The sequence below is a fragment of the Bradyrhizobium sp. NBAIM01 genome, from assembly GCF_020194115.1.
Classification (GTDB): Bacteria; Pseudomonadota; Alphaproteobacteria; order Rhizobiales; family Xanthobacteraceae; genus Bradyrhizobium; species Bradyrhizobium yuanmingense.
Genome location: NZ_JADYVU010000001.1, coordinates 115,344 through 229,541, shown reverse-complemented (window position 1 = coordinate 229,541; position 114,198 = coordinate 115,344). Strand labels below are relative to the sequence as shown.

Here is a 114,198-nt window from a genome sequence, read left to right as displayed (position 1 = left end):
TCCGCCACGTCTACGAGGATGCGCCCTACAAGTTCACGCTGCTCGAAGGCGCCAAGGGCGTGCAGCTCGCCGAATGCGCGCTGAAGAGCTGGAAGGAGCGGCGCTGGATCGACGTCGCGCCCATCAACGTTTGAGGTCAGCCGGATAATCCCGATGTCTACTGAGCCGTCATTGCGAGCGAAGCGAAGCAATCCAGAATCTTTCCGCAGAGGCAGTCTGGATTGCTTCGCTTCGCTCGCAATGACGGGGAGAGGTTCGAAATCATGAACAAGCCCGTCCAACCAATGTCATCCCTGTCGCTGAAGCTGCCCAAAGCCGATCGCTCGATCGAGACCTATCGGCTCGCGGCCTCGCGCACGTTCCCCGCAAAGCTCGAAGGGCCGCTGAACCGCATCGCCTTCTCGGCCGTGCACACGGTCGCCGATCCCTTCGCCGACAACGATCCCTGGCTGTCGGTTGCGGTCGACTGGGACAAGACCATCGCCTTCCGCGAGCACGTCTGGGACCTCGGCCTCGGCGTTGCCGAAGCCATGGACACCGCGCAGCGCGGCATGGGGCTGGACTGGCCGACCTCGCTGGAGCTGATCACGCGCTCGGTCGGCGCCGCCAAGCGGCGCAACGCGCTGGTGTTCTCCGGCGCCGGCACGGATCATCTCGCAGTGGAGGACGCTGGGAGCCTCGACGACGTCATCCGCGCCTATGAAGAGCAGATCTCGGCGGTGGAGAAAGTCGGCGGCCGCATCATCCTGATGGCCTCGCGCGCCCTCGCAAAACTCGGTCGCAATGCCGACGATTACGCCAAAGTCTATGACCGCGTGCTTTCGCAGGTCCGTGAGCCCGTGATCATCCACTGGCTCGGCGACATGTTCGATCCGGCGCTGGCGGGATATTGGGGCACGAGGGATCTCGACAAGGCGATGGACATTGCCGTCGGCATCATCAACGGCAACGCCGCCAAGGTCGACGGCGTCAAGGTCTCGCTGCTCGACAAGCAGCGCGAGATCGACATGCGCCGGCGTCTGGACAAGCGCATCAAGATGTATACCGGCGACGATTTCAACTACGCGGAGCTGATCGCCGGCGATAGCGAAGGTTTTTCACACGCGCTTCTCGGCATCTTCGACGCGATCGCGCCGGCGGCGTCCTACGCGCTGTCGCGGCTGGCGGCAGGCGACGAAGCTGGCTTCCACGACGTGCTGGGCCCGACGGTGCCGCTGTCGCGTCATATCTTCAAGGCGCCGACGCGGTTCTACAAGACCGGCGTCGTCTTCATGGCCTACCTCAACGGCCACCAGGATCACTTCACCATGGTCGGCGGACAGCAGAGCACTCGTTCGACGTTGCATCTCGCCGAGCTGTTCCGTCTGGCCGACCAAGCCGGTCTGCTCGCCAACCCTGAACTCGCGACGCAACGGATGAAAACCGTGCTCGCCACCCACGGTATCGAATCCTGATGCGCGATTTTTCGTCCGACCACCGCTGGCTGTCGCTGAACACGGCGACCGTCCGCAAGCAGGGTGACCTCGTCGCCATCATCGAGGCCTGCGCGAAGCACGGCATCCGAGCCATCGATCCCTGGCGCGACCAGGTCGCGAACGTCGGTCTCGACCGCGTCGCGCGCGCGGTGCGCGAGGCTGGCCTTGATCTCTCAGGCTATTGCCGCGGCGGCATGTTCACCTCGGATGTCTCGCGCCGGGGCGAAGTGCGCGACGATAACAGGCGCTGTGTCGATGAAGCCAAAGCACTGGGCGCGCCCTGCATCGTCCTCGTCGTCGGCGGCCTGCCGCAATATTCGCGGCCGGGCAGTGAGGCTTCGAAGGATCTGGTGGCAGCGCGCGGGCAGGTCGAGGAAGCGCTCGCTGACATGCTCGACTACGCGAGGCAAGCCAAGCTGCCGTTGGCGATCGAGCCGTTGCATCCGGCCTATGCGGCCGACCGCGCCTGCGTGAACACAACCAAGCAGGCGCTCGATATCTGCGACCGGCTCGACCCCGGCCGCACCGGCATGCTCGGCGTCGCGCTCGACGTCTATCACATCTGGTGGGATCCGGAGCTGATGGACCAGATCGCACGCGCCGGCCGGGACCGCCTGCTGGCGTTCCATGTCTGCGACTGGCTGGTGCCGACCAGGGACATCCTCAACGACCGCGGCATGATGGGCGACGGCGTCATCGACATCAAATCGGTGCGTGCAGCGGTCGAAGCGCAAGGCTTTGCCGGCTATTCCGAGATCGAGATCTTCTCCAACGAATGGTGGGGCAAGCCGATGGACGAGGTGCTGAAGACCTGCATCCAGCGACATCGGACGGTGGTGTAGTTGCCTCGAGTGTCTCGTGAAAAGTCAGACGATTGCGCTATCATTGTTTTACCGTCGAATCCCGGACTATCACTCGTCAATTCGATCTGCGAAGCTCTGCCGACACAAATGCGCTTGCGACCAAGCAGGCGCGGAGGGAGGTTCGCAGTGGAGAAAGTGCGACGCTTGCGTGCGATGAGCTCACTGTGCCGTCAACAGGCCGCGTACAACAGCATGAACAAATGGAAGCTGCTCGCAGAGGCAGAATACTGGGATCATCTGGCTGACCTCGAGCTATCTTCCCATTTCCAACAATGCAACGCCATTGGCTTGAATGAGGTAGAGCAGCCTCAAGCGATCACAGATGCGAAGTACTGAGCGGAAGACGATTTCCGCCGCGTGAGGAAAGGCCGTGTACTCATAAAAGGAAGGTCGGGCTGATCGTCCAGAGCAGCACTGCCTGTGACCCACAGCGGAATTGCCTCGTGTTCAGACCCAATAACGCAAGTACAGGGTTGCCGTATTACCCGTGTGCTCGTTGTACGGCAACGTCTGAAGCTTGAAAAGGCGCGCGATCATGATCGGGAAAGCTCCTCCATGAGCGCCTTGGCGGAACGAAGATCCGGCGTTTCGAACCCTTCCGTAAACCAGCCGTAAACCGAGCCAAGAAGGCACCGCGCGTCGGCTATCCTACCCTGGTCGTGCCAAAGCCGAGCCAAACTCATTGCGGCACGTAATTCAAAGGACTTTGCGCTCTGGCTTTGGGCGACCTTGAGTGCAGTTTGCAAACACCCCTCGACCTCGTCAGCTGGAGCACCACGAATCCGGTGCAGCTCGCCATCGATGCATGCAAGTTCTGCCTCCCACATATGTTCGTCGCTGCGCGCGGCAAGGACCTTTGCTTCGGCAAGGGCAGCGACGCCGTTGTCGTGGTCACCTAAGTGGAGGTAGGTGGCCGCGAGCATCCATAAGTACCGAACCTGGTACCAACTGGCTCCGAGCCTGTTCCGCTCGTTCAGACTGAGGCGCATGAGCGCCAGGCCGCCCTCCACGTTGCCCTCTTGGGCCATGGCCCAGCCCCGCAGGATGAGGCCGCTCTCGCGCCAATAGTTCAAGCTGTTCTGATCGGCGAGATCGATGATGGACTCGGCGTGCGCTTTGACGGCCGCCACGTCACCCATTAGCTCCGCAGTGGCCGCCCCGCCATAGACCTGCACATGCGCGGTAAGGTTCGTCTGATTCAACTCCATGGCGTATTGGGATGCGGCACGGCTAGTCCGCTGAGCCTGTTCGGGGTAACCTAGAACCCAAAGCACAATCGCCAAGTAGGGTAGCGCCGAGGCCTTTGGGTCATGTACGTAGTGCACAGGTGGCGGCCGATGCGCCTCCGGCTGATAGCGACTCAAGATCGTTTCGAACTCCGAGCGTGCGGTCAGAAACTCACCGGCATGCATGGCGGTTAGCGCGGCCAGACGATGCACAGCTAGTTCCAGCGCTGTGTCACTGGTGCGCTCGGCGGCGCGCTGGGCCTCGGCAACGAGGCTCTGCATGGCAGCAAAGTCGCCGCGCACGAAGTGGAAAATGAATTTGCCGCTAAGGGTGGAAAACAAGGCGCCCGTGTCGTCGAGTTCATAGCAGAGCGCATGAGCCCTGCTGAAGGCTGTGCCAAGCTGCGGAGCCGTGTATCCGTGAATGGCAATCAGTGGACCTCCGATTGCTGTTTGCAGAGCGAGCTCCTGGCGATCGCGCTCCGGCCCTTGTGGATTGGACCTGAGCGCCTCCAGCCCCCTTGTGAGATGAGTGATCGCTTCGAGATTTGCGGAACGCCCAGCCGCAATGCGGCCGGCCCGCAGCCAATAGTCCACCGCCTTTCCTGCCAGTCCACCCTCGGTGAGATGCAGAGCGATCGTCTCCGGCTCCGCCTCCGCACGGGCAGGGTAATGTTGTTCGAGAGCTGCAGCTATGCGGGCATGGATCTGCTGCCGCTTGCTCTTCAGGAGACTCTCGTGCGCGATGTCCTGCACCAGCGCATGTTTGAAGCTGTAGCCAACATTCGGAGGTACGCCACGACGGAATATCAGTTCCGCGGCCAATAGGTCATTGAGAGCATGCTGGAGCGCGTGCTCGTCGAGCGCCGTTACAAGGCGCAGAAGATCGTGTCCGAATTCGCGTCCGATGCAAGCTGCAATCTGGGCAACTTCCTTGACCGGCGCCAATCGATCAAGCCGGGCCATCAAGGAGTCCTGCAGCGTCGTCGGGATCGCCAGCGGCGGTAATGGGCCGATCAGCTCATAACGGCTGCCGTGGTCTTTGAGCAGCCCGGATTCGACGACGGCTTTGGTGAGCTCCTCGACGAACAACGGCACGCCGTCGGTCTTGGCCAGAATCTGCTCAAGCACCTCCTGAGGGAGTGTTTTGCCGCCCGTGATCCGGTCAACGACTGCCGCCCCTTGCCGACGTCCCAGCCGGCTTAGAAAGAGCGCTGTCACATGTCCATGACCCGTCCAGCGCGGAATGAACTCGGGCCGGAAGGTAACGATCATCAAAATTGGAAGTCGCTGCACCTCGTCGACGAGCCGATCGAGGAATTCGAGCATAGTAGGGTCCGCCCAATGGACGTCCTCGTAGACGGCAAGCACTGGCTGTCTTGCCGCTAAGCCTTGTATCTGTTCCAGAAGGGCCTGGAAGGTTCGCTCCTTCTTCTGGTGCGGACTGAGTGCGAGAGGCGGGTATCTCTCCCCGGTCGGGATTGCCAAGAGATCCGCGAGAACCGGCGCGCTCTCATGCACATCGTCCGCACCAAGCGCGAGCATGGCCTCGAGTTTATCGAGCTGTTCGTCGGAAGCGTCCTCCCGCCGTATTGCCGCTGCCCGTTCAAGGAGGCCAACGACGGGATATAGAGCGGTGTTGGTATGAAATGGTGAACAGAAATGACTCAGCGGCGTGTGCGGCACACGGGCGACCTGGTCGCGTAAGGCTCGCACGAGCCGCGACTTGCCAATGCCGGCTTCGCCGCCGAGCAGGACGATCTGTCCTTCCCGCTCCTTTGCCTGCTCCCAGCGGTCCAAGAGCAATGCAAGTTCTTCATTCCGTCCGACCAGTGCGGTCGTTGCCATGCCGTGCTGGGCCTCGAACCTGCTCTCTGCTGCGCCTTCACCAATGACCAGCCACGCCTGCACCAATTCCGGGAACCCCTTGAGAGGCACTCTGCCGAGGTCGTGGTATGTGAAAGCTTCTCCGAGTAGGCGGCGCGTTGACTCGGCAATCACCACGTCACTGGGCTCGGCCAAACCCTGCAGTCGGGCTGCTAAGTTTGGTGTTTCGCCGATGACTGCGCGCTCGCGGGCCTCTCCCTCGCCAATCAACTCGCCGACGACGACGAGACCCGTTGCGATGCCGACGCGAGCGGCGAGCGCTGCACCACTGGGTTCGGTAAGCGATGCGACCGCCTTGGTCACCCGAAGCCCAGCGCGAACGGCGCGCTCCGCCTCATCTTCGTGCGCCCGCGGCCAGCCGAAATAAGCGAGTACGCCATCGCCCAAGAACTTGGCTATGTGGCCTTCGAATCGGTCGATCTCGCCGACCACGGTGTTGTGGTAGGCCTGCAAGAGGTCACGCAGCTCCTCGGGATCGCGCCCTGAAGCAAGTGCAGTCGAGCCGACCAGGTCGACGAACATGACCGTGAGCTGTCGACGCTCCGCGTCCGAAGGGATCGATGGCTTCACGTAGCCGGTAGGGCGATTGGCCTCGACCGCCACCGGGGTGATCGGCGCAGCGAGTGCATGGATTGCTCTTAGCACAGCCTTGCGCGGGCCGAGTGGCAAGCCAAGCTCCCGCAGGTCGGCTTCGGTCAGTTCTGGCAAAACCTCGGACGTGATTTCAGCGTCACAAAAGGTCTTTATGTAGCGCTCCAGCCCAAGACCGCGAAGCCATTGCGCGATATCCACGAGAAGCCTCCTCGTGCCGGATCAGGCGACGGTCAGCTCAATTGAAAGTATGCAACTTCAGCTTCAGCGAACCATCTTCCTGTCGCTCAAACACGTGGGTTGCGATGCCGCCTGCAGGTTGGCGGGTGCCATCCGGTGTCTTACCGTTGGCGCTCCAATGGGCCGTGCCGTAGACGATCTTCTCATCTCCACCGGTGTCGATGACGACCAACCTGTGATCGGTGAATCCGCTTGAAAACAGCCCAGCAAAGAAGCTCTCGATCTCTGTCGGACCGGATATCACTTGATGCGTCGGCGGCAACAATTTGGCGTCTGGCACGTAAGTCGCCGCGATAGCCCTGGCATCTGCTTTGTTGAATGCTGAATCCCACGCGGCGTACGCCGCAGCAATGTCGTGTTTTATGGAGGAAGCTAAGGCTGTCATGATCCCTCCCTCAATCGCGGGCTTGCTTTCGTTGGAGAACGATTACGTCACCTGACGTCGTTCGACCGCTGCAGATTGCAACGAGGGAACGCGACGCCCTCATTGGGCTGCGAACTGTTGCAGCCTGTTGAAGCGCGCCTTCTGCTCGCTGCTCAGCGTGGCATAGAACTCGTCCAGGGCGGGTTCGACCAGCTTGGCGGCCGTCAGCATGGCCTCGAGCCGATGCTGCATCGTCTCCAGCCGTCCGACAGGTGTCAGCGGCGCATCGTTCGGACAGGCCGCCTGTAGGCCCTCAACGCCCTTCGCCGTCGCTTCGCTGAGGCGGTCGAGCGCCTCCTTCTGCTTGCCGGCTGGGTGGAGCACAGCCTCGATCCTCTGGATCGGCAACTGCGTCAGCCCGGACTTCGGATCGCCACAGCCCTCGCTACTCGCCTCCTGCTGCTGCGGCGAGCGCTCGCCGACATTGGGGCCAAGCGCGTTGAAGCGGGCCTGCTGCTCGTCACTGAGCGAGTTGTAGAAATTCTCCAGTGCCGGTCGAACGATCTTGACGGCTTCAAGCGTCGCGCTGATGCGGTTCATCATCGCGCGCAAGCGGCCAGGGGGAGTCAGTGCATAAGTCTCCGCGCAGGAATCTTTGAACACACCGGCAGCGTTGGCCGCCGCGGTCTTGAGCTCGTCCAGCAATGCGCGTTGCTCCGGCGTCGGCCGCACCGCCTGTGCGATATCGGCAAGCGGCCAGGCGGTCACGCCCTTGTCCGGCGTGGCACACAATTGCTGAAGCGTCTGCGGGCTCACGCTGGCACGCTGGCGCGCGCGGTAGCCGCCGCCGGCTTGAGGGTAGTCAGACGAGTTGGTGCTGGCATAAGCGGAGTAGGGGCCGTCACCGCCCCAGAACACGGTGTCGACGAAGTCGTCATAGGCGTACGCCCAATATCCGGGCTCGTAGCCATAGGACCAGAATGTGTAGTTGAAGATGTCGGAATAGGCGTAAGGCCAGAACACGGGCCCAAGCCAAGCCACGAACACCGCGGGATGACGGTGACGCCAGGCCTGCCGGGGTGCCCAGCCGCTTTGGCGCGTGACGAGAGCCGCTTGGGTCAGCGCAGTGGACTGCTCGCGGAAGCGTTCCGCAAACCGTCCGCGCTCGGCGGCCTGCGCAGCGGCTGCAAGTGCCGGAGCGCGCTCCGCCGGAGCCTGCAGCCCAAGCCGCTGCTGGCGCGCCAGGTCAATTTGCTGCGCGCGCTGCTCTCGGCCAAGCAAGCGGTTTTGCGCCTGGAGCATTCGCTGCTGCGCCCGTTGCGCTTGAACGCCTTCGGGCTTTTGCGACTGCAATTGCTGCACCCGCTGCTGCAGGCGTTCGATGCGGGCCTGGCGCTCCGTCGTCTGGCGCGACAGCATGTCGCGCTGCCGCTGCTCGACGTGCTGCGAGCGCTGTTGCACGCGTTGCTCGCGCTCAAGAAGACGGCTCTGCGACTGCAGCAGCCGTTGCTGCTGTTGCTGCGCCCTTGCGCCTTCCGGTTTCTGCGATTGCAGTTGCTGCACGCGCTGCTGCAAGCGGTCGATGCGGTCTTGGCGTTCCGCGGATTGGCGCGAAAGCATCTCACGCGGCGGTCCCGAACGCTCGCTCACGGCCGGGGGTGCACTTGGGCGCGAAGGGGCGGCGATCTGCGGCGTCGGCCGCGGCGCCATCGCCGGACGTTGCGGCGCTGCCGGCGGGCGCTGGATTTCGCGCCGGGGCGCTGCCACCTGCGGGGCGGCTCGGGGGGCACTGATTTGTGGGGTCGGACGCGGTGGCGGTGAGGCGATGTGGGGCGCCGGACGTGGCGCCATCGCCGGTCGCTGCGGCATGGCTGGCGGCGCGGCGGGACGCGCCATGGCTGGCGGAGCCGCCGGACGCGCCATGGCTGGCGGAGCGGCCGGACGTGCCATGGCTGGCGGTGCTGCTGGACGAGCCATAGCCGGTGGTGCTGCCGGGCGGGCCATGGCCGGTGGTGCTGATGGCGGCGCTGCGGCTGGTCCTGGTGGTCCTCCACCCCGTCCGTGTCCGAGAGGTCCCTGGGCTGGCGCGCTCGTCGTCAGCATCGAGACGCCAACCAAAACAGCCGTCAGGCAAACGCCACGCGGAAGCATGATCCTAGCTCCCAACTCGTAATCGCCCACGACTTTCAACGCACAGACTGTGGAATCGTTCGTCCTTGGCCACGGCCGGCATTGCGATCTTCCGTCTCAAGAGAAATCCTGCGTCAGGATCGCGGCGAACCGCTCCAGCGCCCAGTCGACCTGGTCGCTTGTGATCACGAGCGGCGGGGCGATGCGGATCGTATGCTCATGGGTATCCTTGGCGAGGATGCCCTTGCCCTGAAGCGCCTCGCAATAGCGGCGTGCCAGCCCGGCCTCGGGATGCAGCTCGACCGCCAGCATCAGGCCGCGCCCGCGCACCTCGCGGATCGTATTGGCGCGAATGTCCTTCAAGCCCTCCAGAAAGCGCGCGCCTTGCCTCGCCGCGTTCTCGATCATGCCTTCCTCGACCAGCACGCGCATCGCCGCGCGGGCCACGGCGCAGGCAAGCGGGTTGCCGCCGAAGGTGGAGCCGTGCTGCCCGGGTCGCAATGTCCCGAGCACGTCGTTGTTCGAGAGCACGGCCGAGACCGGATAGAAGCCGCCGGACAGGGCCTTGCCGAGCAGCGTCACGTCCGCCTCAATTCCCTCGTGCTGTTCGGCGAGCAGCTTGCCGGTGCGACCGAGCCCGGTCTGGATCTCGTCGAGCACCAGCATCACGTTGTTGGCGGTGCAGAGCTCCCGGACCTCAGTGAAATAGCCGGCCGGAGGAATGACGACACCGGCTTCGCCCTGGATCGGCTCGACCAGAAAGGCGACCGTATTTGGGGTGATTGCTTCCGCAAGCGCCGCGGCGTCGCCGAACGGGATGACCTTGAAGCCCGGCGCGAACGGCCCGAAGTGTCCGCGTGTCTCGGGGTCGGTTGAAAAGCCGACGACGCCCAGCGTGCGTCCGTGGAAATTGTTGGCACAGACGATGATCTCGGCCTGGCCGTCCGGCACGCCCTTCACCTCGTAGCCCCATTTGCGGACCGACTTGATCGCGCTTTCGACCGCCTCGGCGCCGCTGTTCATCGGCAGTACCTTGTGGGAACCGGTGAGCGCGGCGATCTCCTCGTAGAACAAGGCGAGCTGGTCGTTGTGGAAGGCCCTCGAGGTGAGCGTCAGCCTGTGCGCCTGTTCGACCATCGCCGCCAGGATCTTGGGGTGGCAGTGGCCCTGGCTGACCGCCGAATAGGCGGACAGGCAATCAAGGTACCGGTTGCCTTCGGTGTCCCAGACCCAGACACCTTCGCCGCGCGACAGGACGACCCCGATCGGCTCGTAATTATGGGCCCCGAAGCGCGCTTCTGTTGCGATGAAATCAATGACCGACGAGCTCATCTGCCGTCACTCCATTGCAGCGTGCGGGGGCGTCAATCGACTGCACCGGCGGGTCGCGCCCAAATGAATGTGGGTATCGGTTTGTCAGCTCGGAAGCCTTGATGCGCCGATGGCGCGGCGCGGCCTGATAGTCCCGAAATGTCAGGTGGTTCTGCCGGGCCACAGGGCACCGTTCCGCGACCCAGGCTCTACTGTGCATGGGGTTGTTTTCGCAGTTTGGTTGCCGGCCCCTCAGCCAAGCGCGCAGGGCACGCTCAAAAAGCCGCGGAACCGCACCCGTCCGCCGCGCACCGGCTGACCGCTGACGGCATAGTTCGGAAAGCGCGCCAGGAAGCGCGAGATCGCAATCGCCCCCTCCAGCCGCGCCAGGGCCATGCCTGCGCATTGATGCGCGCCTGTGGCGAAGGCGAGGTGCCGGTTCGGCGTGCGCGCGATATCGAAACGTTCGGGGTCGGGAAACTGCGCGGGGTCGCGATTGGCAGCCCCGATGCACAGCGTCACCGACGTGCCGGCATCGAGCATGACGCCGCCGAGCTCGACCTTCTCGGTGGTCATGCGGTTGCCGAGCTGGTTGGAGCTCTCGTAGCGCAACATCTCCTCGACCGCAGTCTTGATCATGTCCGGGTTCTCGATCAGGCGCTGCTTCTGGTCGGGATGGCGGTCGAGCGCCACGAGGCCGTTGCCGATCAGGTTGGTGGTGGTCTCGTGGCCGGCATTGAGCAGGAAGATGCAATTGTGCAGAAGCTCCTTCTCGGTCAGCCGCTCGCCGTTCTCTTCCCCCTGGATCAAACGCGTCAGCACGTCGCGCTCGGGATTGCCCGGCTTCGCGCGCCGCCGCGACACCAGCGTCTGCAGATAAGCGAGGAAGTCCGCCACCGCCTTGTTGCCGCGCGCAGCTACTTCGGGCGACACTACGGGTTCGAGAGCACCCAGGATCGCCAGCGACCAGTCGCGCAGCGGCCCGCGCTCCTCGTGAGGCACGTCGAGCAGGTTGCCGATCACCTCGATGGGAATCGAAGCGGCAAAATCCTCGATCAGTTCGCAAGCGCCCTTGGTTTCGATGGCATCGAGCAGGCCGTCGACCAGCTTGATCAGGTCCCCCTCCATGCTGGCGATCGCGCGCGGCGACAGCGCGCCCATGATCAGGCGGCGGACGCGGGTATGGGACGGCGGATCGTTGAACACGAGGCTCGTGGTGTGGTGCTCGTAGAGCGGGGTGTCGCCGTATTTCGGCGCGAACTCGCGCTTCTTGTCCGAGCTGAACGACTTGGTGTTCTTGTAGGTGGTGACGAGATCATCGTAGCGGGTCAGGAACACGGTGCCGTTGCGCAGGCGCTTGACCGGCTCGTTCTCCCGCAGTGCACGATAGGTCGGATAGGGGTTGTCGTAGAACTCCGGCGTCAGCTTCTCGAGGTCGAAGCTTGCGGCCAGCGCCTTCGCATCTGCGTTCATCCCGTTATACTCGCCGGTTAAAGCCGATATGCCGTTTTTGTTGTTCTGGTCGGCGCATGCATGCGTCTACAGTCTTCGCACACTGCTAGCCGACCGGACAGGAAAATGCACGCACGCGCTGACGCTGCCGACACGGCGCCGAACTGGCCCGACGATATTTTCGCGACCCTCCAGCGCTTCGACGTCCGGCAGGTGCCTTACGTTCCGGACGCCGGTCATTCCAAGCTGATCCAGCGCGTATTGGCCTCCTCCACCATGCGCGGCATTGCGCTGACGACGGAGGAGGAAGGCGTGGCGCTGCTCGCCGGCGCCTGGGCCGGCGGACAGCGCGGCGTGCTGCTGATGCAGTCGAGCGGCGTCGGCAATTGCATAAACATGCTGTCGCTGATCCCGATCCTGCGCTTTCCGTTCCTCACGCTCGTGACCATGCGCGGCGAGTGGGGCGAGTTCAATCCGTGGCAGGTGCCGATGGGCTCGACCACGCAAGGCGTGTTCGAGCTCTCCGGCGTCAAGGTGCTGCGCGCCTCGCACGCTGCCGAGGTGCCTGCCGTCTTGGAAGCGGCCGCGGCGCAGGCCTACAACGCGCTGACGCCAACCGCCGTCCTTCTGTCGCAGCGCCTGATCGGCGCCAAGGTTTTCACCAAATGAGCAAGGCCAATCTCCTCGACCGCCGGCAGGTGGTGTCCACGTTGCTGGCGAACCGCAAGAACGTCGTCGCGATCGGCGGCCTTGGCGCTTCCACCAACGACATGTGCGCCGCCGGCGACCACGCCCGCAACTTCTACCTCTGGGGCGGCATGGGCGGCGCCGCGATGATCGGGCTGGGTCTGGCGCTGGCGCAGCCGAAGCTGCCGGTATTGGTTATCACCGGCGACGGCGAGATGCTGATGGGCATGGGCAGCCTTGCCACCATCGGCCTGCAGAAGCCGGCCAACCTCTCGATCGCAGTGCTCGACAACGAGGCCTATGGCGAGACCGGCGGCCAGACCAGCCACACCTCCGGCGCCGCCGACCTCGTCGGCATCGCCAGGGCTTGCGGCATTAAGGACAGCCGGGCTGTCACGACCATGGCCGAAGTCGAAGCCTTCGCCAAAGCCGTCCACGACGTCTCTGCGGGTCCGCGCTTTGCCAATGTGAAGATCGACAGCGCCGGCCTGGAGCGGATTCTGCCGACGCGGGACGGGACCTACATCGTCAACCGGATCCGTGCTGACCTCGGCTTCCAGCCGATCTAGGCGGTCCGTCCATCCCCGAACGCCTGCACGCGGGCCGTGCAGGCTCGACCAATTTCCATTGATTCTAGGTCGCACGCAGGTTGCGATGCAACATAGTGCTTGACTCCTGCGTGGGTGAGTGCTTACTCACCCAGCATGAGCTCATTGCGTATGACGAGCGACCTGAGGCGTCAATTGATCCTCGGCGCCGCAAAGCGCTGCTTTGCCCGACACGGCTATAACGGCACCACGACCAAGAGCGTGGCGGCCGCCGCTGCCATTTCTGAAGCGCTGTTGTTCAAGCATTTCCCGTCCAAGGCGGCGCTCTACGCCGAGATCCTCAGCGACGAATGCGAGGCGGATCCCGCTCTGATGGAGCTGCTCGAGCGCGAGCCGTCGACGGCTACGCTGGTCGAGGTGATCCGCGGCATGGTCGAACACTTCCTCCAGATCGCCGACGGTCCCGATCAGGAAGAGGCCCAGCGCCTGCGGCTAATGGCCACGAGCCATTTGGATGACGGCGAATTCGCCCGATTGCTGTATGCCAAGATCGAGACGCTGATCGGCGCTGTCTTCGTCGCCTCGCTCGAGCGTGCGGTTGCGAGCGGTGACGCGCGGCCCTGCGCTGGCGATCCGCTCAACCTGTTCTGGTTCGCGCATCATGCGGTGATGACCGCGGCGCTGACCAGGCTGCCGGCCACGCCCTGTCTTGCTTACGGCAGGGCGACCGACCTGGAGCGGCAGCTCTGTGAGTTTCTCCTGAGGGGTATCGGACTTAACGACGCCGCAATTGCTTCGCATCTGGGCCGCAATCAGGCCGCGGATGCGAACCGGGCGGCGATTGCAGAAAGTGCATGACATGAACATCGTGGCCGAAAACAAGATTTCGGGGCAACCGATCGACAACAAGGCTCCCAAGCGTCCGGTCCGGCCAGTGCGCTGGTTCATCATCGTTGGCACGCTTCTGGCCGTGCTCGTCGGAGGGCTCGTCTGGTTCAATTACTTCCGCGGCCAGATGATCAAGCAATTCTTCGCCAACAACAAGCCGCCGCCGACCGCTGTCAGCGCGGCCGAGGCGAAGTCCGAGGTGGTGCCGAACCTGCTCACCGCGGTCGGCAGCCTCGTCGCCGTGCATCAGGTCGACGTCAGCGCCGACGTCAACGGCCGTGTCACCGCGATCAAGTTCGAGCCGGGCACGCGCGTCGAGGCCGGCACGCCGCTGGTGCAACTGTTCGACGCGCCCGAGCAGGGCGATCTCGCCAATTACAAGGCGCAAGCGACCGTCGCGCAGCTGTCGCTTGAACGCGCCAAGCAGCTGGCCTCGCGCCAGTTCGGTCCGCAGGCGACCGTCGATACCGCGCAGGCTGCCTATGACCAGGCCCAGGCGGGCATCGCCAAGACCGAGGCGTTGATCTCGCAGAAGCTGGTGCGCGCGCCGTTCGCCGGCGATCTCGGCATGCGCAAGGTCGAGGTCGGCCAGTATCTGACCGCCGGCACGGCGATCGTGTCGCTGACCGATCTGTCCGAGCTGTGGGCCAACTTCACGGTGACGGAAAAGGATTCCGGCAGCCTCAAGGTCGGCCAGGTCGTGCGGTTGAAGGTCGACGCCTATCCGGGCCGCACCTTCGAGGGCAAGATCACCACGATCGAGCCCCAGATCTCGACCGATACTCGCAACATCCGCGTGCAGGCCACGATTGCCAATCCGGAGAAGATTCTGAAGCCCGGCATGTTTGTCACCACGACCGTGGTGCTGCCGGAAAAGCCGGCCGTGATCACGGTGCCTGAAACGGCAGTCGATTACACGCTGTACGGCGACTCGGTGTTCGTGATCACCGAGAAGAAGGAAGAAGACGGCAAGACCAGCCTGTCGGCGGTGCGCACCTTCGTGCAGACCGGCAACCGGGTCGAGGGTCGCGTCGAAATCGTCAAGGGCCTGAAGGTAGGCGACAAGGTCGTCGCTCTCGGCCAGCTCAAGCTGCAATCAGGCGCGCCGGTATCGATCTCGACCGATCCGGCCCCGCAGATCCCGGCGCAGCCGCCGCGCTACTGACAATATCCTCGCGTGATCCGGCCCGGCCGGATCACGCGTCTTGAAAAAAAGAAATCGAGATCGCCCGCGATGGCCTTTACCGACATTTTCATCAAACGACCGGTCCTGTCGGTCGTCGTCAGCCTGCTGATCCTGCTGATCGGCCTGCGCGCGGCAATGGTGCTGCCGATCCGGCAATATCCGAAGCTGTCGAATACGGTCATCAACATCACGACCGTCTATCCCGGCGCGTCCGCAGACCTGATCCAGGGCTTCATCACCACGCCGATCGAGCAGGCGGTCGCGTCCGCCGAAGGCGTCGACTACATCACCTCGTCCTCGGTGCTCGGCACCTCGACGATCCAGGTCTACATCAAGCTGAATTTCGATCCGAACCAGGCGCTCACCGAGGTGTTGGCGAAGACCAATTCAGTGAAGTACCTGATTCCGAAGGAATCCAACGACCCGATCGTCACCAAGACCACGGGCCAAACCACGGCCGTGATGTATCTCGGCTTCTCCTCGGACGAGCTGTCCGGCTCGGCCATCTCCGACTATCTGACGCGTGTGGTCCAGCCGGTGCTGTCGACCGTCGACGGCGTCGCCTCGGCCGACATTTTGGGCGGCCAGACCTTTGCGATGCGGCTGTGGCTCGATCCCGTGAAGATGGCGGGCCGCAACGTATCGCCGGCTGACGTTGCGGCGGCGATCCAGGCCAACAACTTCCAGTCCGCGGCCGGCCAGACCAAGGGCTATCTGATCGTCTCGAACGTCTCGACCAACACGGGCCTGACCAACGTCGATCAGTTCAAGAAGATGATCGTCAAGGCCAAGGACGGCGGCTTCGTGCGGATGGAGGACATCGCCACCGTCGAGCTTGCAGCCCAGAGCACGGATGCCAGCGTCGCCTTTAACGGCGAGCGCGCGATCTTCATTGGCGTGCAGGCGACGCCACAGGGTAATCCGCTGACGCTGGTCAAGGGTGTGCGCGCGCTGTTCCCCGAGCTCGAACGCAACCTCCCGCCCTCGATGAAGATGAAGGTCGCCTACGACTCGACCAAGTTCATCCAATCTTCGATCGACGAGGTGCGGAATACATTGGGCGAAGCCGTCATCATCGTGATCGTGGTCATTTTCCTGTTCCTGGCCTCGCTGCGCTCCGTCATCATTCCCGTCGTCACCATTCCGTTGTCGATGATCGGCGTCTGCACGATGATGCTGGCGCTGGGCTTCAGCTTCAACCTGCTGACCCTGCTCGCGATGGTCCTGGCGATCGGCCTCGTCGTCGACGATGCCATCGTCGTGGTGGAGAACATCCATCGCCATCTGGAGGAGGGCAAGACGCCGGTCCAGGCCTCGCTACAAGGCGCGCGCGAAATCGTCGGGCCGGTCATCTCCATGACCATCACGCTCGCCGCCGTGTACGCGCCGATCGGGTTCCTCGGTGGCCTCACCGGGTCGCTGTTCCGCGAATTTGCGTTTACCCTCGCAGGCTCGGTCATTGTATCAGGCGTGATCGCGCTGACGCTGTCGCCCATGATGTGCTCGGTGCTGCTGAAGAACACCGAAGAGGGCCGCTTCGCCAAGTTGGTGAACCGGGTGTTCGGCGCCATGACGCGGTGGTATGGCCGCAAGCTCGACCGCTCGCTCGACTACAAGGCCATCACCGGCCTGTTCGCCGTGACGATCCTGGGACTCGTCGGCTTCCTCTACATGAACACTTCGAAGGAGCTGGCGCCCGAGGAAGATCAGGGCATCGTGTTCGCGGTGACCAAGGCGCCGAAATACGCCAACATCGACTATGTCGATTTCTACGGCGAGAAGCTCGACAAGGAATTCCAGAAATTCCCCGAGACCGATCTGCGTTTCGTGCTGAACGGCATCAACGGCCCGCAAGGCGGCATTGCCGGCATGCTCTTGAAGCCCTGGGACGAGCGCACACGCTCGTCGATCGCCTTGAAGCCGCTGGTGCAGGCCGAGCTCTCCAAGATCGAGGGCGTGCAGGCGTTCGCGTTCAACCTGCCGCCATTGCCGGGCGGACCCGGCGGTCTGCCGATCCAGATGGTGATCAATTCCACGGCCAGCTTCCAGACCGTCTATGAGCAGATGGAGAAGCTGAAGGAGGCTGCACGCAAGAGCGGCATGTTCATCGTCTCCGATAGCGACCTCGCCTACAACCAGCCGAACGTCGAGGTGACGATCGACCGCACCAAGGCTCAGGACCTCGGCGTCAACATGCAGAACCTCGGCTCGACGCTCGCGGTGCTGCTCGGCGGCAATTACATCAACCGGTTCAACCTCGAGGGCCGCTCCTATCAGGTGATTCCGCAGGTGCCGCGCGGCAAGCGGCTGTCCCCGGAATCGCTCGGTGGCTACTATGTGACGACCAACACCGGGCAGCAGCTTCCGTTGTCGACCGTGGTCTCGATCAGGACCAAGACCGATCCGAATTCGCTGACGCACTACAACCAGCTCAATTCGGCGACGTTCTCCGCCGTGCCGATGCCCGGCGTGACCGTCGGCGCTGCGGTCGACTTCCTCGAAGGCGAGGCCAAGAAGCTGCCGCAAGGCTTCAGCCACGACTATCTGGCTGACTCCCGGCAATACGTGCAGGAAGGCAATCAGCTTGCCATCACCTTCGGCTTCGCGCTGATCATCATCTTCCTGGTGCTGGCGGCCCAGTTCGAGAGCTTGCGCGACCCGCTGGTCATCATGATCTCGGTGCCGATGGCAATCGTCGGTGCGCTGATCCCGCTGTTCTTCGGCATGGCGACCATAAACATCTACACCCAGGTCGGTCTGCTCACCCTGGTCGGCCTGATCACCAAGCACGGCATCCTGATGGTGGAGTTCGCCAACGAGCTCCAGGTTAACGAGCGGCTCGACCGCCGCTCGGCCATCGAGATGTCGGCCCGCATCCGTCTGCGGCCGATCCTGATGACCACGGCCGCGATGGTGACCGGCCTGATCCCGCTCCTGACCGCGACCGGCGCGGGCGCGGCCAGCCGCTTCTCGATCGGTCTCGTTGTCGTCGCCGGCATGTCGATCGGCACGCTGTTCACGCTGTTCGTGCTGCCGGCAGTCTATGTGGTGCTGGCGACCGACCATCGCGCGGCGGCCGATTCGGAGCGGAACAAGCAGATCGGCGAGCTGGACCTCGATTCAAAGGCGCTACGGCCGACCTGAGGCCGCCGGCAGGCTAGTCCCGAAAGGGCGGCAGCGGTGATCCGCTGCCGCCCTTTTCGTTGGGTCTCGGGCGAGCTCCTTGCCGCGCTTGCGAGAGACAAGGTCCGGTCTTCTTGCTAGGTTCCGTGGAATGAGCCTGTCCCTCCACCCCGATACACCTCGAGCCGGGACATTGCCGAGCGCGGCCCCAGGCGAGGTCGCCTCCGGCGACACTGCGGGGCGCGGAATCCGGACCCGGCTCTTCGCCAAATACGTCGCGCTTTTCGTGGCGGTCGTCGCCATTGCGCTGCTCGCCAATGGCCTGTTCGAGGTCTACTTCTACTATCGCGAGCACAAGGCCTCTCTGATCCGGGTCCAGCACGAGCAGGCCGAGGCGGCCGCTGCCAAGATCGGCCGGTTCGTCAAGGAGATCGAGAGCCAGCTCGGCTGGACCACGCAGCTGCCCTGGTCGGGCGGCTCGATCGAGCAGCGCCGGTTCGACGCGCTGCGCCTGTTGCGCCAGGTCCCTGCGATCACCGAGCTGGCCCAGGTGGATTCGACTGGCAAGGAGCGGCTGCGGGTCTCGCGGCTGGCGATGGACGTGCTCGACAGCGGGATCGACCTGTCGAGCGATCCGAAGTTCACCGAAGCGGTCGCGCGCAAGGTCTATTACGGGCCGGTCTATTTTCGCCGGGAGTCCGAGCCCTACATGACGCTGGCGCTGGCGGGCGCACGCAAGGATGCCGGCGTCAGCATCGCCGAGGTCAATCTCAAGCTGATCTGGGACGTCGTGTCCCAGATCAAGGTCGGCGAGCACGGCAACGCCTACGTGGTCGGCCCGGAGGGCCGCTTGATCGCGCATCCCGACATCAGTCTCGTGCTGCGCAACACCGACATGTCCGGCCTTGCGCAGGTACGCGCCGTGCAAGCCGGCGGCGCCATGCCAGACGTGCTTTCCGAGGCCCACAACATCCAGGGGCAGAAGGTGCTGACCGCATCGGCCCCGATCGAGCCGCTGCGCTGGACCATGTTCGTCGAGCTGCCGGTCGAGGAAGCCTATGCCGCGCTTTATGCTTCGCTGCAGCGCCTTGCAATCGTGCTGCTCGCGGCATCCATCTTCGCGGTGCTGGCCGGGATCTTCCTGGCGCGCCGCATGGTCGGGCCGATCCAGGCGCTGCGGAGCGGCGCGGAACGAATGGGCGGTGGTGATTTCTCCCAGCGCATCTCGATCAAGACCGGCGACGAGCTCGAAGGACTCGCCGACCAGTTCAACGACATGGGCGCGCGCCTGCAGGAATCCTATGCCGACCTCGAAAAGAAGGTGGAGCAGCGCACGGCCGAGTTGCGGGAGGCGCTCGAACAGCAGACCGCGACGTCGGAAGTGCTGGAAGTCATCAGCTCCTCCCCCGGCGAATTGGAGCCGGTGTTCCGCAAGATGCTGGAGAATGCTACGCGGGTTTGCGGGGCTCAATTCGGTACGATGAATCTGTGGGACGGCAGTAAATTCAATATCGCCACGGACTACAACATTCCGCCCGAATTCTCCGCCTACCGCAAGCGGACGCCGATCCTTCCACACCCAGGATCGATTCTGGCTGCAGTCGTTTCGACGCATCAGCCGGCGCAGATCCGTGATTTGAGAGAGAGTCCGACCTACAAGGCCGGCGTTCCCAATGTCGTTGGAATGGCAGATATTGCCGGGGCCCGGACGCTCCTCGTCGTTCCAATGCTGAAAGAGGACGATCTGATTGGCGCGATCACCATTTTCCGACAAGAGATTCGCAGCTTCACGGATAAGCAGGTCGCTCTCGTCCAGAACTTTACCAAGCAGGCCGTCATCGCAATTGAGAATACGCGTCTGCTGAAGCAGCTTCGGGAGCGCACCACTGAGCTGTCGCAGTCGCTCGATGAGTTGCGCACCGCGCAGGACCGCCTGATCCAGACCGAAAAGCTCGCTTCCCTCGGCCAGCTCACCGCCGGCATCGCCCACGAGATCAAGAATCCGCTCAACTTCGTCAACAACTTCTCCGCGGTCTCGACCGAGCTGATCGACGAGCTCAACGAGATCCTGCAATCGGCCGCGCTCGACGGCAAGACGAAGAAGGAGGTCGACGAGCTGACCGGCATGCTCAGGGCCAATCTCGAGAAGGTGGTGCAGCACGGCAAGCGCGCCGATTCCATCGTCAGGAACATGCTGCTGCATTCGCGTCAGGGTTCCGGCGAGCATCGCGCCGTCGACATCAATGCGGTGGTCGAGGAGAGCCTCAATCTCGCCTATCACGGCGCGCGCGCCGAAAGGCCCGCCTTCAACGTCACGCTCCAGCGCGATTTCGACCCGGATGCCGGCATGATCGAGGTGTATCCGCAGGAGATCACGCGCGTCTTGCTGAACCTGATCTCGAACGGCTTCTATGCCGCGGCCAAGCGCAAGGAGAGCGAGGGCGATGCATTCGAGCCCACTTTGCGCGCGGCAACGAAGAATCTCGGCGACAGGGTCCAGATCCGGATTCGCGACAACGGCACCGGGATTCCAGCCGAGGTGAAGGAAAAGATGTTCAATCCCTTCTTCACCACCAAGCCGGCCGGCGAGGGCACGGGACTCGGCCTTTCAATGAGCCACGACATCGTGGTGAAACAACACGGCGGCACGATCGACGTGGACACCACACAAGGTGTATTCACCGAGTTCATCATCACGCTGCCGCGGACGATGGCAGCGGGCGACACTTCCGGAGGAAAGTCTTGAACGTTTACATCCTGGTCGTCGATGACGAGCCCGACGTCGAGGCACTGTTTCGGCAGCAGTTCCGGCGCGACCTGCGCGCCGGCCGGTTTCAGATGGAGTTTGCCCTCTCGGCCCCCGAGGCGCTCGAGCGCGCCGCCGAAGTCCGTGATCCCTCGCTGATCCTGATCCTGTCGGACATCAACATGCCCGGCATGAGCGGGCTCGACATGCTGCCGAAGGTGCGTGCCGCGCATCCCGATGTTCCCGTCATCATGATCACGGCCTATGGCGATGCGGAGACGCGCCGCAAGGCGATCGAACGGGGCGCCGTCGGGCTCCTCACCAAGCCGATCGACTTTGCGCTGCTGCGGCAGGAGATCGACACGAGGCTCGAGCAAGCCGCATGACTGCGACCATCCTCTTCGTCGACGACGAGCCGGATCTCGAGGCGCTGATCCTGCAGAAATTCCGCAGGCAGATCCGCGATGGGCAGCTCGCGCTGATCTTCGCGCGCGACGGCCTGGAGGCGCTGGAAGCGCTGGAGCAGAATCCGCATGTCGACATGGTGGTCTCCGATATCAACATGCCGCGAATGGACGGCCTGTCGCTACTCGCGAAGCTCCAGGAGGCCCAGGAGAAGAAGTCGACCATCATCGTCTCGGCCTACGGCGACATGAGCAACATCCGCACCGCCATGAACCGCGGTGCGTTCGACTTCCTGACCAAGCCGATCGACTTCGCCGACCTCGAAGCTACGATCGAGAAGACCGTCCGCCATGTGGAGATGCTGCGCGAGGTGCGGCGGCGCCAGATGGAAGCCGAGCGCGCCCATGCCTCGCTGTCGCGCTTCTTCTCGCCGGAGATTGCAAGGCGGCTGGCCGCGAACGTCGATGGCGACGGCATTGAGGTGCAGTGGCGCGATGTCGCCACCCTGTTCACCGATATTACAGGCTTCACCTCGCTGGTCGAGACCGCGCCTCCGCAGACCCTGGGCGAGCTCCTCAACGAATATGTCGGCGGCATGACCGAGATCGTCTTCGCCCATGAGGGGACGGTCGCCAAGATCATCGGCGATGCGATCCAGGTGCTGTTCAACGCCCCCGGCGACCAGCCGGACTATGCAACGCGCGCGGTCGCCTGTGCCCATGCTCTCGACGCCTGGGCGGAGGACTTTTCGGCGCGCTGGAAGGCAAGAGGCGTGAATTTCGGAGCTACCCGCATCGGCGCTCATGCCGGTCCGGCGCTGGTTGGCAATTTCGGCGGCAACCGCTTCTTCGACTACACGGCCTATGGCGACACCATCAATATTGCGGCCCGGCTTGAGGCGGCGAACAAGCACCTGGGAACGCGCATTTGCGTTAGTGCCAGCGTTGCGAATGGGGCCGAAAACTTTCGTGGCCGTCCCGTGGGCGACCTGATGCTGCGCGGACGCAGCGAGCCGCTGCGCGCATTCGAGCCGCTGCCGCAGGCGAGGTTCGAGGCGCCAGCGACGGCGCAATATGCCGAAGCGTTTGCCAAAATGGAGGCCGGCGATGCCGCGGCCATGCCGTCCTTCGCCGCGCTGGTCGGCATGCACGCCGACGATCCGCTGGCCGGATTTCACCTGAAGCGCCTGCTCAACGGCGCCAAGGGCACTCGCATGCAACTGGAATAGGAGTCCGTCATGACGCGCGAATTCTCGGCCGGCAACTATCGTTTCATCCCGTCCGTCTTCCAATATTCCGCCGGTGCTGCCGCGGATGAGGGCTACGAGATCGAGCGGGTCCGGTTCGACCGCCTGGTGCCGCTCGCCGAAGGATTTGCGCTGGCGGCAAAGTTCATCCAGGAGGCGGGCCGCCCGCTGACGGCGTTCTGCGCCTGCGAGCTGCGCTCGCCAGCGGCCTTCAGCGAAGAAGGCTTTCGCGCGTTCAATCTGCACTATGTGAAGACGCTGTCCGAATGGGGCATCTTCGACGGCAGCACCAATCCGGTGGCGCGCAGCAATGTCTGCCCCGAGATCGATCCGCCGTCCGAACCGTCGTTCTATGCGTTCTCCTTCACGCGTCCGACGCGGTCAGATTTGCCGAGCTTCGTCATCGCCGGCGGCGCCGAGGCGCGCGAGGGCAGCGGCTCCTATGTCGAGCGCACGGTGCGCTACCGCGATCTCAGCCCGGAGGGGCTGCGCGAGAAGGTGCGCTTCACCACCACGTCGCAGATGGAAAACCGGATGGCAGCCTTCGGCTTCGGCTGGAAGGATACAACCGGGGTGCAGGCCTATTCCGTGCACGACTTTCACCATGCGCTGGTGGACGAGTTGGTCCGCCGTGGCGCGCTCCGCTCCGGGCTGACCTGGCATTTCGCCCGTCCGCCGGTGGTCGATCTGGAATTCGAGATGGATTGCCGCCGCGTGCTGCGGGAGGTGGTGGTCTGAGCTTCTCACCAAGAGGAATAATCAGCGCTGCCTTGGGTCGAGCGCGTCGCGTAGGCCGTCACCGAGCAAGTTCAGCGACAGCACGACGAGGAAGATCGCAAGGCCCGGCCAGATTGCCATCCAGGGCGCCTGGGTCAGGAAGCGTTGTGCCGCGTTGAGCATGCTGCCCCACGATGGCGCCGGAGGCTGCTGGCCGAGGCCGAGGAAGGAGAGGGCGGCTTCGGCGATGATGGCCGCAGCGATCGAGAGCGTCGCCTGCACCAGAAGCGAGGGGAGGATGTTCGGCAGGATGTGCGAGAGCGCGATCCGCCACGGCGGATTGCCGAGTGCGCGCGCGGCCTCGACATAGTCTTCGGCTTTGACGACGAGCACCTGGCCGCGGGTCAGGCGGATGAAGATCGGCGTCGCCGAGATGCCGATCGCAATCATGGCATTGCCGAGGCTCGGGCCGAGGAACGCGGCGAGCGCGATCGCCAGGATCAGGAACGGGCAGGCCAGCATCGCATCGGTGATGCGGCTGATCAGCGCGTCGGCGAAGCCGCCGCGGTAGCCGGCAAGGAGACCGAGCGGCACGCCGATGCCGAGCGCGATCGCGACCGAGATCAGGCCTGCGAGCAGCGAGGCGCGCGCGCCGTAGACGACGCGGCTGAGGATGTCGCGGCCGAGCTCGTCGGTGCCGAACCAGTGGGCCAAGGTCGGCGGTTTGCGCACCAGGCTCCAGCTCGTCGCGATGGGATCATAGGGCACGATGAGCGGAGCGAGCACGGCAAGGGTGATGAATATCGTGAGCACGACGAGCCCGAACACCGCTGCCTTGCGCTTGAACAGCCGCCGACGCGCGCGGCGGGCCGGGCTATCCAGCTCGTCGGCTCGCGTGAGAGGACTCGGCAGCGCGGCGTCGGTCATGATCAGCCCCGAAGCCGCGGATTGACGAGGATGTAGGCAATGTCGGCCACCAGATTCAGCGTGATGTAGACCGTGGCCGTGACCAGGACGACGCCCTGAACCACGGCATAATCGCGGTTGAATACGGCATCCACGATCAGCTTGCCGAAGCCGGGAATGGAGAAGATCTGCTCGGTCAGGACCGCGCCTGAGAGCAGCGTACCGAGCTCGAGCGCGCCGAGCGTGATGACGGGGGTCAGCGCATTGCGCATGGCATGCTTGAGGATCACCGTGCGCTCCAACAGCCCTTTGGCGCGCGCGGTGCGCACGTAGTCGCTTTCCAGCACCTGAAGCATGGCGCTTCGCGTATGCCGCATCAGGATCGCGGCGATCGCATTGCCGAGCACGAAGGCCGGCATGATGGTGACGGCCAGGCTTGCGCGCCAGTTCTCGGTGAGCGGCACGTAGCCGGAAGCCGGCAACCATCCAAGCTCGATCGAGAACAGGAAGATCAGCATGATTCCGAGCCAGAAGTTCGGCGTTGAGATTCCCCACAGCGCAAAGAGATTGGCGCCGTAGTCCCACGCGGAACCCTTCTTCACGGCCGCGACGATGCCGGCGGGAATGCCGATCAGCAACGCGATCAGGATCGCCATCGAGCCGAGCTGCAGCGTCACCGGCAGCTTCTGCGCGATCAGCTCGCGCACCGGCATCTTGTTGCGCAGCGACTCGCCGAAATCGCCAGAGAGCACGCCCTTGATCCAGTAGGCGTACTGCACCGGGACGGGCTGATCGAGCCGGTATTGGCGGCGGATCTGCTCGATCACGGCGGGATCGCGCTCCTCGCCCGCCATCACCAGCGCGGGGTCACCCGGCAGCAATTGCTGCAGCGAGAAGATCAGCACCGAGACGAAGAACAGCGTCGGCACGATCTGCACAAGTCGGCGGGCGAGGAAGTTCAGCATCCTCGCAGCGTCACTTCAGCTTGAGGCCAACAACGCGGACGAGGCCGTCCGGCATTTGCCTGTAGCCTTCGAGCTTGGTCGCGTGCGCGATGATGATGCGGCGGTGGTAGAGGTAAAGCAGCGGCTCTTCCTCCTGGACCAGCTTGGCCAGGACCTCGTAGCTCGCCTTGCGCTTGGCGGGATCGGTGACGAGCCGCGCCTCCTCCAGCGCCTTGTCGGCCTGTGGATTGTTCCACCCACCATAGTTCTGGGGTGCGCCGTTGTGCAGGAACACGAAAGTGTTGCCGTCGGGATCGACGCGGCCGCTCCAGGCGAGCATGTAGGCCTGATAGTCGCCCGTCTCCGCCTGCTTCAACCCGGTTGCGAATTCGGTGAGGCGTATCTTCATGTCGAATCCGGCTTCCGCTGCCATCGACTGGATCACCTGCGCCGGTGTTTCGGTTTCCGCGCCCTTGGGCACCAGGAAGTCGACGCTGATCGGCGGCGTCACGCCGGCCTCCTTCAGCAGCGCCTTGGCCTTCTCGACGTTGCGGGGACGGATCGGAAGCGATTTCTGATAATAGGGATGATTAGGATTGACCCATTGATTGCCGACCTGAAACTCGCCGTTGAACACGACCTGATTGATCGCCTCGCGGTCGATGGCAAGATCGAGCGCCTGCCGCACCTTGGCGGACTGGCTGAGCGGGCCCTTGGCCTTGTCCTTGCCGATGTTGAGCGTGATGCCCTGATAGCCGAGCTCGATGGCGGTCGCGACCTTCAGCCGCGAGTCGGCGCGCACCTCCTTGAGATCGGTGGCGAGCACGCGCTCGATCAGGTCGAGGCCGCCGGATTTCAGGTTTGCGAGCCGCACGGTCGCATCGACGATCGGCTGGAACACGATCTTGTCGATGAAGACGTTGTCCTTGTTCCAGTAGTCGGCGAATTTCTCGAACACGATGCGGTCCTGCTGCACGCGCTCGACGAACTTGTAGGGGCCGGCGCAGACCGGGCGAAGGCCGAACTTGTCGCCGGCCTCCTTGGCGGCCTTCGGCGACATCATCATTCCGGCGCGGTCGGTGAGCTGAGCGAGCAGGGGCGAGAACGGCGACTTCAACACCAGCTTGACCGTGAGGGGATCGACGATTTCGACGTGATCGACCGAGGCGAGCTCCGGCTTGCGGAACGAGCCGGGGAACGTCAGATGCCGCTCCAGCGAGAATTTTGCGGCCTCGGCATCGAACGGCTCACCGTCGTGGAATTTCACGCCGGGCCGCAGCTTGATGACCAGCGCCTTGCCGTCGTCGGCGGTTTCGCTCGAGAGCGCCAGCTGCGGCACGATGTTGAGCTTCTCGTCGATGTCGAACAGCTTGTCGCAGAAGGAGGAGAACACGATGCGGCCGACATAGGTGCGCGCCATCGTGGGGTCGAGGATATCGGGGTCTTCCGCGAGGCCGATGCGCAACGTGGTCTGGGCCTGCGCGGCCCCGATCGACACCAGCACAGCGGCGGCTGTTGCGGCCAGGCGAAACATCTTCATCGGTCAATCCCCATTGCTTCGGCTATTTCGTTGCGGACGCGGCGTACTGTATACCAACCCCGGCGGGGCTGCTGCCTTCCGTCTTTTGGCTGAAGGCCGCGACCAGTTTTGCAAGCACCGGCGAAAACCCACCGGCCGCGGGCAGAATGGCGTCGGCAGACGGCAGCTCCGCGGTGCGGTGACAGGCGGTGGCATGGCCCGTGTGGTCGGCCAGAAGCGCAGGCGCCTCATTGCGGCAGCGCTCGATCACGAACGGGCAGCGGGTGTGAAAGCGGCAGCCGGCGGGCGGATTGAGGGCGCTCGGGATTTCGCCCTCCAGCAGCACCGTCGTCCGTTTCGCCTTCGGCTGTGGCAGCGGGATCGCCGACAGCAGTGCGCGGCTGTAGGGGTGGCGCGGCGCGGCGAACAACGCGTCGGCTTCCGCCGTCTCGACGATCTGGCCGAGATTCATCACCGCGACGTGGTCGGCAATGTGCTTGACCACGGCAAGGTCGTGCGAGACGAAGATGTAGGCGAGGCCGAGCCGGTCCTGGAGCTCGCGCAGCAGATTGAGGATCTGCGAGCGGATCGAGACGTCGAGCGCCGAGACCGGCTCATCGCAGATGATGAGCTTCGGCTCGACCGCGAGCGCGCGGGCGATCGCGATGCGTTGGCGCTGGCCGCCGGAGAATTCATGCGGATAGCGCCGGGCGAGGCGCGGCTCCAGCCCGACCAGCCGCAGCAGTTCGGCAACGCGCTCGGCCCGCCGCACCGGCGGCACCAGATCGTGCAACGCCAGCGGCTCGGTCAGGATCTGGTCGACCGTCATGCGCGGATTGAGCGAGGCGTAGGGGTCCTGGAAGATGATCTGCGCCTCGCGCCGGAAGGCGCGCAAGGTCCCGGCGTCGAGCGCCAGCAGGTCGCGGCCGTCGAAGCGGATCATACCAGCGTCTGGCTCGATCAGCCGCAGCACCAGGCGGCTGACGGTGGACTTGCCGCAACCGGATTCGCCGACCAGGGCCAGCGTCTTGCCGGCCTCCAGCGAGAAGGACACGCCATCGACCGCCTTGACGTGCGCCAGCGCGCGGCCGAGCAGCGAGCGCTGAGCGACGAAATGCTTGACCAGGCCTTCGACTTCGAGGAGCGCCATCACGACACCAGCAATTCGAGCGGCGCGCGGATGCAGCGCGAGAGGTGGCCGTCGCTGAGTTCGACCAGTGGCGGCGGCACCTTGGTGCAGGCGTCGAGCACGAAGGGGCAACGCGCGGCGAAGCGGCAGCCGGCGGGCGGCTGTGCCATGTTCGGCACCATGCCTTCGATCGTCGCAAGCTGCTCGGCGCGGTGGTCGAGCCGCGGGATCGAGCCGAGCAGGCCGACCGTGTAGGGATGCTGCGGCGCGGAGAACAACTCGTCGACCGGCGCCCGCTCGACGATCTCGCCGGCATACATCACCGCGACCTCGTCGCAGACCTCGGCGACGACGCCGAGATCGTGGGTGATCAAGATGATCGCGGCGCCGCTCGCGGCCTTCAGCTCGCGCATCAGCTCCAGGATCTGGGCCTGCAGGGTGACGTCGAGCGCGGTGGTCGGCTCGTCCGCGATCAGCAGCCGCGGGTCGCAGGCGAGTGCCATCGCGATCATGACGCGCTGGCGCATGCCGCCGGAGAGCTTGTGCGGGTAGTCGTCGATGCGACGCTCGGGCGAAGGGATATGGACGCGGCGCAACAGCTCGATCGCGCGCTCGCGCGCGTTCCTCCGCGAGCCGCCGCGGTGACGCAGGATTGTCTCGATGATCTGGTCGCCGATCGTGAAGCTCGGATTGAGCGAGGTCATCGGCTCCTGGAAGATCATCGCCAGCCGGTTGCCGCGCAGATCGCGCAATGTCTGGTCCGGCGTGGTCAGCAGGTCGAAACCGTCGAAGCGGATCGCGCCACTTATTTCCGCGCTCTGCTTCGGCAGCAGGCCCATGATTGCCAGCGACGTCACGCTCTTGCCGCAGCCGGATTCCCCGACGAGACCGAGCGTCGCGCCATTGGCGACGCTGAGATCGACGCTGTCGACCGCGTGGGTGATACGGCCGTCGTCGCCATGAAAGCGGATACGCAGATCCTTGATCTCGATGAGGGGGCTGGCGCTCATGATCGTCTCGCGCGCGCCGCTTCGATGCTGGCGTCGATGACGCTGCGATCGGTGTTGCCGGCCGGGTTCTGCCGCGTCGGCATGGAGGCGCGGAAGTGCACCCAGAGTTCGTGGCTGACGCGCTCGAGGCGTTCGAGCTCACCGAGCGGATCGGGATGGTCGTCGGCGCGAATGTCCAGCGCTGGCCATTCCTCCTCGCCGTGGATCACGAGCGCGGCCGACTGCTTGCCGCGCTTGTCGCCGCCGGCGGCTTCGCCGGCGCGCATCGCCGCGAGCAGACGGCGTGGGAAGGGCAGGCTGTCGCTCGCGATATAGGTCCTCGCTGTCTCGTCGAGCACGTCGGCCCCCGCGAGCATGTTGCCGGCGATCGAGAAGCCGCTGCCGGCAATATGGCCGCACCAATCGACGCAGTCGCGCCCGGTATGCGCGGCGATGGCGCCGCTGGCATCCATCAAATGGACCTGCCGGCTCTCGCGGCCGTCATCGGTCGCCAGCAGCGTGGCGAGCACGTCGTGGGCGTTGAGGCCCTCGCGCAAGAGCTTGACGCCGTCGATGCCGTAATAGGGATTGACGAAGGCCTGCGTCGCGATGGCGCCGAGGCCAGCGGCGATGTAGGGCACGCGCGCGCCGACGGCGAAGAAGCGGGTCGCAACCGCGATGCCGAACTGGCCGGTGGCAGGATCGCGCGCGATGATCGACCAAGTCATGTGCTGCCTTCAGCGTCCCGCCGCGTAGCCCTGCATGCCGCGCGGATTGGCGGCGGCGCGCCGGCGCGGACCCACGCGTGAGGCCGCGGTCAGGCGTCCCTCGGACCAGTCGGGACCGATCTCGACGATATGCCCTCGCTCGCGCAGGTTCTCGATCGTTGCCTTCGGCACGCGGTTCTCGACCACGAGCACGCCGGGACGCGCGGTGCGCGGCCAGAACGAGATCGGGAAATGCTCGGAATGCCAGGCCGGCGCGTCGATGGCTTCCTGGAGATTGAGGTTACAATGGACGTGGCGCAGGAAGAACTGCGTGATCCACTGGTCCTGCTGATCGCCGCCCGGCGAGCCCCAGGCGAGGTAAGGCTCGCCATCGCGCAGCGCCATGGTCGGAGAGAGGGTGGTGCGCGGCCGCTTCCCTGGCGCGAGCGCGGCGGGATGGCCTTCCTCCAGCCAGAACATCTGAGCGCGGCTGCCGAGGCAAAAGCCGAGCTCGGGAATGATCGGCGAGGATTGCAGCCAGCCGCCCGACGGCGTCGACGACACCATGTTGCCGTCCCTGTCGATGATGTCGAAATGCACGGTGTCGCCGCGCACCTCGCCGAAGCGGCCCACGGTCGGCTCGCCGGCGCCGAGCGCGCCGACCGCCTCGCGCTGGCCCTCCGCGCGGCGCAGCTTGACGACACCGCCGAAGCCTTCGACCGAGCCCGGAATGAAATCCAGCGAAGCCTTGTCGGTGACGAGCTTGCGGCGCTCGTCGTTGTAGGTATCCGACAGCAGCGTTGCGATCGGGATCTCGTTGAACTTGGGATCGCCGTAAAATTTTTCACGGTCGGCGAAGGCGAGCTTGGCGCATTCGATCTGGAGATGGATGAACTCCGGCCCGGTCGGATCGAGGCCGTCGAGTGCAAAGCCCTTCAGCAGCGCGAGCTGCTGCAAGGTGACCGGACCCTGGCTCCAGACGCCGGCCTTGCAGACGGTGTAGCGGCCATAGTCGTAGGTGAGTGGCGCTTCGACGGTCGGCTGCCAGCGCGCCATGTCGTCGGCGGAGAGCACGCCGCGATGTGGCGAGCCGCTGACGTCCATCACCTCCTGGGTTCGGCAGAACTTGTCGACGGCTTCCGCGACGAAGCCTTGCGACCAAGCTTTGCGCGCGCGCTCGATCTCCGCATCGCGGCCACCGCCGCCGCTTTCCGCCTCGCTCAGGATCCGGGCGTAGGTCGCAGCCAGTGTCTTGTTGGTGAACAGCGTGCCTGGCTTCGGCACTTCACTGTTCGGGAGGTAGACCGCGGCGGACGTCGGCCAGTGCTTGCGGAACAGCTGCTCGACGGTCTGGATCGTGGCGCAGGCGCGCTCGACCAGCGGATAGCCGTCGCGGGCGTAGGAGATCGCCGGCTCCAGCACGTCGCGCACGCGCATCGTTCCGTAGTCGCGCAGCAGCATCATCCAGGATTCGAAGGTGCCGGGAACGCAGGCGGCGAGCAGACCCGTGCCCGGCACCATGTCGAGGCCTTCGCTTCTGTAATGCGCGATGGTGGCCCGCGCCGGCGCCGGGCCCTGGCCGCAGATTACCTCGGTGCGGCCGCGCTTGACGTCATGCACGATGATGGGCACGTCGCCGCCGGGACCGTTCAGATGCGGCTCGACCACCTGGAGCGTGAAGGCGGTGGCAACGCCGGCATCGAAGGCATTGCCGCCCTTTTCCAGGATGGCCATGCCCACGGCAGTCGCAATCCAGTGCGTCGAGGCGACGACCCCGAACGTGCCCTCGATCTCGGGCCTCGTCGTGAACGGATCGGGATTGATATTACTGCCCATGGGACTTCACCACCTTATTTCCGGCGCGCGCAATTGATCACAGGGCCACCCCGCTTCCAAATGCGCAGGCTGCATGGCACGCGCGCGTCACGCCGGGACCGGCGCGGTGTTGACCGCATGGCAGGCGACGCCGTCGATCAGTTCCGGGGTCTCCTTGCGGCAGAGATCGAACGCCAGCGGACAGCGCGGATTGAAGGCGCAGCCGGAGGGCGGATTGATCGGGTTGGGGATCTCGCCCTTGACCGGAATGCGCTGGCGGCCGCTCATGGCAAGATCAGGCACGGCGCCCAGCAGCATCTTGGTGTAGGGCATGCGCGGATTTGCGAACAGCTCGCGTCCGTCCGCGATCTCGACGATGCGGCCGAGATACATCACGCCGACGCGGCTCGCCATGTGGCGCACCACGGCGAGGTTGTGGCTGATGAACATGTAGGTCAGGCCGAACTTGTCCTGGAGGTCGCGCATCAGGTTCAGGATCTGCGCCTGCACGGAGACGTCGAGCGCCGAGGTCGGCTCGTCGCAGACGATGAATTCGGCGTCGGACGCGAGCGCGCGCGCGATCGCGATGCGTTGGCGTTGGCCGCCGGAGAATTCGTGCGGATATTTCAGCCGGTCGTCCGGATGCAGGCCGACGAGGCTGAGCAGCTCGCCGACGCGAGCCTGGATGTCGCGCTCGCCCTGGATCAGGTCGAAGGCACGGATCGGCTCGGAGATGATGGCATCGACCCGGAAGCGCGGGTTCAGGCTCGCATAGGGATCCTGGAAGATCATCTGGATGCGCCGGCGCAGCTTCCGCCGCGCTGGCGCCTGCCGCGGGTCCGTCATGGAGACGCCGTCGATCAGCACGTCGCCGGCGCTTGGCGGCAGCAGGCCGACGACCATGCGTGCCACCGTGGTCTTGCCGGAGCCGGACTCGCCGACCAGGGCAAACGTCTCGCCCTTCCTGATGTCGAAGGTAACGTGATCGACTGCCTTGAGATATTCGAGATGTCCGCCTTCGAGTACGCGGTTGAGCCAGGGTTTCGAGACGTCGAAGACGCGGCGCAGGTTTGTGGCCTGGACGAAGGGAGCGCTCATGCCACGCTCTCCGCCGGCACGTCGTCATAGAGGTGGCAGGCCACCGATTGCGCGCCGCGCGGCAGCGGCTCCGGCCGGTCGACACGGCAACGATCGAAAGCGAAGGCGCAGCGCGGATTGAACGAGCAGCCGCGCGGGATCGCCGACAGGCGCGGCATCGAGCCCGGGATCTGCACCAGGCGCTTGTCCTCGCCTGCAAGCGTCGGGATCGCGCCCATCAGGCCCTTGGCATAAGGATGCAGCGGATTCTTCACGACGTCCTGCACCGGGCCGATCTCGGCGACACGGCCGGCATACATCACGGCGACGCGGTCCGAGGTCTCGGCAATCACACCCATGTCGTGCGTCACCAGCATCACCGCGGTGCCGTGGTCGCGTCCGAGCCGCTTGATCAGCGAGATGATCTGGGCCTGCACGGAGACATCGAGCGCGGTGGTCGGCTCGTCCGCGATGATCAGCTCGGGCTCGGCACAGATCGCGAGCGCGATCACGACGCGCTGACGCATGCCACCGGAAAACTCGTGGGGATAGCCGTCGATACGCTTTTCCGGCGCGGGAATGCCGACCTCGGCGAGCAGATCGATGGCACGGCGGCGGGCGGCCGACTCGGACAGATTGAGGTGGGTTCGGATCGTCTCCACGATCTGGTCGCCGACCTTGTAGAGCGGATTGAGCGACGTCAGCGGATCCTGGAAGATCATGCCGATGCGCCTGCCCCTGATGCGGCGCATCTCCTCCGGCGGCAGATTGTCGATGCGCAGGCCCGCGAGACGAATCTCGCCGCCGGCAATGCGGCCGGGCGGATCGATCAGGCCGATCACCGCGAGGCCGGTGACGGACTTTCCGGCTCCGGACTCGCCGACGACGCCGAGCACCTCGCCCTTGGCAATGTCGAAGGAGACGCCGTCGATGGCGCGCAGCGTGCCGCGGCGGGAGGCAAACTCCACGTGAAGATCGCGCACGGAAAGGACGGGTTCGGTCATGGACGAGGCGTATTCATCGAAGCTTCGGATTGAGCGCGTCCCGCAGCCAGTCGCCGAGCAGATTGATCGACAGGATCAGCGTTGCGAGCGCGAGCCCCGGGAAGGCGACGATCCACCATTCGCCGGCGAACAGATAATTGTTGCCGATGCGGATCAGCGTGCCGAGCGAGGGCATGGTGTCGGGCAGGCCGACGCCGAGGAAGGACAGCGTCGCCTCGGTGATGATGGCGAGAGCAAGGTTGATGGTGGCGATGACCAGAATCGGGCCCATCGTGTTCGGCAGCACGTGCCGCAGCATGATCTTCGGCGCCGGCAGGCCGATCAGCTGTGCAGCGGCCACGTAGTCCTTGTTCTTCTCGACCATCACGGAGCTGCGCACCGTCCGGGCATAGCCGACCCAGAAGCTCAGGCCGATCGAGATCACCAGCACCACCAGCATGCTGGTGGCGTCCAGCCGGTTGCCGAGGATCGACTTCGCGATGCCGTTGACCAAGAGCGCGATCAGGATGGCCGGGAAGGTCAGCTGCACGTCGGCGATCCGCATGATCACGCCGTCCACTGCGCCGCCGAAATAGCCGGCGATCAGGCCGAGGGCGATGCCGAGCGCGCCGGCGAAGATCACGCCGGCGACGCCGACGGCGAGCGAGATGCGCATGCCATAGAGAATCGCGGAGAACACGTCGCGGCCTTGCTCGTCGGTGCCGAGCAGGAACGGGCTCTGGCCGTCCGCGGTCCACAGCGGTGAAATCCGCGAATTCATCAATTGCAGCTGTGCCGGATCGAACGGGTTCTGCACCGCGAGCACGGATGCAAAGATCGCAAGCAGGAAGAACAGGACCGTGATGGCCGCAGCCACCATGGTGAGCTTGGAACGGCGGAACGAATAGAACAGGTCGCTGTCGAGCGTGCGGCTGAACCAGCCATGGGCGGCCTGCGCCGGCTGCGCGCTTTGCTTGTCGGAACTGGAGACGACTGCGTCGGACATGCAGGCTGCCCTATGCGGCGCGACCGACGGTCGAGCGCAGGCGCGGATCGACCACGGTGTAGAGAATGTCGACCACCAGATTGATGGTGACGAAGATCAGTGAAACCATCAGCAGGTAGGCGGCCATGATCGGAATGTCGACGTTTTGCACGGCCTGGACGAACAGAAGCCCCATGCCCGGCCATTGGAACACGGTTTCAGTGATGATCGAAAATGCAATAACCGAGCCAAACTGAAGCCCTGCGACGGTGATCACCGGAATCAGCGTGTTCTTCAGCGCGTGGCCGAAATGGATCGCACGCGTGGTCAGCCCCCTGGCGCGGGCGAAGCGGATATAGTCGGTCCGCAACACTTCCAGCATCTCCGCGCGCACCAGCCGCATGATCAGGGTCATCTGGAACAGGCCGAGCGTGATCGAAGGCATGATCAGTGCCTTCAGTCCCGACACCGTAAGCAGGCCCGTCGTCCACCAGCCGAGCTTGACCACCTCACCGCGGCCGAACGAGGGCAACCAGCCCAATGTCACTGCGAACAGGTAGATCAGGAGAATGCCGATCAGGAAGGTCGGCAGCGAGATGCCGATCAGCGAGACCGCCTGGAATAGTTTGGCCAGCACGGTATCGCGCTTGAGCGCCGAATAGACGCCCATCAGGATGCCGAACACCATTGCAAACACGGTCGCACAGATCGCAAGTTCCAGCGTCGCGGGCATGCGCTCCATCAACAGCGTCGCGACCGGCTGGCGGAACTGGTAGGAGACGCCGAACTTGAACTGCGCCGCATCGGCGAAATAGCGCACGAATTGCACCGGCACGGGGTCGTCGAGGCCGAGCGACTTGCGCACGATCGCGCGTTCGGCGGCCGAGGTGTCGATCGAGACGATCTGGTTGACGGGGTCGCCGGCGAAGCGGAACATCGAGAACGCGATGATGCCGACGGCGAACATGACGCCGATGGCCTGAACGGCGCGGCGAAGCGTGAAAGCGAGCATGCCTTCCACTGTCCTTGGGTGAGCGTACGGCCGACGTCCTTGGCGGCCGGAAAAGAAAAGGTCCCGGAAGGTGGATGCCGCCGGGACCTCGTGTTCAACCGACGCTATTCCTTCTTGGTTGCCCAGTGGAACATGACGAGATTGTCGGCGCGCTGCGGCAAGTTCACCTTCTTCGACACGCCCCAGGCCAGCGCCTGCTGGTGCAGCGGGATGTAGGACCAGTCCTTTGTGCCGATGTCGTAGGCCTGCTTGATCAGCTGGTTGCGCTTGACGGTGTCGGTTTCGACCAGCACCTTGTCGGTGATGGCGTCGAACTCCTTGTTGCAATAGCCGCCTAGATTGGCCTCGCCGCGCGAGGATTTCGCATCGTCGCGGCAGCCCATGATGTCGTAGAGCACGTTGTGGGAGTCCATCGTGCTCGGGGTCCAGCCCAAAAGGTAGAACGAGGTCTGGTAGCCGCCCTGCTTCAGCACCTTGGCGAAGTACTGCGCCTTCGGTTGCGCCAGGAGATTGATCTTGACGCCGATACGGGCGAGCATGCCGACCACAGCCTGGCAGATCGCGGCGTCGTTGACGTAGCGATCGTTCGGGCAGTCCATGGTGACCTCGAAGCCGTCGGGGTAACCGGCTTCGGTCAGGAGCTTCTTGGCGCCGTCGGGATCGAATTTCGGCCGCGTGAACTCCTTGGACAGCACGAACAGTTCCGGTGCGATCATCAGCGCCGACGGCGTCGACAGCCCGCGCATCACGCGCGTCTTGATCAGCTCGATATCGATCGCCTTGTAGAAGGCCTCGCGGACGCGGACGTCCTTGAACGGGTTCTTGCCCTTGATGTTGGAGTAGAGCAGCTCGTCACGCATCTGGTCAAAGCCGAGGAAGATGGTGCGCAGCTCCGGTCCCTTCAGCACCTGGGCGTTCGGGCTGGAATCGACGCGGGAGATGTCCTGGATCGGAACCGGCTCGATGACGTCGACTTCGCCCGAGAGCAGGGCGGCGACGCGGGTGGCGTCGGAAGCGATCGGGGTGAAGATGATCTCCTTGAGATTGCCTTCGACCTTGCCCCAGTAATTGGGATTGGCCTTGAACACCGTCTTCACGCCGGGCTGATGGCTTTCGATGATGAAGGGACCGGTGCCGTTCTCGTTCAGTGAGGCATAGCTCGGCGTGGTCGCCGCCACCGGCGTCGGATCGACGACGTTGTTCTCCTCGGCCCATTTCTTGTTCATGATGTACCAGACATCCCACGCGTTGTGCAGGATGGGATTGGGCGAGGGCAGGACGAAGTCGACCGTGTAGTCGTCGACCTTCACTACCTTGACGTCGGGCGCAAGGCGGGTCTGCATGTTCGACCCCTTCTTGCGGACGCGATCGGCCGAGAACACCACGTCGTCGGCGGTGAATGGGTTGCCGTTGTGGAATTTCACGCCCTTGCGCAAATGGAAGCGCCAGCGGGTCGGCTCCGGGGTTTCCCAGCTTTCCGCCAGTGCCGGAATGATCTTGAGGTCCTTGTCGCGCGCGGTGAGGCCCTGATAGACGTGGCCGAGATGGGCGTGGGTGGTGCTCTCGTTCAGGGTATAGGGGTCGAGCGACTTCAGGTCACCCTGGTTGGCATAACGTAGCGTCTGGCTGGTCGCTGGCGAGACCGCCAACGCAAGCGTACCTGCGAGCGTCGCCGCAAACAGACTTTGACCGATTGACATTCTTGACCCTCTCCACACTGCCGCGCCGGTGATTTTTGATTGTTCGGCGGGGCTGACCGATCCATGTTGCCCAGAGTTCTCGACCCGTGCAAGCGTCATTCCAGCAAGGAACGCGCCAAGTTGCACCGCTGTGCAGCAATGCTGCCCGGCGTCCCCCGCGGCCGGCCGGCGAGCTTCTGCGCGGGTCGCGGGCCAGCCAATTTGATTGATTGACCATACGAGCCGATTGGGGAAGCCGATCCCAGCGGCTTCCCCTCAGGTCGCTTGCCTTGCAGACCTTCTCGCGGTGATACTCCGACGGGCCGCTCGAATCTCATCTGGAGGGGACATGAAGGTTAACATCGAAATCGACTGCACCCCCCTTGAGGCCCGCCAGTTCTTCGGTCTGCCCGATGTGGGGCCGATGCAGACGGCCGTGATGGACAAGCTGCAGCAGCAGGTTCTCAGCAACATCGAGAAGGTCTCGCCGGAATCGCTGATCCAGAGCTGGTTCACCTTCGATCCCAAGATCGCCGAGCGGTTTCAGGACATGTTCGTCGCGATGGCAGGCCTCGGCGGCACGCGCAGCGGCGACAAGAAAAAATAGTGTCGCCCGGGCCGGACGGGGCGCTGCAAGAAGGCCGGCTTCGTCCGCCGGGTCTCGGCCTGCTGCTCGCCGAGGCCCGTGGGCTATTCGAGTTGAATGCGAGCCTCTTGCTGTCGCCGCTCCTGATCCGGGCGCCGCGGGGCGATGGCCATCCGGTGCTGGCGCTGCCGGGCTTTCTCGCCAGCGACCTCTCGATGGTGCCGATACGGCGCTACCTCAGCGAGCTCGGTTATGCGGCGCATGCCTGGCGGATGGGCCGCAATCTCGGCGGGCTCGGGCGAATGCGGGATTCGCTGCGCATGCGCTTGGCCGAAATCCATGCCGCCACGGGACGCAAGGTCAGCCTGGTCGGTTGGAGTCTCGGCGGCGTCTATGCCCGCGATCTCGCGCTTTGGGCGCCGGACAAGGTCCGCTACGTCGTCACGCTCGGCAGCCCTTTCGCCAACGATGTGCGGGCGACCCACGCGACGCGGCTCTATGAGACGTTATCCGGCGAGAAGGTGGAGGACTATGCGGAAGCACGCGAGGCGATTGCCGGCGATCTGCCGGTGCCGGCAACGTCGATCTATTCGCGCGCCGACGGCGTCGTGAACTGGCGGACCTGTCTGCTGCGCCCCTCCGACCGTGCCGAGAACATCGAGGTGCACCTGGCGAGCCATATTGGGCTTGGCGTGAACCCGGCGGTGCTGTGGGCCGTGGCGGATCGCCTGGCGCAACCGGAGGGAGACTTCCGGCCATTTGACCGGGCGGGGCCGTTTGCCATTGCATATGCCCCGCCGGACCGGGCAGTATCGGCCTGACGAGAAGCGCCGCCAAGGCGCCCGTCGAATACTCGGGAGGGAACCATGGCTGACGGTAAGAAGCTGTCGTCGCTTGACGCGTCGTTTCTCTATCTGGAAACACCGGAGATGCCGATGCATGTCGGCAGCATGGCGATCTTCCGCCTGCCTGACGACTACAAGGGCGATTTCTTCGAAGAGTTCAAGGCGATGATCGTCTCGCGCCTGCACATCGCGCCGATTCTCAAGGCGCGGCTGGAGAAGGCGCCGCTCGACATCGATCATCCCTCCTGGGTCGAGGACGACCAGTTCGACATCGACCGCCACATCTTCCGGGCAAGCCTGCCGCAGCCGCGCGACCGCGCCACGCTCGAGCGCATCGTCGGCTGGATGCATGCCAAGCTGCTCAACCGCGCCCGTCCGCTCTGGGAGTTCTACGTGTTCGAGGGCATGAAGGACAACGAGGTCGGGCTCTATTCCAAGATGCACCATGCCGCGATCGATGGCGGCGCCGGTGCGGCGCTGACCAACATGATCTACGACATCTCGCCGATCCCGCGGAAGGTCGATCCGCCGACCGCGGGCAGCAAGCCCGGGCAGGAGCCGCGCGACATCGCCGCCAACCTGCTCGACTCCTATCAGCAGCTGTTCAGCCAGCCGCTGGAGGCTTCGCAAGCGGCGAAGAACCTGCAGCTGCCCCGCACCGGCAAGAGCGATATCGGCTCGATCCTGTTCGACAACGCTATGTACCAGATCGAGAGCGCGGTGCGCTTCGCCGGCAACATCCCGACCGTGCTCAAGAGCGTCTCCGACGTGCTCGGCAAGATCGCCGATCCGAAGTCGCGCGAGAGCCTTGCCAGCATGGTGTCGCCGCCGACCATGCTCAACAAGACGATCTCCTCGGAGCGGAGCTTTGCCGGCGTATCGATCCCGCTGTCGCGGGCGAAGGCGCTGGCCAAGCAGGCCGGCGGCAAGCTCAACGACGTGGTGCTGGCGCTCGCCTCCGGCGTCGTCCGCCGCTATCTCCTGCGATACGGCACGCTGCCGGCGAAATCCCTGACCGCAGCGGTGCCGATCTCGCTGCGGGAGGAGGGCAACACCGAGGCCAACAACCAGGTGTTCGGCATGATCTGCTCGATCGCCACCAACATCGAGGATCCCAAGGCGCGGCTGGAAGCGATCATCGCGCAATCAACCAAGTCCAAGGAGATGTCGCATCCTTTGCGGGCTTTGATGCCGCAGGTCTCCAACATCTCGATGCTGGGCGCGCCGATCATGGTGCAGATTCTGGCGCTACTCTATAGCCGCTCGAACCTCTCCGACGTGCTGCCGCCCGCGGCCAACATCACCGTGTCCAACGTGCCCGGGCCACGGCAGACGCTCTATGCCGCCGGTGCCGAGCTCTTGCACATCTTCCCGGTGTCTATCTCGACCCACGGGCAGGCACTCAACATCACCGTGCAGAGCTATCGCGACCAGCTCGATTTCGGCTTTATCGTCGGTGCCAACATCATTCCGCATGTGCAGGTGATGTGCGACATGCTGCCTGAGGAATTCGCCGCGCTGGAGGCGGCGTACACGCCGCCGGCCGCTGATATCAAGGGCGCCGCCGAGTAAGGACTTTGCAATGATTGAAATGCCGCCGCTCAAGTTCGCGACGACGAACGGAATCCGCATGGGCTATTACGAGGCGGGCCCGTCCGATGACAAACCGCCGGTCGTGCTGTGCCACGGCTGGCCGGAGCTCGCATTCTCCTGGCGTCACCAGATCAAGGCACTAAGCGAGGCCGGCATCCGCGTAGTCGCGCCCGACCAGCGTGGCTACGGCGCGACCGACCGGCCCGAGCCGGTCGAAGCCTATGACATGGAGCACCTGACCGGCGATCTCGTCGGTCTGCTCGATCATCTCGGGATCGACAAGGCGATCTTCGTCGGCCACGACTGGGGCGGCTTCGTCGTCTGGCAGATGCCGCTGCGGCATCCCACGCGCGTCGCCGGAGTCGTCGGCGTCAACACCCCGCATTGGGACCGCATGCCGATCGACCCGATCGCGCTGTTCCGCCAGCGTTACGGCGACCAGATGTACATCGTCCAGTTCCAGGATCCCGCGCGCGAGCCGGACAAGATCTTCGGCAGCCGCGTCGAGCAGACCTTCGACGCCTTCATGCGCAAGCCGCTGGCAAAGCCGGCAGCGAAACCGGACGAGCCGCCGATCGCGGGTGTCGGCGCCTCGTCGAAAACCAACCTGGCTTTCCCGCAGATGATTGCGGCGTACGACGCCAAGGTCGATCCGCGCACGCCGATCCTGTCGGCTGATGAGAAGAAGGTGTTCGTCGACACCTTCACGAAGACCGGCTTCACCGGCGGCATCAACTGGTACCGCAACTTCACCCGCAACTGGGAGCGCGCCGAGGGGCTGGACCACCACATCCACGTGCCCTCGTTGATGATCATGGCGGAGAATGATGCCGTGCTGCCGCCCTCGGCGGCCGACGGCATGGAGAAACTGATCGATGATCTCGAGAAGTATCTGGTGAAGGACAGCGGCCATTGGACGCAACAGGAGAAGCCGGAGGAGGTCAGCGCCAAGCTGATCGAGTGGCGGAGAAGGCGGTTTGGCTAGCGGTCGTCATTGGGAACGCGTCATTGCGAGGAGCCCGCGACAAATTGCCAAGCAATTTGCGCTGGCGACGAAGCAATCCAGACTGCCTCCACGGATACATTTCTGGATTGCTTCGCTTCGCTCGCAACGACGACATTGAGGCAGGGGGACTACATTTCGATGTCATCCAAGAACCGTCTGGACCCGATTCCGCAGCCGCCGACCAAGCCAGTGGTCGGCAATATGCTGTCGCTGGACGCGGCCGCTCCCGTGCAGCACCTGACGCGGCTTGCCAAGGAGCTCGGTCCGATCTTCTGGCTTGACATGATGGGCTCGCCGATCGTCGTCGTCTCCGGCCACGATCTCGTCGACGAGCTCTCCGACGAGAAGCGGTTCGACAAGACGGTGCGCGGCGCGCTGCGGCGCGTGCGTGCGGTCGGCGGCGACGGCCTCTTCACCGCCGACACCCGTGAGCCGAACTGGAGCAAGGCGCACAACATCCTGCTGCAGCCTTTCGGCAACCGCGCCATGCAGTCCTATCACCCGAGCATGGTCGACATCGCCGAGCAGCTCGTCCAGAAATGGGAGCGGCTCAACGCCGACGACGAGATCGACGTCGTCCACGACATGACCGCGCTGACGCTGGATACGATCGGCCTGTGCGGCTTCGAGTACCGCTTCAACTCGTTCTACCGGCGCGACTACCATCCTTTCGTCGAGTCACTGGTACGATCGCTCGAAACCATCATGATGACGCGCGGCCTGCCGTTCGAGCAGCTCTGGATGCAGAAGCGGCGCAAGACGCTGGCCCAAGACGTCGCCTTCATGAACAAGATGGTCGACGAGATCATCGCCGAGCGGCGCAAGAGCGCGGAAGGCATCGACGACAAGAAGGACATGCTCGCCGCGATGATGACCGGCGTCGACCGTTCCACCGGCGAGCAGCTCGACGACGTCAATATCCGCTACCAGATCAACACCTTCCTGATCGCAGGGCACGAGACCACCAGCGGCCTGTTGTCCTACACGCTGTACGCGCTGCTCAAGCACCCGGAGATTCTCAAGAAGGCCTATGACGAGGTCGACCGGGTCTTCGGCCCCGACGTCAACGCCAAGCCGACCTATCAGCAGGTGACGCAGCTCACCTACATCACGCAGATCCTCAAGGAGTCGTTGCGGTTGTGGCCGCCGGCGCCGGCCTACGGCATCTCGCCGCTGAACGACGAGACCATCGGCGGCGGCAAGTACAAGCTCAGGAAAGGAACGTTCGTCACCATTCTGGTGACGGCGCTGCATCGTGATCCAAGCGTGTGGGGTCCCAATCCCGACGCGTTCGACCCCGAGAATTTCAGCCGCGAGGCGGAGGCAAAACGGCCGATCAATGCCTGGAAGCCGTTCGGCAACGGCCAGCGCGCCTGCATCGGCCGCGGCTTCGCCATGCACGAGGCAGCGCTCGCGCTCGGCATGATCCTGCAGCGCTTCAAGCTGATCGACCACCAGCGCTACCAGATGCACCTGAAGGAGACGCTGACCATCAAGCCGGAAGGCTTCAAGATCAAGGTGCGGCCGCGCGCCGATCGCGAGCGCGGCGCCTATGGCGGGCCCGTTGCCGCTGCGTCCTCGGCGCCAAAGGCGCAGCGTCAGCCCACCACGCGGCCCGGCCACAACACGCCGATGCTGGTGCTCTACGGCTCCAATCTCGGTACCGCCGAGGAGCTCGCAACGCGCATGGCCGATCTTGCCGAGATCAACGGTTTTGCCGTGCATCTCGGCCCGCTCGACGACTATGTCGGCAAGCTGCCGCAGGAGGGCGGGGTGCTGATCATCTGCGCCTCCTATAACGGCGCGCCGCCGGACAATGCGACGCAGTTCGTCAAATGGCTCGGTGAGGATCTGCCGAAGGATGTCTTCGCCGGTGTGCGCTACGCCGTGTTCGGCTGCGGCAACAGCGACTGGGCCGCGACCTATCAATCGGTGCCGCGCTTCATCGACGAGCAATTGTCGAAGCATGGTGCGCGCGCGGTCTATCCGCGCGGCGAGGGCGATGCCCGCAGCGATCTCGACGGCCAGTTCCAGAAATGGTTCCCCGCCGCCGCGCAAGTCGCGACCAAGGAGTTCGGCATCGACTGGAATTTCACCCGCACCGCCGAGGACGATCCGCTCTATGCAATCGAGCCGGTCGCGGTGACCGCCGTCAACACCATCGTCGCCCAGGGCGGCGCAGTGGCGATGAAGGTTCTGGTCAATGACGAGCTCCAGAACAAGTCCGGCGCGAATGCTTCCGAGCGCTCGACGCGCCACATCGAGGTGCAGCTGCCGGCCAACCTCAGCTACCGCGTCGGCGATCACCTCAGCGTCGTTCCGCGCAACGATCCTACGCTGGTTGATTCAGTTGCCCGCCGCTTCGGCTTTTTGCCGGCCGATCAGATCAGGCTTCAGGTGGCCGAAGGCCGGCGCGCGCAATTGCCGGTCGGCGCGGCCGTGTCGGTTGGCCGCCTGCTCAGCGAGTTCGTCGAGCTGCAGCAGGTCGCGACGCGCAAGCAGATCCAGATCATGGCCGAGCACACCCGCTGCCCCGTCACCAAGCCGAAGCTGCTGGCCTTCGTCGGCGAGGAGGCGGAACCGCTCGAGCGCTATCGCTCCGAGATCCTCGCCAAGCGCAAATCGGTGTTCGACCTGCTGCTCGAATATCCGGCTTGCGAACTACCGTTCCACGTCTATCTCGAAATGCTGTCGCTGCTGGCGCCGCGCTATTACTCGATCTCCTCCTCGCCGTCGGTCGACCCCGCGCGTTGCAGCGTCACGGTCGGCGTGGTCGAAGGTCCGGCTGCCTCGGGCCGCGGCACCTACAAGGGCATCTGCTCGAACTATCTCGCCAATCGGCGGGAGGGCGATACGATCTATGCCACCGTGCGCGAGACCAAGGCGGGCTTCTGCCTGCCGGACGATCCTTCCGTGCCTGTTATCATGATCGGTCCGGGCACGGGACTTGCGCCGTTCCGCGGCTTCCTCCAGGAGCGCGCGGCGCGCAAGGCGAAAGGGGCCGCGCTCGGCCCGGCCATGTTGTTCTTCGGCTGCCGCCATCCCGACCAGGATTTTCTTTACGCGGAGGAGCTGAAGGCGCTGGCGGCGAGCGGCATCACCGAGCTGTTCACGGCATTCTCGCGCGCGGACGGGCCGAAGACCTATGTGCAGCACGTGATCGCGGCGCAGAAGGACAAGGTCTGGCCGCTGATCGAGCGGGGCGCGATCATCTATGTGTGCGGCGATGGCGGCAAGATGGAGCCCGACGTGAAGGCGGCGCTCGTCGCGATCCACCGCGACAAGAGCGGCAGTGATGCCGCGGCAGGCGCGCGCTGGATCGAGGAGATGGGCGCGAACAACCGCTATGTGCTGGACGTCTGGGCGGGCGGGTAGCCGCAGATCGTGGGGTGGGTTAGCCCCGCGGATTGCGCGAAGCGCAAACCACTAGGCGTAACCCACCAATTCTGTCCGAGCGGCGGGTTACGCCTTCGGCTAACCCACCCTACGATCCTGTTCGTGCTAAAGCATTCCCATGATTCCCTGGGAAAAGATTGACACCGCCAAAATTCCCGGTTCCGACGAGGAGCTTCGCCTGATGCGCCGGGGCAAGGAGTTCTCCATCAAGCTCGGCACCAACGAGCTGATGAACAGCCGCCTGTCGGGGTCGGAAGCAGCGCTGGCAACCCTTGCCGCGAAGCAGATCGAGAAAGTCGCAAAGCCCGTCGTTCTCATCGGCGGTCTCGGCATGGGTTTTACGCTACGCGCGGCGCTGGCCGTGCTCGGAGCCCAGGCGAAGATCGTGGTCTCCGAGTTGGTGCCGTCGGTGGTCGCCTGGGCACGAGGCCCGATGGCGGAGGTCTTCGGAGATAGCCTCGATGATGCCAGGGTGAGCATTCGCGAGATCGATGTTGGCGAAGTCATCCGGGCGAAGCGTTCGGCCTTCGACGCCATCCTGCTCGACGTCGACAACGGTCCCGAGGGGCTGACCCGGAAAGGCAATGACGCGCTCTACGATGCGCGCGGGCTGCAGGTTGCGAAGACGGCGCTGCGGGCGGGAGGCGTGCTGGCCGTCTGGTCGTCTGGACCCAATGCGGCATTCACAGGGCGCCTCAAGCGCGCCGGCTTCGACGTCAACGAAGTCAACGTTCGCGCCACCGGCAGAGGCGGCGGCGCGCGCCACGTGATCTGGATCGCGCGGAAGGGCTAGGCCGCCTGCGCCGCCGCGCCATGCGCATGCTTGTCGATCGCGTCGATGATCTCCGGCCAGAAGCGCATGGGCAGCGCGTGGCCCATGCCCTCGATCATCAGCAGCTTTGCGTTCGGGATCGACGCGGCCGTATCCTTGCCGCCTTCAGGGCGAACCAACGGATCGACGGTGCCGTGAATCACGAGGGTCGGAACCTTCACGGCGTGCAGCCGCTCCTTGCGGCTGCCGGAGGCAAGCACGGCGCGGAGCTGGCGGCCGACGCCGGCCGGATTGAGCCCGCGTGCAAACACCCGCTCGGCGCGGCCAGGGTCGAGCGCTTCCTCTTCCGGGAAATGCCCGGCGCGCAGCACCTTCCAGGTCTGGCCATAGCGGACGACGAACTCCTCCTTGCTGCGCGGCGGCGGTGCCATCAGCACCGCGGCGGCCTCGCGCGTCGGCGGCGGCACGCGCGGATTGCCCGTCGTCGACATGATCGAGGTCAGCGAGCGCACGCGGTGCGGAAACGACAGCGTCACCTCCTGCGCGATCATGCCGCCCATGGACGCCCCGACGAGATGCGCCGACTTGATGCCGAGCGCATCCATCAGCCCGACCGTGTCCTTTGCCATGTCGATCAGCTTGTAGGTCGCGGCCACCGGGATGCGCAAGAAGCGCAGCTTCAGCAGCTCGAACGGCGTCAGCCGCTTGCCGCCGGTGAGATGGCTCGACTTGCCGATGTCGCGATTGTCGAAGCGGATCACGCGGAAGCCGCGTGCGGCGAGCTGCTCGCAGAATGCATCGTCCCAATGGATCATCTGCGCCCCGAGGCCCATGATCAGCAGCAGCGGCTCGGCATTGTCGTTGCCGAAGATCTCGTAGCAGATGTCGATGCCGTTGGCGCGGACGGTCTGGGGTGGTTGATGGGCGGTCACGGGTTCCTCCTGCTGACCGATGCTGTATCGCACGGTTTCATTTCACGAAGAAGCCGCGTCTCCGACGTTGCGTCGGTTGCTTGCCGGTTGACCGGCACCGCGCAACGGTGTGGTATGGCGGGACAAGAAGGGTGCAAAGCCCTCCGCATTGGGAGGACGCCGATGACCGACAAGATCACCGATCCGGTCGCCTTGTGGCAGAAGATGGTTGGCGAAATGGAGAAGGGTTTCAACTCCTTCGCGACCAAGGCGATGGAGACGCCCGAATTCTCGCAGGCCATGAACCGCGCCGGCGGCGTTGCTGCAGGTGCTCAGAAGCAATTCGGCGATCTCATGGAGAGGTACCTGATCTCGATGAACCTGCCGAGCCGCGAGCAGATGACCGGCATCGCGGAACGGCTCCAGTCGATCGAAGGCCAGCTCGGCGAGATCAAGTCGATGCTGAGCCAGATGTCGGCCACTTCGGGCGCGCCGCAACCCGGCGCCGCGCCGCGGCCACCGCGAACCAAGCGTCCGCCGTCCGAAGGCGGAGACCAAAAATGAACGCGCCGGCGGGACTTGATCTTGCCTCGATCCCGGAGCGCATCCAGTCCGAGGTGCAGCGCGCGATTCAGCGCAGCATCAAGGGCGTCGAATATTTCTCGACCTCGGGCCCCTCGCTCGGCTCGACGCCAAAGGACGTGCTGCACTCGCGCGGCACCATGAGCCTCTATCACTACCGGCCGATGTCGGACGAGATCTACCGCGTGCCGGTGCTGATCGTAATGGCAACCACCAATCGCGGCTACATCCTCGACCTCGTGCCCGGCCAGAGCTTCATCGAGTTCCTGCTGAAACGCGGCTACGACGTCTACATGCTGGACTGGAGCGCGCCGAGGCCGGAGGAGAAGAGCCTGCGCATGGAGGACTATGTCCTCGACTTCATTCCGGACTGCGTCCGCCGCGTGCAAGCCGATTCCGGCGAGCAGGACGTCTCCGTCATCGGCTATTGCTTTGGCGGCGTGCTGTCGCTGCTCTACGGCTCGATCCACAAGGACGGGCCAATGAAGAACCTGATCTGCTTCACCACGCCGATCGACTTCCGGGAGATGAAGCTGTTCTCGAACTTCTCCGACCGCCGCTATTTCGACGTCGACCACCTCGTCGACAGCGTCGGCAACGTGCCGCCGGAGATGATCCTGTCCTCGTTCGAGATGCTGCGGCCGGCCTCGCGCACGGTGAGCCAGATCCAGCTCTGGGAAAACATCTGGAACGACGAGTTCGTGAAGTCGTACCGCATGTTCGACCGCTGGGCGACCGACACGCTGCCGCTCGCCGGCGAATATTTCCGCACCATCACCAAGGACCTGATGTGGGATAACAAGCTGTTCAACGGCACCATGTCGGTCGGCGGCCGTGCGGCCAGGCTCGAGAACATCACGGTGCCGATCCTGCATGCGGTCGCCGAGCACGATCACATCGTGCCCTATGAGGCCGCCAAGCACCTGATCGCCAAGATCGGCTCGACCGACAAGGAAGAGGTGATCCTGAAGGGCGGTCACGTCTCGCTCGTCGCCGGCGCCAACGCGGTGAAGCGGCTGTGGCCGAAACTGGATTCCTGGCTGGGAAAGAGATCGATATGAGCGAGCAGCGTTCCTATCCGCGCCATGTCAAGACCGACGCCGGCACTATCGAGATCCGCCTGATGTTGCCCGCGGACGAGGCCGCGGTGCTGGCTTTTGGCAAGGGCCTGCCGACCCATGACCTGTTGTTCCTGCCACGCAACATCAGCGAGCCGAAGGTGCTGTCGGCCTGGGTCAAGGAAATCGAGCGCGGAGCTATTCAGAGCCTGCTCGCGGTGAGAGAGGGCAGGGTCGTTGGTTGCGGCACGCTGGTGCGCGATCCCCATTCCTGGTCGCCTCATGTCGGTGAGATCCGGATGGTGGTTTCGCCTGAGGTCCGCGGCAAGGGCGTGGGCAAGGCGCTGTCGCAGGAGACTTTTGCGCTGGCGCTCGGAGCGGGCCTGGAAAAGCTCTCGGTCCAGATGACGGTGGATCAGCAGGCGGCGATCGCCCTGTTCGAGAGCCTCGGCTTCAAGGCCGAGGCCCTGCTGCGGGACCATGTCCGGGACGTCGACGGCAAGACCCACGACATCGTCGTGCTCGGCCACAACATCGCGCAGGTCCAGGCTCAGATGGAGGCCTACGGCCTGCCTGGCGCCGTGCAGCACTAAACAGGGGGCGTCCGACATTGGGTCCGGATCGAACCCATTCACGTGCCCCCATGGCTACGGAAGCATCAGGATGCCTCTCGCGAGGGCTGTTCACTATTTCGTGATATCGCACTGCAATATCAATATTGCGATGCACAATTAACCGTGCCATATAGGTCGTGCCCCGGGCCAATGCGGACGGGGTGAGCCCATAGCTCAAACCATTGAGGATGGAGAGAACCCCATGACCACTGAAACCAACACCGCTTTCGAGGGCTTCAAGGACGCTTTCAAGAACATCCAGAACCTGGAAGTTCCCGAGGCCGCCCGCGAATTCGTCAAGAAGACTGCCAACACCGCCAAGGACCGTGCTGCCGAGGTGTTCGCTGGCTCCGAGCGCGTGACCGCCGCCGTCGAGAACGCGGTGACCGAGTCCATCACCGAGGCCGGCAAGATCAGCCGCAACATCCAGCAGGCGATCTACGAGGACGCCGAGGCGTTCTTCTCGGGCATCGACAAGCTCGCGTCCGCCAAGTCGGTCAGCGAAGCCGTCGAGATCCAGTCGAGCCTGCTCCGCTCCCGCGGCGAAGTGTTCGTCTCGCGCGCCAAGGCGACCGCCGACTATCTCGGCAAGCTCGCCGCCAACGGTGCGAAGTCCGCTCAGGACAATTTCGCCAAGGTCTACAGCAAGACCGCCTGATCTGGCACCTGAGCACAAACTGAATTTGAGGCCCGCTTCGGCGGGCCTTTGTTTTTGCGCCGCCGTCATTGCGAGGAGCTCGCGACAAAATTGCGTAGCAATTTTGCGCTGATGCGACGAACAATCCAAAGTCTTTCCTCTGAAAGATTCTGGATTGCTTCGCTTCGCTCGCAATGACGAGTACTGTGATGCAGTCATGGACTCGTCTGTCACCTTTTCCTTCGACGCCCCCGGCGATGCTGCACGCGCGGCCGAGCTGCGCCGCGTCAAGACGCTGGCGACTTTGGTGCTGGCCGCGACGCTGGCACTGTTCGTCGTCGCGAAATGGCTACTGCCCGTGCATCCCGTGTTCGGCTTCATTGCCGCCTTCGCCGAGGCCGCGACTATCGGCGGGCTCGCCGACTGGTATGCCGTGGTGGCGCTGTTCAAGCGGCCGCTCGGCCTGCCGATCCCGCACACCGCGATCATCCAGAGCAACCAGGCCCGCATCGCCGACAAGCTCGGCGAATTCATCCAGGTGCATTTCCTCGAGGCGGGTCCCGTCGAAGCCAAGCTGAAGGAGATCGATTTCGGCTCCTTCGTCGCCGACTGGTTGCGCGACCGCAAGCGCAGCGACGACCTCGCGCGCTTTGCCCTGCGTCTCTTGCCGGAGGCCGTGTCCGCAACCGAAAGCTCCGGCCTGATGACCTTTATCATCCGCCGCATGTCCTCGCAGCTCCAGGCGATCGACCTTGCGCCGCTCGCGGCCGGCACGCTGCGCGGCTTCGTCGCGGAGGGACGGCACCAGATCCTGTTCGACGATCTCCTGCGCGTGATGCACGAGACCTTGAACCAGACAGAGACGATGGCGATGATCCGCGAGAAGGTGCGCGCGGAATTGCCGACCCTGCTCAAACTCTATCGCGCCGACAAGTTTTTGGTGAACAAGATCGTGGCCTCCGCCACCGCCTTCTTCAACGAAGTGCGCAGCGATCCCAAGCATCCGTTCCGCGGCGAGTTCGACCGCATGGTGCTGAACTTCGTCGACAGGCTCGGCACCGATCAGGCCTATATCGACCGCATCGACGGCCTGAAACGCGATCTCCTGGCGCGGCCGGAGCTTGCCGATCTCGCCCGCACCGTCTGGGCCAACACGCGCTCCTTCATCGAGCGCAGCGCGAGCGGCGAGACGCAGGTGCTGCAACATCATCTCGCCGGGATGTTCGTCTCGGCTGGCGAGGCGCTCGCCGGCGATGCCGAGCTGCGCGGCGAGATCAACAAGGGTCTCGTGACCGTGCTGCGCAGCTTCGTCGCGGACCAGAAGAGCGGCGTCTCCACCTTCATCTCCGATCAGGTCAAGGCGTGGAATATGACGCAGCTGATTTCGCTGATCGAAATCAACATCGGCCGCGACCTGCAATACATCCGCTTCAACGGCTCATTGATCGGCGGGCTCGCCGGGCTCGCGCTCTACACCGTAGAATCCCTGCTTCGATGGTTGTGACTTTTGCGTCACGGCCGTTAGCATTAACGCGCGGACCTATTGTCGCCCCGCGTCTCTCCCGCTTGAATGTCGGGAACCGGCCGCCTAGCTGATTCATGTTGCGCTGCGGAACGATCAAGAAGCCGGCGAGTTGGAATCTGTCTACGCATTTGCCGGCCTCGCCGGCCTCCTTTTCAGCGATTCTTCCCAGGGGACCATTGATGACCGCTACTGCCCAGACGCTGCGCCCGCCGTCCCGCACCTTGATGTTTCTGGAGGGGCGCGCGATCCACGAGTTCGGCGCATTCCTCGGCGCGCTGCCGCTGCTGAGCCTTGCGCCGCGCGGCGATGGGCATCCGGTGCTGGTGCTGCCGGGCCTCGTGGCCTCCGACACCTCCACTGGCGCGCTGCGCACGTTTCTGAGCAGCAAGGGCTATGCAGTGGCTGGTTGGCGCCAAGGCCGCAACTACGGCCTGCGGCCCGGCGTGCAGGATGCGATGCTCGGTCAGATCCGAGAGCTCAACGACACCCACGGCCGCAAGATCAGCTTGGTCGGTTGGAGCCTCGGTGGCATCTATGCGCGCCAGCTTGCCAAGATGGTGCCGGACAGCGTGCGCCAAGTGATCACGCTTGGTAGCCCCTTTGCCGGCGATCCACGCTCGACCAACGCCTGGCGCGTCTATGAATGGGCGAGCGGCCGCAAGGCCGACGAGGTTGATCCGCGTTTCGGCGGCGAGCTTGCCGCTCCGCCGCCGGTGCCGACCACCGCCATCTTCAGCCGTACCGACGGCGTCTGCGCCTGGCAAGGCTGCATGGAGAAGACGGGCGCACAGACCGAGAGCATCGAGGTCGAGAGCAGCCATTGCGGCATGGGCCATCATCCGGCCGCCGTCTATGCCGTAGCCGATCGCCTCGCGCAGAAGGAAGGCCAGTGGCGCCCGTTCGATCGCAGCGGCTGGCGCAGCGTGGTGTATCCCGATCCGCATCGGTAGCGCTCCTCTTCACCTCTCCCTGCAAGCTGGGCGAGGTCGGATTGCATCGGAGATGCGATAGCGGGGAGAAGGAGAAGAGCCGTCGTCCCCCTCCATTGTCGCGCCTGCACCAAACGCGCTAAGCCTGCCGCATGGCGCATCCGCTCTCCCGCATCATCGACCAGCTCAAGCGCGAGCCCTCGCGCACCGGCTCCATCGTCATCACAGTGTTTGGTGATGCCATCGTGCCGCGCGGTGGCTCGGTGTGGCTCGGCACGCTTCTGGAATTCTTCGAAAGCCTCGACATCGACAGCGGCGTGGTGCGCACCGCAATGTCGCGGCTTGCCGCCGACGGCTGGCTGACGCGCGAGAAGGTCGGCCGCAACAGTTTCTATCGCCTGGCCGACAAGGGCCGCCAGACCTTCGAGGCCGCGACGCGCCACATCTACGATCCGCCGCCGTCCGACTGGACCGGACGCTTCGAACTGCTGCTGATCGGCAATAGCGAGGATCGCGAGGCTTCGCGCGAAGCGCTCCGCAATGCCGGCTTCGGCAGCCCTCTGCCGGGCGTATGGGTCGCACCATCGGGCGTTCCGGTGCCGGATGAGGCGGCGGGCGCGATCCGCCTCGAAGTCTCGGCGGAAGACGACAGCGGCCGCCGTCTGCTCAGCGCGAGCTGGCCGCTCGATCGGACCGCCGACGCTTATCTGAAATTCATGAAGACGTTCGAGCCGCTGCGCGCCGCGATCACGCGCGGCACGGATCTGTCCGAGGCCGACGCCTTCACCGCGCGGATCCTCTTGATCCACCATTACCGCCGCGTCGTGCTGCGCGATCCATTGCTGCCCGAGAGCCTGCTGCCGCCGGATTGGCCGGGCAGGGCCGCCCGCGAACTCTGCGGCGAGATCTATCGCGCGCTGCTTGCTCCGTCCGAACAATGGCTCGACAGCCATGGAACCAATGAAAAAGGGCCGTTGCCGCCCGCGCGAAAGCTGCTGGAACGAAGGTTCGGCGCTTGACCATTATGTTACAGAAATATCTTGCATGATGTAAATCTTGTTATATATTCCTTCCCCAATAAGCGGGAGGATGCGCATGTACACCCAGGCGCTGAACACGGCCGAGACCGCTGATCGCGATCTCGAGGACGCAGGCAAAGCTGCGCAATTCCAGGCCCGCGTCGATGCCGAGGAGCGCATCGAGCCGAACGACTGGATGCCCGCGGCCTATCGCAAGACGCTCACCCGCCAGATCTCCCAGCACGCCCATTCGGAAATCGTCGGCATGCTGCCCGAAGGCAACTGGATCACGCGCGCGCCGACCTTGCGCCGCAAGGCCGCGCTGCTCGCCAAGGTGCAGGATGAATGCGGCCACGGGCTCTATCTCTATGCCGCCGCCGAGACGCTCGGCTCCTCGCGCGAGGAGCTGGTCGACGCCATGCTCGCCGGCAAGGCCAAATATTCATCGATCTTCAACTATCCGACGCTGACCTGGGCGGACATCGGCACGATCGGCTGGCTGGTCGACGGCGCCGCGATCATGAACCAGATCCCGCTGTGCCGCTGCTCCTACGGGCCTTATGCGCGCGCGATGATCCGCGTCTGCAAGGAGGAGTCCTTCCACCAGCGCCAGGGTTACGAGATCATGGTGACGCTGTGCCGCGGCTCGGAGGAGCAGAAGGCGATGGCGCAGGACGCGCTGAACCGCTGGTGGTGGCCGGTGCTGATGATGTTCGGTCCGCCCGACGCGACGAGCCAGCACAGCGACACCTCGACGAAGTGGAAGATCAAGCGCTTCTCCAATGACGAGCTGCGCCAGAAGTTCGTCGATGCCACCGTGCCGCAGGCGCAATATCTCGGCCTCACCATTCCCGATCCCGGCATGATTCAGGACGCTGACGGCCACTGGCGCTACAGCGAGATCGACTGGACCGAATTCAAGCAGGTGCTGGCCGGCAACGGCCCGTGCAATCGCGACCGCATGGCCGCGCGCCGCAAGGCACACGAGGAGGGCGCCTGGGTGCGCGAGGCGGCAGCTAGCTATGCCGCCAAGCGCGCCCAGCGTCAGACCGCCCAGGCTGCCGAATAGGAGAGCGATATGGCCACGCCGAACACGCCGCTGTGGGAAGTCTTCATTCGCAGCCGCAACGGGCTCGCGCACAAGCATGTCGGTTCGCTGCATGCAAGCGATGCGACCATGGCGCTGCAGGCCGCCCGCGACATCTACACCCGGCGCGGCGAGGGCCTGTCGATCTGGGTCGTGCCCTCCAGCGCGATCACCGCGAGCGATCCCGCCGAGAAGGGCATGATGTTCGAGCCGGCGGAATCCAAGATCTACCGGCATCCGACATTCTACGAGGTGCCGGAAGAAGTGGGGCACATGTGATGGGGATGATGTGATGTCTTGCGCCAACATCCAGGTCTCCGAAACGCCGCTGGTGCTTTACGCATTGCGCCGCGCCGACGATGCGCTGATCCTCGGTCACAGGCTGTCGGAATGGTGCGGGCATGCGCCGATGCTGGAAGAGGACATGGCACTCTCCAACATCGCGCTCGACCTGATCGGCCAGGCGCGGGAGCTCTACACCTTTGCCGCCAAGGTCGAAGGCAGGGACAACGACGAGGACAAGCTCGCTTACTTGCGCGACGTGCGGCAGTACCGCAATCTTCTCCTAGTCGAGCAACCCAACGGCGATTTTGCCCAGACCCTGGTGCGGCAATTCTTCTATTCCGCCTTCGCCGATCTCTACTGGCGCGCGATGATGAATTCGCGCGATGCGACGCTGGCGGCGATTGCTGCGAAATCGGAGAAGGAGAGCGCCTACCATCTGCGCCATGCCTCGGAATGGATTATCCGGCTCGGCGACGGCACTGAGGAGAGCCACGCGCGCACGCAAGGAGCGATCGATCATCTCTGGGCCTTTACCGGCGAGATGTTTGCCGTCGACGACGGCGAACGCGCGCTGATCCATGCCGGCATTGCCGTCGATCCCGCAAGCTTGCGCGGGCGCTGGCTGGCGACGCTCTCGGACGTCACGCGTGAAGCAACGCTCGCGCTGCCGCAGAACGAGTGGATGCAGCAGGGCGGCCGCTCCGGTCGTCACAGCGAGCATCTCGGCCACCTCCTGTCGGAGCTGCAATCGATGCAGCGGACTTTTCCGGGGCTGACATGGTGATGGTGACCGATGACGCCGCGCTGCGCCAGCGCGCCTGGGACGCCGCCGCCAGCGTGGTCGATCCGGAAATTCCGGTGCTGAGCATTGCCGATCTCGGCGTGCTGCGCGACGTCGTTCTCGACGGCGATCATGTCGAGGTCGCGATCACACCGACCTATTCGGGTTGCCCGGCCATGAACATGATCGCGCTCGAAATCGAGGTTGCGCTGGAGCGCGCCGGTCTTCAACATGCAAAGGTACGGACGGTGCTGTCGCCGGCCTGGACCACGGACTGGTTGACCGAGGACGGACGCAAGAAGCTGCGCGCCTACGGCATCGCGCCGCCGCAAGCTTCAAACTCGCGCCGCGCGCTGTTCGGCGATCAGACGGTGGCGTGCCCGCAATGCGGCTCGGACAAGACCGAGCTGCTGTCCGAATTCGGCTCGACCTCCTGCAAGGCGCTCTGGCGCTGCAAGGCCTGCCGCGAACCCTTCGACTATTTCAAGTGCCATTGACCATGTCCGCAGCCGCACCGCGCTTCCATCGCCTCGCCGTCAGGGACCTCCGCCGCGAGGCCACGGACGCCGTCTCGATGACCTTTGCCATCCCCAACGAACTCGCCGGCGATTACGCCTTCACGCCCGGCCAGTATCTGACGCTGCGCGCCACGCTCGACGGCGAAGAGGTGCGCCGCTCCTATTCGATCTGCTCCGGCCCTGACGACGGCGAGATCCGTATCGCCGTCAAGAAGGTCGATGGCGGCGCATTTTCGAGCTGGGCCGCCGAAGATCTCAAATGCGGCGACGAGCTCGACGTGATGACGCCGACCGGCCGCTTCGGTCTGGTCCCGCCGACAGATCGTGCGCGCGTTCATGTCGGCTTCGCCGCCGGCTCCGGCATCACGCCGATCCTGTCGATCGTGAAGGGCGTGCTCGCGCGCGAGCCGGGCAGCCGCTTCTTTTTGTTCTACGGCAACCGCACCACCGACAACATCATGTTCCTCGAAGCGCTCGAGGAGCTCAAGGACCGCTTCATCGATCGTCTCTCGATCTTTTACGTGCTCTCCGGCGAGGAGCAGGACATTCCGATCCTGCATGGCCGGCTCGACGGCGACAAGGTGAGGGTGCTGCTCCGCGCGCTGGTGCCGGCGGCCAGCGTCGATCACGTCTTCATCTGCGGTCCTCTTGGCATGAGCGAGGACATCGAGGCGACCTGCCGCGATCTCGGCATCGCCGACGAGCGCATCCATGTCGAGCGCTTCGTTTCCGAGTTCGGCGGCAAGCCGCGGCCGAAAAAGGCGGTTGCGCCCGACGCGCCGCCGAAGGCGATCGCCTCGCTGATCATCGACGGCAAGCGCCGCGACGTGCCCGTCGCCGAGGACGAGGCCATCCTCGATGCCGCGCTGCGCGCCGGCGTCGATCTGCCCTTCGCCTGCAAGGGCGGGATGTGCTCGACCTGCCGCGCCAAGCTGGTCGAAGGCGAGGCGCCGATGGACATCAACTATTCGCTGGAACCGTGGGAGCTCGAGGCCGGTTTTGTTCTCACCTGCCAGGCCAAGCCGTCCACCGAGCGTGTCGTGGTCGATTATGATCATGTCTGATCAGGCGTTCTGCGGCTCCGCAATGCAAATGCGTCGCAATATTTGACAGAGTGAGCCAACCAGAACAACATCATGAGCAACCGTCTGGCCGGGAGAAGCGCGTGAACGTCAAAGCCGCCCTGTCGCCTGAGGATATTGCCCGTGCCTGCGCCGAGGCGATGTGGGCCGAGGACGATGCCTCCAAGGGTCTCGGCATGGAGATCGTCGAGATCGGCCCGGGCTTTGCGACGCTCGCCATGACGGTGCGGCCTGATATGGTCAACGGCCAGCGCATCGCCCATGGCGGCTTCATCTTCACGCTCGCCGATTCCGCCTTCGCGTTCGCCTGCAACTCGCACAATGAGCGCGTCGTCGCGGCGCAGGGCCAGATCACTTTCATCAAGCCCGGCAAGCTTGGCGATCGTCTCATCGCAAGAGCGCGGGAGATCACCCGCGGCGGCCGCTCCGGCATCTACGACGTGCGTGTCACGGTGGGCGAGGTCGTCATCGCGGAATTCCGCGGACATTCCCGCGTCATTCCCGGCAAATGGCTGCCGGCGCAAGATCAATAAAACCAAACAAAAAAGAACAGGCAATGTGGGGAAACGAGGATGGCTCTGACGAGGCTCAAGGAAGGTGGCAACGCCTATAGCGCCGAGATGGATGCGCATGAGCGCGCCTCGCGCGGCGAGATCATGGCGCTGCAGAAGCAGCGGTTGGCGTGGTCGCTGAAGCACGCCTACGACAACGTCGCGCATTACCGCAAGGCGTTCGACAAAGCGGGCGTGCATCCGTCCGACTTTCGCGAGCTCTCTGATCTCGCCAAATTCCCGTTCACGGTCAAGACGGACCTGCGCGACAATTATCCCTTCGACATGTTCGCCGTGCCGCGCGAAAAGCTGGTGCGGGTGCATGCCTCATCCGGCACGACCGGAAAGCCGATCGTGGTCGGCTATACGCAGCGCGACATCGACACCTGGTCCGAGGTGATGGCGCGCTCGATCCGCGCCGCCGGCGGCCGCACCGGCATGATCATCCACAATGCGTATGGCTATGGACTCTTCACCGGCGGTCTCGGCGTGCACTACGGCGCCGAGAAGCTTGGCTGCACGGTTGTCCCCATTTCCGGGGGCATGACCGAGCGGCAGGTGCAGCTCATCAATGATTTCCGGCCCGACATCATCACGGTGACGCCGAGCTACATGCTGGCGATCCTCGACGAGTTCAAGCGCCAGAAGCTTGATCCGCGCCAGTGTTCGCTCAAGATCGGCATCTTCGGCGCGGAACCCTGGACCAACGCGATGCGCGCCGAGATCGAGGACGCCTTCGACATGGACGCGACCGACATCTATGGCCTGTCCGAGGTGATCGGCCCGGGCGTCGCTCAGGAATGCATCGAGACCAAGGATGGCCTGCACATCTGGGAGGATCATTTCTACCCGGAAGTGATCGACCCCGAGACCGGCGCGGTGCTGCCCGACGGCGAGAAGGGCGAGCTGGTCTTCACGTCGCTCACCAAGGAAGCCTTTCCGGTGATCCGCTATCGAACCCGCGACCTGACGCGGCTGCTGCCGGGAACGGCACGGCCGGGCATGCGGCGGATGGAGAAGGTGACCGGGCGCTCGGACGACATGATCATCCTGCGCGGCGTCAATCTGTTCCCGACCCAGATCGAGGAGGTGCTGCTCGCGACCGACTGGTGCGGCGGCCATTTCATCCTCGAGCTCACCCGGGAAGGCCGCATGGACGAGCTCACCATCATCGCCGAGGCGCGGCCCGAGAGCTGGGACGGCCGCGGCCTCGTCGACCATGCGGATCGAATTTCGACCCACATCAAGAATACGATCGGCGTCAGCTCCAGGGTGCAGGTAGTTGCGCCGGCCACGCTGGAGCGCTCGCTCGGCAAGGCCAAGCGGCTCTTCGACAAGCGGCCAAAGGACTGACCGGACGGATTGACTCGACCGGCGCCAGAGGCGACAAGGCCCGCGAGAAATCGCGGGTCTTTTCATGTCAGCCGATGCCAAAACCGTCGAAGCGCGCTGTGTGCGCCTCAGCGCCAAAGCTGAAAATGCCGCTGCGCTTGCGCCGACAATTGAGCGGCAGATGCTTGCGCGCGGGCCGAACGATCTTCTGATCGAGGTGAAGGCTGCCGCGGTCAATCCCTCCGACGTCAAGGCTGCGACCGGGCTGATGCCCTATGCCGTGTTCCCCCGGACCCCCGGCCGCGACTATGCCGGCGTGGTGATTGACGGGCCCGCCGCCACCATTGGGAACGAAGTGTTCGGCTCGTCCGGGGACCTCGGCATTCGTCGTGACGGCACTCATGCGAGCCATCTCGTGGCCGAAGCCGATGCGGTCGTGGAGAAGCCGAAGACTGTGTCCTGGGAGGAGGCCGCCGGCATCGGCGTGCCCTTCGTGACCGCGATGGAAGGCTTTCGCAGGGCGGGCGTGCCGAAGCGCGGCGAGACCGTTCTGGTTTTCGGGGTGAATGGCAAGGTCGGTCAGGCCGCGGTGCAGATCGCGACCTGGCAGGGCGCGCGCGTGATCGGTGTGGTGCGCAGGGCGGAAGCCTATGAAGGCCACACCAACGCGCCCATCGAGGTGATCGACGCCTCCGCCACCGAAATCGCCGCGCGCGTGCACGAATTGACCGGCGGCAAGGGCGCCGACGTCGTCTTCAACACGGTCGGCGATCCCTATTTCCAGGCCGCGCACAAATCGCTCGCGCTTCGCGGCCGCCAAATCCTGATCGCCGCGATCGACCGCGTCGTGCAGTTCAACATCCTCGAATTCTATCGGGGCCAGCACACTTATGTCGGCATCGACACGCTGGGTCTATCCTCGGCCGCGACGGGTGCGGTGCTGCGCGACATCGGGCCGGGTTTTGCGAGCGGCCATCTGAAGCCGTTTCCGATCAGGGCGAATGCGATCTATCCGCTGGAGCGCGCGAAGGAAGCGTATGTTGCGGTCGCCGGCTCCTCGCGTGACCGGGTGATCCTGAAGCCGTAACCATGGAATCCACGCAACTCGTTATCCTCGCCGGCCTGGCCATCGGTCTCGTCTACGGTGCCGTTGGCCTGCTCAGCGGTTTCTGCCTGATGAGCAGCATGCGCGGGTTACTGGCTGAGGGCGACGGGCGGCTGGTGCGGACCTACGCGCTCGCAATCGCTGTTGCGATCGCCGCGAGCCAGTTCCTCGCCGGCAGCGGCACGGTCGATCTCGGCAAGTCGATCTATCTGCAGCAATCGTTTTCGCCGGCGGTGCTGTTCCTCGGCGGCCTGCTGTTCGGCTACGGCATGGTGCTTTCGAACGGCTGCGGCTCGCGGGCGCTGGTGCTGCTCGGCCGCGGCAATCTCCGCTCCTTCGTGGTCGTGATCGTGCTCGCGATTGCCGCGCAGATGACGCTGAAGGGCCTCATCGCACCGGCGCGCATTGCGCTGGTCCAGGCAACGCAAGCCACGGCTCCTGCCAATTCGCTGCCGTCGTTGCTGGCGACGCTCGGCTTCACGGAATCGCTTTCACGCGCGCTCGCCGCGGCCGCGACAACCGTCGCGCTGAGCCTGTTCGCTTTCGCGCATCCTGCGTTCCGTCGCTCGCCCGGTCAGGTCGTAGCGGGCATCATTGTGGGCCTCCTCGTCGCCGGCGGCTGGCTGGCCACCGGCTATCTCGGTGCCGACGACTTCAATCCGGTCCCCGTGACCTCCCTTACGTTCGTCGCGCCGATCGCCGATAGCCTGCAATATGCCATGCTCTCGACTGGACTGACGCTCAACTTCGGCATCGCGACGGTGGCCGGCGTCTTCGCCGGCAGTCTGGTGACGGCACTCGCAACTGGCCGCTTCAAGCTCGAAGGCTATTCCTCGCCGCGCCACATGCTCCGCTCAGGGACCGGTGCCGCGCTGATGGGGATCGGCGGCGTGATGGCGTTCGGCTGCTCGATCGGGCAGGGGCTCACCGGCGTGTCTACGCTCGCGCTGGGATCGTTCGTCGCGGCTGCCGGCATCCTGCTCGGCACCGCGGCGGGCCTGCGCGGGGTTCTGCGGGTTCAGCCTCTCGCGGTGGCCTGACTGCGCAACAACCGATCGCCCAGCGTCGCAAGGCCGATGCCGGAGACGATCAGCGCGGCCGCGACGGCAAGGCTCGCGTCGATGGGTTCACCCAGAAGGATCGCAGCGCTGGCGATGCCGACCAGCGGTGTCCCGGTGGTGCCGAGCGACGTCGTCAGGGCTGAGATGCTCTTGTTGACCATCGACATCGCCCAATAAGCCAGGACCGTTCCGACCAGGCCCGAATAGAGAAACAACAATACGCGCCTCCACGACCACTCCACATGCGGGAGGCCATCCACAGCTGTCGCGCCGACCGACAGCACGATCGTTGCCACGAGCACCTGCCAAAGCAAAAGCTGAAGCGGAGATCCGATCCAGCGATGCGCGCGGATATAGATGATGTTCGCAGCCCAAGAGATCGCGGCCAGGATGACCATGCCGGCGCCGAGCAGCACGTTTGGGTTGGTCCAGTCGATCGAGGATGGATTCAGGATGACGGCAAGGCCGATCAGCCCGAGCAGAGCGCCGGCGAGCTTCGGCGCCGTCAGCGTGTCCTTGCCGAAAAGGGGCGCGGCGAGTGCGACCCAGAGCGGCGTGGTGTAGCCGAGCACGATGCCCTTGCTTGCGGGCAGGAAGCGAAGGCCGCTGGCAACCAGGATCGAGAACAGCGTCATATGCAGCAGCGCCACGCTCAGGATCACGGGAAAGTCGCGTCGCTCCGGGATCACGAGATTGTTGCTCAGTCCGAGCAGCACGAACAATCCAGCCAGCGCGATCCAACTCCGGATTGCCGCGCTCCACAACGGCGGGACGAACTGCACGAGCTGCTTGGTCACCGACCAATTCACGCCCCAGGCCAGCACCACGATGAGGAACAGGCCGATGGCCGCACGGGGTGACAGGGTGTTCATGTCGCAGGTCCTTGAAGCAGTCCGAGCCGCCGGATAGCATCCCGACTGGCATTTGAAAAAGTGCCAGATTGGAGAAGAAGAGAGTGCCAGTATCCGACACGACGATCTCCGCGTTGATCGAGCTGAAGCGGACCGATGGCGAGGGGCTGGTGGCGCAACTGACGAGCCAGCTGCGAGGCCTGATCGCGACCGGCCGCCTCGGCAAAGGCCGCGTGCTGCCGTCGAGTCGACGGCTTGCGAGCGATCTCGGCGTCTCGCGCAACACCGTCACATACGCGTTCGAGCAGCTCGCGGCCGAGGGATATGTCGCAGCGTCTCATGGCCGCCGTCCCGTGGTCATGATCGACGGCCACGAACGCATCGAACGGGGCGCCGTCGCAGCGGGCGAATGCGTCGGCAAACTGCGGCTCTCGCCTTGGGCTACGAAGCTCCAGCAGGCCGACTGGCCGATGTCTTATCGGGGGGAGCTCAAACCGCTGCGCCCGGGGCTGGGCGATTTCAGGGAGTTTCCGAACGAGGTCTGGGCACGCTGCCTGCGCCGCAGTGCCGTGCATGCAGGCAGGCGCGAGCTGGGACCGGTCAACCGGCTGCGCCTGCGGGAGGCGCTGACGCATTATCTGGCGACGAACCGGGACGTCCGCGCCACGGCGGAGCAGATCATGATCCTGCCGAGCGCGCAGGCCGCGCTGACCTTGATTGCTGCCACACTCATTTCACCGGGCGATCATGTATGGGTTGAAGACCCCGGCTATCCCGGCGCGGCGGCTGCCTTTCACGCATCCGGCGCGCGCCTGACCGGCATCAGCCTGGATGAACAGGGCATGCAGCGAATGCCAGGCCTTGGAGCTCCCAGGCTGATCTTCATGACGCCGTCGCATCAGCACCCAACCGGCCGGTTGATGTCGCTAGCCCGTCGAACCGAGTTTCTCGCGGCAAGCCGGCCCGGCAGGACCTGGATCGTCGAGGACGATTACGACGGCGAATTCCACTACGACAGCCGGCCGGTGCCGGCCTTGCAGGGGTTAGATGCCCATGGCCGTGTGTTCTATGTCGGCACATTCTCGAAGGCGATGAGGTCGGACATCCGGCTCGGCTATCTGGTCGCGCCGGCGGCGCTGGTCAGCACCTTGGAGATCGCGCAGCAGCACATGGGACTGATCGCCGCCAGCCACATTCAGGAGGCGCTGGCCGAATTCATCGCCGATGGGCACTTCCTCGCGCATCTGCGCCGCATGCGCCGGCTCTATCACGCGCGCCGCGATCATCTTGTCGAGGAGCTGCAGCGGCATCTCGGTGGCATGCTCTTGGTCGAGGTGCCCCCCGGCGGTATCCAGCTCGTCGCCCGTCTCGAGCGCGGCCGCACTGATCGGGCGGCGGTGAAGCGGCTGGTCGAGGCGGGCGTCGAAACGCGCGCCTTGTCCAGCCTAGCGCTCGGCAAGCCGCGCGATCACGGCCTGCTGCTCGGCTTTGCGGCGTGGCGCGAAAACGAGATCAGCGCGGCCGTGCGCACGATGGCGTCGTGCTTCTAGCGGGGCATCGCTACTCCACCGCTTTCGTCACGATCCGGATCTCCGATGTCAGCGTCCGGTGCACCGGGCACTTGTCGGCGATCTCCATCAGCTTCTTGCGCTGCTCGGCATCGAGGGCGCCGTCGATCGCGATGTCGCGCTCGATCTGGTCGAGCATGCCCTCGCGGGTCTCGCACTCCGCACAATCCTTGGCGTAGATCTTGGAATGCTTCAGCGTGACCGTGACGCGGTCGAGCGGCAGCGACTTGCGGTCGGCATAGAGACGCATGGTCATCGAGGTGCAGGCACCTAAGCCGGCGAGCAGGAAATCGTACGGGCCGGGCCCGGCATCCGCGCCGCCGGCTGCAATGGGCTCGTCCGCCACCAGATGATGCGGGCCGACGATGATGGTCTGGTTGAACTTGCTCTTGCGGGTCTCCTGCACCACGACCTTCCGCGGCTCCTCCGGCAGATCCATCGCCTTTGCGGGCGTCGCTGCATCGACGTAACGGCTGGCCCAAGCCACGATCACGTCGGCGGCGTAGAGCGCGTCGGCAGGCTTGGTCAGAAGATGATCGGCATGGTCGAGCGAGACGAAGCTCTTGGGGTGTCTTGCTGCAACGAAGAGCTTCGTTGCGTTGTCGATGCCGACGGTATCGTCGAGGGGCGAATGCATCACCAGCAGCGCCTTGTGCAGGCCGGTGACGTCCTTCATCAGCTCGTGCTCGGCGATGTCGTCGAGGAATTCGCGCTTGATCCGGAACGGGCGTCCCGCGAGCGAGACTTCGACCTCGCCTTGCGCGCGGATGTTGTCGAGATGCTCCCTGAACAGGCCGGTGACGTGGGCGGGATCCGAGGGCGCCGCGATGGTGGCCACCGCTCGTGCCTCGGGAATTTGTCCGGCAGCGGCTAGGATCGCGGCGCCACCCAGGCTATGGCCGATCAGGATCGAAGGCGCCTTGCGGGTCTCGCGCAGATGATCGGCCGCGCGCACGAGATCGGCAACGTTGGAGGAGAACGTCGAATTGGCGAAATCACCGCCGCTGGAGCCGAGCCCGGTGAAGTCGAAGCGCAGCACCGCGATGCCCTTGGCGGCGAGCGCGACCGAGATGCGCTTTGCCGCCAGCGTGTCCTTGCCGCAGGTGAAGCAGTGCGCGAACAGCGCGAACGCCGCGGGCTCGCCGTCAGGCAGCTCCAGCGCGGCCGCGAGCTGGTGGCCGCCTTCGCCGGTGAATTGAAAGCGTTCCGTCGGCATGGGCTTCCCCCGTCTTGCTCGAACCTAATCGCCCGAATAGCGCTGCTCGGCCCAGGGATCACCGCGGTTATGATAGCCGCGGACTTCCCAGAAGCCCGGCGCGTCCTCGGTCAGGAATTCGATGGCCTGGAGCCATTTCGCGCTCTTCCAGAAATAGAGGTGCGGCACGACCAGCCGCACCGGGCCGCCATGCTCCTCCGTCAGCGGCTGGCCGGACCAGCTGTGGGCGAGCAGCGCGTCCTCGGCGGCAAAATCCTCCAGCGCGAGATTGGTGGTGTAACCGTCATAGGAATGCAGCACGACGAAGCGGGCATCCTCGCGCGGCTGGCAGGCCGCCAGCAGCTCACGCGTGGCGAGCCCTTCCCATTCGTTGTCATAGCGCGACCAGGTCGTGACGCAATGGATGTCTGAGGTGAACCGGGACTGCTTCTGCGCGGCGAATTCGGCAAAGGTCCAGAACACGGGGGTCTCGACCGCGCCATAGACGTCGAGCCGCCAGCGCTCGCGCGAGACCGGCGGCGTGACCCCGAGATCGAGCACCGGCCAGTCCTTGGTGAGGTGCTGCCCGGGTGGAAGCCTTTGATCCTCCGGGCGTGTCATCTTGCCGGTGAGAAAGCGGCCCTCGCGCGCCCACTTCTCCTTGGTGCGCGTCAGCTTGCTGTCGGATGGCGTCTCGTCGGTCATGGCCTGTGCTCGTGGCGATGCATGGCGGAGGCGTGCTTGGTGTCGCGCCCGCCATGAAAGGCCTGTCCGCTTCCTTTGGGAAGGCCTTACATCGCCTTTCCGAGCAAAAATGGCAACTGGCGGGGGCCGCGCACCGTTCCTTGCGACCAAGTCACAGTGCCTGCCGGATCGAGCCGGAAGTCGGGAATCCGCTTCAGCCATTCCTCCAGCGCCACCTGCATTTCCATGCGCGCGAGGTTGGAACCGACGCAGCGGTGGATGCCGAGGCCGAAGGCCGCATGGCGGTTCTCGCGCCGGTCGATCACGACTTTGTCAGCGTCCGGAAACATCTTGGGGTCGCGGTTGGCTGCCGGGAACGACAGCAGCACCATGTTGCCCGGCTTGACCGGACAGCCGGATACCGTGGTCTCCTTGACCACTTCACGCGCCATCGTCACCGGCGAATAGGCGCGCAGCAGCTCCTCCACGGCTGTCGGGATCAGTCCGGGCTCGGCGATCAGCCGCTCGCGGTCGGCCGGCGTCTTCGCAAGATGCCAGAGCGAGGAGCCGATCGCGCTCCAGGTGGTGTCGATGCCGGCGATCAGCAGCAGGCGCAGCGAGCCCATCACATGGGTGTCCTCGAGCGGATTGCCGTTCTTGTCCCTGGCGTTCATCAGGTAGGAGATCAGATCGTCGGTGGGCTTGCTCTTGCGCGCTTCGATGTGGCCGCCGAAATAGGCCGTCATCTCCTGCACGGCCTGGAGCAGCTTGCTCTCGTCCTTGATGCCGAGCTCGAGGATCATGTGGATCCAATTGATGAAAAGGTCGCTGTCGCTCTCGGGAATACCGAGCATGTGCGCGATCGCCCGAACCGGGATGTGCTTGGTGTAGCGCGCCGCAGCGTCCACCCTCTGCTCGGCGATGAAGTCGTCGATCAGCTCGTTGCAGATGGCGCGGACGCGCGGCTCGAGCTTCTTCATCGCGTCCGGGGTGAACGGCGGCAGCAGCAATTGCTTGGCCGGCTTGTGCTCGGGCGGATCGGAGGTGATCGGCGGGGCTGCGTTCCTGCTGGTGATTTCCGGCCGTACGTCGCGGACGATGATGCGGCGGGAGGAGAAGTGCTCGGTGTCGTTGGCGATCTCGCGCACGGCCTCATAGGTCGTCGGCAAATAGCAGCCGAGGAAGCGTTTCGTGTGCACCACGGGGCTTACGGCTCGCAGCTCGTCCCAGATCGGGAACGGGTCCTCGGTCCATTGCGGATCGGTGTGGTCGAAATCATGAACCCAGTCGGTGACGGGCGGATGGGCGACAGGCTGGTCGACGTCGGACATGGCAGGGAATCCCTTGGCTCGTATTCGCTGAACGCAGCGGGGCGGCAACGGCCGCACTATTCCTCGATCACATCGATTGCGATTTCCGGGCAGTTGGATTTCGCAAGCCAGGCCTTGTCCTCAAGTCCCGGAGGGACGGTGCCGTCACCAGCTTCGTGCGCGTTGCCGTATTCGTCGAGCTCGAAAAGCTCCGGCGCGAGCGCCTTGCAGCGGGCATGGCCCTGGCATTTGTCGGGATCGACGTGAACCTTCAGTCGCTCTGCCATTCTCGGCTTCCTTTGGTCGTGTGCGCGCGAGGGCCCGAAGGCGGCGCGTTTTCCTCATCTCGGTTCTATTTAAGTTATATACTATTACATTCGCGGCGGGCTTCCCTTGTCAAGCGGGAACTTGTAGGCTTCGCCCCGACATGCGTTCACGACCAGCCCGAAAGCCCGCGAAGACCTACCACCATGGCGATCTTCGCGATGCGCTGATCGAGGCCGCGCTGCAAGAGGCGGAGCGGGGCGGCGCGGAGGCGATCAGCATCAAGGCGCTTGCCAAGAAGCTCGGGGTCTCGCAGCCGGCGCCATACCGGCATTTTGCCGACCGCGAGGCGCTGCTCGCCGCCGTCACCGCGCAAGCATTCCGGCAGCTCTCGGCGCTCTTGCGTGATGCGATGGCAAAGCCGTCGCAGCAATCGAAGCTCTCGCGGCTCGCACAGGCGACGCTCGATTTCGGCTTGCGCCGGAATGGCATCTACCGCCTGATGTTCGCCTCGCGCACGGTGTCCTGCGCGGCCAAGGGCAGCGAGCTGCACGAGGCAACGCGGGAGACCTTTGCGCTCGTCATCGAAGCTCTGGAAGCGCCCGCCGTGGGCTATTTGCGCGAACGGCAGGCGCTCAAGATCTGGGCGGCGCTACACGGCGTGGTGATGCTGGCCGAGCAGGGCCTGTTCACGGGCGAGGCGGCGCATGCCACGCGCGAGGAGCTGGTCGAGGATTTCGTCAACGAGACGAAGGCTGCGCTTGCGGTCGCGATCAAGGATGCGCGACGTCGGACCAAGGCCGGCGCTTAACCCTTCGCCTTCAGCAGCTTCATCAGCTTTTCGACCGCGCTGTCCGGCGTGGTCACGACGGGGCGGCCGGCGGCCTCCGCGACCAGCGGCGCCGTCGCGGCGATGCTGAATTGCGCCAGCGCGATGACGTCGCAATCGCGCAAGCTCCGTGAGGCCTCCGCGATCAGCCGGTCATGCGTGGCGCGGTCGCCGCGGTCGAGCGCGGCCAGCGCGCCGTCGGCGAGCTTCGGCACCACCTCGACGGAGGCGGGAAACTCGGGCGGCATCGACGCCAGCGTCGGCGGAAAGGTCGAGAGCAGGCCGATGCGCCGGCCCATGGTCACCGCCCTGTCGATCATGGCCTCGTTCGGCTTCAGCACCGGCATCGGCGCATGCGCGCGCGCGACGGCCTCGATGCACGGGCCGAAGGCGGAGCAGGTGAACAGGATTCCATCCGCTCCCGTCGCCGCTGCATAGTCGCCGAGCGCGAGGAACCGTTCCGTCATGGCATCGTTGAGTTGCCCGTCGCGGGCGAGATCCGCCGAGAGACTGTCGTCAAGCAGGTTCATCAGCCGCGCCTCGGGCCACGCCTGCGCAAACGCTGCCTCGATCGGGGCGATGGAATGCTTGAGGGCGTGGATAAGGGCGATGCGCATGGGGGGCTCGATGCTTCTTCTCCCTCTCCCCGTTCTTACGGGGAGAGGGTCGGGGGTGAGGGGCTCTCTCGGCACAAAAAGGTGAGAGTTGGACGCGCGGAAACTCCCCCTCACCCGGATTGCTGCGCAATCCGACCTCTCCCCGCAAGCGGGGAGAGGTGAACTCCCTTACTTGAACGGAATGGCGTACATCAAGCCGCCTTTGCTCCAGAGCCCGTTGAGGCCGCGATCGAGCTTGAGCGGGCTGGCCTTGCCGACATTGCGCTCGAAAATCTCGCCGTAGTTGCCGCCGGCCTTGATCGCCTTGACCAGCCATTTGTTGTCGAGCCCGAGCCGCGAGCCGAGGTCGCCGCTGGCCCCCAGCAGCCGCTGGATCGCAGGCGTTTGCGACTTCGTCATCTCCTCGACATTGGCTTGCGTGACGCCGAGCTCCTCGGCCTCGATCAGGCCGTAATGCAGCCAGGCGATGATGTCGCTCCAGACCTCGTCGCCATTGCGGGTGAAGGGTCCGAGCGGCTCCTTGCTGATGGTCTGCGGCAGCACAATGTAGTCGGCTGCGTTCGGCGCGGCCGTGGTCACCGCGCCGGCGAGGGCCGAAGCGTCCTGGGTCATCGCATCGCAGCGGCCGCCGAAGAAGGTCTGGTACATGGTGTCGACGCGGTCGAACACCAGGGGCTTCCAGTCGATGCCGTTGGCGCGGCCGTAATCGCCGAGCGTGACCTCGTGCGTGGTGCCCTGCGCGACGCAGACGGTGGCGCCCTTGAGGTCCTTCAGCTCCTTGACGCCGAGGTCCTTCTTCACGACAAAGCCCTGGCCGTCGTAGAAGTTGATCGGACCCTGCCGCAGGCCCAGCGTCGCGCCGCGCAAATAGGTCTGCGTCGAGTTGCGATAGAGCACGTCGATCTCGCCCGATTGCAGGGCGGTGAAGCGGTTCTGAGCCGTCAGCGAGACGTAGCGCACCTTGGTAGGATCGCCGAGCACGCCGGCCGCCAGCGCGCGGCAATAATCGACGTCGAGACCCCTGTAATTGCCTTGCGAGTCCGGCGCCGAGAAGCCGGCAAAACCGGCACTGACGCCACACACCAGCGTGCCGCGGCTCTTCACCGTATCGAGCGTCGCTGCCGCTGCGATCATCGTCGATGCCGCGAGCAGGCCCGCTGCGATAACCACTTTCCTCATACTACTCTCCCCTCACTGATTGACACTACGCAACACGCTGTCGACGGCCGTGCCCAGCTTGTCGACGATCAGGTCGATTTCGTCCGCCGAGGCGATATAGGGCGGTGCCAGCAGCACGTGGTCGCCGCGCACGCCATCGACGGTACCACCGCTGGGATAGCAGCCGAGGCCACCGGCAAAGGCCTCCGCCTTGATCTTCTGGTGCAGCTTGAGGGCCGGATCGAACGAGATGCGGCTAGCGCGATCGGCGACCAGCTCGATCGTCCAGAACAGGCCGCGGCCCCTGATGTCGCCGACATGGCGATGATTGCCGAAGCGTTCGGTCAGGCGCTGCTCGAGCTGCTTGCCGCGCTCCTTCACGCGGTCGAGCAGGCCATCCTCGCGGATCACATCCTGCACCGCGAGCGCCGCAGCGCAGGCGAGGGGATGCGCCAGATAGGTGTGGCCGTGCTGGAACGCGCCCGAGCCTGCGCGGATGGTGTCGATGATCTTGCCGCTTGCCAGCATCGCACCGATCGGCTGATAGCCGCCGCCGAGCCCCTTTGCGATCGCCTGGATGTCGGGGGCGGCACCTTCTTGCTCCCACGCATGCATCGTGCCGGTGCGGCCCATGCCGCACATGACCTCGTCGAGAATGAGCAGCGCACCGTGACGGTCGCAGATCTCGCGCATCGCTTTGAAGTAGCCGTCCGGGGCGGTCACGGCGCCGGCGGTGGCGCCGACGACGGGCTCGGCGAGGAAGGCGGCGACGGTGTCGGGGCCGAGCCGCTGGAACTCGGCTTCGAGCTCGGCGGCGAGGCGCGCGACGAACCGCGCGTCCGACTCGCCCTCGCGCTTCTCGCGATAGGCGAACGCCGGCGTGACGTGGCTGAAAGCGGTCGAGAGCAGCGGCGCATAGGGAGCGCGACGCCAGGCATTGCCGCCGGCGGCGAGCGCGCCGAGCGTGTTGCCGTGATAGCTCTGCCGCCGCGCGATGAAGTGCTGCCGCTGCGGTTCGCCGCGCTCGATGAAATATTGCCGCGCCAGCTTGATGCTGGCTTCGATCGCCTCCGATCCGCCGCTGACGAAATAGGCGTAGGCGAGCCCGCCGGGCTCGTGTCCGACCAGTGTTTCAGCAAGTGCTTCCGCCGGCTCGGAGGAGAAGAAAGCCGTATGCGCATAGGCGAGGGTGGACGCCTGCTTGGCCATCGCCGCGATCACGCGCGGATGCTGGTGGCCGAGGCAGGAGACCGCCGCCCCGCCGGAGGCATCGATGATGCGACGTCCGTCCTCGGCGAAGAGATAAACGCCCTCGCCGCCGATCGCCTTTGGCGGGGTTTCGCGCAGCGAGCGATGCAGCACGCGGCTGGTGCGAGTGCTCATGGGTCAACCTTTCTCCGGGACGTAGGTGGAGGCAGCAGTGAGCCGCGCCTCGGTGTTTTCCAGCCGCTTCTTCGCGGCGGCGCCGCCGAGCGAGAATGTGACCGCCGCGAGCGACTGCGCGATCGCGATCGCGCCCGTGAGACTGGGGAAAAAGCCGGGCGAGGAAGCTGCCTCGAACAGCAGCACATGGTCGGCGCCTTCGGCCATCGGTGCCGACAGGCTGTCCGCAATCGCGATTAGCGTCGCGCCGCTGCGATGCGCGGCCTGCGCGACGCGGACGCTCGCATGCGTGTAAGGCAGGAAGCCGATGACGATGACGGCTTCGCTTGGCCGGAACGCGCCGAGATCGAGGTCGTCGGGCCCGGACGTGCCGACGAGCTGCACCTGTTCGGGCCGGAACAGGCGCAGCTCGTAGTTCAGGAGTTCCGCGACGCTGCGGCAGCTGCGATAGCCCGCGATCCAGATCCGCTTGGACTCATGCAGCGCGCGCGCCGCTTCCGCGATCGGCTGTGCCGGGATGCGCGGAAGGCCGGCGGCCTCGGCCTCGAGCTTGTCGAGGATGAGCGTAACATCGGCGTTCGGCCCGTGACGGCGGCCTCTTGTGCGGCCGGAGAAGGGCGCGGTCTGGGACGGCCGCCGCGCCTCGGTCAGCGCCGCACGCAGCTCGTCCCATCCGGAATAGCCGATCGCTTTCGCAAGCCGCGTGAACGCGGCGGGATCGGCACCGGCTTCCGCCGCGAGATCGCGCATCGAGCGGGTGGTGGCATCGTAGTCGTTGGCGGCGACGAAACGGCCGACCTCCTGTAAGCGCAGGGGGAGCGACGGCAACGCGATGCGCAGTTCGCTCAAGGGCGAGAATTTCGCGGGCTCGGCCATGAAACATTTGTTGCATGAATCTGAGTTCGATGCAACAGTTGACGTGCGCGCCGGAAATCGCTGCATTCGACGAAGGATTGTTGTGCTGTGACCGCCGATCATCCCAGGCCGCCGCCGCGCCGCCGCTTCGTGCTCGGCCGCAACCAATTGATGGGCCTGTTCTGGCAGGTCCTGGTGGTCGGCATCGCGATCGCAGTGATCGCCTTCCTCTGGTCCAACACCGTCACCAATCTGTCGGCCCGCCGCATCACGACCGGCTTCGCCTTTCTCGGCCGCGAGGCCGGCATGCCGATTGCCGACAGCCTGCTCGCCTACAATCCTGGGGATACCTATCTCTGGGCCTTCGTCGTCGGGCTCGCCAACACCTTGCGCGTCGCCGTGATCGGTATCGTGCTCGCGACGATCCTGGGCACCCTGATCGGGATCTCCAGGCTGTCGGCCAACTGGCTGCTGTCGCGGCTTGCGGCCGTCTACGTCGAAACGCTCCGCGACATCCCGCTGCTGCTCCAGCTACTGTTCTGGTACGTGCTGATGCAGGCGCTGCCGGCTGCACGTGCCGCCTGGCGGCCCGTCGAGGGCATATTCCTGTCCAATCGCGGCCTGATCCTGCCTGCGATCCCGTTCGGTCCGCCGCAGCTCACGGTGCTCGGCACCGCGGTGCTGGGCTGTGCGGTGTTCTTCCTCTTCCGTCGCTGGTTGGTCGCACAGCAGATGCGCGACGGCAAGCCGCGGCCGGCCTGGCCGTCTGCGCTCGGCCTCATCGTCGTGGTGCCGGCGGCGGTCTCGCTGGTGCTCGGCGTGTCCTGGACGGTCGAGTGGCCGCAGCTGCGCGGCTTCAATTTCGTCGGCGGGCTGACGCTCGCGCCGGAATATTTCGCGCTGCTGATCGCACTGGTGACCTACACCTCCGCCTTCATCGCCGAGATCGTGCGCAGCGGCATCCAGTCGGTGCCACGCGGGCAATGGGATGCCGCCAACGCACTCGGCCTGCGTCGCAGCTTCATGCTGCGGCAGATCATCCTGCCGCAGGCGCTGCGCGTCATCGTGCCGCCGATGACGAGCCAGTATCTCAACCTGATCAAGAACTCCTCGCTCGCGGTCGCGATCGGCTACCAGGACGTGGTCTCGATCGCCAACACAACGCTGAACCAGACCGGACAGGCCATCGAAGCCATCGCGCTGATCATGGCGGTGTTCCTGACCATCAGCCTTTCGATCAGCTTCTTCATGAACTGGTACAATGCGCGCATCGCGCTGGTGGAGCGCTAATCATGACCGCGATCACGGACATCCCCGATGCACCCCGGGCCGCTCGCCGACCGCAGCTGGGCAATCCGGTGCTGCACTGGCTGCGCAAGAACCTGTTCTCCTCGATCCCGAATGGGATCATCACCGTCCTGCTAATGGTGCTGCTCGCCAAGGGCATTTTCAGCTCCGTGCAATGGGGCATCGCCAATGCGGTCTGGCTGACGCCCACCAACGATTCCAGCGCCTGTCGCGCCGCGCGTGGCCTCGGCGCCTGCTGGGCCATCGTCCCCGAGAAGTATCGCTTCATCCTGTTCGGCACCTATCCGTTCGACGAGCAGTGGCGGCCGGCACTGTCGGTCGTGCTGTTCATCGCACTGTACTACCTCTCGACCCGCCGCGCGCTGTGGCGGCGCGAGCTGGTCTATCTCTGGATCGGTGCACTGGCGCTGATCAGCGTGCTGATGTGGGGCGGCGTGCTCGGCCTGTCCTTCGTCTCGCAGGACCGCTGGGGCGGCTTGCCCGTGACGCTGATCCTGGCGACGTTCGGCCTCGCTGTCGGCTTTCCGCTCGGTATCCTGGTCGCGCTCGGGCGGCGCTCGACGCTGCCGGCGATCCGCTCGCTCAGCGTGCTCTATGTCGAGCTGATCCGCGGCGTGCCGCTGGTGAGCCTGCTGTTCATGGCGAGCGTGATGTTTCCGCTATTCATGCCGGCCGGATTCAACATCGACAAGCTGCTGCGCGCACAGATCGCGATCATCCTGTTCGCCGGTGCTTACCTCGCCGAAGTGATCCGCGGCGGGCTTCAGGCCGTGCCGCGCGGGCAATATGAAGCCGCCGACGCGCTCGGCCTGTCCTACTGGCGCAAGCACCGGCTGATCATCCTGCCGCAGGCTATCCGTCACGTCATCCCGCCGCTGGTCAACACCTTCATCGCCTTCTTCAAGGACACCAGCCTGGTGCTGATCATCGGCATCTTCGACCTGCTGACGACGGCGAAGACCGCGATCATCGATCCCGCCTGGCAGCAGTTTTCGGTCGAGGTCTACATCTTCGTGGCCGCGATCTACTTCGTCTTCTGTTTCGCGATGTCGCGCTACAGCCGGAGCCTGGAGGCGCCGACAACGCCGAAGTGACGGTTTCTCGTTTGGTGCCGCTTGTTTGCGCTTGCGCCGATTTCCGATCTTGATCTCTAATACCAGAGGTTGCTCCTGCGGTCGACTTGGCGAGGCTGTCATGCGCGTGGCCGTTTTGCGGCAATTCACCGCCGCCCAGATTTGCGTCCTGATCTTCACAACCGCTCTCGGCGTGTCATCGTGCGCCGCGGAGGGGTTGCGGCGCTATCGCGCGCCGATCGGTGAGAGTTCGATTTCGGGAATTTCGTCGGGCGCGTTCATGGCCGTTCAGTTCGGCACGGCATGGTCGTCGGTGATCAAGGGCGTCGGTGTGGTCGCGGGCGGCCCTTACTGGTGCGCAAAGGCGGACGCGTTCGACGCCGTCACCTGGTACTGGGGGCCGATCCGGCGGGCCACGGGTGCATGCATGAAAGGGCCGGCGTCGGATCTGAATCCGAAGGATTTTACGGCAAAGGCCGACGCGAAGGCCGCAGCGGGCGAGATCGACCCTCTCAGCAATGTAGGCAGGCAGAAGATCTATCTCTTTCACGGCTACAATGACGCGATCGTCGACAAGGCCGCGACCGATGCGGCCGCCGATTTCTATCGCCATTATCTGCGGGATGCCAATCGCGGCAACTTGTTCTATCAGGCCACGCTCGGCGCGGGCCACTCGTTCGTCGTGGCGAAGCAGGGCGCACCCGGGCTCAACGAGTGCAAGGCCAACACGGCGCCCTATATCGACCAATGCGGCTATGACCAGGCCGGCGTCATCCTGCAGCATATTTACGGCCGCCTGAATCCGCCCAATGCCGCGCAGCTTGCAGGTTCGGTGAAGAGCTTTGATCAATCGATCTATACCACGCCGCATCTGCCCGACGCGTTGAGCATGGGCGATACCGGCTATGTGTTCGTACCCAGGGATTGCGAGCAGGGCAGTCCGTGTCGAGTCCACGTCGCGCTCCACGGATGCAAGCAGGACGTCGCCGATATCGGACGCAAATTCGTGGATGAGGCCGGCTACAATGAGTGGGCGGACACGAACCGCATGATCATTCTCTATCCGCAGACCAAGACCAGCCCATACTGGCCAAGCAATCCGCAGGCCTGTTGGGATTGGTGGAGTTACGTCAACCATCAGGATAGCTACGTGACGAAGTCCGGATCGCAAATCAAGGCGATCAAGGCGATGCTGGATGCGCTCACGGCCGCTGCCGCGGCGCCCGCCGGCGCGACCGCGCCCTCGCTATCGGCGCCGCAGTCGCTCACGGTGATCGATACGTCGGATAGCGGCGCTGACCTGGCCTGGTCTCCAGGAGACGACGGAACAACCTACCGGGTTTCGCGTGCGGGACCCGATGGTGCGTTCCAATCGGTTGGCGACGTGACAGGCGCGAGCTTTGGGGATTCCGGTCTGACGCCGCAAACAACATATCGATGGCGTGTCTCGGTCATTCTGAACGGGGCGGTGGGCCCGAGCTCCGAGGAGGCGACCGGCACCACGCGATCGACGCCTCCTCGCTGCGCTAATCCCGGCTCCTGCCCGATCGCCAAATAGCGAACCGAGCAACCGTCCCAGCCTGGAGGCGGCCAGCGGGAGGTGAGGTCTCGTGTCCCGGCTCTGCGACGCAGCGCTGGCGCGCTGCCCCTTGTCCGGGACACGAGAGTGAGGCTAGTCCTTCACCTTCGGATCGATCGGCGTCGTACCGCGCAGGCCCAGAATATCCTCCAGCACCTTCGCTCCGGCGATCACCTGCGCGTCGGCGCGCGGCGCGCCGACCACCTGCACGCCGACCGGCAGGCCCGAGGCCGTGAAGCCGCAGGGCAGGGAGAGAGACGGGCAGCAGGCCAGCGTGATGGCGTAGACGATGCCGAGCCACTCGACGTAATTGTCGAACCTCTTGCCGGCGCATTCGGCGACATAGCGATGCTCGATCGGGAAGGGCGGAACGATCGTGGTCGGCGTCAGCAACAGATCGTAGCTCTTGAAGAACTCGACTGCCCGCGCCGTCATGCCGACGCGCTGCGCCTCGGCGCGCGCGAGCTGCTCGACTGTGAGCTTGAGACCCTCCTCGATGTTCCAGATCACCTCGGGCTTGAGCAGGTCGCGCTTGGTGCGCAGCAGATTGGCCTTGGTGATCGCAAAGTCGAAGGCGCGCAGCGCGTGGAAGCATTCATGCGCCTCGCGCCAGTCCGGATGCGCCTCCTCGACGATGGCGCCGGCTTCGGCGAAACGTTCGGCGGCCTTTCGTGTGATCGCCTTCACTTCGGGATCGACCGGGGTGATGCCGAGATCGGGCGAATAGGCGATGCGCCTCGGCCGCTTGCCCGCCTGGGCCGCCGACAGGAACGAGGTTGCGGGAGCCGGCAGCGACAGCGGATCGTCGGCATAGTCGCCGCTCATGGCATCCAGCAGCAGCGCGAGATCCTCGACGTTGCGCGCCATCGGGCCGACCACGCCGAGATTGCGATCGATGCCGGACTTTGGGGTATGCGCGACGCGGCCGATGCTAGGCCGCATGCCGACGACGCCGCAGAAGGCCGCGGGGCTGCGCAAGGATCCGCCCATGTCGGAGCCTTGGGCGAGCCAGGCCATGCCGGTTGCCAGCGCCACCGCCGCGCCGCCGGAGGAGCCCGCGGCCGATTTCGTCGTGTCCCAGGGATTGAGCGTCGCGCCGAACACCTCGTTGAACGTGTTGGCACCGGCCCCGAACTCCGGCGTGTTCGACTTGGCGTAGACGACCGCGCCGTTGGCCTCGAGGTTCTCGACCATGAGGTCAGACTTCGCGGGAATGTTGTCCTTGAAGATCGGCGAGCCCTGCGTATTCAACACACCCGCAACGTCGGTCAGATCCTTGATCGGCACCGGCAGCCCGGCGAGCAGCCCGCGCGCACCGGCCGGCTTCTGCATCAGTGTCTTCGCACTCTCCCGCGCGCGATCGAAGCACAGCGTCGGCAGCGCGTTGACCTTGCCGTCGACCTCCTGGATGCGCGTCTCCACCACGTCCAGGAGCTCGAGCGGCGAGACGTCGCCGGAGCGCAGCTTGTCGACGACGGTGCAGGCGGTTTCGCGGATCAGGTCTTGAGACAACTATCTTACTCCCGTGCTTGTTGTGTCGTCATTGCGAGCGCAGCGAAGCAATCCAGACTGTCACTGCGGCAAGATTCCTGGATTGCTTCGCTGCGCTCGCAATGACGAGAATAGAGTTAACCCCACCCGGCGCTGATGCCGCCGTCGACGGTGTAGATCACGCCCGACGTATAGCCGGCGCGATCCGACGCCAGGAACGCCATGAGGTCGCCGATCTCGCGCGCATGCGCGGGACGGCCGAGCGGCAGGCTCTTCTGGAATTCCTTGTAGCGGCTCTCGTCGCCGAACTGGTGCTTGGCCCGCGTCTTGAGCAGGGTGACGTGGCGGTCGGTGCCGACGGGGCCGGGATTGATGCCGACCACGCGGATGTTGTCGCCCAGGCTCTTGCCGCCGAGCGCCCGTGTGAACGCCATCAGCGCGGCATTGCCGGCGCTGCCGCAGATGTAGTTGGCGTCGAACTTCTCGCCGGCCGCGCCGATGTCGTTGACGATGACGCCGCCGCCCCTGGCTTTCATCTGAGCGTAGACGTAGCGCGTCAGGTTGATATAGCCGAACACCTTCAGTTCCCAGGCGTGCCGCCAGGTCGCCTCGTCGATCTTGTCGATCGAGCCGCCCGGGATGTCGCCGGCATTGTTGACGAGCACGTCGATGTCGGCGGCTTCCTTCGCCAGCCGGGCCACGTCCTCCTCCTTGCGCAGATCGACGATGCTCGTTGTGGCGTCGATCTGGTGCGCGGCGCGCAAACGGTCGGCCAGCGCCTTGAGCTGATCGCCGCTACGCGCCGCGAGGAGGAGATGCGCGCCTTCCTCGGCGAAGGCCTCGGCGGCGGCTGCGCCAATGCCCTTGGACGCGCCGGTGATCAGGACGCGCTTGCCGCGCAGATGCAGATCCATGGGGATACTCGTTCGTGGGAACAGCATCAAATCAGTAGGCGCTTGGCCGCGCCATGGTCAACATTGCAGTGCAGCGTTGCACTGCCGCCGCGTTTGGTCCATTGCAGTGCAGTCAGAAGGCGGCGACTGCCGGACCAACCAAGGACGTTCTCGATGAGCAAGAAACAATACCGGATCGCGGTCATTCCCGGCGACGGCATCGGCAAGGAGGTGATGCCCGAGGGCCTGCGCGTTTTGGAGGCGGCGGCGAAGAAGCACAACGTCTCGCTGCATTTCGACCATTTCGACTTCTCGTCTTACGACTATTACGAGAAGCACGGCCAGATGATGCCCGACGACTGGAAGGAGAAGATCGGCAAGCACGATGCGATCTATTTCGGTGCGGTCGGCTGGCCGGCCAAGATCCCGGACCACGTCTCGCTGTGGGGCTCGCTGATCAAGTTCCGCCGCGAGTTCGACCAGTACGTCAACCTGCGCCCGGTGCGGCTGATGCCCGGCGTGCCGTCGCCGCTGGCGGGGCGCAAGCCGGGCGACATCGATTTCTGGGTGGTGCGCGAGAACACCGAAGGCGAATATTCCTCGGTCGGCGGCCGCATGTTCCCGGACACCGACCGCGAGTTCGTGACGCAGCAGACGGTGATGACCCGTACCGGCGTCGACCGCATCCTGAAATTCGCCTTCGAGCTCGCGCAGTCGCGGCCCAAGAAGCACCTGACCTCGGCGACCAAGTCCAACGGCATCTCGATCACCATGCCCTATTGGGACGAGCGCGTGGAGGCGATGGCCAAGAAGTTTCCAGGCGTGAAGTGGGACAAGTACCACATCGACATTCTCACCGCGAACTTCGTGCTGCATCCGGACTGGTTCGACGTCGTGGTCGGCTCCAACCTGTTCGGCGACATCCTCTCCGACCTCGGCCCGGCCTGCACCGGCACCATCGGCATCGCTCCGTCCGGCAACATCAACCCGGAGGGCGATTTCCCATCCGTGTTCGAACCGGTGCACGGCTCGGCGCCCGACATCGCCGGCCAGGGCATCGCCAACCCGATCGGCATGATCTGGTCCGGCGCGATGATGTTCGAGCATCTCGGCGAGAAGGAAGCCGGCAAGTCGATCGTCGAGGCGATCGAGCGCACGCTCGCCGAACGCACGCTGCGCACCAAAGATCTCGGCGGCAATGCCGACACGACGGCGTGCGGCAAGGCGGTTGCGGATATGGTGGATTAGCGCGGGAGTGATCCTGCGTAGGGTGGGTTAACCCTGCGGCCGCGCGAAGCGTGGTCCGCTGGCGTAACCCACCTCTTCGGCCTCCGGGGATGCGAACAGCGGTGGGTTACGCCTTCGGCTAACCCACCCTACGACTACACATACGACCTCCGCGACGGATCGAATATCGGCGGATAGTCGTTCTCGTCGAGCAGATCGAGAAACGGATCGAGCCCCCTGGACTTGATCAGCCCGAGCTCCTGATGCGAGATCAGGTTCACGGTCAGGATCTCCACCGGATCGCCCGCAATCTCCAGCGCCTCGGCGATCTCCTTGTCGGGGCCGATGATCGGTGTGAGCAACAGGAACGTCTGGAAGTCCGTTCCTGCAACCGGCGGCCACGGAAGCGCGACGCGATGGCCGAAGCCGAACCAGGTCGTGTCGATGAACGGCAGATTGGCCAGCCAGCGCAGATTGGCGCAAACGTCCTGCGTCGGCTCGCGGACGTACCACATCAGCTCGGCCCGGGGCTTCGCGTCGCCGGGGACGCCGTGCATCCGTTGCTCGCTCATCCCGTTGGTGAGAAGGACATAGCCTTCGTCGGAGCCCTCCTGGCAGACCGGGACGAAATCGCGGCCGAAGGCGTGGATGTCGATGCGGCGCTCTGCGTTATCAGTGAATGTGCGCTCGGGCTCGCCAAGCTCGCTCTCGTAGATGGCGAGCCGTTGCCGGTAGAGATCGGACCCGGGCGACGGAAGGTTTGAGCCGGACACGAATTTTGCGAGACGGGAGAGCATGCGAACCTCGGGCGGATGCAATCGGATATCCGCATTGTCGCAAGGTCATGCGGGACGGTTCAAACCCGTGCCGCGAGCACGTCGATATCTTCGCCACCGTCCAGTCTCGCTTGCGCGATTGGTCATGAGGCGCGAGGCGACGCCGAGGAACGCGCCTCGCTCCGATCAGCTCGCGATCTTCTCGATGGCCGTCTGTTCCAGCCCGAACTTCTTCCCGGCATCCAGGATCTCCTGCCAGGTGGTTGGGTCGACCGGGATGCCCTCGGCGAGACGTTTCTTCTTGATCTCGCGCTCCGGCTCGCCCGCGATTCTGACCTTGTCGATGCCGGGGGCAGGCGGCGAGCCGGTGTGCCAGCTCACGAAGCTCTCAACTTCGCGTGCAAGGTTCTCGCCGGTGCCGAGCTTGCCCGGATCGATGACGATCGAGAGCATGCCGTTAAGGACGTTGTACTTGCCGTCGGACGAGCCCTTGACCACCTGGCCGCCGGAGAGCGCGCCGCCGAGGATCTCGCACACCAGCGCAAGGCCCGAGCCCTTGTGCTCGCCGAACGGGAGGATGGCACCGTAGGGCGGAATCACGGTGTAGCGCGGATTGATCGTGGGCTTGCCCTCGTGATCAATGATGGTGCCGACCTCGAGCTCGACGCCCTTGTTATGGGCAACACGGGTCTTGCCCTGCGCGATCCTGCTGGTGGCGAAGTCGAGCACGATCGGATCCTTGCCGGCGCGCGGGATGCCGACGCAGAACGGATTGGTGCCGTGGCGTGCGTCGCTGCCGCCCCAGGGCGCCACGATCGGGCGCGAGATCACGTTGACGAAGTGGATCGAGACCAGCCCGTGGTCGATGCACTGCTCGGCCCAGTGGCCGATGCGGCCGATGTGATGCGAATTTGAGAGGCCGACAAGGCAAACACCGTTCTTCTTTGCGCGCTCGGCCGCGAGCTCCATCGCTTCATGGCCGATCACCTGGCCGTAGCCGGTGAGGCCGTCGAGGGTGAGAAGCGGGCCGGTGTCGAGCACGATCTTGACGTGCGAGTTCACGGCGAGGCCGCCATTGGTGACGCTCTGGACGTAGCGCGGAATCATGCCGACGCCGTGCGAGTCGTGTCCCTTCAGATTGGCTTCGACGAGATTGGTGGCCACGAGCTCGGCCTCGCGGTCCGAGGAGCCGCCGGCCCTGACGATGGCATGGATGGCCTTGGTGAGCGACTCTGCCTTGATGATGCGATAGTCGGCCATTGTTGTTGCTCTTATCCCTTCACGATCCGGCGGCAATGGACCAACGCCGCTTCAATCAGGTTCTCGCTCGCCTCCGGTGTGCGGAAGGCCGAATGCGCCGACAACGTCACGTTCGGCAGCTTCGTCAGCGGATGATCGCCGGGCAGCGGCTCGATGTTGAAGACATCAAGGCCGGCGTGGCGGATATGGCCGGACTTCAGCGCCTCGATCATGGCGGCCTCGTCGACAACAGCGGCGCGGGCGGTGTTGATGAGAATGACGCCGCGTTTCATAGCAAGGATCTTCTCGCGCGTGATCATGCCGCGCGTCTCGTCGTTGAGCAGCAGGTGCAGCGACACCACGTCGCTTCTCGCCAGCACGCTGTCGAGATCGGTAAATTCGACCCCCGGATAGCTCTTCGGCGAACGGTTCCAGGCGATCACCTTCATGCCGCTGCCGGACGCGATGCGCGCGACCTCCGCGGCGATGCCGCCGAAGCCGATCAGGCCGAGCGTCTTGCCGGTGAGCTGCATGCCGTCCTCCCGCAGCCAGTTCCCGGCGCGCATCTCGCGGTCCATCATCGCAATGACGCGGGCCGACGCCCACATCAGCGCGATCGCGGATTCCGCAACCGCCGTGTCGCCGTAGCCCTTGATCAGATGCACGGAGATGCCGAGCTCGGCGAGCTCTTCCGGATTCATGTAGCTGCGCGCGCCGGTACCGAGGAACACGACGTGCTTCAGCCCGGTGCATTTCTTCGCGACTTCGGTCGGCAGTGCGGTGTGGTCGACGATCGCGATCTCGGCGCCGTCGAGAATATCAGGATATTGCTCGGGCGTGATGTCGGGATTCCTGTTGATCCGCACCTTGGGATCACCAGGCTTCCCCAGCCGCTCCATGATCACGGCCAGCGATTCATTGGCGTCGACGAAAACTCCGCGCATGGTTCTCTCCGCTCAGGATGCGACGCCGGCGACTGCCAGCACGGTATGCATGAGGACGTTGGTGCCCGCGGCGCAGTCGCCCTGCGTCGCATCCTCCAGCTCGTTGTGGCTGATGCCGTCCTTGCAGGGCACGAACACCATCGCCGCCGGCATGATCGTGTTGAGGTTGCAGGCGTCGTGGCCGGCGCCGGAGGTGATGCGGCGCGAGGAATAGCCGAGCGTCTTAGCGGCGTTCTCGACGGCAGCAATCAGCTTCGGATCGAAATGCGTCGGCGGCTTGCGCCATACCAGATCGATCTTGACCTCGACCTTGCGGCGCGCGGCGATCTCGGCGATTGCCGCCCGCAGATCGCGGTCGAGCGCATCCATGATGGCGCCATCGGCACTGCGGCAGTCCATGGTGAAGGCGATCTCGCCGGGAATGACGTTACGCGAGGGATTGGCGATGACGGCCTCGCCGATGGTGCCGACGGCGTTCGGTCCGTGCTTCCTCGCAATCGACTCCATCGCCAGCACGATTTCGGACAAGGTCGCCAGCGCATCGCGCCGCAGCGGCATCGGCGTGGAGCCCGCATGGCTCTCGAAGCCGGAGATCTTGCCGTCGTACCAGAGCACGCCCTGGCCGGAATCGACCACGCCGATGGTCTTGCCTTCGGCTTCCAGGATCGGCCCCTGCTCGATGTGCAGCTCGACGAAGCAGCCGAGCTTCTGGAAGCCGACCGGCTTGTCGCCGCGATAGCCGATGCCGTCGAGCGCCTGGCCGACGGTGGTGCCCTCGGCGTCCTTGCGCGACAAAATGTCGTCTGTGGTGAAGTCGCCGACATAGGCGGCGGAAGCCATCATCGCCGGTGCGAAGCGCGAGCCTTCCTCGTTGGTCCAGTTCACGACGCAGATTGGCGCCTCGGTCTCGATGCCGGCATCGTTCAGCGTGCGGATCACCTCCAGCGCGCCGAGCGTTCCCAGGATGCCGTCATACTTGCCGCCGGTCGGCTGGGTGTCGAGGTGCGAGCCGATGCCGACGGGCAGCTTCGACATGTCGCGGCCCTTGCGCAGGCCGAACTGTGATCCGAGCGCGTCGACGTGGACTTCCAGTCCGGCATCCTCGCAGGCCTTGCGGAACCAATCGCGCACCTGCTTGTCTTCCTGGCTCAACGTCAGCCGCCGCACGCCGCCTTTGGCCGTCGCGCCGAATTGCGCGGTCTCGTGGATGGAGCCCCACAGGCGGGCGGAATCGATTTGCAGGTTGGTCGCGGCTCGGCTCATGCGGTCGTTCTCTCTTTTGTCCGGCGCCTTTTTCAATGACGCGCCTGTGCGGGCGCGTCAACCGCGAGGCTGCTCTGCGCAATTTGCCGTGCAAGCTCGGCGACGCGCTCCACGGCGACGACATCGGGCGAGGCCAGCCAGCTCGCGGTGAAGGTCAGCGGCGCGATGGAAAGATCGGTGTCGAGCAGCTGCAGCCGTCCGTCGGCGAGCTCGTTCTCGACGATGGCGTCGGGGATCACGGCGATGCCAAGGCCCTCGACCGCCATGTGGATGACGGTCGCCAGCGAAGCGGACGCATGCAGGCGGATCGGCGGCAGCTCCGGCCGGTCGAACACCTCGCGCACGACCTCGTAGGGCTTGGTCTTGCGCGGGAAGGTGATGATCGGAAACCGCGCGAGGTCCGCCGGCGTCACCGGGCCCTTGCCGAGCCCGAGCGAGGGACTCGCGAGGAAGCCGATCGGATAATCGGCGAGCACGCGGTTGTGCACGCCGGAGGCGGACAGCGGTCCGACCACGAAGGCGAGCTCGATCTCCTGTGCGAGCAGGCGCGCGGTGAGGTTCGGCGTGATGTCGACCTCGATCTCCAGCGACAGGTTCGGATAGACCTCGTTGACGCTCTTGACGAGCCGCGGCAGCCAGGTGTGCACGATGGTCTCGGCGACGCCGAGCCGCATCACGCCGCGCATCGCCGAAGCATCGCCGATCTCCGCCATCATCGCAGCGCGCAGGCCGATCAGCTTCTCCGCGTAGACCATCATCTGCCGGCCGCTCGGGGTCGGGGAGGCGATGCGATGGTCGCGGTTCAGGAGCTTCACGCCCATCTCGCGCTCGAGCTGGGCGATGCGCTGGGAGATCGCCGGCTGGGTGGTGTTGAGGCGTTGCGCGGCGCCGCGGAAGCTGCCGAGCTTCACGACCCATAGGAACGTCTCGATCGACCTGAAGTCCAGCATTGGAAGGATTTTCCCAATCGATAAATCAGATTTATCGAGATTGATTAGAAACGAAGATTAGACTTTATAGCACGCTTGGTGTTGGCTTGTCTTTGTCGAGTTTATAGGCAGGTCGATCACATGACTGTTTTGGTGGCAGCGCAGCAAACTGAAACACCCGACGCCCTCCCGAGCCGCAAGGCCCGGCTCGCCTACCGCGAGGGGCTGGTCGCCTCCACCGCCGGCGTCGCTCCCGGATATGTCCAGGGCAATCTGGCGATCCTGCCGGCGGAGTATGCCGGTGCCTTCCACCGCTTCTGCCAGCTCAATCCCAAGCCGTGCCCGATCATCGGCATGTCCGACGTCGGCAGCCCTTACATCCCCTCGCTCGGCGCCGATCTCGACATCCGCACCGACGTGCCGCGCTACCGCGTCTGGCGCGATGGCGAGGTCGTGGATGAGCCGACCGACGTGAAGGGCTACTGGCGCGACGATCTCGTCACCTTCGTGCTCGGCTGCTCGTTCTCGTTCGAGGAGGCGCTGCTCGAGGAGGGCATGCCGATCCGCCACATCGAGAAGAACGTGCGCGTGCCGATGTACCGCACCAACATCGCCTGCGGTGTATCAGGTCCGTTCGCCGGCCCCATGGTGGTGTCGATGCGTCCGTTCAAGCCGGCCGATGCGATCCGCGCGGTGCAGATCACCTCGCGCTATCCGGCCGTGCACGGCGCGCCCGTGCATCTCGGCCATCCGCATCTGATCGGCATCAAGGATATCGCCAAGCCCGACTACGGCGATCCGGTGCCGGTCGCCGACGACGAGATTCCGGTGTTCTGGGCCTGCGGGGTGACGCCGCAATCGGTCATCAACGCCGCGAAGCTGCCGTTTGCAATCACGCATTCGCCCGGCCTGATGCTGGTGACCGATCTCAAGAACAGAAACATGGCCGTGATTTAGTGGGCAGCGTCTGCTGCTTCTTCAGGCTTTACCGCATCCACCAATCGCTTCATTCGATCAGCCGAAATTCAGTAACAGGGGACTTTGCCATGACGATCACTCGCCGCGACGTGTTGTTGGGGGCCACCGCCACTGCCGCCCTCGTGCCGCTGGCGGCGCGCGCACAGAGTTCGGAAGTCGTGATCGGCGTGATCTATCCGTTCTCCGGCGGCAGCGCGCAGCAGGGCGTCGACGCGCAGAAGGCCTATGAGACCGCGCTCGAAGTCATCAACAAGGACAGCGATTTCGACCTGCCGCTGGCGAAGGGCGAAGGCCTGCCGGGCCTCGGTGGCGCCAAGATCCGCCTCGTGTTCGCCGACCACCAGGCCGATCCGCAGAAGGGCCGCGCCGAGGCCGAGCGCCTGATCACGCAGGAGAAGGTCTGCGCCGTCGTCGGCACTTACCAGAGCGCGGTGGCCGTCACCGTCAGCCAGATCTGCGAGCGCTATCAGGTCCCGTTCCTGTCCGCCGACAATTCCTCGCCGAGCCTGCACCGCCGCGGCCTGAAATATTACTTCCGCGCCTCGCCGCACGACGAGATGTACTCGGCTGCGATGTTCGACTTCTTCGACGCCATGAAGAAGAAGGGCACCAAGATCGAGACGCTGTCGCTGTTCCACGAGGACACCATCTTCGGCACCGATTCCGGCAATGCCCAGACCAAGATCGCCGGCGAGCGCGCCTATAAGATCGTCACCGACATCAAGTATCGCGCCAACTCGCCCTCGCTCTCTGCCGAGGTGCAGCAGCTCAAGACCGCCAATGCCGACGTGCTGATGCCGTCGAGCTACACCACCGACGGCATCCTCCTGGTCAAGACCATGGCCGAGCTCGGCTACAAGCCGAATGCGATCGTGGCGCAGGACGCCGGCTTCTCCGAGAAGGCGCTCTACGATGCCGTCGGCGACAAGCTCGAAGGCGTGATCTCGCGCGGCACCTTCTCGCTCGACCTCGCGCAGAAGCGGCCGATGGTCGGCAAGATCAACGAGATGTTCAAGGCCAGGTCCGGCAAGGATTTCAACGACCTCACCTCGCGGCAGTTCATGGGCCTGATCATCCTCGCCGACGCCATCAGCCGCGCCAAGTCGACCGACGGCGAGAAGATCCGCGACGCGCTTGCCGCGACCGACATCCCGGGCGAAAAGACCATCATGCCCTGGAAGCGCGTCAAGTTCGACGAGATGGGCCAGAACAACGACGCCGATCCGGTGCTGCTGCAATATGTCGGCGGCAAGTTCGTCACCATCTTCCCGCCGCAGGCCGCGATCGCCGAGGCGATCTGGCCGATGAAGTAAGAGCTGCGGAGGGCAGCGGAGCAAACTGCTCCCACCGTCATTGCGAGGAGCGAAGCGACGAAGCAATCCAGACTGCTTCCTTCGAAACATTCCTGGATTGCTTCGCTTCGCTCGCAATGACGAAGCCTGTCGTGACGTTTCGAACGGGGGACCAGAGTTGACAGCCCAAGCCATTATCCAGAGTCTCGCGAGCGGCCTCCTGATGGGCCTGCTCTACGGATTGATCGCGGTCGGCCTCGCGCTGATCTTCGGCCTGATGGACGTCACGAACTTCGCCCATGGCGAATTCCTGATGATCGCGATGTATCTGTCTTTCTTCCTGTTCGCGTTCTTCGCCATCGATCCGCTGTTGTCGGCCCCGTTGGTCGCCGCGGCACTCTTCATATTCGGAGCGGTCGTCTACCTGCTCCTTGTACGTTTCGCCATGCGGGCCAAGGCCAACGCCGGCATGGTGCAGATCTTCACCACCTTCGGCCTCGCCATTGTCATGCGCGGCCTTGCGCAGTATTTCTTCACGCCGGACTATCGCAGCATCCCACAATCCTGGCTCGGCGGCAAAACCATCTCGGTCGGCGGAATCTTTCTGCCGGAGCCGCAACTGGTCGGCGCGCTGGTCTCGATCGCCGCTTTTGCAGGTCTCTACTTCTTCATCCACCGAACCGATTTCGGCCGCGCGATCGAAGCGACCCGCGAGGATCCCGGTGCAGTCGCGCTTGTCGGCATCGACAAGAACCGCGTGTTTGCATTCGGCTGGGGGCTCGGCGCCGCGCTGGTTGGTCTCGCCGGCGCGATCATGGCGGTGTTCTTCTACATCTATCCCGACGTCGGCGCCTCCTTTGCGCTGATTGCCTATGTCACGGTGGCGCTCGGCGGCTTCGGCAGCGTGTTCGGCGCCTTCGCCGGCGGCATCATCGTCGGTCTCGTCGAAGCGGTCACCGCGCTGGTGCTGCCGCCGTCGCTGAAATCGGTCGGCATTTACTCGGTCTATCTGCTGGTCGTCTTCATCCGGCCGCGCGGCCTGTTCGGATCGATGTGATGGACAAGGATTTTGCAGCGCGGCGCCGCCGCAACCTCATCATCGCCGCAGCGCTCGCTACCATTGCCGCGCTGACGCCGTTGTTCGTGAAGGACGTCGTCGTCCAGAACATCCTGATCCTGACACTGATGTATGCGGGATTGTCGCAGAGCTGGAATATCCTGTCCGGCTATTGCGGGCAGATCTCGCTCGGCCACGCGCTGTATTTCGGTCTCGGGGCCTACACCACCGAGCTGCTGTTCACGAAGTTCGGCGTGCTGCCTTGGTTCGGCATGCTGGCGGGCGGAGTGGTGTCGGCGCTGATCGCGATGGGGCTCGGCTATCCCTTCTTCCGCCTGCGCGGCCATTACTTCGTGATTGCCACCATCGTCATCGCCGAGATCGGCTTGCTTTTGTTCCACAACTGGGAATGGGCCGGTGCCGCGATGGGTATCACCATTCCGATCCGCGGCGACAGCTGGCTGAAATTCCAGTTTCTGCGCACCAAGCTGCCCTACTTCTATTTCGCGCTGGCGCTGTGCTGCCTCGCCTGGTTCGTGACATGGTGGCTGGAAAACTCCAAGTGGGGATTTTGGTGGCGTGCCGTCAAGGACAACCCGGAGGCGGCCGAGAGCCTCGGTGTCGACGTGTTCAATTCCAAGATGGGTGCGGCCGCGGTCTCCGCCTTCCTTGTCGCCGTGGGCGGCAGCTTCTACGCCCAGTTCGTCTCCTACATCGATCCGGAAAGCGTCATGGGCTTTCAGTTCTCGCTGCTGATGGCGCTACCGGCCGTGCTCGGCGGCATCGGCACCCTGTGGGGGCCGGTGTTAGGGGCGGCCATCCTGATCCCGCTGACTGAGCTGACGCGCTTCAAGTTCGGCGGCTCGGGGCGGGGTGTCGACCTCATTGTCTACGGCACGCTGATCGTTCTGATCTCGCTGGCCCTGCCGCGCGGCCTGCTGAGCCTGTTTTCACGCCCGAAGAAGACGGGAGCTGCCCGATGAGCGCGCTGCTCGAAACCCGCGGCGTCTGGCAGCGCTTCGGCGGCCTCGTCGCCAACAGCGACGTCTCGATCTCGGTCGGCCGCGGCGAGATCGTCGGCCTGATCGGCCCGAACGGCGCCGGCAAGTCGACGCTGTTCAATCTGATCGCCGGCGTGCTGCCGCCGACGCAAGGCTCGATTTGGTTCGACGGCGAGGACGTCACCCGCATGCCGGCGGCGATGCGCTGCCAGCGCGGGGTAGGACGCACCTTCCAGGTGGTCAAGAGCTTCGAGACCATGACTGTCATCGACAACGTCATCGTCGGTGCACTCGTGCGCAACACCGTGATGCGCGAGGCCCGCCGCAAGGCGCATGAGGTGCTGGAGTTCACCGGCCTTGCCGCGCGCGCCGACGTGCTCGCCAGCGACCTCGTACCGGCCGAGAAGCGCCGCCTCGAAGTCGCGCGGGCGCTTGCGACCGAGCCGAAGCTGCTGCTGCTCGACGAAGTCCTCACCGGCCTGACGCCGACCGAGGCGCAGACCGGCGTTGCCCTGGTGCGCAAGGTGCGCGATGCCGGTATCACCGTGCTGATGGTGGAGCACGTCATGGAGATCGTGATGCCGCTGGTGGACCGCGCCATCGTGCTCGACCTCGGCAAGGTGCTGGTCGAGGGCAAGCCCGCCGACGTCGTGCGCGATCCCAAGGTGATCAAGGCATATCTGGGAGATCGTCATGCTGTCGGTGCGTGAAGTCACCACCGCCTATCAGGGGCTGGTCGCCATCTCCGCGGTCTCGATCGAGGTCCAGAAGGGCGAGATCGTCTGCGTTGCCGGCGCCAACGGCGCAGGCAAGTCGACGCTGCTGAAATCCATCGCCGGCGCCGAGCGTCCGCGTTCCGGCACGGTGACGTTCGACGGCAAGCGCCTCGACGGCATGGCGCAGCATCACATCACGGCCACCGGCATCGCCTATGTGCCGGAAAACCGCCGTTTGTTTCCGCGTCTGTCGGTGCGCGACAACCTTCGCCTCGGCAGCTATCTCTACAGGGGCGAAGCGAACCGCGAAGAGCCGCTCGATCTCGTCTTCAAGCTCTTCCCGCGCCTTCAGGAGCGCCTGGAGCAGCGCGCCGAGACGCTCTCCGGCGGCGAGCAGCAGATGCTCGCCATCGGCCGCGCGCTGATGACGCGTCCGCGGCTGTTGATGCTGGACGAGCCCTCGCAGGGCATCATGCCGAAGCTGGTCGACGAAATTTTCCAGGCGGTGAAGCTCATCCGTGACTCCGGCATGACCGTCCTCATCGTCGAGCAGCGCATGGCCGAGTGCCTCGAGATCGCCGACCGCGCCTACATCCTGCAGACCGGCCGTGTGCTGATGCAGGGCGCAGCCAGCGAGATCAAGGGCAATCCGGATGTGCGGAAGGCATATCTGGGGCTGTAGCCGAATAGTATCGGGCACGCCCGCGCAACATACCCGGTGTCATCGCCCGACTTGATCGGGCGATCCAGTACTCCGAGACGTCAGAGATATGCGGAGAAGCCGCGGCGTACTGGATTCCCCGCTTTCGCGGGGAATGACAGCGGTGGTGAGGCGACGCTCGTCCACCCCTTACCGCAAGTCGCTAATACTCGTGCCCGTGCTCCGGCAACGTCACCCCGAACACCTGCACCAGATCCTTCACCTGCTCCGGCGACAGGTAACGTGGGTTCATCCCGCGCAGCAGCAGGTACAGCTTCGCCGTCTCCTCCAGCTCTTCCGTCGCGAACACCGCCGCTTCCAGCGTGTCGCCGGCGACGACCGGGCCGTGATTGGCGAGCAGCACGGATGAGTACTTCCCAGCCAGCCCCTTGATCGCATCTGCGACCGCGGGATCGCCAGGGCGGTAATAGGGCACGAGCGCGGTGGCGCCGCATTTCATCAAATAATAGGCCGTCATCGGCGGCAGCGCGGCGCGCGGATCGATCTCGGGCAGCATCGACAGCGCCACCGAATGCGTGGAGTGCAGATGCACGATGGCCCGCGCGCTGCCGCGCGTGTCGTAGAGCGCATTGTGCAGCGGAACTTCCTTGGTCGGGGCATCGCCCGAAACCAGCCGGCCCTGCTGGTCCAGCCGTGATAGTCTTGCGGGATCGAGGAAGCCGAGCGAGGCGTTGGTCGGCGTCACCAGCCAGCCGCCATCGTCCATCTTGACGCTGATATTGCCGGAGGAGCCCGGCGTCAGCCCGCGCTCGAACAGGGACCGTCCGAAGCGGCAGATGTCCTCGCGCAGCAATGTCTCATTGCTCATGGCCGTCATGCCTGCTTGTCTCACGCTTTGGCAGCGCGGCCAAGCCGTGTTATTCGGTTGCCAAGCTGCCGCAAAGGGCGGCCATCCGGGAAACGCTCGCAAGGGTCAGTTGCATATGTCCGCCTCCACCTCACAAAATCAGCGTATTGCCGTCGTCGGGCTCGGCTCGATGGGATTTGGCATGGCGACCTCGCTCAAGAGCGCCGGCCATGCCGTGACCGGCTGCGACGTCTCGGCGGATGCCGTCGCGCGCTTCGTGAAGGACGGCGGCGCGGGGGCCAAGACGCCGGCCGAAGCGGCCAAGGACGCAGACATCGTCGTCAGCGTGGTGGTCAATGCCGCGCAGACCGAAACCATCCTGTTCGGCAAGGATGGCGCCGCCGAGACCATGCCCAAGGACAGCGTGTTCGTCTCCTCGGCGACGATGGATCCCGACGTGGCGCGCCGTCTTGCCAAGCAGCTGGAGGCGACCGGCCGGCACTATCTGGATGCGCCGATCTCCGGCGGGGCGCAGCGCGCCGCGCAAGGCGAATTGACGATTCTTGCCTCCGGCAGCTCGGCCGCTTTTGCCAAGGCGCGGCCGGCGCTCGATGCCATGGCTGCAAAGCTCTACGAGCTCGGCGATGCCGCCGGGCAGGGCGCTGCGTTCAAGATGATCAATCAGCTGCTCGCCGGCGTTCACATCGCCGCCGCAAGCGAAGCCATGGCGTTCGCAGCCAAGCAGGGCCTCGACATCCGCAAGGTCTACGAGGTGATCACGGCCTCCGCCGGCAATTCATGGATGTTCGAGAACCGCATGCCGCATGTGCTCGACGGCGACTACACGCCGCGAAGCGCGGTGGAGATCTTCGTCAAGGACCTCGGCATCATCCAGGACATGGCGCGCAGCGCCCGATTCCCCGTGCCGGTCTCCGCCGCCGCGCTCCAGATGTTCCTGATGACATCGGCCGCCGGCATGGGCCGCGACGACGACGCATCGGTCGCGCGCATGTATGCGCAGGTCACCGGCGTCAAGCTGCCCGGCGACAAGTAACAGAGGACCTCCAATGCCCCGTTTCGCCGCCAATCTCTCGATGATGTTCACCGAGGTACCGTTCCTCGACCGCTTCGATGCCGCCGCGCAAGCGGGCTTCACCGCGGTGGAATTCCTGTTTCCGTACGAGCATCCCGCCGAGGCTGTCGGCGAACGGCTCAAGCGCAACGGCCTGACCCAGGCGCTGTTCAACCTGCCGCCGGGCGACTGGAACGCCGGCGAGAAGGGCTTTGCTGCGCTGCCATCGCGCTTTTCCGATCTCAAGGCGAGCCTGGAGACGGCGCTGCCTTATGCCAAGGCGACGGGCGTCAAGCGCCTGCACCTGATGGCCGGCATCGCCAATCGCGGCGAGCGCGTCGCGATCGAGGCCTTCTACAAATCGGTGGCCTGGGCCGCCGAGTTCTTCGCGCCTCACGGCATCGATGTCGTGATCGAGCCGATCAACGCCCGCAACGTGCCCGGCTACTTCCTCAACGATTTCGGCTTTGCGCGGGATCTGATCCAGGAGCTGAGGCTTGCGAACCTGAAGCTCCAGTTCGACATCTATCACTGCCAGATCATCCATGGCGACGTCACCATGCGGCTGCGCGAGATGATGCCGATCATCGGCCACATCCAGATCGCGAGCATTCCCTCGCGCAACGAGCCAGACGGCGAGGAGCTGAACTATCCGTTCCTGTTCGATGAGCTCGACCGGCTCGGCTATGCCGGCTTCGTCGGCTGCGAATACAATCCGCGCGGCAAGACCACCGATGGCCTCGCCTGGTTCAAGTCCTATGCGGGAGTGAAGCCGTGACCCCAGCGTTGGGCTGCATCGCCGACGACTACACCGGCGCCTCCGATCTCGCTAACACGCTGACGCGCGCGGGCCTGCGCACCGTCCAGACCATCGGCATCCCTGCCGACGATCTGATGCTGCCCGAGGTCGATGCCGTCGTGGTGTCGCTGAAGAGCCGCTCGATCGAGGCCGGCCTTGCCGTGTCGCGCTCGCGCGCGGCGGACAAATGGCTGCGCGGCCGCGGCGTGGGCCACGTGCTGTTCAAGATCTGCTCGACCTTCGATTCCACCGACGCCGGCAATATCGGCCCGGTCATGGATGCGCTGCGCGCCGATTGCGGCGAGGGAGCCGTGCTGGTGACGCCGGCCTTTCCGGAGACCGGGCGCACCGTCTATCAGGGCAATCTGTTCGTCGGCGCCGTGCCGCTCAGCGAGAGCCCGCTGAAGGACCATCCGCTCAACCCGATGCATGATTCCAACTTGGTGCGCGTGCTGGCGCGCCAGAGCAGCACGCAGATCGGCTTCGTCGATCTCGCCACCGTCGCGCGCGGCGCGGAGGCCGTGCGGGCACGGCTGGCTGAGCTCGCCGCCAGAGGCATCGGTGCTGCGATCATCGACGCCGTGTTCGACCGCGACCTCGAGACCATCGGTCTCGTCGCCGCTGAACATCTTCTGTCGGTCGGCGCGTCCGGCATGGGCCTCGGGCTTGCGCGCGCGCTGGTGTCGACGGGCAAGGTGAAGCCGGCACCGAGCAGCGAAACCGGCGCGGCCGTCGGCGGCCTGGCGGCATGCCTTGCCGGCAGCTGCTCGCAGGCGACGCTTCAGCAGATCGCCAGCGCCGAACGCATCATGCCGGTGCTTCATCTCGATCCGGAGCGGATCGTCGCGGGCGCCGCTGAAGCGCAGCGTGCGCTGGACTGGGCGAGGCCGCGGCTTGCGGAAGGTCCGGTGCTGATCGCTTCGAGCGCGACGCCGGACGCCGTTGCGGCCGTGCAGGCACGCCATGGCCGCGATGCCGCAGGCCACGCCATCGAGCAGGCCATGGCCGGCATCGCCGAGGGTCTGGTGCAGGCCGGCGTCCGTCGCTTGATCGTCGCCGGTGGCGAGACATCTGGCGCCGTGGTCGATCGGTTGAAGATTCCAGGATTTCTCGTAGGAGTAGAAATCGCGGCGGGAGTCCCGGTGCTGCGCGCGGTCGGTGCAAGCTCCGGCGAGATGTTGCTCGCTTTGAAATCTGGAAACTTTGGCGGTCCGGACTTCTTCTCCGACGCGCTTAGGCTCATGCGCTGAGCGCAGAGCCTCCTTAGTCCATCGTTCATTTCTTTCGGCTTCGGTACTCGTACGGAGCCGCAGTTAACATTTGCGCAGGTGCTCTGCGCTCAGATGTCGCCGCAGCTCCTCTTTGGTTGATTCTTAGAGCTTCGACGCGCATCCGCGCCAGCACAACGAGATCCGATTATGTTCGCCAACATTTCCATCCGCGCCAAGATCATCAGTGTCGTCGCGTTCCTGCTCGTCGCGATGGCCGGCATGGGCCTGCTCGCCATCATGAAAATGCGGTCGATGAACGCCAACACGGTCGACATCACGATGAATTGGATGCCCAGCGTGCGGGTGCTGGGCGAGCTTCGGGCGAGCGTCATCACCTATCGCAACGTGGTCCGCCAGCACATGCTTTCCGACACGCTGGACGAGAAGCTCGCCAACGAAAAGACGGCCATGACGGTGCTCGAGGCGCTTGCCAAATACCGCAGCCGCTACGAGCCGATGATCACCTCGCCGGAGGAGCGGGCGCTCTACACCCAATGGGCAAAGCTCTGGGACGATTACAAGAGGGGCACCGAAGAGGTGATGGCGCTCTCGCGCAAGGAAGCCGGCAAGATCCCACACGAGGCCCGGGAGCTGAATACGAAGACCGTCAACAAGCTCGGTCTTCAGGCAGACGAGGTCCTGACCAAGGACATCGAGCTCAACACCAAGGGCGGAGAACAGGCCGCTCAGGACGCCGCCGACAGCTACGCCTACGCCTTCATGCTGGTCTCGGCAATTCTCGGCGCCGCCATCGCCATCGGCATCGCCGTCGGCTTCTATCTCGTCCGCGACGTCTCTAGCGGCATCAACTCGATCACCCTGCCGATGCAGGCGCTGGGCCGAGGCGACCTCTCCGCCGAAGTCCCGCATCGCGGCGAGAAGACCGAGATCGGTGCCATGGCCGACGTGCTCCAGATCTTCAAGGAGGCGTTGATCGCCAAGAAGGCCGCCGACGAAGCCGCCGCGGCCGACGCCGAAGCCAAGATCGAGCGCGGCCGCCGCGTCGACGACATCACCCGCGAATTCGAAACGATGATCGGCGAGATCGTCCAGACCGTGTCATCGGCCTCGACCCAGTTAGAGGCCTCTGCATCGACCCTGACTGCGACCGCCGACCGCTCGCAGCGGCTGGCGACCACGGTGGCCGGCGCTTCGGAGGAAGCCTCCACCAACGTGCAATCGGTGGCCTCGGCGACCGAGGAGATGGCCTCGTCGGTCGGCGAGATCAGCCGCCAGGTGCAGGAATCGGCGCGGATGGCGGGCGATGCAGTCGGTCAGGCCCGTGCCACCACCGAGCGCGTCAGCGAATTGTCCAAGGCCGCCGCGCGCATCGGCGACGTCGTCGAGCTGATCAACACCATCGCCGGCCAGACCAACCTGCTGGCGCTGAACGCCACCATCGAGGCGGCGCGCGCCGGCGAAGCCGGCCGCGGTTTTGCCGTCGTCGCCTCCGAGGTGAAGGCGCTCGCCGAGCAGACCGCGAAGGCGACCGGCGAGATCGGCCAGCAGATCTCCGGTATCCAGGCGGCGACCAACGATTCCGTCGGCGCCATCAAGGAGATCTCCTCGACCATCGAGCGCCTGTCGGAGATCTCGTCGGCCATCGCCGCTGCGGTGGAAGAGCAGGGCGCCGCGACGCAGGAGATCGCCCGCAACGTTCAGCAGGCGGCGCATGGCACCCAGCAGGTGTCGTCCAACATCACCGACGTGCAGCGCGGCGCGACCGAGACCGGCACGGCCTCCTCGCAGGTGCTGTCGGCGGCGCAGATGCTGTCGAACGATTCCGGCCGGCTGAAGAACGAGGTCAGCAAGTTCCTGACCAACGTCCGCGCCGCGTAGACAGACGTGGGTTCCACAAGCAAGGGCGGCGCCATCGGCGCCGCTCATAGTTTTTCCTGCGCGCGTTGCGCTGTCGATATGCCCGTAGAATTGCGACGTACTCTTCAGCGAAAGCTCCGTACTACTGCGTAGCGTCGTTAAACCTAACAATCCTGAGCGACGGTAAGATCGTGGCGGAAGTCGTAGCACGATCGGAGCCGGTCCGGACCAGCAACTCCCGACCGTCAGCATTGGGGAGGATTTAATGTCTTGGATCAACAACCTTCGTATTTCCATTAAGGTTTCCGCCGTATTCGCGGCGATCTGTCTCGTCGTCGCCGGCAGCACCGCAGCCATCTACAACTCGCTGAGCGTAATGAATTCCACGGCGAAGATGACAGTGCATACCTATCAGGTGCTGGAGCAGCTTTCCGAGCTTGTCGGTGCGATGGTCAATCAGGAAACCGGCGTTCGCGGCTATCTCGTGTCTGGCGATGCCGGCTTTCTCGCTCCTTACGAAGCCGGGCTGAAACAATTTCAGACTGCGGCGGCCAAAGTCGGCAGCCTGACCTCGGACAACGCCACGCAGCAGAAGCGACTCGAGCAGGTCAAGGCGCTTGCCAACGACTGGGCAACCAACGTCGCGCAGCGCGAAATCGCGCTGATGAAGGATCCGGCAACCCAGGCGAAGGCGCGTGAGCTCGAGGCTTCCGGAGCCGGCAAGAAGTCGATGGATGGCCTCCGCGCCGTCGTCCAGGAAATGGACAGGGAAGAGCGGTCGCTGTTGTCAGTGCGGGCGGCTGCCTCCGACGCCGCCTCGTCCAGCGCCACCATGGCCATGCTGATCGGAGGCCTCGTCACCCTGCTGCTCTCGCTCGTGGGCGCCTTCGGCGTCGCCTTCGCGGTCACCCGCCCGATCCAGCGCATCACGACCGAGATGGGTGTTCTCGCGAATGGGGACACCTCGGTGATCGTATCGGGTATCGAACGCAAGGACGAGATCGGTGAGATGGCTCAGGCGGTCCAGGTGTTCAAGACCAATGCCATCGAGGTCGAGCGGCTGAAGGCGGAACAGGTTGAAACCGAGCGTCGCAATGCCGAGCAGCGCAAACGCGACATGGTCAGGCTCGCCGACGACTTCGAGAGCGCCGTCGGCCAGATCATCGGAACAGTGTCGTCGGCATCGACCCAGCTGGAAGCATCGGCCACCACCCTCACAGGTACGGCCGAGCGGTCCCAGAAGCTCGCGACCACGGTGGCCGGCGCTTCGGAGGAAGCCTCCACCAACGTGCAGTCGGTGGCCTCGGCGACCGAGGAGATGGCCTCGTCGGTCGGCGAGATCAGCCGCCAGGTGCAGGAATCGGCGCGGATGGCGGGCGATGCAGTCGGTCAGGCCCGTGCCACCACCGAGCGCGTCAGCGAATTGTCCAAGGCCGCCGCGCGCATCGGCGACGTCGTCGAGCTGATCAACACCATCGCCGGCCAGACCAACCTGCTGGCGCTGAACGCCACCATCGAGGCGGCGCGCGCCGGCGAAGCCGGCCGCGGTTTTGCCGTCGTCGCCTCCGAGGTGAAGGCGCTCGCCGAGCAGACCGCGAAGGCGACCGGCGAGATCGGCCAGCAGATCTCCGGTATCCAGGCGGCGACCAACGATTCCGTCGGCGCCATCAAGGAGATCTCCTCGACCATCGAGCGCTTGTCGGAGATCTCGTCGGCCATCGCGGCTGCGGTGGAAGAGCAGGGCGCCGCGACGCAGGAGATTGCCCGCAACGTGCAGCAGGCGGCGCATGGCACCCAGCAGGTGTCGTCCAACATCACCGACGTGCAGCGCGGCGCAACCGAGACCGGCACGGCCTCCTCGCAGGTGCTGTCGGCGGCGCAGATGTTGTCGAACGATTCGAGCCGGCTGAAGAGCGAGGTCAGCAAGTTCCTGACCAACGTCCGCGCCGCGTAAGGCGCGGCCGTGGATTGATCAAACCAGGAGCGGTGCCAAAAGCGCCGCTCTTTTTTTCTGCGGTAGCGCGATGTCGTCTGGCGGTAGGATCATGGGGAGCCGACCGTAAACATACGGGGCGCCCATTTCATGGATAGTTAAATTCGCCTTACGAGAATTGAGGGAAGACGCCTCGAACAGCGGCCGTCCTGTCTGGAATGAACGCATATCGCATTGTTTGGGGGCTCTGATGCGCAAGAATCTTCCCGTCACCACCGTTGAATATCCGGTCAGTGATGAGACGTTGATCGTTTCGCGGACCGATCTGAAGGGCAAGCTCACGTACTTCAACGAGGACTTCCTCGCGGCCGCCGGCTTCACGTCCGCGGAACTGATGGGCCAGCCGCACAATATCGTTCGTCACCCGGACATGCCGCCGGAGGCATTCGACAATCTCTGGGACACGCTGAAGGCCGGCAAGCCCTGGCTCGGCGCAGTCAAGAACCGCCGCAAGAACGGCGACTTCTATTGGGTGCTGGCGACGGCTTCTCCGATCCGCGAGAACGGCGAGGTCAAGGGCTATACGTCGATCCGCACCAAGCTGCCGGCCGACCAGCGCAAGCTCGCCGAAGAGGTCTATGCCGCCATCCGCGAGAAGAAGCCGCATGGCTATCGCATCGACGCCGGCATCATCCGCCGCCGCTCCTGGCTCGACCACTTCAGCATCTTTACCGGGACGCTGAAGGCGCGCCTGATCACGATGATGGTGCTGCAGTCGCTGTTCATGCTCGCGCTCGGCATCGGTGGCGCGGTCGCCACCGGCGGTTCGACCAGCCTGATCCTGTCGCTGCTGGCTGTCGCCGGTGCGGCTATCGTCGGCTTCGCAGGCCTTGCGACCATGCGTGCTATTCAGGGACCGATGCGGCAGCTCAACGACACGCTGGTCAACCTCGTGCAGGACAAGCTTGACAATCGCATCGTGATCGAGCGCGACGACGAGATCGGCGAGGCGCTGCGCAACCTTCAGACCGTGCAGACCATCGTCCGTTTCAGCCGCGACGAGGTGCAGGCGGTGCAGCGCCGCGCCGAGGCGCAGCGCAAGGCCGACATGACCAAGCTTGCCGACGGTTTCGAGGCGGCGATCGGGGAAATCGTCGAGACCGTATCGGCCGCCGCGACTGAGCTTGAGGCATCGGCCTCGACCCTGTCCTCGACCGCGGGCCGGGCGCAGGAGCTGGCCACGGTAGTTGCGTCCGGCTCGGAGGCCGCCTCCAGCAATGTCCATTCGGTGGCTTCGGCTGCCGAGGAGATGTCGTCCTCGGTGCGCGAGATCGGGCGGCAGGTGCAGGATTCCTCCCGGATCGCGAGCGAGGCGGTCAGCCAGGCGCATGCCACCACCGAGCGTGTTAGCGAGCTGTCGCGGGCTGCGGCGCGGATCGGCGATGTCGTCGAGCTCATCAATGCGATTGCCGGCCAGACCAACCTCCTGGCACTCAACGCTACCATCGAGGCGGCGCGGGCTGGCGAAGCCGGCCGCGGCTTCGCGGTGGTGGCCTCCGAGGTCAAGGCGCTCGCCGAGCAGACGGCCAAGGCCACCGGCGAGATCGGCCAGCAGGTCGGCGGCATCCAGGCGGCGACGCAGGATTCGGTCAGCGCCATCGGGGAGATCAGCGGCACCATCGCGCGTCTGTCGGAGATCGCTTCGGCCATCGCGACGGCCGTGCAGCAGCAGGGCGCAGCGACCCAGGAGATCGCCCGCAACGTGCAGCAGGCCGCCCTGGGCACCCAGCAGGTCTCGTCCAACGTCGGCGACGTGCAGCGCGGCGCCTCGGAGACGGGATCAGCGTCCACGCAGGTGCTGTCGGCGGCCCAGATGCTGTCCCGCGATTCCAACCGCCTCAAGCTCGAGGTCGGCAAGTTCCTGAACTCGGTTCGCGCCGCCTGACTCTCGACCGCGTCGGAAAAAACAGGCGCCGAAGGGCTGAGATCTCGTAGGGTGGGCAAAGGCGCTCTTGCGCCGTGCCCACCATTCTTTCCGGATCACACGAAGGCCGTGGGCACGCTTCGCTTTGCCCACCCTACGAGATCACGCCACCCGCCACTCGGGCACGTTATCTTCTGCCATAGCGATTTCGCCGAACGAGCCGACCGGGGTGCGATCCATGGCGAGCAGCTGCGCCAGCGTCGCGCCGTCGCTCGCCGGGACCCGCGCCAGCGTGCGGCGATCGTCCTCTGTCCGCAGCATCACGACGCCATGCTCGATATTGCCGCCGCGGCCGTAAAGCACGGTGAAGCTCTCGACCGTGCCCTTGCCAGTGGCCTCCGCGACGAACTCCGGCACCGCGCGCTTGTTGCGGTCCGCATCGGCCTGCACGCTCGTTTCCTGCACCAGCGCCTCGCGCGGCGCCGTCTTCGACACCACCAGCGCGTGGTGCTTGGTGACGAAGCCGCCCTGGCCATAGAGCAGGCCGAGCTTGGCGCCGTCGCGCAGCCGCCGCACCATAGCGCAGGCGGCATGCGTCATGTAGGTGTTGAGCGGCGCGCCGAAGAAGGTGAGGCCGCCCGTCACGGTCGGCTGCACGTCGGCACCTAAGCCCAGTGTCCGCCGCGCCATTTTGGGCACGCAGGGGAAGCAACTGTAGAGCTCGATCGCGTCGAAGGACTTGCCGTCGCCGCCGGCGAGGTCCATCGCCGCTTTCAGCACGGCGTTCTGCGGGTGGCTCTCGTAAAACTGGTCGCGCAGCAGATAGTCACGCGGCTCTTCCGCGGAGGCGCCGCCGAGCGGGTAGACCAGTTTGTCTTCGGCGATCCCGGCTGCGCGTGCCTTGGCGAGACTGGTGAGCAGCAGCGCACCGCCCATGTTGACGCTGGGGTTCGCCACCATCAGCTTGTTGTAGGGCCAGGCGATCAGGCGATTGTCCGCGGTCGGCGTCGTAATCTCCTCCGGCGTGTAGCGCCGCTTCAGCCAGGCGTTCGGGTTCTCCGCGGCGGCTTCCGAATAGCGCGACCACAGCGTGCCTGACTCCGCCATGGCTTCGCGTGGCGTCTGACCCCAATGCGCGGAGGAGGCCGCTTCATAGAATGGATAGACGGTCACAGGTCGAAACACGCCGAGCTTCACCGCCAGCGGCTTCTGGAACGCCGCGCCGCGCTTGGGTTCCTCGACGTCATAGGCGAACGGCGTCCACGGCAGCTTGACGCCGGCGCGCTCCGCCTTGGTAGCGCTCGATTGCGCTTCCGCGCCGCACACCGCCGCCACGCTGCACTCGCCGCGCGCGATGCGCTTGGCCGCCTCGTGGATGTAGCGGATCGGGCTCTCGCCGCCGACTGGGCCGTAATAGCAATGCGCGGGCGAGATGCCGAGGCGCTGAGCCAAAAGCTGCTCCGGATCGCGATAGCGCCAGCTCAGGAAATTGACGACGTCGAGCGATTGCACCTCGCCGAGCAGCTTTGCGCCGGCGTCTTGTTCAGCCCGCCGCAGCGCCTGTTCGAGCAGGTCGAGCGGTTCGAGACCCTCGGCGATCTCCTTGGGGCGATCGACGATCTCGCCGATGCCGACGATGACGGGGATGCGGTCTTCGGGGATATTGGTCATTTCTTCTTGCTTCAGTTCACGATGTCAGTTGTTCGTCATTGCGAGCGCAGCGAAGCAATCCAGGATCTTTCCGCGGAGGCAGTCTGGATTGCTTCGCTGCGCTCGCAATGACAAGTGGGATCGTCACTCCGCCACCAGCGCATTCATGTGCTCGACGGCTTCGGCGAAATCCTGCTTGAACTCCTGTACCACCGCACCCGCCGACTTGACGCTGTCGATCAGGCCGACGCCCTGGCCGACGAAATAGCTGACGAGATCGCGCGCCTTGGCGTTGCCGCTTGCGGCGGCTCGGTCGATCGAATGGAAGGCGTCGCGGCTAATGATGCTTTGCAACGGCATCGGCAGCGCGCCCGGGCTATCCGGCGCGCGGTCCCAGGCGTCGGTCCAGACTGAGCGGAGCTGCCGGGCCGGCTTGCCGGTGCGGCCCTTCGAGCGCACCGCATCGCGCGAGGATGCCGCGATCATCTTCTCGCGAAAGATCTCGCTTGTCTCGGACTCGACCGTGGCCAGCCACACCGAGCCGGTCCAGACGCCGGCCGCGCCCATCGCCATGCAGGCCGCCATCTGCCGTCCCGTCATGATGCCGCCGGCTGCCAGCACCGGCACGTCTCGGATAGTCTTGATCGCCTTGATCACCTCCGGCACCAGCACCATGGTCGAGACCTCGCCGCAATGGCCGCCGGCCTCGGTGCCCTGCACGACGAGAATATCGACGCCGGCCGCGACCTGGCGCAGCGCGTGCTCCTTGGCGCCGACCAGCGCTGCAACCGGCACGCCGTGCTTCTTGCCCATCTCGATCATCGCCTTCGGCGGCACGCCCAGCGCATTGGCGATCAGGCGGATCGGATGATTGAAGGAGACCTCGAGCAGCTGAAGCGCGGTCTTGCCGTCGAACGGCTGCGGCTGGTTGTCCGCGACCTCGGTGGTGGTCAGCTCGATGTCGTACTTCTTCAGGAGATCGCGCGTGTAGTTGCGGTGCTCCTGCGGCACGCGCGCTTCCAGGCTCTTCCAGGTGACGTCCTTCTCGCCGGCCGTCGAGATGTTTTCCGGGATGAGCACGTCGATGCCGTAAGGCTTGCCGTCGACGTGATCATCGATCCACGTCAGCTCACGCTCGAGCGTGTCCGGCGTATGCACGGTCGCGCCCAGCACGCCGAAGCCGCCGGCGCGGCTGACGGCGGCAACGACGTCGCGACAATGGCTGAAGGCGAGCAGCGGGAATTCGATCCCCAGCATGTCGCAGATCGGCGATTTCATGGCTCTCTCCCGGCGGCAGGCTTCGCATTCTCGTTGCTTTCGCTGGCAAAGCAAAGTGACGCTAGCCGATCGATGACATGCCGGATCTGGCGAGGCATCTTGTGTGCAGACGTCGCGCTCTATCCGCGGGCCGCAGGCCCTGCGGGCACCCGGGAATGACGGAGGGGAGGGGCTGCCATGACAAAACGCAGAGTTGTCCCATCCGGCAATGCATTGCGGCGCCCTTGTCATCGGCCGTTTGCGGGCTAATTAATGCAGACGCATCCTTTTTGCCCGGAGCCCCGCATGACCGACGCCCCTTACGTGCCGCCCAGAGTCTGGACCTGGAACAAGGAGAACGGCGGGCAATTCGCCAACATCAACCGCCCGATTGCCGGCCCCACCCACGACAAGGAGCTGCCAGTCGGCAAGCATCCGCTTCAGCTCTACTCGCTGGCGACGCCGAACGGGGTCAAGGTCACCGTGATGCTGGAGGAGCTCCTGGCGCTCGGCCACAAGGGCGCCGAATATGACGCCTGGCTGATCAAGATTGGCAATGGCGATCAGTTCGGCAGCGGCTTCGTCGACATCAATCCGAATTCCAAGATCCCGGCGCTGATGGATCGCTCCGGTCCCGAGCCTGTCCGGGTGTTCGAGTCAGGCTCGATCCTGTTCTACCTCGCGGAGAAGTTCGGCGCCTTCCTGCCGAAGGACGTCAAGGCCCGCACCGAGGCGATGTCCTGGCTGTTCTGGCAAATGGGCAGCGCGCCCTATCTCGGCGGCGGCTTCGGCCATTTCTACGCCTATGCCCCGACCAAGATCGAATACGCCATCGACCGTTTCGCGATGGAGACCAAGCGCCAGCTCGACGTGCTCGACCGGCGTCTCGCCGACAACGAATATCTCGCGGGCAAGGACTACACCATCGCCGACATGGCGGTGTGGCCCTGGTATGGCGCGCTCGCCAAGGGGCTGGTCTATGGCGCCGGCGAATTTCTGTCGGTGCAGGACTACAAGAACGTGCAGCGCTGGACCGACCAGATTGCGCAGCGCCCCGCCGTGAAGCGCGGCCGCATGGTCAACCGGGTCTCCGGCGATCCCGCCAGCCAGCTCCACGAGCGCCACGACGCGAGCGACTTCGAGACCAAGACCCAGGACAAGCTCGTGCCCGCAACGTAGCTGACGGGTTCATCACCTCTCCCCGCAAGCGGGGAGAGGTCGAATTCGATCGCAGATCGAATTCGGGTGAGGGGGTACAGGTCCCTCGACAGTCTCGCGCGTGGAGAAAGCCCCTCACCCCAACCCTCTCAGCGCGAGCCAAGCTCGTCGCGGCCCCGTAAGAATGGGGCGAGGGAGCGCACCGTTGCTGCGGCCTATTTCTTCATGCCCTCCGCCGCCGGAAACACCACGCGGTCATCGGTGCGGCAGTAACGGTCGGCGAACATGCGGCCGATCGGGTGATAGCGGTCCATGTGCACCCGCATCGCCTTGTCGTCCCAGAGTTCGTCGCGGATGTGGAAGTGGAGGCCTTCGCCCATGATCAGCCGGCGATCGTCGTTGACGTCGATCAGCTTCCAGAGCTTGCACTCCATCGCCCAGGGCGTGTCAGCTAGCCGTGGCACCCCGATCTTCGTCGAGGGCGCAAGCTTCAGCCCGAGATAATCGGGCTCGCTGATCTCAGGCGGAAAATCGCCGCTGCTCTCGTGCATCGCCCGCGCCAGCGGCTCGTCCGTGAGGTTGACCACGAATTCACCGGTGCGCTGGATGTTGAGAAACGTGTCCTTGTCCTCGCCGTTCGGCTTGCGGTTGGCCGCGAACATGCAGAGCGGCGGATCCTCGCAGAAGGCGTTGAAGAAGCTGAACGGGGCGGCGTTGACCACGCCGGTCGGCCCGAGCGTGGTCACCCACGCGATCGGCCGCGGCAGAATGAAGGACGTCAGCACCTTGTAGCGCTCGCGTGGCGTCAGCTCGCTGGCGGCGTAGTCCATGGTGGCTCCGTTTCTTTCTGCGCCTCTCCCCGTGGGCGGGGAGAGGCCGACGCGCGCCAAGAGAGCGGCTCACGCCATGCTCAGCTCGTGGCGGCCCACCACCATCCAGTGCACCTCGTCCGGACCGTCGGCGAAGCGCAGGTGCCGCACGTCCTGATACATCTCGGCGAGCGGGGTCCAGTGCGAGATGCCGGTGGCGCCGTGCATCTGGATGGCCTGATCGATGATCTTGCAGGCGCGCTCGGGCACCATGGCCTTGACCATGGAGACCCAGACGCGGGCCTCCTTGTTGCCGAGCACGTCCATTGCCTTCGCCGCTTTCAGCACCATCAGCCGCATCGCCTCGATCTCGCAGCGCGCCTGCGCGATGATCTGCATGTTGCCGCCGAGATGGGCGATCTTCTTGCCAAAGGCCTCACGCGTGAGGCCACGCTGCACCATCAGGTCGAGCGCCTTCTCGGCCTTGCCGATGGTGCGCATGCAGTGATGGATACGGCCGGGGCCGAGGCGGAGCTGCGAGATCTCGAAGCCACGGCCTTCGCCGAGCAGGATGTTCTCCTTCGGCACGCGCACATTGTTGAAGCGCATGTGCATGTGGCCGCGCGGGGCGTGGTCCTGGCCGAACACGTACATGGGACCGAGCACCTCGACGCCGGGCGTGTCGCGCGGCACCAGGATCTGCGACTGCTGCTTGCTCGGCGCCGCGTCCGGGTTGGTCTTCACCATCACGATGAGGATCTTGCAGCGGGGATCGCCGAGGCCCGAGATGTAGTACTTCTCGCCGTTGATCACCCATTCGTCGCCGACGAGCTTTGCGGTGGTCGAGATGTTCTTGGCGTCGGAGGAGGCGACGTTCGGCTCGGTCATGACATAGGCCGAACGGATCTCGCCGTTGAGCAGCGGCTTCAGCCATTTCTCCTTCTGCTCCTTGGTGCCGACCCGTTCCAGCACTTCCATGTTGCCGGTGTCGGGCGCCGAGCAGTTCATGGTCTCCGAGGCCAGCGGACTCTTGCCGAGCTCTGCCGCGATATAGGCGTAGTCGAGATTTTTCAGGCCCTGGCCGGTCTCGTCATCGGGCAGGAAGAAGTTCCAGAGGCCTTCCTGCTTGGCCTTGTTCTTGGCCTTCTCCAGCACCTCGAGCTGCTTCGGCGTAAAACTCCAGCGATCTTCCTTGCCCTCGCCGGCCTTGGCGAACTCGATCGACATCGGCTCGACGGTATCGCGGATGAACTTCTTGACGTGATCGTAAAGCGGCCGGACCTGGTCCGACATCCGCAAGTCGTTGAGCTCGTCGCCGGGATTGAGCGTGTAGTTGGTGGTGCGGGGAATGTAGGTGTGTTTTGTCATTGGTCCTCCCGGGATCGCTAGAACGTGTTGTGCGCAAGAATAGTCGCAGCGCCGGCAAAGTGCGAGGGCGCATTTTCACGCGTGAGGCCATGCCATGCGATGGAATATCGCAAGGCCGTTTGAAATGTTGTTTGAATGGGCGCGGCGCACTGGGCACGCCCGCGCCACGCTCTCCGCCGTCATCGCCCGCCTTGTGCGCACTTGCGCACTGGGGCGGGCGATCCAGTACTCCGAGACGGCAGTGATTGAACAGAGTAGCTGCGGCGTACTGGATTCCCCGCCTGCCGCCTACGCTAAAGCTTCGGCGCCCCTGGACCTCAACCCTGGCGAAGCCTTGGCGTAGCCGGGTCGCGGGGAATGACAGCAGTGGATGTGGCTAGTTCGCCATCCGATGCATCGCGCAGATTTTGTTGCCATCGAGATCGCGCAGGTAGGCCAGATAGAGCTTGCCGCCCGGGCCCTGGCGAATGCCGGGCGGATCCTCGATCGATTTTGCGCCGGCTGCAACGCCCGCCGCGTGCCACGCATCGACCTGTTCCGGCGAATTGGCGGCAAAGCCGATCGTGCCGCCGTTGGCGCAGGTCGCCGGCTCGCCGTTGATCGGCTTCGATACCGAGAACACTCCGGTCTTGGTGATGTAGAAGATGCGGTGGCCGTCGACCCTGGCCGGCCGCACCTCGAGCGTGCCGAGCAGTTGGTCGTAGAACGCCTTGGCCTTGTCCAGGTCGTTGGTACCGATCATGACGTGTGAAAACATTTGCCCGTTCCCTCAGTGTTGTGGCCCGGATGGAGCAGAGCGAAATCCGGGTCTTGCTTGCTTTTGGCCGTCCCGGATTCGCTGCGCTCCATCCGGGCTACGAGAATCAAAAAGCGGTATAGCCGCCGTCGATCACGAACGTATCCGCGGTGTGATACGACGACGCCTTGCTCATCAGATACACCGCGATGCCGCCGAAATCGGAGGCTTCGCCGAAGCGCCGCATCGGAATCCGCGGCATCACGTTGGCTACGAACTTGTCGTTCGCCATGAGCCCTGCGGTCATGTCGCTCTTGATCCAGCCCGGCAGGATCGCATTGGCGGTGACGCCGTGACGTGCCAGCTCGACGCCGAGCGCGCGCACCAGCGCGTTGATGGCGGCCTTGGTCGCGGCATAATGCTCGTTGCGCGCCGTGCCGAAGATCGAGGCGAGGCTCGAGGTCGCGACCAGCCGGCCAAAGGGATCGCCGGCATTGGCGCGATCCGTCATGTGCTTGGCGGCGGCCTGGAACGCGTGGAACACGCCGTCGAGATTGGTCGCGAACATCGTGCGCCATTCCTCCTCGGTGCGCTCGATGAAGGCGCGCCGGCCACCGCCGCCGATGCCCGCATTGGCGAAGCAGCCATCGACCCGGCCGAAGGTGTCGAGCGTCGCCTTCATCGCTGAAGCGACCGAGGCCGGATCGGTGACGTCGCAGACGCGGCTGTCGACCTTGCCGGACAGGCCCTCCATGCTCGCGGCAGCGGCCTTGTTCTTGTCAGCATTGCGGCCCCAGATCGAGACGTTGCAGCCCTGGCCCGCGAGCGCCTGCGCGATACCGAGCCCGATGCCGCCATTGCCACCGGTGATCACGGCCACGCGGCCGGAAAGGTCGAAGAGGTTCATGGCGCGTTTCCTGTTTTTTGACTGCGGCGCATCAGCCGCTGCGCACAAGATGCTTGCTATGCTCCGATCACCATGGACAAGACCGCGCCAAAAATCAAATATGCGCCCCGGCAAAACGAATTCCGGCCTGCGAAACTGGTGCGGGCCGCAACTGATGAGGAAACCATGCAGTTCAAACACGTCACGCTCGACTTCGATGGCTCGGTCGCGATCCTCAAGCTCGACCATCAGGAGGTGATGAACGCGGTCTCCGTCGACATGCTGGGCGGTCTTTCCGAGGCGCTCGATGCGATCGAGGAGAAGAAGGACGAGGTGCGCTGCGTGGTGCTGACCGGTGCGGGGCGGGCGTTCTGCACGGGCGCCAATCTGCAAGGCCGCAACAACCAGGCGAAGAAGACCAAGGCCGGCCTTACGCTGGAGACCGGCTTTCATCCCTTCCTGCGCCGCATCCGCAACCTGCACTGCCCGATCGTCACCGCGGTCAATGGCCCGGCCGCCGGCGCCGGCATGAGCTTCGCGCTGCTCGGCGACATGATCCTATGCGCGCGCTCGTCCTATTTCCTGCAGGCCTTCCGCCGCATCGGCCTCGTGCCGGATTGCGGCTCGACCTGGCTGTTGCCGCGCCTCGTCGGCCGCGCGCGCTCGATCGAATTGTCGTTGATGGGCGAGCGCCTGCCGGCCGAGAAGGCGCTGGAATGGGGCCTTGTCAACCGCGTCTATGATGACGGCGTCTTGATGGAGGAAGCGATGAAGCTGGCGCGCGATCTCGCCAGCGGGCCGACCGTGGCGCTGTCGCTGATCCGCAAGCTCTATTGGGACAGCCCGGAAAATTCCTTCGAGGATCAGCTCAATCTGGAATTCCAGTGCCAGCTCCGCGCCGGCGACACCGAGGATTTCCGCGAGGGCGTCGGCGCCTTCCTCGAGAAGCGGCCCGCGCAGTTCAAGGGCAAATGATCGAGGCGGCGCTTTCACGCAGCGTCCAGCGCTGGTGCAAAGGGGCGACCGGCGCGACCTGTGCGGCAAAGCTCTCCGGCGGCGCCAGCCAGGAAACCTGGCGCTTCGACATCTCCCATCCCGACGGGCCGATCGGCGCGATCCTGCGGCGCTCACCAAAGGGCTATGGCGCCGCGCCGACCCGCGCGGCCGGTCTTGCCGCGGAAGCGCAGTTGATGCAGCTCGCCTATGAGGCCGGCGTGCCGTCGCCCCGCGTCCTGCATGTGCTGGTGCCGGAGGACGATCTCGGCACCGGCTTCATCATGCAGCGGGTCGAGGGCGAGACCATTGCGCGCAAGATTCTTCGCGATGAGGAGTTTGCTGCGGCGCGACCCATTCTGGCGCGGCAGATCGGCGGCATTCTCGCCGGCCTGCACAAGCTGCCGCTGGACAGACTGCCCGAGCTGCGCAGCCGCGGCGCAACCCAGGAGATCGCCGAGTTCGAGCGCGACTATCGCAGCCTGAACTGGCCCAAGCCGGTATTCGAGCTGGCGCTGCGCTGGCTGCGCGATCACGATCCCGGTCCCGCGGCCGAGACCACGCTGGTGCACGGCGATTTCCGCAACGGCAATCTCATCATCGGCGCCGAGGGCGTTCGCGCGGTGCTGGACTGGGAGCTCGCCCATCTCGGCGATCCCATGGAGGACCTCGGCTGGGTATGCGTGAACTCCTGGCGCTTCGGCGAGATCGACAAGCCCGTCGGCGGCTTTGGCGCGCGCGAGGAACTGTTCGCGGGCTACGAGGCCGCGGGCCGCAAGGTCGATCCCGCGCGCGTCAAGTTCTGGGAGGTGATGGGCACGCTGCGCTGGGGCATCATGTGCGGCGGCATGATGCAGCGCTTTCGCGAGGGGCCCGACCATTCCATGGAGCGCGCCATGATCGGCCGCCGCGCCAGCGAGACCGAGATCGATCTGTTGCGGCTTCTGGCGCCGCGCGGGAGCTGACACATGCAGGACGAGCCGACCCCGATCGAGCTGACCAAGGCAGTCGCCGATTTCCTCCGCAGCGACATCACGCCGCTGATCTCCGGCCACCAAGCCTTCAAGCTGCGCGTCGCCATCAACATCCTCGACCTCGTCACGCGGCAGCTGACGCGGGAGGAGGGAAGCGATGCGAAGGAGGTGGAGCGCCTGCGCGCGCTGCTCGGCATCGACGGCTCGGTCATGGAGCTCAACCGTGTTCTCGCACATCGCATCGCGAGCGGGGAGATGGATCTCGCGACCCCAGGCCTCGCCGAGCACCTGTGGGCAACCACGATGGACAAGCTGGCGGTCGATCAGCCGAATTATGCCTCGTACAAGCGCGAACTAGGACGAAGCGGGTAAGTCTCTCCCCCTCATTGCGAGGAGCCCTTGCGACGAAGCAATCCAGACTGTCTCTGCTGGGCAGCCTGGATTGCTTCGCTACGCTCGCAATGACAGTGTTGAGAGAGGGGGCGCTCCTCTCTCCGCCGTCCTTCCGGGGCGTCGCGAAGCGACGAACCCGGAATCCATTCATCCGCACGTTCTGTCGCTCAATGGATTCCGGGCTCGCGCCTGTCGGCGCGCTCCGGAATGACGAGTGGGGAGACCCGTTTCCTACTTCCCCACCCATTTCGGCGGCCGCTTCTCGGAAAATGCCTTCGGGCCCTCGATGTAATCCTGCGAGGCGACCATCGCCTGCACGGCCGGATAATCGCGTTGCTCCGCGATCGCCTGCTCCAGCGACACGCCAAGCCCCTTCTGAATCGCCTGCTTCGAGGCCCGGATCGACATCGGCGAATTCTTGGCGATCATCTCGGCCCAGCGCAGCGCGGCCGCGAGCGCCTCGCCCTGCGGCACCACCTCGTTGACGAAACCGAGCTCGAGCCCTTCCTTGGCGCTGACATGGCGCGCGGTGAGGATCATGCCCATGGCGCGCTTCAACCCGATCTGCCGCGGCAGCCGGTGCAGGCCGCCGGCGAGCGCGGCAAGGCCGACGCGCGGCTCGGGCAGGGCGAAGGTCGCGTTCTCCGAAGCGATGATGAGGTCGCAGGCGAGCGCGATCTCGAAGCCGCCGCCCATGGCGACGCCGTTAACGGCGGCGATGATCGGCTTGTCGCAGTCGAAGCGTGAGGTGAGGCCGGCGAAGCCGCCCTTGTCCCAGCCGCGTTTTCCCCCCGCTGCCTGCCACTTCAGATCGTTGCCGGCGCAAAACGCCTTATCGCCGCTGCCCGTGACGATCGCGATCCACTGCTCGGGATCTCCGGAGAAATCGTCAAACACCTTCTGAAGCTCGAAATGCGCATCGGTGTGCAGCGCGTTGTAGACCTCGGGCCGCGACAGCGTCACGATCGTGATTGGCCCCTTGCGTTCCACCTTTGAGAATTTCAGCTCCATCGCGCGCTCCCGGATTTTCTTTCGAAGGAATATTGGCGCCATACTACCGTGCGGGTGCGCCAGAGCACCATCGAATTGCGCGGGCGCGCCTTGCGCTCCTCACATCTCGGCTTGCTTGACTTGCACGCGCTCTTCTCACCTTAATCGCACCAAGCAAGAATGCGCCCAGCGCCTTAACGCAAAACGATAAAATCAATCCGGGAGAGAACCTGTGGATTTCTCATTGCCTGCCGATCTCGTCGCCTATCTCGGAGAGCTCGACCGTTTCATCGAACGCGAGATCAAGCCGCTGGAACAGGCCGACGACAACATCCGCTTCTTCGACCATCGCCGCGAATGGGCGCGCACCGATTTCGACAATGGCGGCCTGCCGCGTCACGAATGGGAGGCGCTGCTGCGCAAGGCCAAGGATCTTGCGGATGCCGCCGGGCATTTGCGCTTTCCTGTGCCGAAGCAATATGGCGGCAAGGACGGCTCCAACCTCTGGATGGCCGTGATCCGCGAGCATTTTGCCGCAAAGGGTCTCGGCCTGCACAACGACCTCCAGAACGAGCATTCGATCGTCGGCAACTTCCCCGTCGTCACCATGCTCGACCGCTACGGCCGCGACGACCAGAAGGCGATGATCGACGGCTCGATCAGGGGCAAGTACCGCATCACCTTTGGCCTGACCGAGCCGCATCACGGATCGGATGCCACCCACATGGAGACGCGCGCGGTGGCAGCCACGCGCGACAACGTCAAGGGCTGGATCATCAACGGCGAGAAGATGTGGACGACAGGCATGCACGTCGCCACGCACTGCGCGCTGTTCGCGCGCACCAGCGGCAACGATGGCGATGCCCGCGGCATCACCTGCTTCTTGGTGCCGGCCAAGAGCCCCGGCGTCAGGGTCGAGGAGTACATGTGGACCTTCAACATGCCGACCGATCATCCGCGCGTCAGCTTCACCGACGTGTTCGTGCCGGAGGATGCGCTGTTTGGCGAGGTCGGCCGCGGCCTGTCGCTGGCGCAATGCTTCGTGCACCAGAACCGCATTCGCCAGGCGGCAAGCTCGCTCGGCGCCGCGGTCTACTGCATCAACGAGAGTGTGAAATACGCGCGTGAGCGCAAACCGTTCGGCAAGGCGCTGGCCGAGAACCAGGCGATCCAGTTCCCGCTGGTCGAGCTTGCGACCCAAGCCGAGATGCTGCGCCTCTTGATCCGCAAGACCGCCTGGGAGATGGACCAGCTCAATGAGGAGCAAATCGAGCGCACCCTGTCCGACCGGGTCTCGATGTGCAATTATTGGGCAAACCGCCTCTGCTGCGAGGCCGCCGACCGCGCTATGCAGGTCCATGGCGGCATGGGCTATTCACGCCACAAGCCGTTCGAGCACATCTATCGCCACCATCGCCGTTATCGGATCACCGAAGGCAGCGAGGAGATCCAGATGCGGAAAGTGGCGGGGTTCTTATTCGGCTATATGGGGCCGGGGAAGCATTAGAGGCTCGCACTGCTATCGTAGGGTGGGTTAGCGCTGCGATTGCGCGAAGCGCGATCGCAGGGCGTAACCCACCAGCGCCATCCGCGTGGATTGCAAAGAGGTGGGTTACGCCTACGGCTAACCCACCCTACGGCACCGCGGATCAATTCACCCGCCGATCCTTCCCCGCCCAATACGGCTCGCGCAGCTGCCGCCGCAGGATCTTGCCTGACGGATTCCTCGGCAGCGCAGGCAGGAATTCCACGCTCTTCGGCGTCTTGTAGCCGGCGATGCGCGTCCGGGTGAAGTTGATGATCTCGGTGGCAGTCGCCTGCTTGCCCGGCTTCATCACCACGATCGCCTTCACGGCTTCGCCCCATTTGTCGTCAGGCACGCCGATCACGGCGGCTTCCGCGACATCGGGGTGGTCGCACAGAGCGCTCTCGACCTCGGCCGGATAGATGTTCTCGCCGCCGGAGATGATCATGTCCTTGATGCGGTCGTGGATGTAGAGATAGCCGTCCTCGTCCATGTAGCCGGCATCGCCGGTGCGCAGCCAGCCGTCGCTGCGCAGCGTGGATGCGGTCGCCTCCGGCAGGTTCCAGTAGCCGGCCATGTTGGAGCCCGAGCGCGTTGCGATTTCGCCGACCTGCCGCGGCGGCAGCGGCTTGCCGTCCGGATCCAGGATCGCGATCTCGACGCCCGGCAGCGCCTTGCCGGCCGAGCGCATCCGCTCCAGCCCCTCGACGTGATCCTCCGGCGGCAGCGCGACGATGGTGCCGGTGGTCTCGGTCATGCCGTAGAGCTGCACGAAGCCGCATTTGAAGACCTCGATGCATTCCTTCAGCAGCGCTGCGGGAATCGGCGAGGCGCCGTACAGCATGTATTTCAGCCGCGAGAAGTCGACCGTCCTGGCGCGTGGCTGCCGCACCACGAACTGCATCGCCGCCGGCACCATGAACAGTTTTGTGATGCCCGACTGCTCGAAGAAATCCAAAACCTTGGTCGGGTCGAACTCGCGCGCGATCACGCCGCGGGCGCCGTGATAGAGCCCCATGACGCCCCACCCCGAACCGCCGATGTGAAAGATCGGCATCGCCACCAGCGAGACATCGTCGGTCGACCACCGGTTCCACTCCGGCTTGTCCTCGGCATTGCCGGATTGCACCAGGTTGAGGAAGTTGGCATGCGACAACATCGCGCCCTTCGGCTTGCCCGTCGTGCCCGACGTGTAGAGCTGGATCGCGATGTCCGTGGTGTCGATCGGCACCTTCGGATCATCGCCGCTCTGCGCATCGCGCCATGCCGTAAAATCCGGCCATTCCGGCGCGCCGCCCTCGGTGGTGATGACGGTGCGCACGCTTGGTATCTGCTCCCGGATCTGGCGCACTTGAGTGATGAACTCCGGCCCGACGAACAGCACCGGCGCCCTGCAATCCGAGACGATGAAGGCGACCTCGGGCCCTGCCAGCCGCCAGTTCACCGGCGCCATCACGACGCCTGTCTTCATCGCCCCCATCAGGAGCTCGAAATAGATGTCGCTGTTCTTGCCGAGATAGGCGATGCGGTCGCCCTTCTTCACGCCCATTGCGAGGAGCGCGTTCGCCACCTTGTTGGTCTTGATGTCGAACTCGGCGAAGATGGTGGTGCGGCCCTCGAATTCATAGGCGATGGCGCTGCCGCGGCTCTTTGCACGCTCGCGCACCATGTCGGCGAGGTTCGCCAGTTTCTGTATGGACATGTTTCTCCCGCAGGCGTTTGTTTTTATGCCCGGGAGTGTGGCGTCATCCGCCGGTGAAGACAAGATGGGCTCCGCTGTCGTCCCGGACAAGCGCGCGCCTCAAGCGCGCGCAGATCCGGACCCATAGCCACAGGAAGTTGTTTGGCGAAGACACGCAGTTACCTGTCTCGCGCCACGACTGCTCCCTGTGGTTATGGGTCCCCGCCCCCGTGCGCTTTGCGCACTAGGCGGGGACGACAACTGGGGGCGTGGTGAAAACGTCAGCCCCTTACATGTCCGCGCATTTGCAATGCGCCGTCATCCCCGCTTCGCGCGGTCCTTCTCGTTCTGCGCCATGATGCTCTCGCGCGCGGTCTTCCAGTCGTCGTCGCTCCAGTCGCGGAGCTGGTAGAAGTTGCCGCCCATGGCGAGCGCCTAGGCGCCGTCCATGGCGATGGTCTCGCCGTTGATCCAGTCGCAGCCGCCGGAGATCAGGAACACGGCCACGTTCTGCAGTTCCTCCATGGTGCCGACCCGGCCCATCGGGTTCATCGCCCTGGTGCGCGCGCCGGCTTCGTCACCGGGCTTGATGCGCTTGCTCATGCCCTCGGTCGGGATTTCGCCCGGGGCGATGGTGTTGAGGCGGATGCCGTGTCGTCCCCATTCGGTGGCAAGCGACATCGTCATGGCGTGGATCGCCGACTTGCTCATCGCCGAGGGCACCACGTAAGGCGAGCCGTTGCGCACCCAGGTCGTGGTGATCGAGACGACGTTGCCGGGCTGCTTCAAGGCGATCCAGCGCTTGCCGACCGCATGTGTCACGTAGAACGTGCCGTGCATGACGATGTTGGCGACCGCATCGAAGCCG

Annotated in this window: 102 protein-coding genes and 1 pseudogene (2 of these 103 running past the window's edge); 59 read left to right on the top strand and 44 right to left on the bottom strand. The window is 64.8% G+C overall.

Going from position 1 to position 114,198, the window contains the following annotated elements:
* The 4 genes from I6F31_RS00980 to I6F31_RS00965 form a co-directional block, all read left to right on the top strand.
* Nucleotides 1-134, top strand: partial view of a Gfo/Idh/MocA family oxidoreductase gene (locus I6F31_RS00980; protein ID WP_225184539.1) — the end only. It extends 1,018 nt beyond the left edge of the window; 134 of the gene's 1,152 nt are visible here — the last part of the coding sequence; the start codon falls outside the window, past its left edge; it ends in the stop codon at nt 132-134.
* Nucleotides 135-263: 129 nt separating this feature from the next.
* Complete coding sequence (locus I6F31_RS00975; RefSeq protein WP_225184538.1) at nt 264-1,454, top strand: dihydrodipicolinate synthase family protein; 1,191 nt, start codon at nt 264-266, stop codon at nt 1,452-1,454.
* Nucleotides 1,454-2,317 (top strand): sugar phosphate isomerase/epimerase family protein, encoded by an 864-nt coding sequence (locus I6F31_RS00970; protein ID WP_225123670.1) that lies wholly within the window; start codon nt 1,454-1,456, stop codon nt 2,315-2,317. The genes I6F31_RS00975 and I6F31_RS00970 overlap by 1 nt, the downstream gene beginning before the upstream one ends.
* Before the next feature lie 147 nt (nt 2,318-2,464).
* Entirely contained in the window at nt 2,465-2,674 is a 210-nt protein-coding gene (locus tag I6F31_RS00965) for a hypothetical protein (RefSeq protein WP_225184537.1), read from the top strand.
* A gap of 197 nt (nt 2,675-2,871) precedes the next feature.
* Here the strand turns inward: I6F31_RS00965 and I6F31_RS00960 are convergent, their stop codons facing one another.
* The 3 genes from I6F31_RS00960 to I6F31_RS00950 form a co-directional block, all read right to left on the bottom strand.
* On the bottom strand, nt 2,872-6,243 hold the full coding sequence (locus I6F31_RS00960; protein WP_225184536.1) for an adenylate/guanylate cyclase domain-containing protein: 3,372 nt from the start codon (nt 6,241-6,243) through the stop codon (nt 2,872-2,874).
* A 37-nt stretch (nt 6,244-6,280) separates the two neighbouring features.
* Nucleotides 6,281-6,667 (bottom strand): nuclear transport factor 2 family protein, encoded by a 387-nt coding sequence (locus I6F31_RS00955; RefSeq protein ID WP_050995959.1) that lies wholly within the window; start codon nt 6,665-6,667, stop codon nt 6,281-6,283.
* 99 nt (nt 6,668-6,766) lie between these two features.
* Complete coding sequence (locus I6F31_RS00950) at nt 6,767-8,266, bottom strand: Spy/CpxP family protein refolding chaperone (RefSeq protein WP_225185118.1); 1,500 nt, start codon at nt 8,264-8,266, stop codon at nt 6,767-6,769.
* A gap of 197 nt (nt 8,267-8,463) precedes the next feature.
* Here I6F31_RS00950 and I6F31_RS36420 point away from each other — a divergent pair, with 197 nt between their 5' ends.
* A complete protein-coding gene (locus tag I6F31_RS36420) occupies nt 8,464-8,625 on the top strand; it encodes a hypothetical protein (protein ID WP_276573181.1) in 162 nt (53 codons plus the stop codon).
* A 268-nt stretch (nt 8,626-8,893) separates the two neighbouring features.
* Here I6F31_RS36420 and rocD read toward each other — a convergent pair whose 3' ends face one another.
* Both rocD and I6F31_RS00935 read right to left on the bottom strand, forming a co-directional pair.
* Nucleotides 8,894-10,108, bottom strand: a complete 1,215-nt coding sequence (gene rocD, locus I6F31_RS00940) for an ornithine--oxo-acid transaminase (RefSeq protein WP_225184535.1) — start codon at nt 10,106-10,108, stop codon at nt 8,894-8,896.
* A 231-nt stretch (nt 10,109-10,339) separates the two neighbouring features.
* Nucleotides 10,340-11,560, bottom strand: a complete 1,221-nt coding sequence (locus I6F31_RS00935; RefSeq protein ID WP_225149925.1) for a cytochrome P450 — start codon at nt 11,558-11,560, stop codon at nt 10,340-10,342.
* Between the two features lie 105 nt (nt 11,561-11,665).
* Here I6F31_RS00935 and I6F31_RS00930 point away from each other — a divergent pair, with 105 nt between their 5' ends.
* The 9 genes from I6F31_RS00930 to I6F31_RS00890 all read left to right on the top strand — a co-directional run bounded on the left by I6F31_RS00930 (nt 11,666) and on the right by I6F31_RS00890 (nt 23,106).
* Nucleotides 11,666-12,208 carry a phosphonopyruvate decarboxylase gene (locus tag I6F31_RS00930; protein ID WP_036004713.1) on the top strand — a complete coding sequence of 181 codons (543 nt, stop codon included), beginning with the start codon at nt 11,666-11,668 and terminating at the stop codon, nt 12,206-12,208.
* Nucleotides 12,205-12,795, top strand: coding sequence for a thiamine pyrophosphate-dependent enzyme (locus I6F31_RS00925; RefSeq protein WP_225184534.1), 591 nt, complete (start codon nt 12,205-12,207; stop codon nt 12,793-12,795). Before I6F31_RS00930 ends, I6F31_RS00925 begins: the two co-directional genes overlap by 4 nt.
* Before the next feature lie 135 nt (nt 12,796-12,930).
* Complete coding sequence (locus tag I6F31_RS00920) at nt 12,931-13,632, top strand: TetR/AcrR family transcriptional regulator (protein ID WP_063822469.1); 702 nt, start codon at nt 12,931-12,933, stop codon at nt 13,630-13,632.
* 1 nt (nt 13,633) lies between these two features.
* Nucleotides 13,634-14,827, top strand: coding sequence for an efflux RND transporter periplasmic adaptor subunit (locus tag I6F31_RS00915; RefSeq protein WP_036004727.1), 1,194 nt, complete (start codon nt 13,634-13,636; stop codon nt 14,825-14,827).
* Between the two features lie 69 nt (nt 14,828-14,896).
* Nucleotides 14,897-17,992: a MexW/MexI family multidrug efflux RND transporter permease subunit gene (locus tag I6F31_RS00910; protein WP_036025801.1), complete on the top strand. Its 3,096-nt coding sequence runs from the start codon at nt 14,897-14,899 to the stop codon at nt 17,990-17,992.
* A 130-nt stretch (nt 17,993-18,122) separates the two neighbouring features.
* Entirely contained in the window at nt 18,123-20,717 is a 2,595-nt protein-coding gene (locus tag I6F31_RS00905) for an ATP-binding protein (protein ID WP_036025799.1), read from the top strand.
* A complete protein-coding gene (locus tag I6F31_RS00900) occupies nt 20,714-21,103 on the top strand; it encodes a response regulator (RefSeq protein ID WP_025034870.1) in 390 nt (129 codons plus the stop codon). Before I6F31_RS00905 ends, I6F31_RS00900 begins: the two co-directional genes overlap by 4 nt.
* Complete coding sequence (locus I6F31_RS00895; protein ID WP_036004735.1) at nt 21,100-22,350, top strand: adenylate/guanylate cyclase domain-containing protein; 1,251 nt, start codon at nt 21,100-21,102, stop codon at nt 22,348-22,350. Before I6F31_RS00900 ends, I6F31_RS00895 begins: the two co-directional genes overlap by 4 nt.
* A gap of 9 nt (nt 22,351-22,359) precedes the next feature.
* Complete coding sequence (locus tag I6F31_RS00890; RefSeq protein WP_225127385.1) at nt 22,360-23,106, top strand: hypothetical protein; 747 nt, start codon at nt 22,360-22,362, stop codon at nt 23,104-23,106.
* Between the two features lie 21 nt (nt 23,107-23,127).
* Here the strand turns inward: I6F31_RS00890 and I6F31_RS00885 are convergent, their stop codons facing one another.
* From I6F31_RS00885 to I6F31_RS00830, 12 genes are all read right to left on the bottom strand, one after another.
* On the bottom strand, nt 23,128-24,012 hold the full coding sequence (locus I6F31_RS00885; protein WP_225184533.1) for an ABC transporter permease: 885 nt from the start codon (nt 24,010-24,012) through the stop codon (nt 23,128-23,130).
* 2 nt (nt 24,013-24,014) lie between these two features.
* Nucleotides 24,015-24,956 (bottom strand): ABC transporter permease, encoded by a 942-nt coding sequence (locus tag I6F31_RS00880; protein WP_025034874.1) that lies wholly within the window; start codon nt 24,954-24,956, stop codon nt 24,015-24,017.
* Nucleotides 24,957-24,966: 10 nt separating this feature from the next.
* Nucleotides 24,967-26,475, bottom strand: a complete 1,509-nt coding sequence (locus I6F31_RS00875) for an ABC transporter substrate-binding protein (RefSeq protein ID WP_225184532.1) — start codon at nt 26,473-26,475, stop codon at nt 24,967-24,969.
* Nucleotides 26,476-26,497: 22 nt separating this feature from the next.
* Nucleotides 26,498-27,604 (bottom strand): dipeptide ABC transporter ATP-binding protein, encoded by a 1,107-nt coding sequence (locus tag I6F31_RS00870; RefSeq protein ID WP_225184531.1) that lies wholly within the window; start codon nt 27,602-27,604, stop codon nt 26,498-26,500.
* Complete coding sequence (locus I6F31_RS00865; protein ID WP_225184530.1) at nt 27,604-28,593, bottom strand: ABC transporter ATP-binding protein; 990 nt, start codon at nt 28,591-28,593, stop codon at nt 27,604-27,606. Before I6F31_RS00865 ends, I6F31_RS00870 begins: the two co-directional genes overlap by 1 nt.
* Complete coding sequence (locus tag I6F31_RS00860) at nt 28,590-29,300, bottom strand: DUF1028 domain-containing protein (RefSeq protein ID WP_036004762.1); 711 nt, start codon at nt 29,298-29,300, stop codon at nt 28,590-28,592. Before I6F31_RS00860 ends, I6F31_RS00865 begins: the two co-directional genes overlap by 4 nt.
* Nucleotides 29,301-29,309: 9 nt before the next feature.
* Nucleotides 29,310-31,115 (bottom strand): gamma-glutamyltransferase family protein, encoded by a 1,806-nt coding sequence (locus I6F31_RS00855; protein WP_225146103.1) that lies wholly within the window; start codon nt 31,113-31,115, stop codon nt 29,310-29,312.
* An 87-nt stretch (nt 31,116-31,202) separates the two neighbouring features.
* Nucleotides 31,203-32,192 (bottom strand): oligopeptide/dipeptide ABC transporter ATP-binding protein, encoded by a 990-nt coding sequence (locus tag I6F31_RS00850; protein ID WP_036025780.1) that lies wholly within the window; start codon nt 32,190-32,192, stop codon nt 31,203-31,205.
* Entirely contained in the window at nt 32,189-33,175 is a 987-nt protein-coding gene (locus tag I6F31_RS00845) for an ABC transporter ATP-binding protein (RefSeq protein WP_225184529.1), read from the bottom strand. Before I6F31_RS00845 ends, I6F31_RS00850 begins: the two co-directional genes overlap by 4 nt.
* A 13-nt stretch (nt 33,176-33,188) precedes the next feature.
* Nucleotides 33,189-34,160: an ABC transporter permease gene (locus I6F31_RS00840; RefSeq protein ID WP_225184528.1), complete on the bottom strand. Its 972-nt coding sequence runs from the start codon at nt 34,158-34,160 to the stop codon at nt 33,189-33,191.
* Nucleotides 34,161-34,170: 10 nt separating this feature from the next.
* On the bottom strand, nt 34,171-35,151 hold the full coding sequence (locus I6F31_RS00835) for an ABC transporter permease (protein WP_036025775.1): 981 nt from the start codon (nt 35,149-35,151) through the stop codon (nt 34,171-34,173).
* Between the two features lie 104 nt (nt 35,152-35,255).
* The gene (locus tag I6F31_RS00830; RefSeq protein ID WP_225184527.1) at nt 35,256-36,851 is read right to left on the bottom strand and encodes an ABC transporter substrate-binding protein; all 1,596 of its coding nucleotides are present in this window, start codon (nt 36,849-36,851) and stop codon (nt 35,256-35,258) included.
* 328 nt (nt 36,852-37,179) lie between these two features.
* Here I6F31_RS00830 and I6F31_RS00825 point away from each other — a divergent pair, with 328 nt between their 5' ends.
* From I6F31_RS00825 to I6F31_RS00800, 6 genes are all read left to right on the top strand, one after another.
* Nucleotides 37,180-37,437, top strand: coding sequence for a DUF6489 family protein (locus I6F31_RS00825; RefSeq protein WP_036004778.1), 258 nt, complete (start codon nt 37,180-37,182; stop codon nt 37,435-37,437).
* Nucleotides 37,437-38,237, top strand: coding sequence for an alpha/beta hydrolase (locus tag I6F31_RS00820; protein WP_225146100.1), 801 nt, complete (start codon nt 37,437-37,439; stop codon nt 38,235-38,237). The genes I6F31_RS00825 and I6F31_RS00820 overlap by 1 nt, the downstream gene beginning before the upstream one ends.
* Before the next feature lie 45 nt (nt 38,238-38,282).
* Nucleotides 38,283-39,833, top strand: a complete 1,551-nt coding sequence (locus I6F31_RS00815) for a wax ester/triacylglycerol synthase family O-acyltransferase (RefSeq protein WP_036025769.1) — start codon at nt 38,283-38,285, stop codon at nt 39,831-39,833.
* A 10-nt stretch (nt 39,834-39,843) separates the two neighbouring features.
* Nucleotides 39,844-40,839 (top strand): alpha/beta hydrolase, encoded by a 996-nt coding sequence (locus I6F31_RS00810; RefSeq protein WP_036004787.1) that lies wholly within the window; start codon nt 39,844-39,846, stop codon nt 40,837-40,839.
* A 159-nt stretch (nt 40,840-40,998) separates the two neighbouring features.
* Nucleotides 40,999-44,235 (top strand): cytochrome P450, encoded by a 3,237-nt coding sequence (locus I6F31_RS00805; RefSeq protein WP_225146099.1) that lies wholly within the window; start codon nt 40,999-41,001, stop codon nt 44,233-44,235.
* A 139-nt stretch (nt 44,236-44,374) separates the two neighbouring features.
* On the top strand, nt 44,375-45,049 hold the full coding sequence (locus I6F31_RS00800) for a spermidine synthase (RefSeq protein WP_036025757.1): 675 nt from the start codon (nt 44,375-44,377) through the stop codon (nt 45,047-45,049).
* On the opposite strand, the gene I6F31_RS00795 is transcribed toward I6F31_RS00800, so the two are convergent.
* On the bottom strand, nt 45,046-45,960 hold the full coding sequence (locus tag I6F31_RS00795; protein WP_225184526.1) for an alpha/beta hydrolase: 915 nt from the start codon (nt 45,958-45,960) through the stop codon (nt 45,046-45,048). The genes I6F31_RS00800 and I6F31_RS00795 overlap by 4 nt on opposite strands.
* A 162-nt stretch (nt 45,961-46,122) precedes the next feature.
* Between I6F31_RS00795 and I6F31_RS00790 the strand changes: the two genes are divergently transcribed.
* The 16 genes from I6F31_RS00790 (at nt 46,123) to I6F31_RS00715 (ending at nt 60,084) form a co-directional block, all read left to right on the top strand.
* Nucleotides 46,123-46,503, top strand: a complete 381-nt coding sequence (locus tag I6F31_RS00790) for a hypothetical protein (protein ID WP_036004795.1) — start codon at nt 46,123-46,125, stop codon at nt 46,501-46,503.
* Entirely contained in the window at nt 46,500-47,582 is a 1,083-nt protein-coding gene (locus I6F31_RS00785) for an alpha/beta fold hydrolase (RefSeq protein ID WP_225146097.1), read from the top strand. The genes I6F31_RS00790 and I6F31_RS00785 overlap by 4 nt, the downstream gene beginning before the upstream one ends.
* A complete protein-coding gene (locus tag I6F31_RS00780) occupies nt 47,579-48,172 on the top strand; it encodes a GNAT family N-acetyltransferase (protein WP_225146096.1) in 594 nt (197 codons plus the stop codon). The genes I6F31_RS00785 and I6F31_RS00780 overlap by 4 nt, the downstream gene beginning before the upstream one ends.
* A gap of 223 nt (nt 48,173-48,395) precedes the next feature.
* Nucleotides 48,396-48,851 carry a phasin gene (locus I6F31_RS00775; protein WP_036004804.1) on the top strand — a complete coding sequence of 152 codons (456 nt, stop codon included), beginning with the start codon at nt 48,396-48,398 and terminating at the stop codon, nt 48,849-48,851.
* A gap of 196 nt (nt 48,852-49,047) precedes the next feature.
* Nucleotides 49,048-50,334: a DUF445 domain-containing protein gene (locus tag I6F31_RS00770; RefSeq protein ID WP_036004806.1), complete on the top strand. Its 1,287-nt coding sequence runs from the start codon at nt 49,048-49,050 to the stop codon at nt 50,332-50,334.
* A 200-nt stretch (nt 50,335-50,534) separates the two neighbouring features.
* Nucleotides 50,535-51,305 (top strand): alpha/beta hydrolase, encoded by a 771-nt coding sequence (locus I6F31_RS00765; RefSeq protein ID WP_036025751.1) that lies wholly within the window; start codon nt 50,535-50,537, stop codon nt 51,303-51,305.
* A gap of 131 nt (nt 51,306-51,436) precedes the next feature.
* Nucleotides 51,437-52,303: a phenylacetic acid degradation operon negative regulatory protein PaaX gene (gene paaX, locus I6F31_RS00760; RefSeq protein WP_225146094.1), complete on the top strand. Its 867-nt coding sequence runs from the start codon at nt 51,437-51,439 to the stop codon at nt 52,301-52,303.
* A 76-nt stretch (nt 52,304-52,379) separates the two neighbouring features.
* On the top strand, nt 52,380-53,372 hold the full coding sequence (paaA, locus tag I6F31_RS00755; RefSeq protein WP_225146093.1) for a 1,2-phenylacetyl-CoA epoxidase subunit PaaA: 993 nt from the start codon (nt 52,380-52,382) through the stop codon (nt 53,370-53,372).
* 9 nt (nt 53,373-53,381) lie between these two features.
* Nucleotides 53,382-53,669: a 1,2-phenylacetyl-CoA epoxidase subunit PaaB gene (paaB, locus tag I6F31_RS00750; RefSeq protein ID WP_015687593.1), complete on the top strand. Its 288-nt coding sequence runs from the start codon at nt 53,382-53,384 to the stop codon at nt 53,667-53,669.
* Between the two features lie 13 nt (nt 53,670-53,682).
* Complete coding sequence (gene paaC, locus I6F31_RS00745) at nt 53,683-54,459, top strand: 1,2-phenylacetyl-CoA epoxidase subunit PaaC (protein ID WP_036004817.1); 777 nt, start codon at nt 53,683-53,685, stop codon at nt 54,457-54,459.
* Nucleotides 54,459-54,953, top strand: coding sequence for a 1,2-phenylacetyl-CoA epoxidase subunit PaaD (paaD, locus tag I6F31_RS00740; RefSeq protein ID WP_225146233.1), 495 nt, complete (start codon nt 54,459-54,461; stop codon nt 54,951-54,953). Before paaC ends, paaD begins: the two co-directional genes overlap by 1 nt.
* 2 nt (nt 54,954-54,955) lie before the next feature.
* Nucleotides 54,956-56,038: a 1,2-phenylacetyl-CoA epoxidase subunit PaaE gene (gene paaE / locus I6F31_RS00735; protein WP_036043142.1), complete on the top strand. Its 1,083-nt coding sequence runs from the start codon at nt 54,956-54,958 to the stop codon at nt 56,036-56,038.
* A 101-nt stretch (nt 56,039-56,139) separates the two neighbouring features.
* Nucleotides 56,140-56,589, top strand: coding sequence for a hydroxyphenylacetyl-CoA thioesterase PaaI (gene paaI / locus I6F31_RS00730; protein ID WP_225146092.1), 450 nt, complete (start codon nt 56,140-56,142; stop codon nt 56,587-56,589).
* Nucleotides 56,590-56,628: 39 nt separating this feature from the next.
* Nucleotides 56,629-57,960, top strand: a complete 1,332-nt coding sequence (gene paaK / locus I6F31_RS00725; protein ID WP_036025742.1) for a phenylacetate--CoA ligase PaaK — start codon at nt 56,629-56,631, stop codon at nt 57,958-57,960.
* Between the two features lie 64 nt (nt 57,961-58,024).
* Complete coding sequence (locus tag I6F31_RS00720; RefSeq protein ID WP_225146091.1) at nt 58,025-59,026, top strand: zinc-binding alcohol dehydrogenase family protein; 1,002 nt, start codon at nt 58,025-58,027, stop codon at nt 59,024-59,026.
* A gap of 2 nt (nt 59,027-59,028) precedes the next feature.
* Nucleotides 59,029-60,084, top strand: a complete 1,056-nt coding sequence (locus tag I6F31_RS00715) for a YeeE/YedE family protein (RefSeq protein WP_036004835.1) — start codon at nt 59,029-59,031, stop codon at nt 60,082-60,084.
* On the opposite strand, the gene I6F31_RS00710 is transcribed toward I6F31_RS00715, so the two are convergent.
* Nucleotides 60,063-60,977, bottom strand: a complete 915-nt coding sequence (locus I6F31_RS00710; protein ID WP_225114444.1) for a DMT family transporter — start codon at nt 60,975-60,977, stop codon at nt 60,063-60,065. The two genes, I6F31_RS00715 and I6F31_RS00710, sit on opposite strands and share 22 nt — an antisense overlap.
* Nucleotides 60,978-61,060: 83 nt before the next feature.
* Here I6F31_RS00710 and I6F31_RS00705 point away from each other — a divergent pair, with 83 nt between their 5' ends.
* Nucleotides 61,061-62,506, top strand: coding sequence for a PLP-dependent aminotransferase family protein (locus tag I6F31_RS00705; protein ID WP_225146090.1), 1,446 nt, complete (start codon nt 61,061-61,063; stop codon nt 62,504-62,506).
* A 10-nt stretch (nt 62,507-62,516) separates the two neighbouring features.
* Here I6F31_RS00705 and I6F31_RS00700 read toward each other — a convergent pair whose 3' ends face one another.
* From I6F31_RS00700 to I6F31_RS00685, 4 genes are all read right to left on the bottom strand, one after another.
* Nucleotides 62,517-63,740, bottom strand: coding sequence for an alpha/beta fold hydrolase (locus I6F31_RS00700; protein ID WP_225146089.1), 1,224 nt, complete (start codon nt 63,738-63,740; stop codon nt 62,517-62,519).
* A gap of 24 nt (nt 63,741-63,764) precedes the next feature.
* Nucleotides 63,765-64,424, bottom strand: a complete 660-nt coding sequence (locus I6F31_RS00695; protein ID WP_225146088.1) for a sulfite oxidase-like oxidoreductase — start codon at nt 64,422-64,424, stop codon at nt 63,765-63,767.
* Nucleotides 64,425-64,510: 86 nt separating this feature from the next.
* Nucleotides 64,511-65,734, bottom strand: a complete 1,224-nt coding sequence (locus tag I6F31_RS00690; protein WP_225146087.1) for a cytochrome P450 — start codon at nt 65,732-65,734, stop codon at nt 64,511-64,513.
* A 56-nt stretch (nt 65,735-65,790) separates the two neighbouring features.
* Nucleotides 65,791-66,000 carry a ferredoxin gene (locus I6F31_RS00685; RefSeq protein ID WP_018648108.1) on the bottom strand — a complete coding sequence of 70 codons (210 nt, stop codon included), beginning with the start codon at nt 65,998-66,000 and terminating at the stop codon, nt 65,791-65,793.
* A 140-nt stretch (nt 66,001-66,140) separates the two neighbouring features.
* Here I6F31_RS00685 and I6F31_RS00680 point away from each other — a divergent pair, with 140 nt between their 5' ends.
* Nucleotides 66,141-66,788, top strand: coding sequence for a TetR/AcrR family transcriptional regulator (locus I6F31_RS00680; RefSeq protein WP_036025733.1), 648 nt, complete (start codon nt 66,141-66,143; stop codon nt 66,786-66,788).
* Here I6F31_RS00680 and I6F31_RS00675 read toward each other — a convergent pair.
* From I6F31_RS00675 to I6F31_RS00660, 4 genes are all read right to left on the bottom strand, one after another.
* Nucleotides 66,785-67,423: an aspartate/glutamate racemase family protein gene (locus I6F31_RS00675; RefSeq protein ID WP_225134095.1), complete on the bottom strand. Its 639-nt coding sequence runs from the start codon at nt 67,421-67,423 to the stop codon at nt 66,785-66,787. The two genes, I6F31_RS00680 and I6F31_RS00675, sit on opposite strands and share 4 nt — an antisense overlap.
* A 168-nt stretch (nt 67,424-67,591) precedes the next feature.
* Nucleotides 67,592-68,602, bottom strand: a complete 1,011-nt coding sequence (locus I6F31_RS00670) for an amino acid ABC transporter substrate-binding protein (RefSeq protein WP_057027076.1) — start codon at nt 68,600-68,602, stop codon at nt 67,592-67,594.
* 12 nt (nt 68,603-68,614) lie between these two features.
* Nucleotides 68,615-69,964: an aspartate aminotransferase family protein gene (locus I6F31_RS00665; protein ID WP_225146086.1), complete on the bottom strand. Its 1,350-nt coding sequence runs from the start codon at nt 69,962-69,964 to the stop codon at nt 68,615-68,617.
* A gap of 3 nt (nt 69,965-69,967) precedes the next feature.
* The gene (locus I6F31_RS00660) at nt 69,968-70,840 is read right to left on the bottom strand and encodes a MurR/RpiR family transcriptional regulator (protein ID WP_225127349.1); all 873 of its coding nucleotides are present in this window, start codon (nt 70,838-70,840) and stop codon (nt 69,968-69,970) included.
* Between the two features lie 87 nt (nt 70,841-70,927).
* Here I6F31_RS00660 and I6F31_RS00655 point away from each other — a divergent pair, with 87 nt between their 5' ends.
* The 3 genes from I6F31_RS00655 to I6F31_RS00645 all read left to right on the top strand — a co-directional run bounded on the left by I6F31_RS00655 (nt 70,928) and on the right by I6F31_RS00645 (nt 74,758).
* A complete protein-coding gene (locus I6F31_RS00655; RefSeq protein WP_225174841.1) occupies nt 70,928-72,109 on the top strand; it encodes an ABC transporter permease subunit in 1,182 nt (393 codons plus the stop codon).
* Between the two features lie 2 nt (nt 72,110-72,111).
* Entirely contained in the window at nt 72,112-73,221 is a 1,110-nt protein-coding gene (locus I6F31_RS00650) for an amino acid ABC transporter permease (protein WP_225127344.1), read from the top strand.
* A 196-nt stretch (nt 73,222-73,417) separates the two neighbouring features.
* Nucleotides 73,418-74,758, top strand: coding sequence for a hypothetical protein (locus I6F31_RS00645; protein ID WP_225184525.1), 1,341 nt, complete (start codon nt 73,418-73,420; stop codon nt 74,756-74,758).
* A 114-nt stretch (nt 74,759-74,872) separates the two neighbouring features.
* On the opposite strand, the gene I6F31_RS00640 is transcribed toward I6F31_RS00645, so the two are convergent.
* Both I6F31_RS00640 and I6F31_RS00635 read right to left on the bottom strand, forming a co-directional pair.
* Nucleotides 74,873-76,291 carry an amidase family protein gene (locus tag I6F31_RS00640; protein ID WP_225127340.1) on the bottom strand — a complete coding sequence of 473 codons (1,419 nt, stop codon included), beginning with the start codon at nt 76,289-76,291 and terminating at the stop codon, nt 74,873-74,875.
* Between the two features lie 116 nt (nt 76,292-76,407).
* On the bottom strand, nt 76,408-77,184 hold the full coding sequence (locus I6F31_RS00635; protein ID WP_036004871.1) for an SDR family oxidoreductase: 777 nt from the start codon (nt 77,182-77,184) through the stop codon (nt 76,408-76,410).
* Between the two features lie 153 nt (nt 77,185-77,337).
* Between I6F31_RS00635 and I6F31_RS00630 the strand changes: the two genes are divergently transcribed.
* Nucleotides 77,338-78,411: a tartrate dehydrogenase gene (locus I6F31_RS00630; RefSeq protein WP_036004872.1), complete on the top strand. Its 1,074-nt coding sequence runs from the start codon at nt 77,338-77,340 to the stop codon at nt 78,409-78,411.
* 134 nt (nt 78,412-78,545) lie between these two features.
* Here I6F31_RS00630 and I6F31_RS00625 read toward each other — a convergent pair whose 3' ends face one another.
* From I6F31_RS00625 to I6F31_RS00605, 5 genes are all read right to left on the bottom strand, one after another.
* A complete protein-coding gene (locus I6F31_RS00625) occupies nt 78,546-79,187 on the bottom strand; it encodes a suppressor of fused domain protein (RefSeq protein WP_225174843.1) in 642 nt (213 codons plus the stop codon).
* Between the two features lie 165 nt (nt 79,188-79,352).
* Entirely contained in the window at nt 79,353-80,426 is a 1,074-nt protein-coding gene (locus I6F31_RS00620; RefSeq protein WP_225174844.1) for a malate/lactate/ureidoglycolate dehydrogenase, read from the bottom strand.
* A gap of 11 nt (nt 80,427-80,437) precedes the next feature.
* Nucleotides 80,438-81,349 (bottom strand): NAD(P)-dependent oxidoreductase, encoded by a 912-nt coding sequence (locus tag I6F31_RS00615; protein ID WP_036004881.1) that lies wholly within the window; start codon nt 81,347-81,349, stop codon nt 80,438-80,440.
* 12 nt (nt 81,350-81,361) lie between these two features.
* The gene (locus I6F31_RS00610; protein WP_109144482.1) at nt 81,362-82,612 is read right to left on the bottom strand and encodes a Zn-dependent hydrolase; all 1,251 of its coding nucleotides are present in this window, start codon (nt 82,610-82,612) and stop codon (nt 81,362-81,364) included.
* Nucleotides 82,613-82,644: 32 nt separating this feature from the next.
* Nucleotides 82,645-83,562, bottom strand: a complete 918-nt coding sequence (locus I6F31_RS00605; protein WP_036004923.1) for a LysR family transcriptional regulator — start codon at nt 83,560-83,562, stop codon at nt 82,645-82,647.
* A gap of 120 nt (nt 83,563-83,682) precedes the next feature.
* On the opposite strand from I6F31_RS00605, the gene I6F31_RS00600 reads away from it, so the two are divergent.
* The 6 genes from I6F31_RS00600 (at nt 83,683) to I6F31_RS00575 (ending at nt 89,267) form a co-directional block, all read left to right on the top strand.
* Nucleotides 83,683-84,498 (top strand): putative hydro-lyase, encoded by an 816-nt coding sequence (locus tag I6F31_RS00600; protein ID WP_109144481.1) that lies wholly within the window; start codon nt 83,683-83,685, stop codon nt 84,496-84,498.
* Nucleotides 84,499-84,587: 89 nt separating this feature from the next.
* Nucleotides 84,588-85,832, top strand: coding sequence for an ABC transporter substrate-binding protein (locus tag I6F31_RS00595; protein ID WP_192893276.1), 1,245 nt, complete (start codon nt 84,588-84,590; stop codon nt 85,830-85,832).
* Nucleotides 85,833-85,989: 157 nt separating this feature from the next.
* Nucleotides 85,990-86,868 (top strand): branched-chain amino acid ABC transporter permease, encoded by an 879-nt coding sequence (locus I6F31_RS00590; RefSeq protein WP_036004931.1) that lies wholly within the window; start codon nt 85,990-85,992, stop codon nt 86,866-86,868.
* On the top strand, nt 86,868-87,851 hold the full coding sequence (locus tag I6F31_RS00585; protein ID WP_057027087.1) for a branched-chain amino acid ABC transporter permease: 984 nt from the start codon (nt 86,868-86,870) through the stop codon (nt 87,849-87,851). The genes I6F31_RS00590 and I6F31_RS00585 overlap by 1 nt, the downstream gene beginning before the upstream one ends.
* Nucleotides 87,848-88,579 (top strand): ABC transporter ATP-binding protein, encoded by a 732-nt coding sequence (locus I6F31_RS00580; RefSeq protein WP_225114877.1) that lies wholly within the window; start codon nt 87,848-87,850, stop codon nt 88,577-88,579. Before I6F31_RS00585 ends, I6F31_RS00580 begins: the two co-directional genes overlap by 4 nt.
* Nucleotides 88,563-89,267 (top strand): ABC transporter ATP-binding protein, encoded by a 705-nt coding sequence (locus tag I6F31_RS00575; protein ID WP_036004938.1) that lies wholly within the window; start codon nt 88,563-88,565, stop codon nt 89,265-89,267. Before I6F31_RS00580 ends, I6F31_RS00575 begins: the two co-directional genes overlap by 17 nt.
* 181 nt (nt 89,268-89,448) lie before the next feature.
* On the opposite strand, the gene I6F31_RS00570 is transcribed toward I6F31_RS00575, so the two are convergent.
* The gene (locus I6F31_RS00570; RefSeq protein WP_225114878.1) at nt 89,449-90,123 is read right to left on the bottom strand and encodes an aldolase; all 675 of its coding nucleotides are present in this window, start codon (nt 90,121-90,123) and stop codon (nt 89,449-89,451) included.
* A gap of 106 nt (nt 90,124-90,229) precedes the next feature.
* Between I6F31_RS00570 and ltnD the strand changes: the two genes are divergently transcribed.
* From ltnD to I6F31_RS00540, 6 genes are all read left to right on the top strand, one after another.
* Nucleotides 90,230-91,147, top strand: coding sequence for an L-threonate dehydrogenase (gene ltnD, locus I6F31_RS00565; RefSeq protein WP_225129494.1), 918 nt, complete (start codon nt 90,230-90,232; stop codon nt 91,145-91,147).
* A gap of 13 nt (nt 91,148-91,160) precedes the next feature.
* Nucleotides 91,161-91,943 carry a 2-oxo-tetronate isomerase gene (otnI, locus tag I6F31_RS00560; RefSeq protein WP_225146079.1) on the top strand — a complete coding sequence of 261 codons (783 nt, stop codon included), beginning with the start codon at nt 91,161-91,163 and terminating at the stop codon, nt 91,941-91,943.
* Nucleotides 91,940-93,214 (top strand): 3-oxo-tetronate kinase, encoded by a 1,275-nt coding sequence (gene otnK / locus I6F31_RS00555; RefSeq protein ID WP_225146078.1) that lies wholly within the window; start codon nt 91,940-91,942, stop codon nt 93,212-93,214. The genes otnI and otnK overlap by 4 nt, the downstream gene beginning before the upstream one ends.
* A gap of 168 nt (nt 93,215-93,382) precedes the next feature.
* The gene (locus I6F31_RS00550; protein WP_225174845.1) at nt 93,383-95,074 is read left to right on the top strand and encodes a methyl-accepting chemotaxis protein; all 1,692 of its coding nucleotides are present in this window, start codon (nt 93,383-93,385) and stop codon (nt 95,072-95,074) included.
* 244 nt (nt 95,075-95,318) lie between these two features.
* Complete coding sequence (locus I6F31_RS00545; protein WP_225184524.1) at nt 95,319-97,007, top strand: CHASE3 domain-containing protein; 1,689 nt, start codon at nt 95,319-95,321, stop codon at nt 97,005-97,007.
* Nucleotides 97,008-97,236: 229 nt separating this feature from the next.
* The gene (locus tag I6F31_RS00540; RefSeq protein WP_225134082.1) at nt 97,237-98,931 is read left to right on the top strand and encodes a methyl-accepting chemotaxis protein; all 1,695 of its coding nucleotides are present in this window, start codon (nt 97,237-97,239) and stop codon (nt 98,929-98,931) included.
* Nucleotides 98,932-99,072: 141 nt separating this feature from the next.
* Here I6F31_RS00540 and I6F31_RS00535 read toward each other — a convergent pair whose 3' ends face one another.
* Nucleotides 99,073-100,581, bottom strand: coding sequence for an acetyl-CoA acetyltransferase (locus I6F31_RS00535; protein WP_225139547.1), 1,509 nt, complete (start codon nt 100,579-100,581; stop codon nt 99,073-99,075).
* 123 nt (nt 100,582-100,704) lie between these two features.
* Complete coding sequence (locus I6F31_RS00530) at nt 100,705-101,838, bottom strand: nitronate monooxygenase (protein WP_225139546.1); 1,134 nt, start codon at nt 101,836-101,838, stop codon at nt 100,705-100,707.
* Between the two features lie 285 nt (nt 101,839-102,123).
* Here I6F31_RS00530 and yghU point away from each other — a divergent pair, with 285 nt between their 5' ends.
* On the top strand, nt 102,124-102,996 hold the full coding sequence (gene yghU / locus I6F31_RS00525; RefSeq protein ID WP_225139545.1) for a glutathione-dependent disulfide-bond oxidoreductase: 873 nt from the start codon (nt 102,124-102,126) through the stop codon (nt 102,994-102,996).
* A 194-nt stretch (nt 102,997-103,190) separates the two neighbouring features.
* Here the strand turns inward: yghU and I6F31_RS00520 are convergent, their stop codons facing one another.
* The 4 genes from I6F31_RS00520 to I6F31_RS00505 form a co-directional block, all read right to left on the bottom strand.
* Nucleotides 103,191-103,805: a flavin reductase family protein gene (locus I6F31_RS00520; protein WP_036016244.1), complete on the bottom strand. Its 615-nt coding sequence runs from the start codon at nt 103,803-103,805 to the stop codon at nt 103,191-103,193.
* Nucleotides 103,806-103,874: 69 nt separating this feature from the next.
* A complete protein-coding gene (locus tag I6F31_RS00515; protein WP_036023003.1) occupies nt 103,875-105,152 on the bottom strand; it encodes an acyl-CoA dehydrogenase family protein in 1,278 nt (425 codons plus the stop codon).
* A gap of 376 nt (nt 105,153-105,528) precedes the next feature.
* Nucleotides 105,529-105,909: a VOC family protein gene (locus I6F31_RS00510; RefSeq protein WP_036023004.1), complete on the bottom strand. Its 381-nt coding sequence runs from the start codon at nt 105,907-105,909 to the stop codon at nt 105,529-105,531.
* A 106-nt stretch (nt 105,910-106,015) separates the two neighbouring features.
* On the bottom strand, nt 106,016-106,795 hold the full coding sequence (locus I6F31_RS00505; protein ID WP_036044683.1) for an SDR family oxidoreductase: 780 nt from the start codon (nt 106,793-106,795) through the stop codon (nt 106,016-106,018).
* Nucleotides 106,796-106,960: 165 nt separating this feature from the next.
* Here I6F31_RS00505 and I6F31_RS00500 point away from each other — a divergent pair, with 165 nt between their 5' ends.
* The 3 genes from I6F31_RS00500 to I6F31_RS00490 are packed head-to-tail and all read left to right on the top strand — an operon-like array spanning nt 106,961 to nt 109,113.
* Nucleotides 106,961-107,749, top strand: a complete 789-nt coding sequence (locus tag I6F31_RS00500; protein ID WP_036044702.1) for an enoyl-CoA hydratase/isomerase — start codon at nt 106,961-106,963, stop codon at nt 107,747-107,749.
* Entirely contained in the window at nt 107,746-108,732 is a 987-nt protein-coding gene (locus I6F31_RS00495) for a phosphotransferase family protein (protein ID WP_225139544.1), read from the top strand. The genes I6F31_RS00500 and I6F31_RS00495 overlap by 4 nt, the downstream gene beginning before the upstream one ends.
* A 3-nt stretch (nt 108,733-108,735) precedes the next feature.
* Nucleotides 108,736-109,113, top strand: coding sequence for a DUF6285 domain-containing protein (locus tag I6F31_RS00490; RefSeq protein ID WP_036016253.1), 378 nt, complete (start codon nt 108,736-108,738; stop codon nt 109,111-109,113).
* 252 nt (nt 109,114-109,365) lie between these two features.
* On the opposite strand, the gene I6F31_RS00485 is transcribed toward I6F31_RS00490, so the two are convergent.
* The gene (locus I6F31_RS00485) at nt 109,366-110,145 is read right to left on the bottom strand and encodes an enoyl-CoA hydratase-related protein (RefSeq protein ID WP_109144466.1); all 780 of its coding nucleotides are present in this window, start codon (nt 110,143-110,145) and stop codon (nt 109,366-109,368) included.
* A gap of 211 nt (nt 110,146-110,356) precedes the next feature.
* Here I6F31_RS00485 and I6F31_RS00480 point away from each other — a divergent pair, with 211 nt between their 5' ends.
* A complete protein-coding gene (locus tag I6F31_RS00480) occupies nt 110,357-111,631 on the top strand; it encodes an acyl-CoA dehydrogenase family protein (protein ID WP_225143812.1) in 1,275 nt (424 codons plus the stop codon).
* A 142-nt stretch (nt 111,632-111,773) separates the two neighbouring features.
* On the opposite strand, the gene I6F31_RS00475 is transcribed toward I6F31_RS00480, so the two are convergent.
* Nucleotides 111,774-113,351, bottom strand: a complete 1,578-nt coding sequence (locus tag I6F31_RS00475) for a fatty acid--CoA ligase (protein WP_225146074.1) — start codon at nt 113,349-113,351, stop codon at nt 111,774-111,776.
* A 297-nt stretch (nt 113,352-113,648) separates the two neighbouring features.
* A pseudogene (locus tag I6F31_RS00470) lies at nt 113,649-114,198 on the bottom strand (SDR family oxidoreductase); it runs 323 nt beyond the window's last position.

Bases quoted from the DNA above. Each gene is read 5' to 3' on its own strand.
- I6F31_RS00975 (WP_225184538.1), top strand. From the start codon at position 264: ATGAACAAGCCCGTCCAACCAATGTCATCCCTGTCGCTGAAGCTGCCC.
- I6F31_RS00970 (WP_225123670.1), top strand. From the start codon at position 1,454: ATGCGCGATTTTTCGTCCGACCACCGCTGGCTGTCGCTGAACACGGCG.
- I6F31_RS00955 (WP_050995959.1), bottom strand. From the start codon at position 6,667: ATGACAGCCTTAGCTTCCTCCATAAAACACGACATTGCTGCGGCGTAC.
- I6F31_RS00950 (WP_225185118.1), bottom strand. From the start codon at position 8,266: ATGCTTTCGCGCCAATCCGCGGAACGCCAAGACCGCATCGACCGCTTG.
- rocD (WP_225184535.1), bottom strand. From the start codon at position 10,108: ATGAGCTCGTCGGTCATTGATTTCATCGCAACAGAAGCGCGCTTCGGG.
- I6F31_RS00935 (WP_225149925.1), bottom strand. From the start codon at position 11,560: ATGAACGCAGATGCGAAGGCGCTGGCCGCAAGCTTCGACCTCGAGAAG.
- I6F31_RS00930 (WP_036004713.1), top strand. From the start codon at position 11,666: ATGCACGCACGCGCTGACGCTGCCGACACGGCGCCGAACTGGCCCGAC.
- I6F31_RS00925 (WP_225184534.1), top strand. From the start codon at position 12,205: ATGAGCAAGGCCAATCTCCTCGACCGCCGGCAGGTGGTGTCCACGTTG.
- I6F31_RS00920 (WP_063822469.1), top strand. From the start codon at position 12,931: ATGAGCTCATTGCGTATGACGAGCGACCTGAGGCGTCAATTGATCCTC.
- I6F31_RS00915 (WP_036004727.1), top strand. From the start codon at position 13,634: ATGAACATCGTGGCCGAAAACAAGATTTCGGGGCAACCGATCGACAAC.
- I6F31_RS00910 (WP_036025801.1), top strand. From the start codon at position 14,897: ATGGCCTTTACCGACATTTTCATCAAACGACCGGTCCTGTCGGTCGTC.
- I6F31_RS00905 (WP_036025799.1), top strand. From the start codon at position 18,123: ATGAGCCTGTCCCTCCACCCCGATACACCTCGAGCCGGGACATTGCCG.
- I6F31_RS00895 (WP_036004735.1), top strand. From the start codon at position 21,100: ATGACTGCGACCATCCTCTTCGTCGACGACGAGCCGGATCTCGAGGCG.
- I6F31_RS00890 (WP_225127385.1), top strand. From the start codon at position 22,360: ATGACGCGCGAATTCTCGGCCGGCAACTATCGTTTCATCCCGTCCGTC.
- I6F31_RS00885 (WP_225184533.1), bottom strand. From the start codon at position 24,012: ATGACCGACGCCGCGCTGCCGAGTCCTCTCACGCGAGCCGACGAGCTG.
- I6F31_RS00880 (WP_025034874.1), bottom strand. From the start codon at position 24,956: ATGCTGAACTTCCTCGCCCGCCGACTTGTGCAGATCGTGCCGACGCTG.
- I6F31_RS00875 (WP_225184532.1), bottom strand. From the start codon at position 26,475: ATGAAGATGTTTCGCCTGGCCGCAACAGCCGCCGCTGTGCTGGTGTCG.
- I6F31_RS00870 (WP_225184531.1), bottom strand. From the start codon at position 27,604: ATGGCGCTCCTCGAAGTCGAAGGCCTGGTCAAGCATTTCGTCGCTCAG.
- I6F31_RS00865 (WP_225184530.1), bottom strand. From the start codon at position 28,593: ATGAGCGCCAGCCCCCTCATCGAGATCAAGGATCTGCGTATCCGCTTT.
- I6F31_RS00860 (WP_036004762.1), bottom strand. From the start codon at position 29,300: ATGACTTGGTCGATCATCGCGCGCGATCCTGCCACCGGCCAGTTCGGC.
- I6F31_RS00855 (WP_225146103.1), bottom strand. From the start codon at position 31,115: ATGGGCAGTAATATCAATCCCGATCCGTTCACGACGAGGCCCGAGATC.
- I6F31_RS00850 (WP_036025780.1), bottom strand. From the start codon at position 32,192: ATGAGCGCTCCCTTCGTCCAGGCCACAAACCTGCGCCGCGTCTTCGAC.
- I6F31_RS00845 (WP_225184529.1), bottom strand. From the start codon at position 33,175: ATGACCGAACCCGTCCTTTCCGTGCGCGATCTTCACGTGGAGTTTGCC.
- I6F31_RS00840 (WP_225184528.1), bottom strand. From the start codon at position 34,160: ATGTCCGACGCAGTCGTCTCCAGTTCCGACAAGCAAAGCGCGCAGCCG.
- I6F31_RS00835 (WP_036025775.1), bottom strand. From the start codon at position 35,151: ATGCTCGCTTTCACGCTTCGCCGCGCCGTTCAGGCCATCGGCGTCATG.
- I6F31_RS00830 (WP_225184527.1), bottom strand. From the start codon at position 36,851: ATGTCAATCGGTCAAAGTCTGTTTGCGGCGACGCTCGCAGGTACGCTT.
- I6F31_RS00825 (WP_036004778.1), top strand. From the start codon at position 37,180: ATGAAGGTTAACATCGAAATCGACTGCACCCCCCTTGAGGCCCGCCAG.
- I6F31_RS00815 (WP_036025769.1), top strand. From the start codon at position 38,283: ATGGCTGACGGTAAGAAGCTGTCGTCGCTTGACGCGTCGTTTCTCTAT.
- I6F31_RS00810 (WP_036004787.1), top strand. From the start codon at position 39,844: ATGATTGAAATGCCGCCGCTCAAGTTCGCGACGACGAACGGAATCCGC.
- I6F31_RS00805 (WP_225146099.1), top strand. From the start codon at position 40,999: ATGTCATCCAAGAACCGTCTGGACCCGATTCCGCAGCCGCCGACCAAG.
- I6F31_RS00800 (WP_036025757.1), top strand. From the start codon at position 44,375: ATGATTCCCTGGGAAAAGATTGACACCGCCAAAATTCCCGGTTCCGAC.
- I6F31_RS00790 (WP_036004795.1), top strand. From the start codon at position 46,123: ATGACCGACAAGATCACCGATCCGGTCGCCTTGTGGCAGAAGATGGTT.
- I6F31_RS00785 (WP_225146097.1), top strand. From the start codon at position 46,500: ATGAACGCGCCGGCGGGACTTGATCTTGCCTCGATCCCGGAGCGCATC.
- I6F31_RS00780 (WP_225146096.1), top strand. From the start codon at position 47,579: ATGAGCGAGCAGCGTTCCTATCCGCGCCATGTCAAGACCGACGCCGGC.
- I6F31_RS00775 (WP_036004804.1), top strand. From the start codon at position 48,396: ATGACCACTGAAACCAACACCGCTTTCGAGGGCTTCAAGGACGCTTTC.
- I6F31_RS00770 (WP_036004806.1), top strand. From the start codon at position 49,048: ATGGACTCGTCTGTCACCTTTTCCTTCGACGCCCCCGGCGATGCTGCA.
- I6F31_RS00765 (WP_036025751.1), top strand. From the start codon at position 50,535: ATGACCGCTACTGCCCAGACGCTGCGCCCGCCGTCCCGCACCTTGATG.
- paaX (WP_225146094.1), top strand. From the start codon at position 51,437: ATGGCGCATCCGCTCTCCCGCATCATCGACCAGCTCAAGCGCGAGCCC.
- paaA (WP_225146093.1), top strand. From the start codon at position 52,380: ATGTACACCCAGGCGCTGAACACGGCCGAGACCGCTGATCGCGATCTC.
- paaB (WP_015687593.1), top strand. From the start codon at position 53,382: ATGGCCACGCCGAACACGCCGCTGTGGGAAGTCTTCATTCGCAGCCGC.
- paaC (WP_036004817.1), top strand. From the start codon at position 53,683: ATGTCTTGCGCCAACATCCAGGTCTCCGAAACGCCGCTGGTGCTTTAC.
- paaD (WP_225146233.1), top strand. From the start codon at position 54,459: ATGGTGACCGATGACGCCGCGCTGCGCCAGCGCGCCTGGGACGCCGCC.
- paaE (WP_036043142.1), top strand. From the start codon at position 54,956: ATGTCCGCAGCCGCACCGCGCTTCCATCGCCTCGCCGTCAGGGACCTC.
- paaK (WP_036025742.1), top strand. From the start codon at position 56,629: ATGGCTCTGACGAGGCTCAAGGAAGGTGGCAACGCCTATAGCGCCGAG.
- I6F31_RS00720 (WP_225146091.1), top strand. From the start codon at position 58,025: ATGTCAGCCGATGCCAAAACCGTCGAAGCGCGCTGTGTGCGCCTCAGC.
- I6F31_RS00715 (WP_036004835.1), top strand. From the start codon at position 59,029: ATGGAATCCACGCAACTCGTTATCCTCGCCGGCCTGGCCATCGGTCTC.
- I6F31_RS00710 (WP_225114444.1), bottom strand. From the start codon at position 60,977: ATGAACACCCTGTCACCCCGTGCGGCCATCGGCCTGTTCCTCATCGTG.
- I6F31_RS00700 (WP_225146089.1), bottom strand. From the start codon at position 63,740: ATGCCGACGGAACGCTTTCAATTCACCGGCGAAGGCGGCCACCAGCTC.
- I6F31_RS00695 (WP_225146088.1), bottom strand. From the start codon at position 64,424: ATGACCGACGAGACGCCATCCGACAGCAAGCTGACGCGCACCAAGGAG.
- I6F31_RS00690 (WP_225146087.1), bottom strand. From the start codon at position 65,734: ATGTCCGACGTCGACCAGCCTGTCGCCCATCCGCCCGTCACCGACTGG.
- I6F31_RS00685 (WP_018648108.1), bottom strand. From the start codon at position 66,000: ATGGCAGAGCGACTGAAGGTTCACGTCGATCCCGACAAATGCCAGGGC.
- I6F31_RS00680 (WP_036025733.1), top strand. From the start codon at position 66,141: ATGCGTTCACGACCAGCCCGAAAGCCCGCGAAGACCTACCACCATGGC.
- I6F31_RS00675 (WP_225134095.1), bottom strand. From the start codon at position 67,423: ATGCGCATCGCCCTTATCCACGCCCTCAAGCATTCCATCGCCCCGATC.
- I6F31_RS00670 (WP_057027076.1), bottom strand. From the start codon at position 68,602: ATGAGGAAAGTGGTTATCGCAGCGGGCCTGCTCGCGGCATCGACGATG.
- I6F31_RS00665 (WP_225146086.1), bottom strand. From the start codon at position 69,964: ATGAGCACTCGCACCAGCCGCGTGCTGCATCGCTCGCTGCGCGAAACC.
- I6F31_RS00660 (WP_225127349.1), bottom strand. From the start codon at position 70,840: ATGGCCGAGCCCGCGAAATTCTCGCCCTTGAGCGAACTGCGCATCGCG.
- I6F31_RS00650 (WP_225127344.1), top strand. From the start codon at position 72,112: ATGACCGCGATCACGGACATCCCCGATGCACCCCGGGCCGCTCGCCGA.
- I6F31_RS00635 (WP_036004871.1), bottom strand. From the start codon at position 77,184: ATGGATCTGCATCTGCGCGGCAAGCGCGTCCTGATCACCGGCGCGTCC.
- I6F31_RS00630 (WP_036004872.1), top strand. From the start codon at position 77,338: ATGAGCAAGAAACAATACCGGATCGCGGTCATTCCCGGCGACGGCATC.
- I6F31_RS00625 (WP_225174843.1), bottom strand. From the start codon at position 79,187: ATGCTCTCCCGTCTCGCAAAATTCGTGTCCGGCTCAAACCTTCCGTCG.
- I6F31_RS00620 (WP_225174844.1), bottom strand. From the start codon at position 80,426: ATGGCCGACTATCGCATCATCAAGGCAGAGTCGCTCACCAAGGCCATC.
- I6F31_RS00615 (WP_036004881.1), bottom strand. From the start codon at position 81,349: ATGCGCGGAGTTTTCGTCGACGCCAATGAATCGCTGGCCGTGATCATG.
- I6F31_RS00610 (WP_109144482.1), bottom strand. From the start codon at position 82,612: ATGAGCCGAGCCGCGACCAACCTGCAAATCGATTCCGCCCGCCTGTGG.
- I6F31_RS00605 (WP_036004923.1), bottom strand. From the start codon at position 83,562: ATGCTGGACTTCAGGTCGATCGAGACGTTCCTATGGGTCGTGAAGCTC.
- I6F31_RS00600 (WP_109144481.1), top strand. From the start codon at position 83,683: ATGACTGTTTTGGTGGCAGCGCAGCAAACTGAAACACCCGACGCCCTC.
- I6F31_RS00595 (WP_192893276.1), top strand. From the start codon at position 84,588: ATGACGATCACTCGCCGCGACGTGTTGTTGGGGGCCACCGCCACTGCC.
- I6F31_RS00585 (WP_057027087.1), top strand. From the start codon at position 86,868: ATGGACAAGGATTTTGCAGCGCGGCGCCGCCGCAACCTCATCATCGCC.
- I6F31_RS00580 (WP_225114877.1), top strand. From the start codon at position 87,848: ATGAGCGCGCTGCTCGAAACCCGCGGCGTCTGGCAGCGCTTCGGCGGC.
- I6F31_RS00575 (WP_036004938.1), top strand. From the start codon at position 88,563: ATGCTGTCGGTGCGTGAAGTCACCACCGCCTATCAGGGGCTGGTCGCC.
- I6F31_RS00570 (WP_225114878.1), bottom strand. From the start codon at position 90,123: ATGACGGCCATGAGCAATGAGACATTGCTGCGCGAGGACATCTGCCGC.
- ltnD (WP_225129494.1), top strand. From the start codon at position 90,230: ATGTCCGCCTCCACCTCACAAAATCAGCGTATTGCCGTCGTCGGGCTC.
- otnI (WP_225146079.1), top strand. From the start codon at position 91,161: ATGCCCCGTTTCGCCGCCAATCTCTCGATGATGTTCACCGAGGTACCG.
- I6F31_RS00550 (WP_225174845.1), top strand. From the start codon at position 93,383: ATGTTCGCCAACATTTCCATCCGCGCCAAGATCATCAGTGTCGTCGCG.
- I6F31_RS00545 (WP_225184524.1), top strand. From the start codon at position 95,319: ATGTCTTGGATCAACAACCTTCGTATTTCCATTAAGGTTTCCGCCGTA.
- I6F31_RS00540 (WP_225134082.1), top strand. From the start codon at position 97,237: ATGCGCAAGAATCTTCCCGTCACCACCGTTGAATATCCGGTCAGTGAT.
- I6F31_RS00535 (WP_225139547.1), bottom strand. From the start codon at position 100,581: ATGACCAATATCCCCGAAGACCGCATCCCCGTCATCGTCGGCATCGGC.
- I6F31_RS00530 (WP_225139546.1), bottom strand. From the start codon at position 101,838: ATGAAATCGCCGATCTGCGACATGCTGGGGATCGAATTCCCGCTGCTC.
- yghU (WP_225139545.1), top strand. From the start codon at position 102,124: ATGACCGACGCCCCTTACGTGCCGCCCAGAGTCTGGACCTGGAACAAG.
- I6F31_RS00520 (WP_036016244.1), bottom strand. From the start codon at position 103,805: ATGGACTACGCCGCCAGCGAGCTGACGCCACGCGAGCGCTACAAGGTG.
- I6F31_RS00515 (WP_036023003.1), bottom strand. From the start codon at position 105,152: ATGACAAAACACACCTACATTCCCCGCACCACCAACTACACGCTCAAT.
- I6F31_RS00510 (WP_036023004.1), bottom strand. From the start codon at position 105,909: ATGTTTTCACACGTCATGATCGGTACCAACGACCTGGACAAGGCCAAG.
- I6F31_RS00505 (WP_036044683.1), bottom strand. From the start codon at position 106,795: ATGAACCTCTTCGACCTTTCCGGCCGCGTGGCCGTGATCACCGGTGGC.
- I6F31_RS00500 (WP_036044702.1), top strand. From the start codon at position 106,961: ATGCAGTTCAAACACGTCACGCTCGACTTCGATGGCTCGGTCGCGATC.
- I6F31_RS00495 (WP_225139544.1), top strand. From the start codon at position 107,746: ATGATCGAGGCGGCGCTTTCACGCAGCGTCCAGCGCTGGTGCAAAGGG.
- I6F31_RS00490 (WP_036016253.1), top strand. From the start codon at position 108,736: ATGCAGGACGAGCCGACCCCGATCGAGCTGACCAAGGCAGTCGCCGAT.
- I6F31_RS00485 (WP_109144466.1), bottom strand. From the start codon at position 110,145: ATGGAGCTGAAATTCTCAAAGGTGGAACGCAAGGGGCCAATCACGATC.
- I6F31_RS00475 (WP_225146074.1), bottom strand. From the start codon at position 113,351: ATGTCCATACAGAAACTGGCGAACCTCGCCGACATGGTGCGCGAGCGT.